We start from the raw sequence: 115,343 nt of genomic DNA on the forward strand, positions 1-115,343 counted from the left end.
ACTTTAGTAGATATTTCTTTAATTGTCCATACTTTTTCTTTTTCTGAATTTAATAAATCTAATATTGTTTTTAGGGTTGTTGTTTGTAGTCCTTTTGGTAAATTATAATCTTCTTTCATTTTACAACAAATAACATCTATTCCATTTTGTTCAACTTTTCGATTTTTACTTAAAACATCTGTCTTTTCTAGATATTTATCTAGCGCTTCTTTAAATCTTGAAAATTCAAAGGGTTTAATTAAATAATCTATTACTCCATATGCAAAAGCTGTTTTAACTTCTTCAACTGTATTAGCAGCTGTAACCATGATTACATCAACAAAACATTTATTATTACGTAAGTTTTTTAAAATTTCAAGACCACTTTTTTCTGGAAGGTAGACATCTAGAATAATTAAATTCACTTTTTCTTTATTTAAAATATCAAAAATTTCCTTTTCTTTTGTCACACATCCAACTACTTTAAAACCATCTATCATTTCAGTATATCGTTTGTTAATTGATGCTACCATAGGGTCATCTTCTACAATTAAAACTTTTTTCATATAATTTCTCCTTTGCCCAGTGTAATAATGAATTTTTTTTGATGTTTGTTTGTTTCAATATGAATTTTTCCATTATATAATTCAACCCTAGTCTTAATTAGATGTAATCCAGTTCCTCTATTTTCACCTTTAGATGAGACACCTCTTTCAAATATTTGATCTCTGATTTTGGGGGGGATAGGTGTGCCATTATCCTCTACTTCTATAATAATTAATTCTTCATTTTCTTTTAAAGATATTTCAACTTTTTTTTCTTGATTAATATTATGATTAAATGATTCATAAGCATTTTCAATTAAATTTCCAATAACAGTAATTAAATCATTTGAACTAATTAAATTGTGGTTTTGATAAAGAAAAGAATCCTCTGTTATATTAAAAAAAATGTGTTTTTCTCTAGATATTAGTTCATAACTAATAAGCATTGCTTTTACATAATAATCATCAATCATTTTAAACTTTTCTGATGTATCATCATCGTTTCCTTGCATCTCAATAATGTATTTCTTGGTTTCTTCATATTCATTTAACTGAATTAATCCTAAAATAACGTGTAGCTTATTTTTAAACTCATGCACTTTTGCTCTTAGGGTTTTTATTAATTGATCAACTCCAGTAATTTCTTTAGCGATTTGATTAATTTCGTTCTTATCAATTAAAGTGATAACTGTTCCTAAATATTTATTATTTTCAAAAATAGGATTTGAATTCACAAAAAGTCGTTTGTTTAATATAATCATTTCCTTCATTTTGATTTCTTTATGATCCTTTATATAAGGATTTAGTCTTAATAAAATTATATCTTTAGAAAATGGATCAAATAGCTCATTACATACATTATTTACTTCTACAATTTCATCTTCATGATTTAATGCAATAATGCCATTACTTATACTATTAAAAATAACTTCTTTCTCGATATATAACTTGGCAATTTCTTCAGGTTCCTTATTTAATATTTTCTTTTTAATTTTTTTTGAAAAAGTTAATGAAAAAAAGATAGTAAAGATTATTGATAGTGCTAACAAGGTACTATACAATATTTTTACCCTATTAGTTATTAAATGAATACTATCATAATATTTTCCGACCATTACAAACCCAACTTGCTCGCCATTATAAAAGATAGGTTCAAATCTTCGATAGGTTAATCCTTGAGACCCTCTCATTAAAGAGTAATAGCCGACACCTTCTTCTAATACTTGGGCATCATCTGGATTGACAAATGTTTGACCAATTTGACTGATATCTAGATGAGAATACTTTCTCGCTGTCATATCAGCGACAACAACTATATCAACATTATCTAAGTTATGAACATACGTCATAACATGATCTTGTATTGTAAAATCATACTCATGATTATGAAGTTTTTCTTGTATGAATGGGGTTTGACTAATATTAAATGCAGAATCCTTAAGCGATGCTTTAATTGTTGTATTAATAGATGTTAATTTATCGTATAAAAAAATACCATATGAAAACAAAAGAGGAATAAGTGCTATTAGTATAGCATAAAAGACAATCATACGTTGAAATTTACTTTTCATAGGATTTCACTTTCTTTCATAAGAAGTTAATTTGACCCTCAAAGACCGCTATCCCATATTTATAGAATTTTTCATAATTATTACATAGTCAAGGTCAATTATCTGTCTAGATGTCACAATGATACCTTGCAGAAACCATTATATCATATTTTGTGAAAGTATACACGAGCGATTGTTTATTAATTGTTGGTAATTTTTGAATTAAAAAAAGTTGCCGCATAGCGACAACTTTTAATTTATTAAGCAAGTTGATTTTTTGATTTACCTTCTGTTAAAAACTCATTCATATTTTGGTAAGATATTTCAATCATATTTGTTAAAGCTTGATCTGTGTAAGAACCTATATGTGGTGTAATTAAAACCTTAGGATACATTTGGACAAGTTCTTCTACAGTTTCATCGGTTACTTTCGTTCCCTTTAAATTTTTGAAGAAGAAACTAGATTCACCTTCAAATACATCTGTACCAAATCCAGCAAGTTTTCCTGATTTAAGTGCTTTAAGAATAGCTTCATTATCTTGTAATTGCCCTCTAGCGGTATTAACTAAGATTGCTCCATCTTTCATTTTAGATAAAAAATCATCGTTAATTATATGATAATTTTGATCTTTAAAGAATGGGAGATGAACTGAAATAATATCAGATTCTGCAAGCACATCATCCATACTCTTGAAGTCAACTATTTTTTTAGCTTCTTCATTTTGGTACACATCAAATCCTAAAACTTTTGCTCCTAGGCCATGAAATAATTTAGCAGTTGTGTAACCAATTCTACCTACGCCTAGTACACCAACTGTACAATTTCTTACTTCTTTACTGAACATTTTTGCATCAACAGTAAAATCTCTTTCACTGGTCTTTTTAACAGTATAAGCGGTATGACGAAGTAACATCATGGCTAGAGTAACAGCAAGTTCTGAAATAGCATTTGGAGAGTAAGAAGGTACTCTTGCAACTTTCATTCCTAATTCTTTTGCTGCCTCTAAATCAACATGGTTAAATCCTACTGTTCTTGTAAGAACAATTTTTACACCTTTTTTAGCTAAGTATTCTAAATTTTTTCTATTTGCTTGACAATTACCTCTAACCATAACCGCAGAGGCATTTTCAACTTTTAATACGCTTTGATCATTGAGACCACTAGATACAAGTTCTAACTCATATCCAAAGTTATTTAACTTATGAAAATATTCTATTTCAACATCTCTTACACCAAAGCAAACAATTTTTTCTGACATAATCACCACTCCTTAATTAATTAAAAAATATTTGCATTTTTAATAATTTCTAAGATGATGATCCATATTGGCATACAAATTACACTTACTACTGTAGACAATAAAGAACTATTTGATGTTAAAAGGGCTTCTTTATCAGCACTAATAGCAAACGCTGCTGCAACTGTTGCTGTTGGTGTTGCCATCATTATGATTACTGTAGCAACTGCTACGAATGATAGTGGAAGAATTCCTGTAACAGTTAAAAGAATTAACAAAAGAATATTTATTGTTGGAACAGCGATAACTTTCATTATACTGTAATGCCAAGATGCTTTTGATTCTACAGCTTGTTTTAAAGAGATTTCTGCTAATTTTGTACCAATAGCTAACCATGCAAGTGGAGAACATAAACGAGCAAGATAAACCATTGGTTGATATAACCATGTTGCTGTTTGGTCAATACGAGCAAATGCGTATGAAGCACCATTGACTTTAACTTGAGGTAAATATCCTTGGAACATCCATACAAAGATACCTAAGAATGTCGCAATAATAATTGGGTTTATAAACATTTTTTTAGCATTTTCTTTACTAATTTGAATACCTGTTAATTTAATATATCCAAATGAGTATAAGAAGACACGGTAAGCAATATTAAAGATTGAAGCGTACATTACGCCTTCTGCTCCATAGAATGCACCAACAATTGGAATTCCAAAGAATGTTGTAGAACCAAACACGGTTAACACTTCTAATACTTCTTTCTTGCTTCCTTCGTATTTTACATAAAATAATTTTGAAACAAAAATTAAAAGAATATAAATGATAAATCCCCAGATTAAAACATTTATTCCGTTTGATAAACTTTCTTTGTTGATATCAACCATAAATGCTTTATAAGCTAAAGCTGGAATAGCTACCATTAATACAACTTTACTTAAAATTTTTGATGTTTTTGGATCAAAAATCTCTTTCTTTCTTAAATAGAATCCTAGTAAAATAATTAAAATAGATGAAGACACTGCAGCAAGCATTTTTGGATCGCCGAGTGTTTTTACAATAATTTCAGTTATATTCATTTCCTTAATCCTTTCTCTCTTGTGTATTATTTCACACAGTGCGTGCACCAAATATGTTACACAATTCACAAGGAACTGTATAGTTTATTAAATTATTTTAAGAGTTTTTTAAGTTTTTTAAGTTAATTAAATTTGCTCAGTTAAAATACCAAAAGATCTATCATAACAGCTGTAATCATTTTTAGTTTATTAATTAATGTCTATTGTTACAGCTTCATGCAAGTTTGCTTTAAACAAACATAATTAGCTTACACATGTTTTAGGAATTATTAATTATGATTATACGTAGGATATAGATTAAATTATTATTAAAATTTAATTCTTAATTCAACTTATTATCGAAAAGTATAAAAAAATAAATATAAAATATAAATTAACAATTAAATATTTTATAGACTAAAAAAAGCTAAACAAATTAAATTATTTAGCTAGAAGATGAATACTATCTAGAAAGAACAGTTTTGCATATTTTGAGATGACCTCTTTCTTTATTTATATATAAAAAAAGCATTGTCAGTCATGGATTCATATACAATTATTGATATAATAATATTATAAATTACAGGAGGGGATGATTTAATGAAAGCTATAGACTCTATAAAAAGGGCAATCGATTATATTGAAGAACACTTGAAAGAAGATATTAAAATTGGTGAGGTTGCTTCAAATTCTTATCTTTCAGTTTTTTATTTTCAAAGGTTATTTCATGAGACGACTGGCTACAGCATAGAGAAATATATTAAATTCCGTAGATTAGCACATTCTACAGAATTGCTTCTGAAAGATATACCTATGAAAGAAGTCGCAATAAATAGCGGATTTAAAAGTCCAGAACATTTTTCAAGGGTATTTAAAGAAACTTATAAAATGACACCTAGTGAATATAAAAAAGAAAAGTTTCCATTATTTCATGTGTATAAGCCTGATGTTATCTTGCAAAATGCTAAATTAAGTTTGGGTGATAGATATATAGCGGATAATATGGTACTAGAAATAAAATTATGTGAGAAAGAAGAAATAAAAATGATAGGCCTAGACATATTTTGTCCTTTTGGAATAGAGACACCTGGTATAGATAATCCAGGAATTGCTTGGAATAGATTTCATAAAATGAAACATACAATCTTAGATAAAACTTGTCCAACCCAAGAATTTGGTATCTCCTATAATCATGGTGAAAAAGGGTTTCATTATCTTGCATCTACAGCTGTCAATCAAATTGAAGATATTCCTAAAGACATGATTTCATTTATACTACCTAAAGGACTTTATGCTTGTTGTATATATGAAAATGAGAGTTTTGAAGATGGTACTGGACAAAATTTGAAGAGTGCAATGGATTATTTCTTTAATTGGTTTAATGAAAACAATTATCGTCCTGCTAATAATTATGCGATAGAATACTATCATGAAGAAGCATTAAAGAAACCTCATAAAATAGAAATGTGGGTAAATATAAAACGATAAAATATTTATTATAACTAGGTTAACTAACCTTTGTACAAAGGTTAATTATGAACAAAAGACAATCCAATGGAAGAATTTTTTAACAACTAAGGTAATAGGACAACAATCAATTGGATGTAATTTTTAGAATTCGACAAAAAAAGTCATAATACTACATTTTAATACAAGAAGTGCAAAATTTTATTAAATCCATTAAATTATTTAAGTAATTAAGACAAATTAAGAGTTGAAATAATAAGAATTATTCATTTATGTAGTAAAGAATGATAAAATAAAATTGTAATGTTTATTAAAGAATTAGGGGAGGATATGAATATGAAAACAAACAAGATATTAACTATTATTTTTTTACTTCTTAGTTTAGTTTTATTTAATAGTTGCTCACCAAATAATAAAGAAAATGATGAATTAATTTATGAATTTACAGATAAAGAACAATTACCTGAAAGAATATTACTAACTGGAAATGAAGAGAATAAAAATTATACATTCTTATTATCAAATTATACAAATAAATATAATAAAATAGCATTTGGAAATTCTTTAGAAGAGATGAATATAATCTATACAGCTAGTGGGGATAGTGATATTGAAGAAATTGTTAATAATTTTAAATATATATCATGGTTTGAAACAATAAAAAAAAGTGATGAATCTATAATTAATCAAATTAAAGTTTATAATAAAGAAACTAAATCTATTAATACAATATTTGAGAAAATAGCCGATGAAAGTTCACCATATCAATTTAATTTTATTGGATTATCAGGCAATAATATCTTGTATATTGAACTTGATTATGAAAATTCTAAAGGAAAAATAGTTCAATATAATATTTTAGAAGATAAATCGAGTGTATTTCTTGAATTACCGTTTACGAATAATGAATTAACAAGAAACTGCCCATTATATTTTATAAATGTTAAGGATAATTTATTGATTACTAGTACAATAAATAATCAAACAGTTGATCTTCGAGTTTACAATATTGAAACAAAGGAACTAATTCATACGATAACACTTCCTGAATATATTGGACTAGTTTACTATGCAGATTTTGATATGGATACTAAAACTTTTGCGATTTATTATTATAAAATTGAAACCAATGATATTAAATCAGGTGAGGGCGTAGGAATTATAAATATTGTAGATAATGAATTAAAAGAAATTTTTACTCCAAGTTCAACTACATATTTATATCATGAAAAAATATCTATTTCTGGTAATTTAATTTACTTTGTTTTACAAAAAGTAGTGACAGGAGCTGTTTACGACCATTATATTGGAATACAATATAATATAAGTAATCATCACTATGAAGAAGTAAAAGGTGCAATTTATTTAGAATTACATGAGGAACTTTATGCGGTTTGTTTTGATAAAAAAGAGGCAATACAAAAAATAAATTATTATAAATATCCAAGTATAAAATAATAAATTTAAAAGCTTTGTATTTTTTAAATACAAAACTTTTTTTATTAGGATCATGATACGCTTGCTCATTCCAATGAATATAGGGTATATATACTAGGAGACTTTACTAAAAACGAAAAAATACACATAATGTGTTCACAGGAGTAAATAGTAGAATTTATATTAGAATATTTTTTATTAATATTATGTATATAGAAATATAATATGATAAAATAATACAGAAGGAGGATGTTTATCATGAAAAAATTAATTACAATATTATTAACACTATCTTTTATATTTGGAATAGCAGCATGTGCATCTACAAATAAGGATGTAGAGGATAAACCTATAGCTCCAACTGTAAATGAGTTTACGGCAGAAGGTAATAAGGATCTTGAAAATGTGTTTGATCCAATTTTTACTATTAAGTTTAATAATCCTGATGAAGTTAGAATTTCTCAAATTACTATAAATGGTGAAGTTGCGACTATTTTAGAATCTGAACAAACTACTGAAAATGGTGTTACTACAGTTACTGTCAGCGATGTAGTTGGTACTCTTCATACAGATTTAACGAAAGAAAAGATTTATATGTTAGATGCATTTAAATGGCGTGATGATTTTGAAGATTATTCTGTTAATGTAACTAGTGTAATATGGACTTATGAAGCTCCAGCTCAATAAATGAAACATATAAAGTATTAAAGGTTATGTTCAATAGGATATTATACCTATAGAGTAGATTTTAAGTTAAAAAGATGTATAACTAAGTTTTATAGTTATAAAAATATAAAACCGGAATTATCAAATGATATAATGATAATTCCGGTTTTTTTTTTTTTTTTTGTTCCAATATTTTTTACCATAGTTTCTTATTGTCTCTAGCGGACATATTCCATCATAAAAAATTGTATGATTTAATTTTGAATTATGTTATTTATGTCTGTTAGAATGTTAATATTTTGACCAATAGGTTGGGCGAATTAGCATTACTGGTAACTTTGTATGAGAATCACCTTTAGCTGTGTTAAGTTGGGCTTGGGTAAGGAAGATGCATTTTGTGAGATCAGCTCCACTAATATCGGCGTCTCTCAAATCAGCTCCTATGAGATCAGCTCCAGTTAAATCGACTCCTCTGAGGTTGGCTGCAATAAGACATGCACCTCTTAGATCGGCACCTCTAAGATTGGTTTTTCTCAAGTCAACTCCAAAATAATCTAATTGGTGAGGGTTGTCGCTTCGATTTTTTGAAGGAGTGTTCTTTCCATTGCGGACATTAGAACGAACTAGCTCACTAGTATTTTTAAGTAACCTATTAACCTTGGTTCTATGAGCTACTATATCCAGTGCTAATAGAGAATCAGTGTCAAGATGAGTAAGTTCTTCAGTATCGTTCAGTAATGAATAAATCTCATCTTTGATACCTTGGTCTGTTTGAAGGAGAGTTGCTTGAGTAAGATACCATATCATTTCATGAAGTTGCCTCATAATCAGGAATGCTTCAAACATTTGCTTAGAAGATTTGGGCGCTTGTCTCCAGTCATGTCCACCAAAAGTGACTTGAGATACCTTTTGACCAGCACCAAAGCAGTCATATGCGCTACATCCCCTAAGACCCTTATTTCTAAGATTTTTATGAACAGAACAGGTAAAGTCAGATTGTAAGTTAATACAAGGCTTACCTGCTTCTTTATTCGTTGGGAATCCTTCAGAAGCTGAAAAGTATAATGCTACACAGAATAGTCCGAAACATTTCTTACAGTCAACTCTCAATTCTTTAATACGTTTATCTTCATGTGTGTCTATCATTTTCGTTTACCTCATAATAGAAAAATACAATAATTTTTTCTTTTAAAGTATATCATATATAGGGTGTATTTCAATATCTATATAATACTTGTTGTATCTACTATAATGACCTTACTTCATTATAGTGGAAATTTTTATAAATCACTAATTTGTAATTATCCTTTGATTTTATTCACAATGAGATGTATGCAACTGAACGAAAAGGTCTATTATATAGCTTTAAAATATTTACTTAATAATATAAGATATTGTTAGGTAATGTTGTAAATGTATGTATTAATCAACAGCTACAAATTGATAGTCAACATCTTGATAATGCATAAAAAAATTATCAAGTACCTTGTCCTTAATAATATCAACTAATGACACATGAACCATATCAAAATTTACATTTTTTGCTTTATCTACACTAATACCACTGCTTAAATAATTTATTCCATCCATAAAGCAATCAAAAATGAGTACTACATTTTTATAATCATCAAAGTTAATTTGCTTCTCTTCATTAAATTTATAAATTTTTGAAAGTTTCTTCTTTGGGAAGCATTGAATATGAAAATGTGAAACAGATGGATTACTACTTTCATATACAACTATATTTTTAAAATCAATCTGAATACCATACTTCCATGCAAAAGTGTTATAAACCAATTCATTAAATAAGTTTTCCGAAATATTATCCCAACTATCATATGCATGAGCTATGACTTTAATAAGATTGGGATAAATTTTAGTTAAAACTTCTTTGAAATTTAATAAAATACTACTATCGTCTAAATTTTTAAGGTCTTTTTCTACTTCATAAGTTTTGTTTTTAATACTCCTTCTATCAATCATTATGGTCCTCCATAAAAATAAATTTATATGATTTAGCTCTATAAGTTTAGTATATTATTTAGTGAATTTTTCGCAGAATATGTGTCACACTGCAAAGAGTATATAATCTATTACCTCATAATTACAAATGTATTTATATACACCTATTACCTATTATACAATAACCTCTTTATTATATAATAACATTTGATGGCTTAAATGTATATTTATCTGGTATGATTTATTAATTTTAGCTTTTAGAGGGATTTAGATAGATTTTGTAGATTGGTTTTTATAGATATTTTAGATGTAGTTCAAAAAGCAATACAAAACTATATCAATAGATTAATTCATGTTTAGATAACATGAAATAAATGCTATTGATTTTATCTAGTATTTCTAATAAAATGATAGTGTAGTTAAAGTATGGAAAGAACAACTGGTTTAATAATATTTATTTAAGCACTGTTAATATCAAGAAAATAAACAAATTGTCATTGAACAAATGAAATAAAGCTTAGATTATCTTATACAATAGACATGAAAAAGGGAGCAATTGTCATGAAATCAGGAGTTTTTAATGCACAATACAAGTATATGATTTTAAAACATGCCTTGAAAGAAAACAATGTTTCTGAGACATGTAAGTTGTTTGGTATTTCAAGAACGACATTTTACAATTGGAGTAGGGCTTATCAAAAGAAGGGCATGATTGGACTAGAAATCAAAGAGCCTAAAAAGCCTCAAATGTCAAATAAAGTGAATAAAACGGTTGAGCGTAAAATTTTATCATATGTAGGGAGACGCCCTGAAGATGGACCTAAAAGAATTTACTATGAGTTAAAAACAGAAGGGGTTAATATTGGGGTTTCAGGCATTTACAATGTCTTAAAGAGGCACAATCTGTCAAAGAAAACTCAACGAATAGAATATTCGAAAAATAAAGTGTTTCATTTCAACAAGAAACAAAAAAATAAAAAGTTTATATCATGCTTTGAATACACAGAAGAAGCTTATCCAGGATATTTGGTTATTCAACGAGTTGATTATATAGGTAAATTTGAGGGAATTGGTAAAATATATCAATATAGTCTTTATGACACCTATTCAAAATGGGGTTCTGTTAAATTATATAATAAAAAACTAGATATAGATATTTGGTATTATTTTGAACTAAAACTTGTCTATTTGATGAAAACTTTAAATTTGAACATAAAGAATTTAATCACTGAAAAAACAAGAGAGTTTGTACCTTTTTATGTTAAAAGCAACAAGTATAAGGAGATTTTGGAAAATCTTCACATCAACCATCGGTTCATTGAACATGAAGAAGATATTATTTTGGATGATATGGGTGACTTTAATAAGTTCTTAGTTCAAGAATTTTTTAATAAAATTCCTATGAATAAGAATCTCGACTCTTTTACTAAGGTTGAACACGCGCTTCACAAATTTTTAAGGCATTACAATTTCTCTAGAAAAATCTCTAGTGGATGTAATGTAGGTAAAGTACCGGCTAAAGTCATCCTTGAAAGAGCTATTCATAATAATGTAGACTTAGATACATTACCACTTTGGATTTTGGCTTTAATTGATCTACTTAAACGAGGTGATCAAAATGATTAAACAAAACGATAGGGTGGCTATTATTGGTGGGGGACTTTCTGGACTTGTAATAGCAGAAGGTTTACAAAAAAAAGGGTATAAGAATGTTACTGTTTTTGAAAGAAGCAATCGGGTAGGCGGTAAATTGGATACGATTTGGTATAAAGGTAAATCTTATGAATTTGGTGCTAATTTTGGACTACCTCCTCAGAAACATTTAAAAACGCTTATGAAAGCATTCAATATCAAAATTGATGGACCTAGTTTATCCCGTGTTAATTATGATACAGATGGTAATAAAATTATGCAAATACCAAAAGAGGCATTGGGTGCTTTTGTCGAAGAACTCGATAGACTTCCAGATGTTTTGGCGAAGTATAAATCACTAGAAAAGGTTAATATTCAAAATGTAGAGGCTTCTTTGATGCTTCCTTTTTCAAAGTGGTGTGATATAAATCAGTTTAGTACTTTGAAAACAATTTATGCTCATTATTTCACCTGTTACGGCTTAGGGGATATAGATGATGTACCAGCACTTTATGTTCTTAGGATATTGAATTATGATAATTTAATGTCTTTTATGGAGTTACCAGAATTCTGTACGTGGAAAAGGGGTGTTTCCTCGTTAATTGAATGCTTAACGCAGGAAATAAAAGATATTAGGTTGACACAAAACGTAAAAAAGATTTCTTTCTCAAAGGATGAGAAACTATATGTTCAAACGGAATTTGAAGTGCTTGAATTTGATAGAGTAGTCATTACCGCACCTTTAAATCAATTTTCTGATATTTATGGAGAAAATCATGAAATAAAACAATTTTTGAGTTGTTTAAAATATCAAGATTTTAACGTATATGCATTCATAGTGGATAAGGTCCCAAAAAGATGTGGGTGTGTGCTTGATAACTTGTCTATAAAAAAGAGAGGACATATCATATTCTGGAATTCTAGGTGGGATTCATGTGATGGTGAAGCGTTGATTATGGTTTATGCTTATGACCATCCTGAAAAATCTAAATCAGAATCTTTAAAAATTATTGAAAGTGATTTATTGAAACTGGGTTTTCACAATCCAAGGCTCTATCAGTTTAAACGTTGGAAACAGTGTCCATATGTAGAAACCAGTGTTTTACAAAATGGCTTTTATGAAAAGCTGGAAGAGATGCAAGGGAGACACAATATATTTTTAGCGGGTGAAATCATGAGTACTGTGTTAATGGAAAACTGTATTCGATATTCAAACTATTTAATCAATAAGTATTTTTAATAAACTAAGCTAATGCTTGGATGATTGTGAATCATCCAAGCATTTTTTACTTTCAAGTTCACTTTACACTTTATATTCATATATCTTCTAAATAAACAAGAAATATATAGACTATTTCATTTTTTATATGTAAATTATACTTAAAACATATTTTAAAAAAACCTATATATAGCATAATTATTCCTTATTTGACAAAAGTACCTTTATTAAATATACTGAGATTGATAAAACTTTCACAATCTAATACTAGAATGCACTAAGGACTGTAATCTTTTTTAGATGTGAAAAACAAAGTTTAAGATTAAAAGGAGGTATAGATGATATGGATACATATAAAGTTCTTGAGATTAAGCAAAGTGTTTTTGAAGATAATGATCGACAAGCGGATTTACTTAGGAAAGAATTGAAAAAAGACAAGACCTTTTTATTGAATTTGATGTCATCACCAGGTTCTGGTAAAACAACAACTGTTTTAAGAACAATTGAGGTTTTAAAAGATGAAATGAGCATTGGAGTTTTAGAGGCAGATATTGATTCAGATGTAGACGCTCATACTGTTGCACAGACTGGTGCAAAAGTAATCCAATTGCACACAGGCGGGATGTGTCATCTTGATTCAGATATGACCAAACAAGGTCTGTTGGGGCTAGGAACAGAGGGAATTGACTTCGCTATTTTAGAAAATGTAGGGAATTTGGTATGTCCTGCTGAGTTTGATACTGGTGCATCAAAAAATGCGATGATTTTAAGTGTACCAGAGGGAGATGACAAGCCTTTAAAATATCCATTAATGTTTTCGATTGTTGATGTTTTATTAATTAATAAGATGGATGCAGTAGAATATTTCAATTTTGATCTAGAGGCAGTAAAAGAACGTGTAAAAAAATTGAATCCTAATATTAAAGTTATCCCAATTTCAGCGAAAACAGGTGAGGGAATTAATGAGTGGGCTGATTGGATTCGTACTGAAGTAAAAGAATGGAATAAAGAGTAGGACTTAAGTAAAGGTGGAGGAGATTAGATGGTAAAACAAAAGTTATTGGATCTTGCGAATAAGATTAGTGGAACTAAACCTGGTTCAAAATTAGAAATTAAACCAGAACATCCTGAATATAGGATTTTAGTACCTGTTGTAACAGAAGAGATGGCAGAAGTAGCACTTTGTCTGGGATTACGTGAACCCATGAGTGCTGAAGAGATTGCTCCTTTATGTGGTAAACCTGTAGAGGAAACAGAGAAGCTTTTATGGGAGTTGGCAGTTGCTGGGGTTGCTTTTGTCAATAAAATTGATGGTGTTGATAAATACTGGCATGAAGTTTGGGTTCCTGGTCATATGGAAATGATGGTTAACAACAAAGAAAATGTTGAAAAGTATCCAGAAATTGCGATATGCTTTGATGACTATGGAAGAAAAAAAGGACCGATGGCAGCTGGTAATATTCCAATGGGTGTAGGTCCGATGCGTGTTATCCCTATTGAACAATCCATTTCTGGTGAAACTAGAAGAGCCTCTTATGAGGAAGTTTCGAAATATCTCGATGAAAACACCATTTTTTCAGTTTCAGATTGTGCCTGCCGTACATCCAGAGAGGCTATGGGCGAAGGGTGCGGTCATTTGAAGGAAGATATGTGTATTCAGTTGGGACATGCGGCTGAGTACTATATCCGTACAGGTAGAGGTAGAGAGATTACCCGTGAAGAAGCCTATGATATTATTAAAAAAGCCGAAGAAAACGGACTGATGCATAATATACCGAATTTAGATGGTGCTGGAAAAACGCATGCTATTTGTAACTGTTGTGAATGTTCATGTTTTGCCTTAAGACTTGCTAATATGTGGACAAATCCTGATATGATACGTTCAAACTATGTTTCTCATGTTGATAAAGATAAATGTGTTGCTTGTGGAGAATGTGTTGAAAATTGTCCTACTAATGCATTGAAATTAGGTCAGAAACTTTGTACAAAAACACCGATTATAGAGAAGAAAAGAGATCTTCCTTATGATACAGAATGGGGTCCAGATAAGTGGAATCCTGATTATCGTATTAACAAAAAAGTTGTTGTTGATACAGGGACAAGTCCATGTAAATCAGAATGTCCTGCCCATATAGGTATTCAGGGATACATCAAACTGGCTTCTCAGGGAAGATATACTGAGGCACTTGAGCTTATAAAACATGAAAATCCGTTCCCAGCAGTATGTGGACGTGTCTGTCCAAGATATTGTGAATCAGCTTGTACAAGAAGTGATATTGATGATCCAATTGCGATCGATGATATAAAGAAATTCATTGCTGAACAAGATTTGAATAAGGATGTTCGCTATGTACCTAAACATAGACATGAATATGGAAAGAAAATTGCGGTTATTGGTGCAGGTCCTGCAGGACTTTCTTGTGCTTATTACTTAGCTATTGACGGTTATAAGGTTACAGTATTTGAAAAACAAAAGGTACTTGGTGGTATGTTGACACTTGGAATTCCATCATTTAGACTTGAAAAAGATGTAGTAAATGCAGAAATCGACATTTTAAGAGAATTAGGTGTTGAGTTTAAAACAGGTGTTGAAGTTGGAAAAGATGTTAGCTTAAAGGATTTAAGAAGTCAAGGATATGAAGCATTCTATCTTGCAATAGGTGCTGGGGCTGGTAGAAGTCTTGGTATTGAAGGAGAAGATGCTAAGGGCGTTATCACAGGTGTTGATTTCCTAAGAAATGTAAATCTTAACGAGACTTCAAAACTTGAAGGTTCAGTCGTTGTAATCGGTGGTGGTAATGTTGCTATCGACGTTGCAAGAACTGCTACAAGATTAAGTGTTTCAAAAGTTGAAATGTTCTGTCTTGAAAGTCGTGAGCAAATGCCTGCTCTTGAAGAAGAAATTGATGAAGCAATTGCAGAAGATATCACAATCAATAATTCTTGGGGACCAAAACGTATTATTACAGAAAACGGTCGTGTTGTTGGTGTAGAATTCAACAAATGTATTTCTGTATTTGATGAGAATAAAAAGTTTAATCCTAAATTCGATGAAAATGAAACAAAGATAGTCAAAGCTGATAATGTTCTGATTTCAGTAGGTCAAGCAATGGATTGGGGTAACTTGATTGAGAATAGTAAGATAGAATTGAATCCTAACAAGACAATCAAAGCTGATTCGGTTACTTATCAAACTGGAGAGCCTGATGTATTTGCAGGAGGGGATGCTTTAACTGGTCCTAAGTTTGCAATCGACGCAATTGCTTTAGGTAAAGAAGGTGCAATTTCAATCCATCGTTATGTTCAACCGGGTCAAAGTTTAATTCTTGGTCGCATTAAGAGAGATTATCGTTCCTTTGATAAAGAAAATCTTGTTCTAGAAGGATATGATTGTATTCCAAGACAAAAAATAAGCCATAATGACGGAAATAAATCAAAAGAAACGTTCAAGGATTTACGTGGTACATTTACAGAAGAGCAAGTTAAGAAAGAAACTGACCGTTGCTTAGGTTGCGGGGCTACAGTTGTAGATGAATTCATGTGTGTAGGATGTGGATCCTGTACAACAAAATGTAAGTTTGATGCAATTTCACTTGTCAGAAAATATGATAAAGTTGGTGTAGAATTAAAAGATTTGAAACCTACAGTAGTTAAATATGTATTAAAACGTAAAGGGAAAATTGCAATTAAAAAGGTTAAAAATCTTTTTACAAGAAAGTAATTCTTAAAGACTTTACGTATAAAAAGGTAGGTGAGTTATTTTGCATGAATTGGGAGTTGTAATTGAAGTAGTTAAGAATGTAGAGATTTTTGCGAAAAAAAATGATATAAAAAAAATCGACACATTAGTTTTGCAAATTGGTGAATTCTCATCAATGGTTCCAAGATATGTTGAAGCCTGTTATCCAGCTGCAGTAGAAGGTACCTTATTGCAAGAGACCAAATTAAAAATTGAAATATTACCAGGTAATGCTATTTGCAGAAAGTGTAATAAAGTTTTCAATCTAATTGAGTATAAAAATAAGTGTCCAAAATGCGAAAGTGATGAATGGGAGTTATTATGTGGAAAAGAGTTTATGATTAAGGAAATCATTGCTTGCTAAAATGAAGCTAGAATCTACATCTAGTTAAAATTAAAGTAAAATAAAAGAGGTGGTTAATAAAATTAATCACCTCTTCTTTATATTTTTATCATGCTATATCTTCTTATTGAATTTTATAAATTTCATAAAATAGTATTCATAACTTTTTACTAGGTAATAGAATATTTAAATTCCCATATTGATTAACCATGAAGAGAGTAGTGCTTCACGTTGTTTTATATCATCATTTTCTTTTACATATTTACCTAAGTGTTTATCTTCAACAATATTTCCATCTACCATTAATAATACACGTTCTGATTTTGCAGCTACTTTAACATCATGTGTAACAAGAAGAATAGTGGTACCTGTTTCATTGATGGTTTGTAGTAATTCCATAATCTCATTAGATGCTTTTGAGTTTAATGCTCCTGTTGGTTCATCACCAAAAATAATTTTAGGTTGGTTAATAAGTGATCTACAAATACCGACTCTTTGAAGTTGGCCACCAGAAGCTTGTGTAATATCTTTATTAGCAAGTTCAGATATCCCTGTTTTTTCCATTAATTCAACAGCTCTTTTATTGATATCTTTACGGCTATCACTTTTTTCTAAGTAAGCAGATAGAATGATATTATCAAAAATACTTAAATTTTTCAGAAGATGAGCTTGTTGAAAAATAAATCCCATTTTTCTTAGACGTAAATTAGAAAGTTCTTTTTCAGATAATGAAGATAGGTCCTCTCCATCAAATGTAACACTTCCTGAGGTCATTTTATCCATACCACTTATATTGTAGAGAAAAGTTGATTTTCCACTACCAGAAGCCCCCATAACAGTAACAAATTCGCCTTCTTTAATTTTTACATTGACACCTTTAAGCACAATTTGGGAGTTGCCTTTACCAATATAATAAACTTTTTTCAAATCATTTGTTTCTAATATAATATTATTCATCATTGAATCCCTCCTATTCTGAAATCATTTTAGTTACATCAATTTTCTTGATAGATAAAGTACAGATTAGTGTAGTAATCGTTACAATAAGTATCAATATAAAAGGACATAAAAGATAAGATACAATCGGATTGATCACAAACTCAATTTTTGAAGCACCCATAAATGACATTAGTATACTAACTAAGCCTTGGCCGATTGTATTAGAGAAAATAGTTCCAACTATTATTCCTATTCCTAACACAAGCAGTGTTCTTACAATATACTGAACTTGTATTTTTCCAAAAGTGAAGCCTAAACTTCTCATTATCGCTATTTGAGATGTGTCTTTAGCAATTAACATTTTAAGGAATAAGGATGTTATTAAAATAGCAATTAATCCAGCAATCACAATTGCTAATGTAGTTATTAGTTGTAATTGTTTTATGTTCGTACCAAATGTTTGTGATAAGTAATCCTCTATGTATGTAACCTTAGCATCTGGAAAATTCTTAGAATATTCAGTAATTTTATTACTAATACTAACATCCTCTTTTACATCTACATTAATGGTATACCTAATTACTGTTTCAGGATTGTGAGGTAGTAAAGCTTTTGCTGTCTTACCACCATTAGTAATATCTTGATAAATACCACTCACTAACATTTCTTTTTCCTCGCCATTAACAATTAATATAAGTGTATCACCAACCTCTTTTCCTAGTCCATCAGCATTTAAGAGCGAAAGAGCTATTTCATTATCAACTTTTGGTACCGTTCCTTTTAAATATTTCAAAGGAAAAATTGAAAAATCTCCTGTTTCTATATCCATATTTTCATAAACGCCCTCATCATTTAATACTTCGTATCGACAAGTGATATGTGGAGAAAGTTTTTCTATGTCTTCATCCTCTTTTATATAGTCAACCATATCTGTAAACTCTTGCATTGTGTTATTTGATTGTTGTATATCAATACGAATATCACTTCTACCTACTCCCATATAAGAGATGAAACTTGGTGATTGAATGGTGTTTAAGAAATTTATAGGTACTATAATGATAAAAGAACAGATTACGAAGATAGTTAGTAGCAATAAATACATTTTTGTTCTACCAAATACATCTTTTATACCTAAAAATATGTTCGTATTCAGTAATCTACTTTTTCTAAGTGTAAACAATTTTGTATTCACTCTTGTAGTTCCCATTGTTCCAGAGCGTAATGCTTCAACTGCAGTAATCTTTTTGAATCTTCTAAGAACAATAATACAAAATAAAATGACTACAAAAAATAGTATAACAGTTGTAAGAAAAGGAATGATAATTTGTATAATATTTTTACTAGCTGTCCCTAAGTATAATGAGATATTAGAAGTAAATAATTTACTTACAATTAATGATAATAAATAACCACTTATACAAGCTAATGAGGTCATGGCTATGTATTTGATAAGATATATTTTTCTAATATCTTTTTGTGTAATTCCTATTGCTTTCATTACCCCTATTTCTTTGAAATCTTCTTCCATTGTTGTTAATATAATAAATCGCAAACATAGTAGAGCAATAATTATAAGTAAAATACTTACTAAAAAGATAACTGCTGCAACAATACCAGTTGTTATCGCATTCAATGTTACAAATAATGAATGATCGATAGTAGGACCTCTTTGAGGTAAATCTGAAGATAGGTAATCATTTGTAAACTTACCTATATTGTTTAAATCATTAAGTTGAAACTCAATTAAATAATCTACTTTATCAATTTTTTGAATAAGAAAATCAAAATCTTCTTCGTTTATTACATACCTTTTTGAGGTAACAATGGATGGATTCATCTGCGCGTCACGAACAAAATCAGTAATGGTAAAGACTTTTTCAAATGAACCATCGGATATTTTGATAGAGTCACCTACTTTTAGGTTTTTTTGTTCCATAAAGTAGATAGGGACTGCTATCTCTCCCTTTGAAACTTCTATTACTTCATTCTTTAAATTAAGTAATAAATCAAATGAATTGTTTTGTTTGATAAAATAATTATCCATAACACTGTTGTCATCTGTTGTTAGGATATCTTTAAAGAATATATCTCTCCCATCAACAGCTATCATTTCAACAATTTGATGATCTTCTATAAGGTCATTTTCAGATACAAAAGTATTAATTTTAGATTCATCTATATCCCCAGAATGCATTTGAACAAAATGAGGGATTTTTGCTTTATCAAATAAATTATCTATAGAACCGAATAACTCTGTAATAACATTAGTTCCACTTGAAACAAGTAGTGAAGAGATCATTATAAAAATAAATAATGCGATTGCAATAACTTTATTTCTAAAAAAATCTTTTTTTAATATTTTCAATAACATAACTCATCTTTCCTCCTTCTATTTAAAATATTATTTTTCTAAAGTTTTTATAGATTTTATGTTCAATATAATAAGAGATAAAATCACTATAAATAGTCCTGAAATAATAAATAATAATCCTATCCCTCTACCTTGACCTGTCCCGATTACTTTTCCAATGTTTGAAGCAAGAAGTCCATTTTCTGATAATAGGGGGTTAAATATATGGTCCACTAATATACCAGCTAAACCATAAGCAAATACATAACCTAATTGCGAGATGACACCAATAATTCCCCATGCTCTCCCTTGAGCTTCATTTGCTATATTTTTTCTAATTAATACATCTGCACTCATATTGATAAATGGAAGTGTAGAGAAAAATAAAAATCCTGCGCCTGTAATTAAATAAATATTTGTTGTTAGTCCTATTAGAGAATAGAAAATTCCTGCCAATCCTAATCCCATAACTAAAACATGTGTATAACTTTTTTTGATAGTAAAAGCACTAATAAATAAGCTACCTAATAGCATCCCCACAGCACTAATAGACTCTATCATACCTAATGTCTTAGTATCTGCTAATGGTAATATCAATGGCGTGAACAAAGTTTGTAAAAAACCAATATAGAATGTAACAATTGTAAGTAATACTGTGAGATGTATAATACCTTTTGTAGAAATATTTTTCCATCCTTCATTCAAATCTTTAATAAAATTAGGACATTCTTTTATTATTTGTTGAGACTTCAAAGTTTTTCTTACCATTGCAACGGCGAAAATAGTTACAAAGAAGGTACATATATCAATTACTAGAATCGTCTTTACAGTTGTTATAACGAGTAAAAATCCTGCTATGATAGGTGATAGTAAATACTTAGAAGAACCCGCAAGTTGTACTAGTCCGCTGGCTTTTGAAAATTCTTCTTTTGTCAATAAATCTGTAATGGTTGCTTTATAAGCAGGTTCTGTAAGCGAGAAAAAAATAGCACTAAACAAAACACCAATACATATTTGCCAAACTTGAATATCTCCTATCATCATAATAACAAAAATATAAATTAGTCCAAAGGTAGAACTGCCATCACCAATAATCATCATAAGTCGTCTATCAAAACGGTCAGCTAATACACCACCAATGGGGCTTAGTAAAATAGTAGGTAGAAATGCACATAATGTTACTAGTGATACATAAGTAACTGAATGTGTTGTTTTATAAACAAAAACCCCTAAAGCAAAAGCAGTTAATCCACTTCCAACACTTGAAATAAATTGCCCTAACCATATAATTAAAAATTTTCTAAAAGATTTATTTTTCCCTTTCTCCATTACATATTCTCTATCTCCTCTCCTTCAATTGGTACTTCACCAAATGCTTTAATTAAATAAGCAAAACTCCCTATTTCAGCCCCTGAAATAACTTCCATAATATAAATGAATGCTTGTATTTTATGATTTATTTCATCTTCCTGCCAATCAAATAATTCATCATCAAATAAGAATGTTGAAGCTACAAGAAAAAATTCTATAGCCTCTTTGGGATAGGGGGTATGAAATAGTCCTTCTTTTTTTCCTTGTAGTAGTACTTCTACTAAGACAGGTGTCAGTTGTTTGATTGTTTCGACAAGACTTTTATGGTGCATTTCTGCATTTTTGATTTGATGTAATTGATTAATCATTTCTTTTTTTACATTAGTTGTTGGTTTTTGTGCCATAATAATCTTCAAAAATTTTTCGTGTACGGTAAGATTGTTATTATTAGCAATTTCTTTAGCAGCTGCTACACCACTAGATACAATGCGTAGTACAATTGCATTCATTACTTCTTCTTTAGATTTAAAGTAATAATAAAAAGTTCCTTTAGCTATACCAACTCCTTTTAAAATATCATTTACGGTTGTTTTTAAATAACCCTTAGTAATAAACAATGTTTCAGCTTCATCTAAGATCTCATTTCTTCGTTCTTCATGTGTTTTTGTAATTCTCATTATTGTATCTCCTTTTCAATCGACCGACCGTCGGTCTATAAAAGATTATAGAATATCTTTTTTGTGATGTCAACAGTTTTATGGAAATTATTTCCAACAAATATCTTTATATAAGAATAACTGTACTAGATGAACCTATTTAGAGCTCTTTTATAAATTTTAGGTGATTATGAACATTTATAATCACTTTGAATGGATTAAAAAAATGATTAACATATTGAATTATCTGATTGTTGATGTTATAATTATTTTCAATAACGATGATATAATTAAGATTTGATTAATCAAGATTAGAATATCAAGCATATGAGAGAGTGATTTATATGGAGTGGAATAAATTTGATAAAGATTTTTGGGAAGTCTTAGACAAATTAACTAAAGAGTCAGAGATAGAAATTGATCGACCAAAAGGAAGTCATCATCCTAAATATTCTCAAATCACTTATCCAGTAGATTATGGGTTTTTAAAAGAAACTTCTTCTATGGATGGTGGAGGAATAGATATTTGGAAGGGAAGTTTGTCAAACGGTAAGTTGGATGCTGTTATTTGTACGGTTGACTTACTAAAACGAGATTCAGAAATAAAGTTACTGATTGGTTGTACAGAGGCCGAAAAAGAACTTGTTTATTTGTTTCATAATGTTAGTGAATATATGAAAGGAATCATGATTAGAAGAGTTTAGGAAATTATTAATTAAACCAAAAAAGTTCTTTACTTAAATAAAGAACTTTTTTATATATTGCTATAACTAATTAATTATTTTTCTTTTAAATACTCAGAAAGAAATTCAATATTCCACTTGAAACAAGGTCCCTCGTAATGGTGAAACTTGTTTGGTAGATCATATACTTTTAATTTATGAGATTCAGACATATTATTTTTTACTAGTGATATGAAGGATTCAATATACTCAATTTGTTCAGCGACTTTTTCCTTTCCACATATAGGACCATGTCCTGGGATAAAGTACTGTATGTCACAGTTTAATAGTTTACTTAACTCATTTTTAAGAAGATAAGGGTCTCCTGCCCCAAGATAAGGATGTTCATCAACAAACAACAAATCTCCAACAAAAGCAACCTTACTGTTTTTACAATTTCCAATTATATCTCCATGAGAATGAGCTGTAGGGATAACATTTAGTTCAAAATTGTCTAATGTACCGTGAATAGAAAGTTTATCATTAAATGTTAGATTAGGGTTGATGAATTTGCATCCTTCCATATTTAAATTTTGATGAATGATTAGACTGTTTTTTGTATCTAATATTTCATCAGGATCTTTTAACGTAGTGAGTTTATTTTGTAAATGGTTTATTTGTTCAGTATACAAATTAGCCTCTAATTTTATTTTTTTACTAGTTTCTATAAATTTAGGATAAGCAATTTCAGAACAAATAATAGTCGTTTTTTCAGGAAACATACAATTACCTATATAGTGATCTAAATGAGAATGACTATTGACAATGATAAAATTATCATTATTTGTGATATCAATTATTACTCGCTTTAAATCTTTTGCAGCTTCAATTGAAAGAAATGTATCAAAAACAACGACCTTATCACCTAAATTAATAAAACCAGCATTACTCATACATAAATCATTGGTCTTAATGGCAGCGAATACATTCTCCGAAACCTCATATAACTCAAAGTAATCAGATGTTATACTATGCTTAATCAACCCAATCATCTCCCTTTTTAATTTTCCATTTTTAGTGATTATTCAAGATAAAATATAAATCCTAAAAATTAATAAAATAATGTAATAATAGAATGAATATATAAACATTATACTATTTTTATTGTCATAAGGTCAATATTTTAGTATTATAAGATAATAGGAAGACATGAAAAAATTATAAAGAATAGGTGGTAAGAAAATGAATAATATAATAAACAGTCCAATTAAAGTAAATAAGCATATAGTTAAAAACAGAATTATCATGCCAGCTCTAGTTTGTTTCAATTGGGGAAATTCTGATGGAGTTGAAACAATAGATCGTAGTGCCCATTATGGAAAACGAGCTAAAGGTGGAACGGGTCTAATTGTCGTTGAAGCAACTGCAATATCAAAAGATGGTCGCTTAACTGATTCCCAACTTGGACTTTGGGATGATAAGCATATCCCACAGTTTGAAAAAGTTGCGAAAAGTTGTCATGATGAGGGTTCTATGGTAATCATTCAATTAGTCCATGCAGGTATGAAAGCTATTAGTAATCCTGTGTACTCTTCTTCTATCGTTGAGATGAAAGATAAAAGCTGTTTAGAAATGTCAGTTGAAAAAATAGAAGAGATAAAAAAAGATTTTGTTTCGGCAGCTTTAAGGGCGAAAAAAGCGGGACTAGATGGGGTTGAAATTCATGGCGCCCATGGCTATTTATTAAGTCAGTTTGCTTCTAAAGAAGTGAATAAGAGAACAGATATTTATGGGGGTTCATTAGATAATAGATTAAGATTATCAATTGAAATAATTCAATCAGTTAGACAAGCGGTAGGAGAGGATTTTATCATCTCTTATCGTCTTGGTGTAAATGATTCAACAATGGAAGAAGATAAATATTTCGCTAAAGAATTAGAAAACTTGGGTGTTGATTTATTAGATGTATCATCTGGGATAGGTGCAAATAGTATTGTTGTACCAGCTGAATTTCCCTTTTCAAATATTACCTATATGGGAACTAGCATTTATAAAGAAGTAAATATTCCTGTTGCTTGTGTCTATGGAATTAGAGAACCAAAAGAAGCACAATATTTACTTGAAAATAATATGGTAGATATGGTAGCAGTTGGTAGAGGGTTACTAGCTGATTCAGAGTGGACAAATAAAGCCATAAGTGGTGAAAGTGTCAATAAATGTTATCATTGTAAACCATGTAAATATCGATTGGATGGAAGAACTTGTCCAAGAAATAATCTATAACTAATATAACCACCAATAGACTGTTAGTTCAGTAATTGGTGGTTTTATATTATTAAAAAATAGAAAAATGTATTAAATCGTTATTGACATATGTCATAAATAGAGTATAATGGAATTGAAAATGACATATGTCAAAAACTAAAGGTGGTGATTATATGCCAGGAAGAGACGGGACTGGACCTATGATCAGAAGAGGTTTTGGTAATACTGATGGTTGTTTAGGGTTAAGACTCGGACGTGGATATGGTTGTAGACGTGGTTTTAGAAGAATTTTATCTGTTTCAACAAAGCAAAAAGAATGGTTGAAAAGCCAAAAAAAATTACTTGAAGAAAGACTTAATGCTGTAAATAAGCAGCTAGAAAATTGTTAAAGGGGAAAAGAAGTTACAGCTGTACTCTTTTGCTGTTAAAAAATGAGGTGAATGAATATGCCAAGGCCTAAAAAATGGAGAAAAGTTTGTTGTTTGCCTGAAAGTGATCGATTTGGACCGCTAAATGCCCCAATTAATGAAGAATATTTTGTGACAATGACTGTTGATGAATATGAAACGATACGTTTGATTGATTTAGAAGGTTTTACACAAGAAACATGCGCTAAACAAATGAATATTGCACGTACAACGGTACAAGGAATTTATAATGATGCAAGGAAAAAACTTGCTGAGTCTTTAGTGAACGGAAAAGTGTTAAGAATTGAGGGTGGAGATTATAAACTTTGTGAGGGGATAGAAAAATCTTGTAATGGCTGCTACAGACATAGATGTAATAGAAAAATGATAGAAGAGTAATATAGGTTTTATTAGATGAAAAGCTTAAACACAGGGGTTAAATTGTAGGGTATTTTACTATATATTAAAAGGAATAAAAGGAGGATGTTAAATGAAAATCGCAATTCCAGTAGATGATAAATCAATTCTAACGAGTGTATGTATGTCATTTGGACGTACACCATATTTTTTAATCTATGATACAGAATCAAAAGAAAGTGTTTTTTTAGATAATAGTGCAGTAGCTAGTCAAGGTGGTGCAGGAATTAAGGCAGCACAAACCATTGTGGATAATAAAGTCAGTGTTTTACTCACACCTAGATGCGGTCAAAATGCTGCAGAAGTATTAAAAGCTGCTAATATTGAGATATACAAAACAATGAATGATTGTATTAAAGATAATATTAATGCTTTTATTGAAGGTAAGTTAACAATGTTGAAAGAAATACATGCCGGATTTCATAACCATGGTGCTAAGTAATAAAAAAATAGCAGTCCTAAGCGGTAAGGGGGGTACTGGTAAAACTTTAGTATCAGTAAATTTGGCAGCTTCAGCTAAAGATGCAGTCTATATAGATTGTGATGTTGAAGAACCAAATGGACACCTTTTTTTAAAACCAAAAGATATTGAGTCAGAACCAATATCAATCAAGATTCCATCTGTGGATAAAAGTCTTTGTGATGGTTGTCGTAAGTGTGTTGACTTTTGTAAATTTAATGCTTTAGCTTATATTTATAATAGACTCATTGTCTTTGAAGAGGTCTGTCACTCTTGTGGAGGATGTGCATTATTTTGTCCAAAGAATGCTTTATCAGAAAAAGAGAAAACAATTGGAGAAGTTCAAAAAGGTGTTTCTGAAAATGTTTCTGTCATTACAGGAATATTAAATACTGGTGAAGCATCAGGGACTCCAATTATAAAAAAACTTATGAATGAAGCATCTACACTTAAAGAACCTACTTTCATTGACTGTCCACCAGGTAGTGCTTGTATTGTTATGGATAGTATTAAGGATGCTGATTATTGTGTATTAGTAGCTGAACCAACTTTGTTTGGTGTTCATAATCTGAATATGGTTTATGAACTTGTTAAGTTATTTAATAAACCACATGGTGTCATATTGAATAAATGTCTAGAAAGTGAAAATCCTGCAGAAAAATTTTGCATTGAAAAAGGAATCAAGATTTTGGGGAAAATCCCTTTTGATAATCAATTAGGAATCCTAAATTCAAATGCAAAAGTTGCTGTTAGAGAAAATGAAGAGTATAAAGATATTTTTTCTACACTGCTTCAGAAGATAACTAAGGAGGTTTTAGTATGAAACAACTATTAATCCTTAGTGGTAAAGGTGGAACAGGAAAAACAACTATTGCAAGTGCGTTTATTAAATTATCAGAAGCAAAAGCATTCGCTGATTGTGATGTCGATGCACCTAATTTGCACCTAATCATGAGTCAATCACAAGACTATAAAAGAACAGATTATTTTGGGTTACCAAAAGCTAATATAAATACTGATTTATGTATACAATGTGATCAATGCAGGCAAAATTGCCGCTTTGATGCAATTAATGTGGATAACTTTTATACGGTTAGTGATCACGCTTGTGAAGGCTGTGGAGTATGTGAAGTCATTTGCCCTGAAGGTGCTATTTCTCTTAAACCAGCTGTTGCTGGAGATTTAATGTTGTATATAGATAATGCTGTTTTTTCCACAGCTAAATTAAGAATGGGAAGTGGCACATCAGGAATGCTTGTTACTGAAGTAAAGAAACAGATGAAATCATACGCTGTAGATACAGAACTAGCAATAATTGACGGTTCTCCTGGAATAGGATGTCCAGTTATTGCTTCATTAAGCGGCGTTGATATGGTTTTAATTGTAGCTGAGCCTTCTATTTCAGGTATTAATGATATGGAGCGTATTATAAATACTGCAGAAAAATTTAAAACAAAAACAGCTGTCTGTATTAATAAATATGATACCAATATTGAAAATACAGAAAAAATAATGGCTTATTGTCATCGGTTAAACCTACCTTTCATTGGGAAAATCCCCTTTGATAAAAAGGCAGTAGAAGCAATTAACAATGGTTTAAGTATTGTTGATATTGATTGTATCGCAGGTAATGAAACAAAAAAAGTTTTTGAAGCCACCCTTAATCTACTTTCGGAGGATTAGCGTATGATAATTAAAACACTAGTAGAAAATACTTCAAAATCAGAAGAATTTAATTGTGAACATGGATTAAGTTTATATATTGAAACGAAAAAGCATAAACTTCTATTTGATTTGGGGGTAAGTGATTTATTTATTGAAAATGCACAAAAATTAGGTGTTGACCTTTCTTTAGTTGATTCAGTTGTAATCTCTCATGGACATTATGATCATGGTGGTGGACTAAAAGAGTTTTTGAAGATAAATTCCAAAGCGATAATATATCTTCATCAAGAAGCATTTAAAGAACATTATTCAATTAGGTCTAAAGGTGAAAAGGTATATATTGGCTTAGATAAAGAGTTAATGGATAATAAGCGTATTATATTTGTTAATGATAATCTAAAAATTGATGATGAATTAGAAATAATCTCTAATATTAAGGGCAAGAAATTACTTCCATTAAGTAATCAAAATTTATTGATGAAAGTAGATTCATCATATGTTCAGGATGATTTCAAGCATGAACAAAACTTGATTATAAGGGAAGATGAATTGACCGTGTTATTAGCAGGATGTTGCCATAAAGGTATAGTAAATATTATAGAAAGCATTAGTAAAATATATAAAAAGCCATTAGATTATGTGATTGGTGGATTTCATTTACATAAACTGCTTTCGAATAAACCCGAAGAGTTAGAATTATTGAAAAAAATAGGACAATACTTGAAAAATACGGAATCAATGTATTATACATGTCATTGTACAGGTATCGAACCTTATGAAATATTAAAAGGAATCATGGAAGATAAAATCGAGTATTTATCAACAGGTAATATATTAACCATATAGATTAGAAGGAGAAAGTAAAATGAGTGAATTATGTGATCAAAATTGTAACACTTGTAGCGATGATTGTGCTGACAGAAAAGAACCTAAAACTGATTTTTCTGAAAAACCGCATGAATTGAGTAAAATCAAAAAAGTGATTGGTGTTGTTAGTGGTAAAGGGGGAGTTGGTAAATCCCTTGTTACCTCTATGCTAGCTGTCATGATGAACAGAAGAGATTATAAAACAGCCATCCTTGATGCTGATGTAACAGGTCCATCAATCCCTAAAGCATTTGGCATTAATGAGAAAGCAACACACAATGAATTAGGTTTATTCCCTGTGAAAAGTAAAACAGGTATTGATATTATGTCAATTAACCTACTTCTAGAAAATGAAACAGATCCTGTAGTTTGGAGAGGACCGATTATCGCAAATACTGTTAAGCAGTTTTGGAAAGAGGTCATCTGGAATGATGTAGATTATATGTTTATTGATATGCCACCAGGCACAGGAGATGTACCACTTACAGTATTTCAATCAATCCCAGTAGATGGAATTGTCATTGTAACCTCACCTCAAGAATTAGTTTCAATGATTGTATCTAAGGCAGTTAGAATGGCAAAAATGATGAATATACCAATCATCGGGATTGTTGAAAACATGTCATATTTCAAATGCCCAGACTGTGACAAGGAATACAATATATTTGGGCAAAGTCATATTGAAGAGATTGCTAAAAAGCATAACGTTGATGTTTTAGCTAAGTTACCAATTGATTCAAAAATAGCTTCAGCTTGTGATAAAGGTTTAATAGAACTTTTCATTGGAGATTGGTTAGAACATACAGCGGATATTTTAGAAAAAAATGGAGGAAAGAAAATGAAAATTGCTGTAGCGAGTGAAAATGGATTTGTAACTCAACATTTTGGACATTGTGAAAGTTTCAGTGTTTTTGAAACGGAAAATAATCAAATCGTAAAAAGTGAATCAATACCTAACCCAGGGCATAGACCTGGCTTCTTACCTAACTTTTTACATGACTTAGGAGTTAATGTTATTATTTCAGGTGGCATGGGTGGTGGTGCCATTGATATATTTAATTCACATGGAATAGAAGTTATAACTGGTGCAAGCGGAAATGCTAAGGTAGCTGCAGAAGAGTACTTAAAAGGTACTTTAAAATCTACAGGTTCTGTTTGTCATGAACATCAACATCAGGGTGAGTGTGGACATTAATTATTGAATAAAAAAATGAAACACGGTTAGATTTTACTCTTATGAGTTGTTCTAACCGTGTTTATTAATGATTATAATTTATTGTACATTATAGGCACCTTTACTTTTTAAGTACTTATATATTTCCTCTCCATGTTGTTGTTCTTCTTTTTGAATATGATTTAATGCAGTTCTTATGTTAGGATCATTGAATTCAAATATTGCAGTATCATATGTAGATGAAATATATTTTTCTGTTGCAAGTAAATCATAACATAAATCAATGTCTTGTTGATTACTTACACCAGTTTGAGAAGTGCTTTGTTGTTGAGATTGTTGTTGTCCCATTGTTGGAACCTGTCCACTTAAAATCTGATTAATTGTATTTAAGTGTTGTTGTTCATGTTGAGCGTGTTTTTTAAACATTTCTTTTAAAACAGGATCTTGTGCTTGATTTGCATAATTAGTATATTTTTTTACACAAAGCTCTTCATGAGATTTTTGATCATTAAGTAAAATTATTTCTTTTTGTGTTAAATTATTCATATTATCAACCTCCATTATTTATAGTTTGTCTTAAAACCTATAATATTCATTATTGAAAATAACTTTTTAAAAATATTATTTATAACATCAGGTAGTATTTCACATATACTAAAAATGAAAACTATCAGGAGAGATTTTTAAGTACTAACAAAGGATTTATTTAATTACTAAATGAGTAAGAGAATAAAAATAAAGCTTCTTATATCATGTTTGATATGATTGAATAAAAGAAATCTGATAGAAAAGAACAATCTAAACTATCAGGTATAATTTAATGATGGATATTATTGTAACCATTTGATAAAAAGTTTACCTAGACAAAATGTGATAGGACTTAATTTAAATTATAGCGCTCCGCTTTAGTTAATTGTATTTTGTGAATAATGATAGCTATATTTTGGATAGGTTATAATAAACTTTACAGATATTTTTATGTCATGTACAATAAAATATAAATAAAGGAGTGCTAATTTTGACTTTAATTGGAATTTCTTCTTTGAACAAAAAGATAAATCGGAAAACAAATATGAGATTGCCAATTAGTTATATTAATAGTGTTAAAAATTGTGGTGGAATACCCATTGGTATTCCTGTTGTAAATGATGAGACATATATAGGAGATATAGTAAATAAGATAGATGGATTAATCATACCTGGGGGAGATGATATTAATCCCAAGTTATTTCATGAAGAGACTAATTCTTACACCAAAGGAATAGATGATGAATTAGATGAATTTCAAATTAAATTGGTTCTTAAAGCTCTTGAAAAAGATATTCCTTTATTAGGAATATGTCGGGGACATCAAGTATTAAATGTTGCTTTATCTGGATCATTGTATCAAGATATTAGTGAATTAAAACGAGATATATTAATCGTTCATAATCAATTGAAATATGGATATGATGATAAACAAATCGTTCATCAAGTAAGATTTAAAAAAAATAGTATTTTAGAGAAGCTTTATGGTGAAAAAATAATGACCAATAGTTTTCATCATCAAATTATTAAACAATTAGGTGATGGATTAAAAGCCATTGGTCATACACGTGATGGTGTGGTAGAAGCAATGATTAGTAAAAATCATCGGTTTGTGGTAAGTGTTCAGTGGCATCCTGAAAGAAGTGAGGAACAATTTTCATTATTTAGGAAATTTATTGAAGCATGTAATAAATAAAGAAGGTGGGATTTAGATGAATTATCAAATGGTTAAAATGAATGAAAAATATGCTAGGGAAATCATAAATTGGCAATATGAAGGCAGCTTGTCAATTTATAATATGGAGGATAACCAGGAATCACTCGATGAATTGTTAAGTTTAGATTATTACTCAGTAATAGATGTAGAGGGGAATTTAATTGGTTTCTTTTGTACAAAAGAAGCAGCAATTGTTCCTTACGGGAATACATTTCATGTTTATGATAAAACAGATTATCTAGATATTGGTTTTGGAATGAATCCTAAACTAATAGGTAAAGGAAAAGGATATTCATTATTTCAGTTTGGATTAAACTATTTTAAGAAGAATTATAATGTAAATCAATTTCGATTAACGGTTTTAGATTTTAATCATAAAGCGATTCATATTTATAATAAATCTGGATTTGAATTTGAGAATCAATTTAAATCAAAAACGGGTCATACTTTTTTTGTTATGACATTAGTGGACTAGGAGTTTTATGATATTATACCTATATAGTAGACACGAAATAAAAAAGTGTTGGTTATGTAGGTATTTTATTTTATAATAGAGAAAGTTGAAGACGGGAGTAATAATAATGAGTAAAATAAGTATTAAAGAATATATTAAAGAACATCGTCAAGAATTGGAACAGAATCCTAATGTGCTTAAGGTAGGTAAGATACTTCAATATACCCCTAAATTTAAGATTAAGGCTGTAGAGATGAGAAAACAAGGATATCCAATGAGGGAAATATTCGAACTAAATAAACTACCATTTAATAAAGATAAAAATGATATGTATGTACTAAAGTGGATAAAGCAATATGATGAACAAGGAAAAGAATCCTTCTATAAGAAAAATAGAGGTCGTAATAAAAATGGCAAATCAGGACGACCAAAGAAAGAAATAGAATTATCTAGTGATGAAAAAGTACTGATCCAAGAGAAATTAATAGAAGTCCTAAGAAAAGAAAATGAAGAATTAAAAAAAGAATACAGGCTAGGAAAGGAAGTGAAACAAAGCGGAAATGAGTTTAAAATTAAGCCTACTCAAGATATTTTCCGTTATATACATAAAATAAAAGATCAAGTTAAAATATCCATTGAGTTATTATGTAAATATTATGAAGTATCTCGATCAGGTTATTATAAGTGGGTTAAAACAATACCTAATAGACAAAAAAGAGAAGAACAGGATTACGCTGATTTTGTAGTTATAAAAAAAACATGGTTAAAACATAATAAGAAGCATGGATACTTAAGAATAAATATGGATTTAAAAAACGATGAAGGCATTGTCATGAATCCTAAGAAGATTTATAGAAGATTTATAGACTAATGAAGAAATATGGAATACGAGCTGAAATACGTAAGGTTAGGGATTATGCAGGCAAATAAGGAACACAATTATTTTGAAAACAAATTAGATAGACAGTTTGATGTTAAAGAGCCAGATACTGTATTTGTGACCGACATAACTTATTTAATCTATGGTAACCAAAGATATTATTTATCTGTCGTTAAAGAGCTTTGTACGAGAGAAATAGTGGCTTGGAAGCTATCTAGAGGATTAAGTTTAAATTTATCACTTGAAATAATTGATCAACTTGTTAAAAAATACGGAAAGAAAAAGTTGAAAAACACCATGATTCATTCAGACCAAGGTGTTCATTATACAAATCCGTCATATGTAAATAAATTGAAAGAATTAAATATAATACAATCTATGTCTAGAAGAGGTAATTGCCTGGATAACGCTAAAATGGAAACATTCTTTGGTCATTTCAAAGATGAATGTGATTATCAACAGGCTAAAGACTTTTATGAGTTATATAAAATTGTTGATAACTATATGAGATATTATAACTGTAAGAGATATCAATGGACATTAAATAAGATGGCCCCTACTCAATATAGAAACCATCTTAAAGCAGCTTAATGAAATTTTTACTTTTTTTATTTCTGTCTACTTGACAGGTGTAAGTTCATTATACTCCTTTTTTTGTTTACGGAAGCCCATTATTAAACCGAAAAAGCTTTTAGTAATTAATATTTTGTTAATGTCAATATAAATTTCACCAATTTTGATTATGATAGATTCACCAATTATGGTAATTTACTCATAATCATTTTTTATTAGGTTCAATACTTTCTATTTTATCTTTAGTTCTGTATGATCTACCGACAATATTTATCACATGAGAATGGTGAAGTAATCGATCTAGAATGGCGTTAGCTAATACACTATCTCCAAATATTTCTCCCCATTTAGAGAGTGGTTTGTTTGTTGTTATAATTGTAGACTTTTTTTCATACCGTCTAGCGATTAATTGAAATAATAAATTAGATGATTCTGTATCAAGAGGTAAAAATCCAACTTCATCAATTACTAATACCCTGTATTTGGTGAAAAATTTTAATCTTGTTTCTAATCTGTTTTCTAAATGTGCTCGTTTAAGTTGTAAAATTATATCGTTACAACTTATAAAATAAGTACTTTTTCTTGATTTAGCTGCTTCAATTCCTATTGACGTAGCTAAATGAGTTTTACCAACCCCTGGAGATCCGATTAGAAGAATATTTTCATTATTCTCAATGAATTTTAAATATTTGAAATTTAATATTTCGTCTTTATTTATAGATGGTTGAAACCCAAAATCAAAATCATCTAATGTTTTAAGAAAGGGGAAATTAGCGACTTTAACACATGACGTTATTGCACGTTCTCGTTTAAAATTCATTTCATACTCTGTAAGTTCATATAACGAATCTACTATATTCTTTTCGCCTTTTGCGATAAGATTCAAATAAGAGTCGATATTGGCTCTAAAAAGGTTTAAATTTAGGGTTTCTAAGTTATTTAATAATTTATTATAATTATTTAACATCGCGTACTCCTCATCTTTCTACTATTATCGTGTTATTTGATCTAATAATGCTAGATTTTCTTTTGCGATTTGATCAATATCTAAATTATCATTTTTAATGGTGATACCAAGTGCAGCTTTATAATGGCTCTCATTATAATTAAATTTCTTGTTGGATATATTATGTATTATGATTAAATCAGTGTTATAATAGATATAGAGTTTATCATCAATGGGTATCAATTTAACTCTTTTGTTTATAAACTTACTGGGTACAGAATATCCATTTCCTTTATAATTTACAAGCAGTGTTTGCGGCACTGATTGTATATCTACGTTTTCTACGTAGGATTCTAACAGAATTTTGTTAGGTAAAGGATTTAGATATTCTTTTTCTTTTTCAAATAAGACACTCGGTGGTATATTGGTGGTTTGATTATTCTCTAGATTGACCTTGTTGTTTATCTTGTTCAATATATTGATCAGTTCCTCTTCATCTTCAAATTCACCATCATAAGGACGTAACCAAGCCAAGAATCGGTTAGCGGACTCATCTTTACCTTTTGTTTCTGGAGTCCTTGCCTTACATAATCTTATCGAAATTCCAAAATCCCGTTCAAATTGTTTTATTTTAGAATGTTTCTTTTTAGTTCCATTTGTGATGCTAACGACAGCTGACATATTATCCGTTAAAATATGTTTAGGGATACCCCTAGATGATTTAATGTATCGATTACACAACGGATGAAGTCTTCTGTCGTTTTTGTTTTTGAATAAACGAATTTATGATACCTTGAGAATCCTAGAGTAGAAGTTAATACATTAAACTCAAATACTTCTCCGTACTTACTTATTAGTTTCATACTTTCTTTCCAATCTACTTGTAGTTGGTCTCCTGGCCTGGTTTCATATCTAACATGTGGAGTGGTGCTTTTAGGTATGGTAATATGATTATTTTGAGTATAGTGTCTAAAGGTTGAATATGCCGGTATATTTTCATATTTATCTCTTAAATATTCATGAACTGCTTTCTTTGTTACGCCAGATTTATTCATCAAATGTGATATTTCTTCTTTATATTGATCAAATCCACTTTCGCGTTTTCTTGTAATCAATTTCTTTCCTCCATCTTCATAATATTTTTTAATAGTATGTCGGTCTAATCCATAGATTCTTGCTAATTCACTATAATTTGGTTTCATATCATACGTTCTCAATATATCTAACATTCCTAGTACATTTATTTCAGTCACTTTTTTTACCTCGCTTCAGTTCAACTGAAACTATTATACTAAAAAAGATAACCTAATTGATTATGTTATTACCAAAATTGGTAACTTTCTCATAATCAAGATTGGTTATCTTTATATTATCATTAATAATATTTAAGAGAGAAATATGTATGTTGTTTTATGAATTGAATATATCAGTTTACACAATTAAACACTGGTGATAAAATCAAAGTATGAATATTTTAATACATGGAGGGGAATATGGGTTGTAAATTATAACATTTTAAAAATATTGTTAAGATAGATAGTTTAGGGTTAACCTACCTTGATGAGCAACATAATAATTGTTTCATTAAATTTGATGAGTGCAGATTATTTTGGGTTAATTATGCCAAAGAAAAATATGATACAAATATTAGTTATGAAGAATCACGTTGTGTTGGTGAAAGAGATATAGCTGCAAATCCATCTTATATTGAATTATTTGGTGAAGAACATATTAGATTTATCTTTCCTAAGAAGAAAAAATGGTATGAAAAATTTGTTTCATTTGCCTTATCCTGACAAAGAATTTCATAAAATACAATTTAAATTAATGGAGGTTGGTTACTCTACAGTTGATTTATCATAACTTAAGAGATGGATTGAATCTATTTTTATAGATATTGTTGAAAGGGGAAGATAAATTGAAAAATTTCTTTCAAATAAGCTTTATAGTTGTATTTACTTTAAATATGTTAATAGATATGAATTTCTTAGATAGCATAATACTGTTATTAATTTCAATTATTATCTTATTAATGCTAAGTAATCTACATGTTTTTCTAGTATTAAAAACTATTTTTAATAGAGTATTAATTGTAAATAATACAATATTCTTAGTACTTATCTTATTATTAATTAGATATAGGAAAAATATCATCGATTTTGAAACTAATCAGAATATTCCATTTTGTGGAGCCTATCTGTATCTTACTTGGTTAATTATGATTATTTTCTTATCTATTTTTCTAAAAAAAAATATTTCTTCAAATAATTAACTGTGTATATATAAGTTGTTTATTATTATTTATCAGAGATGTATTTAAAGAAGCATTTTAGCATAAACCAAAAAGAGTGAGAAATAATGATCTCACTCTTTTTACGTTTTCATCCTCGGTAACGTATGGTGCAGGAAAAACAGAGATTGTTTATGAAGTAATATTAACACCATTAAAATAATACTGAAGAGCAAGAAAAAACTTGCTCTTTTTAGTCTCATTATTATACTTATTTTAGATGCCTGTTTAATGACTCTTGTTTTGTTGCTAATTGAGAATTATTTTCAATAATAGTTTGTAATTGATAGGTATTTTCAATTAGAGTGATTATTTACATAAAGTAGATTGGTTTTATTGATTTTAAAAATGGAAATAGTATAATTATTAATAATCATTGAAATAAATGAAGGGAGTTTTTATATGCAGCCAACTGTTGGAAGGGAAAAAGAAGCACAGAAAGTTACCCTGCTTGGAATGCTTGTGAATTTTATATTGGTTGTTTTTAAATTTTTAGCGGGTATCTTAGGAGGAAGTGCTGCGCTAGTTGCCGATGCTATCCATTCTTTATCCGATTTTATAAGTGATATTATTGTTATCATTGGGTTTAAGTTTACCTCTAAACCGGCTGATGAAGATCACAACTATGGTCATGGTAAAGTAGAAACAGTCTCAACTGTAATCATTGGATTATTACTCGTAATAATCAGTGTTGCATTATTTAGATCAAGTGGAACCACTATCTACAAGTTTTTCTTCGAAGGTGAAAAAATACTAGTTCCTAAATTCTATGTTTTATTTGCGGTGCTTGCTTCTATTATTTTAAAAGAAATTATCTTTCATATAACGAAGGCTGTGGGTAAAAAAATTAATAGTGAAGTCATTATCGCGAATGCTTGGCATCACAGAACGGATGCATTATCTTCTGTAGCTGCCTTTATTGGGATTGTATTAGCGATTAGTTTTGGTGAAGATTTTGCAGTATGTGACCCAATTGCTTCATTTGTCGTAAGTATTTTTATTTTTAAAGTTGGATTTGGCATCTTATTATCAAGTTATAAACAACTGATTGATACCTCTCTAACCGTTGATGAAGTGAAAAAAATTGAAGAAACAATTAAAAGTATTCCTCAAATAAAAGACTATCACAATATTAAAACAAGAAGAATTGGGTATTATGTGTCTATTGATGTGCATATCTTAGTTGATAAAGATTTAAATGTCGAACAAGCACATGATATTGCGACAACTTTAGAAGATAAAGTACATGATGAATTTGGTCAAGAAACATTTATCAGTGTTCATATTGAACCCTTTATTGAAAAATATATATTAAATAAATAAAAAATTAATATATTATTGAATAAAATTAATGTTTTGTCTATAATAGAGGTAATATAAAGGGGGATTTCACATGATTGTTTTAGATGAGTTAAAAGTGGTTGATGTTAGTTTCGCTTTAGATTTAATAGGAGGTAATGACCAAATATATCATAAAGTGGTTGCAGTTTTTTTAGAGAACCAAAGTCATTTAATTGAAGAGATTGAAAAAAAATTGGAAGAAGATATGGATGAGGTTCGAATTCTTGTTCATACATGTAAAGGTATTTCAAAAAATTTGGGTTCTGTTCAATTATATGAAGTTTCTCGTTTATTTGAAGATGCCATTATCAAAAGAAACCATGATTTAATTAGTCGCTATTTTAAACAATTTAGTAGTATTTTCTCTCAAGTTTTAAAAGAGTTAAAAATAATCCAAATGCAGAATAATTAGGAACTAATATAATATTATTTTACCTATTAATTATGAATTAGTAGTATTCTATTGTTTTTGTTTTTTAATGATGAAAATTCTATCAAAAATAGAGTTAAGTATTCATAATACAATATTATCATTGGATTAACGAAAAAGATATTGGAGTACTTCTTTTTCGTTTTTTTTTATGTTAAAATGTTTATACTATGATGTAAAGGTGATAATAATGGATTTTGAGAAATATGCCAATAGTAAAGCATATTCATTTTTTGATATACTTTATAAATTAATGGTAATCAATTGTTTATGGTTTTTTTCATTGATTATTGGGTTAGGATTTTTAACATTTTTACCAGCAACAATAAGTTTATTTATATTAGTTTATTCTTTGATGAAGGAATCAGAGTTTCCAGTTTTCAAATCATTTTGGACTATATTAAAAAAGAAATATTGGAAAGGTCAGATTGTATTTTTATTGATGCTTATAATGGGTTTGGGTCTTTATTTTAATTTTAGAATCTATTATATCAATCATCTTCAAAATTATGTTAGTAGTATAGGGTTTTGGTTAACATGCATTCTTATATTAGTTTATTTACTTACTTTTCTTCAGGTATTTATGATATTTATTTATTTCCCAAAATTTAATGCCTTTCAAATCATTAAATATGCTTTTCTTTTTGCATTAGCCTACCCATTTCGTTCGCTTTTTTTACTTTTAATCTATGGGTTAGTAACCCTAGTTCTTTTCATGTATCCTTTTATTATACCACTTATTTTCTTACTAGTTGTTTCATTACTTGCTTACCTCTCAATTAAAGTGATGAAACCTAGATATGATAAGGTTTTAAAAGATAAGACCCCTTTAGATATATATGACTACATTGATTAATTGTGATTTTTATTTACAAATCAAAATATTAATGATATAATACATAGTTGTGGGTTATCACCTAATAATATATTAGGCGTATAACGCATTCCTTGCTCATGTTATGTGGGCCATAGACCAAAAGGAGGTGTCAGAATGAGAAAATACGAAATTATGTTTATTATTCGTCCGAATTTAGATGATGAATCAAGAAAACAAGTAATTGAAAATTTCACTAATATTTTAACAGAGCGTAAAGCGGAAATCGTGAAAGTGGATAACTGGGGATTAAAAACTCTAGCTTATGAAATCAACGATTTACGTAAAGGACATTATGTTGTTATGCAAGTTAATGCGCCACTTGAAGCAGTTAATGAATTTGAGCGTTTAGCGCGTATTAGTGAAGATATCATCCGTTACATCATCATTAAAGATGAAGAATAAAAAGGATGTGGATTAAATGTTAAATAAAGTAGTATTAATCGGAAGATTAACAAAAGATCCTGAAATCAGGGTTACAACTACAGGCATATCTGTGGGAACTTTCTCACTAGCTGTAAACAGAAATTATACATCATCAAATGGAGAAAGAGAAACAGATTTCTTTAACTGTGTTTGTTATCGTAAATTAGCTGAAATCGTTGGACGTTATGTTAAAAAAGGTCAATTAATTAGTGTGGATGGTCGTATTCAAAATCGTTCTTATAATGCTCAAGATGGAACGAAACGTTATATTACAGAAATTATTTGTGAAAATGTTGTCTTTTTAGAATCATCTAGAAGTCAAAATACAAGTAATAATAGTTATCAACAACCACAACAACCACAACCAACTTTTAATATAAATAGAGAACAACCTAATTTTAACAATAACAATCATAATAATTATTCAAAACCAAAAGATAATTACTTTGAAGATAATCCTAATGTAGATATATCAGAGGATGATTTACCATTCTAAGAAGGAGGTAGTAAACAATGGCTGAAAGACCACGTCGTAATTTTAGAGGTAGAGGTCGCCGTCGTAAAGTTTGTAGTTTTTGTGTTCACAACAAAAATCATGACGCTAAAGACAGACATGTTTCTATAGATTATAAAAATTCTGATTTATTAAGAAAATATGTATCTGACCGTGGTAAAATTTTACCAAGACGTGTGACAGGAACTTGTGCAAAACATCAACGTGAATTAACAACTGCGATTAAACGCTCAAGACATGTTGCATTGTTACCATTTACAAGAGATTAATTATATGACCCCTTAAAAGGGGTTTTTTTTATTGCTTTTTTTAGATTTTTCTAAAATATTTCTTTTATTGTTTGATTTATTATTATAAAATAGAATTATCAGATACGATAGGAGAAATAAGATGGGGAGCTATATTTCTGTTGGTTTTGTATTTAGAAATAACAAGTTGAACTTAAAAGAAAAGATGTTTAAGTATCTTGTTGAAAGTTTACAATTAAATGATTATTCTGTACTAATTTATAAAATGTGTACGGAAATGGATGGTAAAGAATCTATTGAAAAGAAATTATTGTATCGGGATATCACAGATAAGGATTATCATATCATGACAAAATATGATTATGGAAATATCCTTTTAATGTGTCCTTTTTTAGGGATTTCGAATCAAATGATAAATATTATTTTTTATAAAGAAAATACCCATTTTGGTTTTTTAATAGAGTTATTTGAAGATGTCTTTAGAAAAAAGATAGCTTATGATAAACAAGAAGTGTTGTTAGTTGAATTCATAAAACGCTGTTATCATAATATGCCTTTTGATTATGCTATTTGTGAAAATGAAGGACAAATAGAGTTTTCACCTGATGATATTGATGCAGAAGATTTAAACTATAGTATTTTAATATTACCGGATAAAGAAGAAGGTTTCATTATTAAAAAAGGTGCGTATTTAATTGATGGTGTAACAAAAAGAGAACTATAGTAATATAGACAACATTTATTTTTATGTTGTCTTTTTTTTACCATAGATTAATTAGAAGATATTTCTAGGTTATCTAGATTTATGTTTTATAAATCCATGCTTAGGTAATTTCTTTTCACATATTTTAATTTTTTGGTTATACTATAGACGGATTGACATAAAATTGTTTTATCAAATAAAATATGCTATAATATGTTGAATGAAAAGGTGTAACCAACTTTTTGTGGTAAATAGACAAGAGGTGCTATTCTTATGGAAAATAAGTATAAAAAAAGGTTATCATTTGTGATAATGTTTTATATATTAGTATTTGCCTATATCATTTTAACTATTGTGATGAATCCTAGAACAGAAATTATATCACTTTGTATTCTTTTGGTCATTATGATGGTAACACAAGTTCTTTTTTTGTATCGATATTATACACATGATAGTAAAACAAAATCGATTGATGAATTAGGTTATCAAATTCGGAAAATCGGTTCAAGTACATTTAATAATTTTCCTGTAGCGATTATAGTATATAATGAAAAATTCATCGTTGAGTGGGTAAATTTCTTTACAAGAAAAGTACTTGGAACAAAGATTATAGGTAAACATTTAGGTGATTTAGATACAACACTTTATGAAAAATTAAGTTTAGAAAATTATGTCATTGAGATGAGTGGGAAAATATTTGAAGTCGTTCATGTCCCATCATACAGAACACTGTATTTAATTGACATTACTGAGCGAGAATCAAAAATAAGAAACTATGAAAGTAAACAATTAGCGGTTGGATACTTAGTTTTAGATAACATGGATGAAGCGATTAGAGATTTAACGGAACAGAAACGTTATTTGTTTATGGGTCGCGTTAATTCGATGTTAATTAAATATGCTAGTGAACAAAATATATTTATTAAAACATATTCTGAAGGTCGGTATTTATTATTAATTGAGTCAAATGTTTTGCATAAAATGATTGCGAATAAATTTGATATATTACAGAGAATCAAAAAGATTTCAGAACAATTTGATTCTAATTTAACGATAAGTATTGGGATTAGTTTCAATCAAAATAATTTAGTAACATTAAATGATAAAGCTTTAGAAGCGTTAGAATTAACACAAAGCCGTGGTGGTGACCAAGTCGCTGTCATTATTGGAGAAAAGGATATTCGTTTCTATGGTGGAAAATCTAATATTATAGAGAAAAGAAATCGTGTTAGATCACGGGTAGTTGCACAAGATTTATCAGAACTTGTTGATAAAGTGGATCAAGTCATTGTTATGGGTCATAAGATTCCTGATGTTGATAGCTTTGGTGCTTGTGTAGGAATCTATAATATTATTAAAAAAAGTGAAAAAGAATGTTTTGTGGTAATTGATACCAAAGAAATTGATAAAACTTTGGGAAAAGTTTTAACCTATCTGCATGAAAATGATAGTCCGATTTTAAATAAAATTATTACACCACAAATTGCGCTTGATTTAGTTACTTCAAGAACATTACTTATTGTGGTTGATACGCAAAATCCAAGTTTAGTTATTGAACCTAAATTATTAAATAAAGTGAAAAGTTTAGCGGTGATTGATCATCATCGTCGTGGTACTAAATTTATAGAATCACCGGATATTATTTATACAGAAATATATGCTTCATCAACCGTTGAGTTGATCTCTGAATTGATTGAATATTATCCTTCTAAAGTCCAAATTAGTGATTTAGATGCAACGGTGATGTTGGCAGGAATTATTGTTGATACGAATAACTTTACTTATCGTACAGGAAGTCGTACTTTTGAAGCGGCATCGTACTTACGTAAGCAAGGAGCAGATACATTATCAGTACAAACGATGCTTCGTGAAAGTTATGAAGAACATATGTTGCGTGCTGAATTATTTGAGAAAGTTGAAATCACCAAAGAAAATATGGCAATTGTCGTTGCGGATAATATTAACAATTTAACTAAGGTTAAATTAGCCCAAACAGCCGATTGGTTACTAATGATTGAGAATGTGAAAGCCTCTTTTGTCATTGGTAAAGTGGATGCAAATTTAATTGGAATTAGTTCTCGTTCGTTTGGTGAAGTAAACTGTCAAGTAATAATGGAGAAATTAGGTGGTGGAGGTCATTTTAATAATGCTGCCACGCAGTTAACTGATATGACCTTACAAGATGCGTATTACTTATTAACTGAGAAAATTGATGAATATTTAGAGGAGGAAGAAAATAATGAAAGTAATATTGTTGAATGACGTTAAAAATAAAGGAAAAAAAGGACAAGTTATTAATGTAGCTGATGGATATGCTAATTTCTTAATTAGTAAAAATCAAGCAGTTCCTGCTAGTGGTGGGAATATAAAGAAATTAGAAGAGGATAAAAAAGCTAAATTAGAAGCTGAAAGAAAAGCTTTAAAGGAAGCTAAAGAATTAAAAACAGTGGTAGATAATAAACAGTTAATCTTTAAAGTAACTGTTGGTGAAGATGGTCGATTATTTGGGTCTGTTAGTACCAAACAAATCGTTGAAGAATTTGAAAAGCAATTCGGTGTTAAATTAGATAAACGTAAAATAATGTTAGATGATAGTATTAAAACTTTAGGATATACAAAGGTTAAAGTTCAACTTCATCATGAAGTTGTCGCTGAATTTCAAGTATTATTAACGAATAAATAATAGTTTAGATAATTGTGGGTGGTAGTATGAATGCTGTTCCATTTAATAACGAAGCGGAACAATCCATCATCGGTTCGATTTTTCTAGATAATCGTGTGATGGTTCAAATTGGTGATAATATACAGCCAGAAGATTTTTATCAAATGCGTCATCAAATTTTATATAAAGCAATTGTTGAATTAACTGAAATTGGTAAACCAATTGATATTACGACAATTACAACCATATTAAAAAATAAAAATCAATATTTAGAAGTCGGTGGGATGGAGTACTTAATTGAGTTAACAGAAATTGTTCCAACAACAGCCAATATTGATTCCTATGTGGAGATTGTTCGAGAAAAAGCAATTGCTCGTAAATTAATTGATACCGCAAATCAAATTGCACAAAAAGCAACAAATGGTGATATTCATTTAGATGATTTGTTAGATGATGCTGAAAAGAAAATCATGTTGGTCGCTAGAAATCGAAGTGCTTCTGATTTTAAAGAAATTAGTAATGTCGTTCATGAAGTTTTTGAAAAGATTAAAGCACAATCAGAACATGGGATGGAAATTACAGGATTACAGACTGGATTTAGTCGTTTCGATGGATTAACATTAGGCTTACAAAATGAAGATTTATTTATTTTGGCAGCTCGTCCAGCGATGGGGAAAACTGCATTTGTATTAAATGTGGCTAAAAATGTCTCAAAGTATAATAATGATCCTGGAATCGCTATTTTTAGTTTAGAGATGAGTGCAGAACAGCTTGTCAATCGATTATTAACAAGTGAAGCCCAAATTGATGCTCAGAACTTAAGAAAAGGGCAATTAGATGGGAATGAAATCAATCGTTTATTAGTAGCTTGTGATACGTTAGCTCGTTATCATATTTATATAGATGATACACCAGGTATTAAGGTTAGTGAAGTAAGAGCGAAGTGCCGTAAATTAGTTCAGACAAAGGATAATCGTTTAGGACTCATTATTATCGATTATTTACAGTTATTAACAGGTAGTGCTAAAAATGGTGGGAATAGGGTTCAAGAAGTTTCTGAAATTTCAAGAACGCTAAAAGAAATCGCTCGTGAGTTCAAGGTACCAGTGGTAGCTTGTGCTCAATTATCTCGTCAAGTTGAAAATAGAGAAGATAAAAAACCAATTATGGCAGACTTGCGTGAATCAGGAAGTATTGAGCAAGATGCTGATATCGTATCCTTTTTATATCGTGATGACTACTATCATAAAGATTCACCTAGACCAGGTCAAGTGGATGTTATTTTCGCGAAGCATAGACATGGACCTACAGGTGAAGTATCTTTGTTTTTTAATAGACAATGTAGTTCATTTTCTGATATCGATAATTATCATAATGAATAAGAGCACAAATGTGCTCTTTTTTTATAATTAACAATAAATTTCACCTGCGAAATTAGTGGATTTAGTACAAAAAACACAAATTAATAAATGATATCATTAAAAGTATTGATAATAAACGTACTAGTGATAAAATATTATGTAGTAATTATGTTTACGTAATTATAGTATTTATACTATTATACAGGAGGATTTGTTATGAAAAAATTATTAGTAATTCTTTTTATTTGTTTTTTATCAACTATTATCGTTGGATGTGATAATTCAACAAGAATAACATTTAATAGTAACGGTGGAACAGAAGTATCATCTATAACTCAAGACTATAACACAAAAGTAACAAAGCCAACCGACCCAAGTAAAACAGGGTATGTTTTTGATGGATGGTACAGTGATAGGGATTTGTCAACAGTTTATGAGTTTAAAACAATGCCAAAAAGAAACATTACATTATATGCTAAATGGACCATAAAGCAATATACAATAACATTTAATAGTAATGGCGGATCAGGAGTATCATCAATAACACAAGATTATAACACAGAAGTAACAAAACCAAATGATCCAACTAAAATAGGATATACCTTTGATGGATGGTACAGTGATAGTGATTTGACAACAGTTTATGAGTTTACAACAATACCAAAAGAAGATATCACATTATATGCAAAGTGGATAGAATATTCAACTGAAGGTTTGAGGTATACCCTTTTAGAAGATAATACATATTCTGTAACTGGATATAGTGGGTCAGACCATAATGTTGTTATTCCTAGTGTTTACAATGGATGTTTAGTAACAGAAATAAATACTATGGCATTTTATGGGACAGGTTTGACAAGTATAACAATACCAAAAAGTGTAACAACAATAAGAAATTCAGCTTTTCATGGTATAACAAGTCTCACAACTGTTATATTTGAAGAAGGAAGTCAATTAACAACAATAGGAGATTACGCATTTTTTGGAACAAGTTTATCTAGTATAGCAATCCCAAAAAGTGTAGTAACAATAGGTGATAATGCTTTTTTAGATGTAACAAGTTTAACAACAGTAATATTTGAAGAAGGAAGTCAATTAACAACAATAGGTTATGCTGCATTTTCTGAAACAGGCTTAAAAAGTATAACATTACCTAATAATTTAACAACAATAGGATGGTTGGCATTTCATTGTACAAGAAATTTAACAAGTATAACAATACCAAAAAGTGTTACATCAATCGGAAGATCTGCATTTGCTGGTACGGTAAGTTTAACAACAGTAATATTTGAAGAAGAAAGTCAATTAACAACAATAGGACCAGGTTCATTTTCTTCTACAATAAGTTTAACAAGTATAACTATACCAAAAAGTGTAACTACAATAGGTGAATATGCTTTTCATGGAGCAAGAAGTCTATCAACAGTAATATTTGAAGAAGAAAGTCAATTAACAACAATAGGAGATTACGCATTTTCTGGAACATGTTTAACTAATATAACAATACCAAAAAGAATGACATCAATAAGAAATTATGCTTTCCATGGTATAACCAGTCTAACAAATGTTATATTTGAAGAAGGAAGTGAATTAACAACAATAGGAGATTACGCATTTTTTGGAACAAGTTTATCTAGTATAACAATACCAAAAAGTGTAGTAACAATAGGTGAAAATGCTTTTCGTGGTATAACAAGTCTAACAAATGTTATATTTGAAGAAGGAAGTCAATTAACAACAATAGGTTATGCTGCATTTTCTGAAACAGGTTTAAAAAGTATAACATTACCTAATAATTTAACAACAATAGGATGGTTCGCATTTAATTGTACAAGAAATTTAACAAGTATAACAATACCAAAAAGTGTTACATCAATCGGAGAAGCTGCATTTGCTGGCGCGGTAAGTTTAACAACAGTAATATTTGAAGAAGAAAGTCAATTAACAACAATAGGACCAGGTTCATTTTTTTCTACAATAAGTTTAACAAGTATAACTATACCAAAAAGTGTAACTACAATAGGTGAAAATGCTTTTAGTGGAGCAAGAAGTCTATCAACAGTAATATTTGAAGAAGAAAGTCAATTAACAACAATAGGAGATGATGCATTTTCAACAAGTTTAACAAGTATCATAATAACTGCTACAACACCACCAACAATAAATTATCCTGTAGTTAAACATAGTAACTTAAAAATCTATGTTCCAACTGATTCTGTTGATGATTATAAAGAAGCATGGTCATTTTATAGCAGTATTATTTACCCGATTTCAGAATCGTAATTATTCTAGTAATTAAATATAATTACGAATAATTTTATAGACGAGTATCGATTATTTTGTGGTTACTCCTACAAGTTAATTACTCAAGACATCTTTTACAAAAGGTTAGTGGAAGTATGGAAATTAATGGAGATAGAGTTACTTGATTATTAAGAAATCAAAAAAAATATATATTAGGAAGTTAATATAAATATAACAATAGATACGGAGGGTTTTATGAAAAAATTATTAGTAATTATTTTTGTTTGTTTTTTATCAACTATTATTGTAGGATGTGATAATTCAACAACAATAACATTTAATAGTAACGGTGGAACAGAAGTATCATCAATAACTCAAGATTATAACACAAAAGTAACTAAGCCGGATGATCCAACTAAAACAGGATACTTTTTTGATGGATGGTATAGTGATAGTGATATAACAACGATTTATGAGTTTACAAAAATACCAAAAAAAGATATCACCTTATATGCTAAATGGAATATCAAGCGATATACCATAACATTTAATAGTAATGGTGGAACAGAAGTATCATCAATAACTCAAGACTATAACACAAAAGTAACTAAACCAAATGATCCAACTAAAACAGGATATGCGTTTGGTGGATGGTATAGTGATAGTGATATAACAACAGTTTATGATTTTACATCAATACCAAAAGAAGATATCACATTATATGCAAAATGGATAGAACTTTCAACTGAAGGTTTGAAGTATACTCTTTTAGAAGATAATACTTATTCTGTAGAAGGATATAGCGGTTCATACCCTTATCTTTTGATTCCAAAAGTTTACAATGGGCGTGCAGTTACAGCAATAGATTCTTATGCATTTTCAGGAGTAACAAGTTTAAAAAGTGTAACTATTCCAAATAGTATAACAACCATAGGTGGTTTTGCATTTTATTTAGATTCAAATCTAACGACAGTCATATTTGAAGAAGGTAGTCAATTAACAACAATAGAATTTTCCTCATTTGCGGAAGCAAAAAATTTAACAAGTATAACAATTCCAAATAGTGTAACAACAATAGAACAGGGTGCATTTTCAGGAGTAAGAAGTTTAAAAAATATAACAATCCCAAGTAGTGTAACAACTATAGGATCGCGTGCATTTGACAATACAACAAGTTTAACTAATATAACTATTCCTAGTAGTGTAACATCAATAGGTAATAATGTATTTTCAGAAGCAACAAGTTTAAAAAGTATAAATGTTGATGTTGATAATCCTGTATATAGTTCTAAAGATGGAGTTTTATTAAATAAAAATCAAACTAAAATTATTTGTTATCCAGCAGGAAAAAATGAAACTACGTATACAATTCCAGATAGTGTAACATATATTAGTAATCAGGAATTTAAAGGAGCAACAAGTTTAGAAAGTATAAAAGTTGAAGTAGATAATCCTGTATATAGTTCTAAAGATGGAGTTTTATTAAATAAAAATCAAACTAAAATTATTTGTTATCCAGCAGGTAAAAATGAAGCTACCTATACAATTCCAGACAGTGTAACAAGAATAGGTAATTATGCATTTTATAAGGCAACAAATTTAGAGAGTATAACAATTCCAGACAGTGTAATAAGAATAGATGATTTTGCATTTTATAAAGCATCAAATTTAACAAGTTTCACAATTCCAAATAGTGTAACATCAATAGGTAATTATGCATTTAAAGGAGCAACAAGTATAACAAGTATAACAATTCCAAACAGTGTAGCAATAATTGGTATGGGTACATTTGAAGGAGCAACAAGTTTAAAAACCGTAATATTTGAAGAAGGAAGTCAATTAACAAGTATAGGTTACTATGTATTTAAAGGAGCAACAAGTTTAACAAATATAACAATTCCAGATGGTGTAACAACAATAGGTGAGGGTGCATTTGAAGGAGCAACAAGTTTAACGAGTATAACAATTCCAAATAGTGTAAAAGAAATAAAATCTAAAACGTTTAAAGGAGTAACAAGTTTAAGGACAATAATATTTGAAGAAGAAAGTCAATTGTCATACATTGGTTGGTCTGCATTTGAAGGAGCAACAAGTTTAACGAGTATAGCAATTCCAAATAGTGTAAAAGAAATAAAATCTAGAACGTTTAAAGGAGCAACAAGTTTAGCAAGTATTATAATTCCAGATAGTGTAGAAACAATAGAATCTTATGCATTTGAAGGAGCAAGAAGTTTAACGAGTATAACAATTCCAGATAGTGTAATATCGATAGAATCTTATGCATTTAAAGGAGCAACAACTTTAGTAAGTATAAATGTAGATGTTAATAATCCTGAATACAGTTCAAAAGATGGAGTTTTATTTAGTAAAAATCAAACAACAATAATTGCTTATCCAGCAGGAAAAAATGAAATAACTTATACAATTCCAGATAGTGTAACAATCATAAGTAATTATGCATTTGTTGGAGCAACAAGTTTAACAAGCATAAATGTAGGTGTTAATAATCCTGAATACAGTTCAAAAGATGGAGTTTTATTTAATAAAAATCAAACAACAATAATTGCTTATCCAGCAGGAAAAAATGAAATAATTTATACAATTCCGGACAGCGTAGAAACAATAGAATCTTATGCGTTTTATAAAGTAACAAGTTTAACTAGTATAACAATTTCATATAGTGTAACAACCATAGGATGGTCTGCATTTGAAGGTGCAGAAAGTTTAACAAGTATAAATGTAGATGTTGATAATCTTGAATACAGTTCTAAGGATGGAGTTTTATTTAATAAAAATCAAACAGCAATTATAACTTATCCAAAAGGAAAAAATGAAATAACCTTTACAATTCCAAACAGTGTAACAACCATTGGTAGTCATGCATTTGAAGGAGAAACAAGTTTAATGAATCTAACAATTTCAGACAGTGTAACAACAATAGGAAATCATGCATTTGAAGGAGCAACGAGTTTAACAAGTATTATAATAAATGCTACGACTCCACCATTAATAGAAAATATAGGAGTTTCGAATAGTAATTTAAAAATCTATGTTCCATCTGATTATATTAGTATTTATAAAGATGCATGGCCTAAATATGCTAGTATTATTTACACAATTGAGAATAATAATTAATTTACGCTAAATTCAATTTAAGTGTTGATATTTTTTTATTGTTACATCTATGATGTAATAAGTCACTTTATAATGAAATTATAAAGTGAGGTAATTAGAATGATAAATAAAATAGATTTAATTAATGAATTAAATAAACTATCTATAAAGAATTATGAAGATGTTTTTAGTTTCATTATGTCTTTCAATAACCCTATAGAATCTAAAAGCGATATTTGTTTGAATTGTCCACATTGTGGTTCAGTTGAGTTTGTTAAAAATGGAAAAACAAACAAAGGAATTCAAAGATACATTTGTCGCGAGTGTAATAAATCATTTTGTGATACATCTAACACTCTTCTTTATAGAAGTAGATGTACTGAAGATATATGGCTAAAATTTATTGATTGTGAAATATCAGGATTATCTTTAAAAGAAACTGCTTATTATAATAATTTAAGTATCACAACTTGTTTTTATATGCGACATAAGCTTTATAAAGCAATCAGAAACTTAAAGATGAAGGAAACTTTATCTAGTAAAGTTGAATTAGATTGTATTTATACAAAGATAAATCTTAAAGGAACCAAACCATCAAATATGCCTAGACATAGTAAAAAAAGAGGTAATACATCTGCTTATTCAGGAATATCTCATCATAAAGTTTGTATTGTTGCTGCAATCGATGAAAATGATAATATGTTGCTTGAGATAGCTGGAGTTGGATCGGAATCAATGGAAAAATACACTAAATATACCGATAAATTTATGGATACAACTTTAATTATTTCTGACAGTAAACCATGTATTCAACAATTTGCGAATAATTTAGGTGTTAAGAATGATAAAGTTCCTGTGATAGCTAATAAAAAACGTTATACTACTAATCTAGGTAATAGTTTAGGTGATATTAATCAATTGGCTACCGGGATTACTAAGATTATAAAAAATAGTCATGGTGTATCTATAAGACATTTACAAGATTACTTATCATTTTACCTATATAAAAAACAATTACATTATAGAACTAATCGAAAAGATCATGCAAATATAATGTATAACTTATTAAAATACAATCATCATTTATCTAATAAGGATACGTTAAATTTTGATTATCCAATATCTTTAAAAGATGCTTATTATGAATATCGATATGGGATCTTTGCATAATCATCAACACTTAAATTGAAAAGAACGTTAATTAATTAAATCTATATAATTTTTATTATAAAAGATAAACAGAAGTCATATTTTTGTGACTTCTTTCTTTTCGTATTTTTTCTAGATTATTAATGAATAGGATATCCATGAATAATTATTAAACCTTTTTTGTTTGATATTTATGTCTGGTTTGTAATCGATAATATTTGGTATAATAATTAAGAATAAAATGATGCAAATCCATTGTTGAATTAGCTGAAATTGGGTATAATAGATTAAGTTTTGTGAAGGAGAACTTATAGTATGACAAATAATAAATATAATCTCACCCGTGGAGATATATTACCTCAATTATTAAAAGTTTCATTACCAGTCATGTTAACATCATTGATGCAAATGGCTTATAACTTAACAGATTTGCTTTGGTTAGGTAGAGCTACAACAATTAAAGATATTAATACGGGTTATATTGCTAGTGCTGGTTTTGGAGGGTTTTTCACTTGGTTAGGTATCGCTATTGTTTTACTCGTTAAAATTGGAACAGAAGTTTATGTTTCTCAATCAGTTGGTCGTCAAGATGAAAATAGTGCCCGAATTTATGCGAGAACTGGTGTACAACTTGAAGTAATATTAGCGCTTATATATGCAATTATCATTTTTTCTTTTGCCCCTTTCTGGATGGGTTTATTTAATATTGAAGAAATAGATGTATTTAATAATGCAGTATTATATCTTAAGATAATTTCTTTTGGATTAGTGTTTTATTTAGTAAATCCTGTATTTAGTGCTACCCTTAATGGAACTGGAAATACAAAAATTCCATTCATTATAAGTGCAACAGGATTAGTTTTAAATATGATACTTGATCCAATTTTGATCAAAGTTTTTCATTTAGACATTACGGGAGCAGCTATTGCTACGGTCATTTCTCAATTTACTGTCTCATTAATTTTTGTCATTTATTTTTATAAGAAGAATACTTTATTAAGTAAAGCCCATTTTTTTAAAGGAATTGATAAAGAAAAAGCACTAGCTATTTTACGGTTAGGTTTTCCTGTTGCCATACAAAGTGCTTTATTTACTTTTATTTCTATGTATATTGCTGGTATGGTAAGCCCATATAATAAATCAGCCAATGCGGTTCAAAAGATTGGCTCTCAAATTGAATCATTATCGTGGCTTGTCGCTGGTGGTTTTCAAACAGCACTTGGTGCTTTTGTAGGACAAAATTATGGTGCTAATCAACCAAAACGGGTATTAAAAGGAATCAGATATTCACTTTTATCGATGACGATTTATGGTGTTATTATTTCTGTTATTATGTTTTTTCTAGCTGAAGGTATTTTTAGAATATTTACAGATGATAGTGAAGCGATTATTAGAGGAATTGATTATTTACATATTCTAGCATTTTCACAGTTATTTATGATAATTGAAGCTTTAATTGGTGGTGCCTTTAATGGTTTAGGAAAAACCATTCCACAGTCTATTGTTAGCTTGTTATTTAATGCTTTAAGAATTCCTTTAGCTTATTTCTTTATTAGGTTCTATGGATTAAATGGCATATGGATAGCAATATCAATTTCCTCTATTTTAAAAGGAGTAGTCATTTATATTTGGTTTAAACTATATATTAGAAATAGTACCTTATTTAAAAATATTGATTTGTCAAAAGCTTATTCAAGTGATAAAATAAAGGTATAAAAAAATAAGGGGTTGATTATATGTCACAAAAATATGAATATGATGAAAAAACCAAATCTTACATTCCAGTTGATGATGATAAACTAGATAATAATAGTAATAGTGATGATAAATTAATTGCTATTCTGATTTGGGCTGCCAATTTTGTAATTCCTCTAATCGCAGGTATTATTGCTTATCTTTATTATGAAAACAAAAATGATTTCTTAAGAGATACCGCAAAAGAATCATTAAATTATGGAATATCTCTACTGATATATGGTATGATTTCGACTGTCTTTACTTTTATACTTATTGGATTTTTACTTTATCCTGTAGTCTTCTGTTATTATGTGGCGATTCCAATTGTTGGTTTATTAAAAGCATCTGAAATGAATGTATATAAACCTCATTTTACCATTCGATTTATAAAATAATAAAGGAGAGGTGTTATGGCTACACGTGGAAGAAATAACACGTTGTCTATCATTGTCTGGTTTTTAGGTCTTTTAGGATGTGTTGGGTATATTGATTATTTTTATCCTTTAGGATTTTTTCCTTTAGTTGTGCCATTATTATTTTGGTTATTTGGTTCTAAATTTACAAAAATGCATTGTAAAGTTTATTTTAATGTATTGCTTACAGCGGTTATTATACATGTTGTTGGTACAGTCATTGACCAATTGCTTCTGTTATTTAAAGTAGATATATTTAGATTTATGTATTTAGGGTTGATCTATTTTTCCATTCTATGTTTATTTGGTTTAATTGCTGCTCTAAATAATAAAAAGTATCGACCTGAACTAGTTGTTCATGTATTTTAAAGATAAAAGATAGAACAGTCATGTTCTTTCTTTTAATTTAATTAAAAATGTAGTATAATATAGTGTCGGAATGAATCCCAAGGAGGAATTTGTATGTTTGAAAGATTAGACGCAATAGTTGAGCGTTATAATAAAGTAAATCATTTATTAGCGGACCCACAAATAGCAACTGATATTAAAAAATTAAAAGAATTATCAAAGGAATTAAGTTCATTAGATAAAGTTGTACAAAAATATAAAGAATATCAATCAATTGAAGATCAAGTAAAAGATTTGAAACAAATGTTAGATGATGATGAACCAGAAATTGTCGAGATGGCAGAAATGGAATTAGAAGAGTTAAAACCTAAATTACCAGAATTAGAAGAAGAACTAAAAATATTATTAATTCCAAAAGACCCGAATGATGAGAAAAACGTAATTGTTGAGATTCGTGGTGCAGCAGGTGGAGATGAAGCTAATATTTTCGCAGGTGATTTATATCGCATGTATTGTAAATATGCAGAAACCCATAATTGGAAAATTGAAATATTAAACGTTGAAGAAAGTGATGCTGGTGGGTTCTCACAAATTGAGTTCATGGTTTCAGGAGAATCTGTTTATTCCTATTTGAAATATGAATCAGGTGCTCATCGTGTCCAACGTGTTCCACAAACGGAAACACAAGGGCGTGTTCATACTTCAACAGCGGTTGTTTTAGTAATGCCAGAAGCAGAAGAAGTTGAAGTTGAATTAAATTTAGAGGATGTTAGAATTGATACGTTCTGTTCATCAGGTCCTGGTGGCCAATCTGTTAATACAACCAAGTCAGCCATTCGTGTGACGCATACGCCAACTGGTTTAGTTGTTTCATGTCAAGATGCAAAATCACAACATGAAAATAAAGCTAATGCCTTAAAGGTATTACGTGCACGTCTTTATGATTTAATTATGCGCGAAAAGAATGAAAAAGAAGGCGAAGAACGTCGCTCTAAGATTGGTTCAGGAGACCGTAGTGAAAAAATAAGAACGTATAATTATCCACAAAATCGTGTAACAGACCATCGTATTGGATTTACGATTCAACAATTAGATCGTGTAATGGAAGGAAAAGTTGGTCCTATTGTTGAGGCGTTGATAACTGAGGATCAAAAGCGTCAATTATCAGAAGATCCAAATCAACAATAAGTATTGTATCCTAAAAATCCACTCATAATATAATGAGGTGGATTTTTTTATGCATGGAATAGTAGTTTTAATTATAATAGGTGTTTTATATATTTTAATATTAAAAAATAAAATTAAAATAAATTTTATTACCTTATTTTTATTAGCGCTTATTGGTGTTTCTTCAGTTTACTTACTCACAAACATAAAAAAAACAAATGTGACCTATGTAAAAATGGAAACCCCAGAACAAATCAGTGAGATATGGAAAAATTATAGTAATCAGGTATTAGAAAATGATGTTCAATTAACACGGACATTAAATCCATACAAAGTATTAGATGAGAATTTAAGAGAACCTAATCAAGTCATTACAGATGATGAGAATATTTACAGTATTTCGGGTAGTAAAGTAGTGATAACGCAAGTTAAAGATTTAGATGTGATTCATGAAATTACTTATATAGGTCAACCTTTTAGACCGATGTTTTTATATGTTACTAATGAGAAGTTAATCGTTATTGGGGAGGCAGGAAAGAAAACACGAGGTTATATTTATAATAAGGGGGATTATAGTGAATTTAAAAATTTTCAGATGGATGCGACTTATATAACTAGTCGCTTAATAAATGATGAATTATTTATTGTATCGTCTAAAATACTTGATCATAAAATGAAAACAAAGGAACGACCTATCTATCGGTATAATGGAGTAACAAAATACGTACCTTATTCAAGTATTTATTATGTTAAAAATACCTATCCAAATAATTATGTGAATATAATGAAAACCAATATAAATAAAAAAGATGATCCAAAGATAATGAGTTATTTAGGATTAGGGCAAGTATTGTATTTTTCTCCAGCGCATATCTATATTGCTGAAGAACGGTATGCGAAAGACACAGGTAATTCCAATAAAACAATTTTAATAAAAATTAATAATCAAAATTTAAATATATCAGGGTTACAAGAAGTTTCTGGATATGTCTTAGATCAATATTCATTAAATGAATATAAAGGTAATTTACGGGTGGCAACCTCAACACATGATGAAAAGAATACAAAAGAGAGTAATCATGTGTATATTTTAAATGATGATATGAAGATTGTTGGTCGGTTAGAAAACTTTTCAGAAGGAAATGAAATTCAAGCAGCAGTTTTTATTAAAGATAAAGCCTATATAGAGACATTTAATATATTAGATCCGTTTTATGTGATTGATTTAAAAAATGAGAAAAAGCCAAAAATTATTAATGAATTAAAGTTTGAAGGGTATAATACAAATTTTGTACCATATGATGAGAATCATATTCTTGCTTTTGGTTTAGTGTTAAATAATAATAAACAATCGATTGGTTTAAAAGTTTCTTTATATGATGTAGAAGACCCACATAAGGTAACCATTATTTCCAAAGATACGATCATGTATAAAGATTACAACAGTGCCTATACCGATGTGTTATATGATTGTCAGTCATTATTATTAGATAGAGATAAAAATATTCTAGGATTTCCGATTGTCTATTGGATTAATGAAAAAGGAAAGGAAGTTGCCTATTATAAACAGTTTTACTCTATTTATCATGTGGATACGAAAGGGTTAAAAAAACTCGGTAAAATCAGTCATTATGAAAAAGCGATGTTTAATAATGTAGATGATGATATTAAACGTGGTTTAATTATTAATAATAAGATATATACAGTTTCTGATAAGTTGATTAAAGAAAATTCCTTAAATAAGTTGCGATTAATTAATGAAGTACATTTATAAAAGTTACTATTAAAGTAACTTTTTTAACTATGACTTTTCATTAATAATTTTTTTGTATATAATAAGGATATAGTGCAATAAATAGTAAATTAGATTCGTCTAATTGATGAGAGGAGTGGCATCTTGAGGGAACAGTCACAAATTGAAAAAGATATTGAACGATTAATTCAAGATTATGGAAATGATGTATTACGCCTGTCCTATATGTATTTAAAAGATAAACAGTTAGCAGAAGATGCCTTTCAAGAAGTATTTATCAAAATCTATCATAAGTGGGATAGTTTTCGACATGAAAGTAGTGAAAAGACTTGGATTATTAGAATTACAGTGAATGTCTGCAAAGACATGTTAAAAAACAATTGGATTAAAAAAGTATCTTTTTATGATACAGATGACATATTTACTAGAAATGAAGGAATAGATTATGTTGAAGAAGCGATAAATAAAAAAGAAATATATCAAGGGGTATTAACCTTACCTGATAAATATAAAGAAGTCATTTTATTATATTATTATAATGGATTTAGTGTTGCTGAGATTGCTTCTATTTTAGAGACGACAACAGGGACTGTTGGTAGTTTATTGTCTCGGGCAAGATCATTATTAAAACAAGTTTTGTGAGGTGAAAAGATGAATGAATTAGATGAATTAAAACAAATTATTGATGAAAATTTAGAACATATACAAGTAAGTAATCAATTAAAAAAGAGAACCTTAAAAGCAATTCAAAAGAGTGAAAATGGAATTTTAAACGAAAATAATATTTTCATTTTTATAAAAAGAAATTTTATGAAGACAGCAACCGTTTTTTCACTATTAGTGATTATATTTACGATAAGTATTAATTCCTATCTAAGTCAAAATAATCCTAAAAAGATTACACCCACAACAAATCCTAGATCACTTACACAATGTCCAGCAAAAAATGAATATGATTTCGATCAGTCATCAGAATCTGAATTGGAGTCGAATGATGATTGTCAAATAAATCCTTAAGGAGGTAGTATGAAAAAAATAGTATTGAGTTTTATGATTATGTTTTCTTTCTTGTTTTTATTTAGTTGTGAGGGACAATTAAATAAAAAGACAGAAACAGAAGTAAATATTTCTTCAAAAGAAGACTTGATTCGTTTATTAGAAAAATATCAAAAACATGATAGTAATATCGCGATATATGGAGATGCTGCAGAAGGTACTGAAAAAAGTAGTGATGAAAATAGTAGTAATCAAGACCGTGATTATTCTAAAACGAATACACAAGTCACAGGGGTTGATGAGGCCGATATTGTTAAAACAGATGGGACTTATATCTATTTACCAGTCCGTAATAAAGTTCTAATATCTAAAGCTTATCCAGTAAGTGAAATGAATCTTACTCATACAATAACTTATGAAGATGGTTTTTATCCAAATTCATTATATGTTGATAATGATTACCTTATTGTAATCGGAATAGATTATAATCGGGATGAAAACTACCGTTACTATTATGAGCCAACTTCTAGAATCATCATTTATGATAAAACAAATTATGAAACACCTAAAGATATTATTGATGTTGATGGTTATATAACAACAACACGTAAAGTAAATGGTGAATTATTAGTGATATCTAATCAGTATATCTATTATAATCCTAAAGATACTGATTCATTAAAATTACCTGAAGTAAGTATCAATGATACTAAGCACAACATGTCTTACGAAGATATCCATTATCAAGAAGGGACTTATCCAAATAGTTTTGTTTCTTTACTAAAATTTAATTTAGATAATCCTAATAATCATTTTGATCAATATACTTATTTAGGTTCAGCAAATAATGTTTATGTATCACAGGAAAATGTGTATGTTGCTCAATATATCTATCATTATGCATTCTTTATAGAGGATGACGCTGAGGAACCAGTTACAAGTGAAAGTAAATCAAGTGATGATGATGCAGTTTCTCCAGATGAAGAAGGTAATACAAATGGTAGTACAGGAGATGTAATCTCTTCGGATGAAGAAGTGGTGACTACTACAGAAGAAAAAGTAGTTGAAGAAAATCAAACGATTGTCACTAAAATTAATTATACTGATGAACAGTTCGGTGAAAGTAAGAGTGTAAAAGTGAAAGGTTATGTTAATAATCAGTTTTCAATGGATGAATATCAAAACACCTTTAGAATCGCAACGACAAGTGGTAATAGGTGGTGGGGTGATGGTTCATCAAATAACCTATACATTTATGATGAAAATTTAGAATTATTATCTAAGGTAGAAGGAATAGCGAAAAATGAGCGTATTCAATCAGCACGTTTTATGGGAGAACGAATTTATCTTGTGACCTTTAGACAAATTGACCCATTCTTTGTGATTGATGTAAAAGACCCTAGAAATCCAAAAATATTAGGAGAATTAAAAATACCTGGATATAGTACTTATCTACATCCATATGATGAAAATCACATCATAGGGTTTGGTTTTGATACAACAACCGTGATGTATGGTGATAATGAAGTGACCAGAATTACAGGAATTAAGATGTCCATGTTTGATGTGGAAGACCCTGAAAATCCAGTAGCTTTATTTAATGAAATCTTACCATTTGGTGAGGGTGGTTATGCTTATTCAGAATTAAGTTATAATCATAAAGCGATGTTATTTAGTAAAGCAAGAAATTTAATCGCCTTTCCACTGACTTTCTCATCCTATCATAATGAAGAGGGAAAATATCATTATTATCGTCATCAATCTTATAAAGTTTATCAAGTCGATTTAGAAAATGGATTTACTTTTAAAACAGATATAACGCATTTTGATACTGAAAAAGAAAATGGTTATCAATATGGATATCAAATTCTAAGAGGTATTTATATTGAGAATAATTTATATACTGTTTCATACTCAAAAATACAAGCACATAGTTTAACAACTTTTGAAGAACTAAATACATTAGATTTAGGATTTGATCCACATCATTATTATTATTGGTGGGGATATCCTGAAACAGATGAAGCAAAATAATAAGAAATAATATTTATACAAAAAAAGATACACAATATTAAACTGTACCCTATGTCAAGGACATATTGAAAAAAAGAATATATTATATTATGCTGCTTTAAGCTGATTCCTGAATTCAATAGGAGTCAGCTTATTTAGTTTCCACTGATATCTTTGGTGATTGTAATAGTACATATAATCATCTATTTTTAGTTCTACATCTTTTAATGTTTTACATTCTGAAAAGTCTATATAGTCTTTCATATGGCCAAAGAACGATTCTATAGGTGCATTATCCCAACAGTTACCTCTACGAGACATTGATTGAAGTAAGTTTCTTGACCTCACTTCTTTTGAGAATTTAGGACTTGTATAATGACTTCCTTGGTCCGAATGTATAATGGCATTTTCGGGTAAGTTTATATTGTCTAATTCTTTAACTGTATCCAATACAAAGTCAATTTTAAGATTATTTGATACCTTATAAGCAACTAATTCTTTCGTACTACCATCTAATATGGTAGATAAATATGCGAATCTATTATTATACCTTATATACGTAATATCAGTCAGTAACACCTTATATGGAGACTGCTGATCAAAGTTTCTATTTAAATGATTCTTGTGTACTCTATGGTTTTGATCTGCTTTTAACATCTGCTTATAAGGATCCTGTCTACGTATTTTACATACTAGACCATATTTACTCATAATTCTTCTAATGGACTTCAAATTCATGTTTTCCTTTAAATGCATCTTAATTTGTTTAGCACCATACTTTTTCTTTCCAACCTCAAATACTTCCTTGATGAGTTTAAATCTTTTCTTATCATTTTGTTCCTTTTTCATTCTATTCTTCTTTGATTTTTCTGAATGGTAGTTATAGTAACCACTTCTTGATACTTCTGCCACACTACATAAATAATCTTGTATTCCTGGTCTTCTAGATTTATGGATGACTTTTTTGATCATCTCAAATTTATCACTTTTTCTTATTTCTTTCCCATTCCTCCTTTCGCTTTCGTCGAGCTTTTTTAACATATCATTTTCCATTTCTATTAAAGCAATTTTAGCCTTTAATTTCTCAATCTCTTGTTCTTCGGTTTGAATTTCATGCTTATATCTTCCTCGATTATCTTTACGGGAATCATCAAGTGAAACAACGCCTCCGTCATTATAAAGTCTCTTCCATCTAGTTGCACATTGTTCTATTCGTTTCATCCCTATAATATCAACATCAAAACCATGTTCAATAAATATTTGACGTGGTAATTTTCCGCCTCTATATTCATGCATAAAGTCAATCTTGAATTCAAGGGTATAAGTAATAGATTTACTTGACACACGCTTAACATTTGGATTATTTTTTATTAGTTCAATTTCTGTTTCATTAAATACATTAATGCTCATATCCTCTTCTCCTTAATACACACTAAAACTATTATAACATACAAAAATACCCTATAGAGGGAACACTTTCTTTTTCAAAGTGTCCACACTATAGGGTATATTTTAATATTGTGTGTCTTTTTTCATCAATGAGGGTGTATACTCTTTTTTTATATTTCTTTAATTGCTTTTCATAAATATGTGCTTTATACTAAGACTATTAATAGTGTTTGAGGTGGATAAAAATGACAGTAAGAGAATTATTAAAGTATGGAGAGAAATTGGCAATTGATCATAATAAAGAAGGAAGTGCGATTAAGTTATTGTTAATGCATTTTTTAGAAAAAGAAAGTTATGAACTTATTATGAATATGGATAAAGCAGTGAATGAAACATTAGCCGCAAAGTATAAAGAAGGCGTTTCATTATATGTAATAGAGAATATCCCTGTTCAACATATTATCGGTTTTGAACATTTTTATGGTTATCAGTTTATTGTTGGACCTGAGGTACTTATTCCTCGCTTTGAAACTGAAGAATTAGTCGCAAAAGTTCTTTCATGTTATGATGAATATTTTCATAAAGAGCTAGTTGATGTGGTTGACGTTGGAACTGGTTCTGGAGCGATTGCGATCACATTAAGTTTAGAAGAAGAAATGATGAATGTTGATGCAACCGATATTAGCGAAGAAGCGTTAAAGGTTGCCAAAGAAAATGCGAAGAATTTAAACGCAAAGGTAAACTTTTTAAGTGGTGATATGTTAGAACCATTAATTGAATCAGGGAAAAAATATGATATTTTAGTTTCTAATCCTCCCTATATTCCTGAAGAAGAATATGTGGAATCATTAGTGAAAGATAATGAACCTCATCTTGCCTTATTTGGGGGAAATGATGGAATGGTTTTTTATGAGAAAATATTAAAGAACGCTCATCATATTTTAAAACCTAAAAGCATGATCGCTTTTGAACATGGGTGGAATCAAAAAGAAAAAATGGAAGTTTTGATTAAAAAATATTTTCCAAAATCAAAGTATGAGATTATTAAAGATATGAATGGTAAGGATAGAATAACGATTATATACAATTAGAGGTGATAAACATTAACGTTCTATTTGCTGTTTCAGAATAACCATTATATGCGAAAACTGGTGGTTTAGCTGATGTAGCGGGGTCTTTACCAAAAAGTTTAAGTTTAGCGGGATGTAATATAAGGGTTGTAATGCCAAAATATAAAAGTATATCTTTAAATTATCAAGAGGAATTTAAAAGAGAAAAAGAATTTACAATTGATTTGAATAATGATGAGATTAATTGTGTACTTGAAAGCTATCAGTATCAAGATATAAAGTATTATTTTATTGATCATGAATATTATAATCGAGATAAGATTTATGGATATTCTGATGACGGTGCTCGTTTTGCGCTTTTTTCTAAAGCTGTCTTAGAAATGATTAGTCATATTAAGTTTATACCTAAAATTATTCATATAAATGATTGGCATTTAGGATTATTACCTCTGTTTTTACAAGTTCAATACAAAAATAACAAGGATTATCAAAATATTAAAACCGTGTTAACGATTCATAATTTACAATATCAAGGTAGTTTTGATAGACCATTGTTAGATTATTGTATGCTAGGTGATGAGGTATTTGAGTTAACTAATCATCATAACTTAGTTAATTTCTTAAAAACAGGAATTACCTTAGTTGATTGCGTAACAACGGTCAGTAAAACATATTCTGAAGAAATCAAGACAAAGACTTATGGTGATGGATTAGAAAAAATCTTAAGTGAAAAAAAAGAGGTCATAGGGATTTTAAATGGTTTAGATATAAATGATTTTGATCCAAAGACAGATGAATTGATTAAAAAAAATTATGATTTAAGCAGAATGAGTCCAAAGAAAATAAACAAATCCTTTCTCCAAACCTTTTTTAGTTTACCTAAGAAAGATGTTCCCATAATAGTAATGATATCTCGACTAGTAACACAAAAGGGATTAGATATAATTTTGAAGGGATTTCATGATTTGATGAATTTAGATTGTCAATTCATTATTTTAGGTTGTGGAGAACCTCATTATGAACATACTTTAAAAGATTTAAGTAAAATATATCCTCATAAATTTAAAATCATGATTGATTTTAACCCAACATTGGCTAGATTTATGTATGCAGGTGGAGACTTCTTACTTATGCCATCTCTATTTGAACCCTGTGGATTAACTCAACTAATCGCAATGCGGTATGGTACGATTCCTATTGTAAGAGAAACAGGTGGCTTAAAGGATACTGTTGAGGTATATAATGAAATAACACAGAGTGGCTATGGATTTGGATTTCAATCCTTAAATGAAAGAGACATGATAAATGTGATAAAATATGCATTTGAAGTTTATCAAAATAAAAAGGTATTTAAAACATTAAGACAGAATGCGATGAAACAAGATTTTAGTTGGAGGGTATCAGCTAAAACTTATAAAACCCTATATGAAAAGTTATTAGATAAAAACACGTAGCAAGTGCTACGTGTTTATTGATATATAATAAAAGTAATATCAGTAAAAGTATAACGGTAATGAATATTTCTTTATCCGTATTTTACAACATTATGTTATTGTATTGATGGTTAAATATGGTAATATAATAGTTAAGTATCGTTATATAGTAACATTATTTAAGAATGAACAATTATACATTCATAGAACCTTTTTAGAAGGAACAGAGCGTGGATAGGTGATAGTTTATGATAATGTTAATAAAGGTTGGAGAGTAATAGGTTCTAAAACACCATCACGAATAGGTGGAGTTTTTCTAAGTCCAAGGCTAACACAGATAATTAAAAAATTATCTGGTATCTAAGAAATGGAGGTATATTCATGAGATTTATTGAGAAATTAATAAGTAAATATGCTATATATTGTCCTTATTGTAATGATGAGTTATATTGGAATGCTTCATTTAAAGATACAGATATATTAGAATGCAAAACATGTAAATTATATTTTAAGTATAAAGGAAACAAAAAGCAGTATAAATGATAAGATAGATATGTACAGAAGTGATCACTTTAAAATGTACAGTTAATATAGTATAATTTCATAGTTAATCAATGGGAGGACAACTAATGATACTAAACTATGAAATAGATACTAATATAGAAATACAGAAATTAACTGATTTGAAGGTATTAAAGAATTTAATGGAAACAACAAACTTAAAGGTAAATAAAAGTCGATTAGCAAGAGAGTTAAATGTTGATAGAAGAACGATAAGTAAGTACATTAATGGTTATGAGAAGTCTAAAAATAGAAAACGATCAAGTATAGTAGATGATTATTACTACTTAATTAAAGATTTACTCAATGATAAAATAAAAGTTTTTGAATATAAAAAAGTGCTTTGGCAGTATCTTAGTGATAATTATGGACTAAAATGTGCTGAATCATCATTTAGGCGATATATAAGTAAAACACCAGAATTTCAAGAGTACTTTGATCAAAAGAAAAAAAGTGCTATCAAAGCACCTTCAGTTATACGTTATGAAACAGATAAAGGTCACCAAGCACAGCTAGATTGGAAAGAATCAATGAATTTCGTGCTTGATACAGGAGAAGTCATCACAATCAATATATTCGTTTTATTATTGAGTTACTCAAGGTTTAGAGTTTATAGATTATCATTAACTAAATCTCAAGACATACTGTTTAACTTCATAGACGAAGCATTTCAAGCATTTGGTGGTGTACCTCATGAAATACTAACTGATAATATGAAAACAGTAATGGATGTACCAAGAACTGAATATTCAAAAGGAAAAGTAAATAATAAATTTCAACAATTCGCTAATGATTATGGATTTGAAGTTAAACCCTGTATCGCAGGCAGACCAAATACAAAAGCAAAGGTTGAATCCCCTATGAAAATTTTAGATGAATTAAAAGCATATAGTGGTGATTTAAATTATGAACAATTAGTAAAAAAGGTACAAGAAATAAACAACAGAGAAAACAGTAGGTTACATAGAGCTTATGATATGATTCCACTATTTGGCCTACAAAATGAAAAAGATTTCTTACAGTCCCCTCCACGAGACACGATAAGAAATCCATACTTGATTAAAACCATAACAGCGAAAGTAAACTCATCATCAATGATTAGTTATAAGGGTAATCAATATTCGGTACCACCTAAATATATGAACCGTACACTTCAACTGCAGGTATATGATAATCAAATTCACATATATTCTAACACAAATTTGGTGACAATACACTCGTTAAGTAGTAAAAAGTTGAATTATTTAGAGGAGCACTATATACAGATTGCCAGAATGACTCTATCTTTTGATGATGAAGACATTCAAAAATTCGCAAAAGAAAATCTTAACAAGATAGGAGAACGTTATAAATAATGACAACAGCACACGAGCAATTAATCTCAAATTTAGAATATTTAAAATTAAAAGAAATGAAAAATCATTTAGACGATACTATTAACTTTATTAATAAAAATAATCTATCGTTCGTTGATGGGCTTATTAAGTTAACAACATATGAAATTGATTATAAAGAGGCTAGTATGATCAAAGCTATGGTTAAAGTAGGGGCGTTCCCCCATTACAAAGAATTGAAGGATTTTGACTTCTCTTTCCAAGAAAATATAAACAAAGAACAAATATTAGATTTTGAGAGTCATAGATTCATCCATCAATGCGAGAACATCGTTTTTATGGGAACGAGTGGTGTTGGTAAAACCCACTTATCTACATCAATAGGTATATCCGCTGCGAAGAAGCGTATATCAACATACTTTATAAAATGTAATAATTTGATAGCCCAGTTAAAGAAAGCTAAGTTAGAAAATCGCTTAAACGATAGGCTCAAGCATTTTACCAAGTACAAATTATTGATTATTGACGAACTAGGTTATTTACCTATCGACAAAGAAGATTCTAAATTGTTCTTTCAGCTAATAGATAGACGATATGAAAAACGAAGTACGATAATTACAACCAACATTAACTTTTCTAATTGGGATGATATTTTTAAAGACCCTATAATAGCTAACGCCATTCTTGATCGAGTTCTTCATCATGCTCATGTAGTTAACATTACAGGTAAATCTTATCGACTTAAAAATTACTTTATCGAAGAAAATTAAAAATGTACATTATTAAATGATCAAAAATGTACATTCTTATCTTGACATTTATAAAGCAGTTAATAATAGATGAAAATCATATTAACATAATTAATAATTTAAAAGATAGTATGAAGGGGAATTATATAGAATCATATAATAAAACAAGTGAGTATTATTCTCCTGAATGGATAAAAAAATTAAGAAAGAAAAAATAATAATTTGAAATTAAACTTCAAAATGATTTGAAGTCTTTTTATTTAAACAAACCAAGAGATTGATTCTCTTTCATTTTATTTTTAACAAATATTATATATTAACTGAAATTAAGGTTTTAAGTATATCAAACCAATATAATGACAGTATATAAAGTTTTTTAAACTCTAAATCATATCAAGTAGATAATAATCATGATTATTTTCTATCAAAAGAACAATAAGAAGTACTATTAAAGCTTTAAGTATTTAAACAATAATGTATGATTCTTGAAAAATATTAGTCAAACCCTTTATAAATTTAATGCGAGGTATTAGGTTCATAAAAAACAAAATAAAATTATGAAAAAGGTTATATATGTAAGGTATAGCAGATTAAATCTTAGCGTGATATAATACATGATAGAAACAACTATTGCCCCTATAAAGAATCTTAAAATATAAACTAATGTATTTTATGATATATAACAAAATCTGTCAAGGAAATGAACTTTATACTTGATAAACAGTTCTTTGCCTCTGGTCCAATATCTACAGATAATGATGCTAATAAAGCTTAAAAAAGATAGGTCAAAATGGATTGGATGCTTTTAAAAAAGCTGTGATTAAGGGATTAAGTAATATTCCAAATGGATATATATATGAATTAAAATTGTTTAATAAACAATATGCTAATTATAGATTTTATAGAAATGTAAATGAATATGGTGACATTATATTTGATTACTTTGGTAAAGAATTACATTAAGGAGTAAATTACATGGAACTTGATGAATTGATAATAAAACATAATATTAAAAAAAGGTCATTTAAATGTTATGAAGAGTACATGAAAAATTATAAACTGGAAGATCCTAATGATTATGAAGACCTTTTTCTGTCAAAAAATATTAATGAAGTAGAGTTAAGGATTCACAGTATTGCTTATGTTATAAATTGTTATTTTGATAAAGATATTAGATATTTAGCTTCAACAATAAGATTGATATATGATGATATAGAATTCGCTGAATATAAAGTTTTTTTTAACTTACATGGGGAAATAGAAGATGATTATTTAATAGAGATATAAAATTATAACTATATAGAAATATTAAATATATCTTATATTATCGAAATAAAATTAAGGGAAAACTATGGATTATATGAGAAAATTAGTTATAATTTAAACTTTATTCTGAGGGGTGCAGTAATGCAATACCCGCAAGTGGTAAGTTTGCAAGGGTAATGCCAGCCGAATATGCAGATGACTTATTAAAAGGAACAGGCAAACTATCAGGAGGTCCTGAGGCATTCATTACAGCTGCAGATGATTTAGCGGGTATAAACACTATAGAAGGTGCTGCTAAAAGACTGACATTATTGGAGCCTTCTGGAGCATTAAGGTTAGATGGAAATGCAATAGTAGAGTTCCGATTAAAAAGCGTTAAAGGTATACGTTCACCATATAATAGAACATACCCAGGATTTATAAATGGTGGATTAACTGGTGGTGGAGCACGAGAGTGGATTGTAGATAGTGGCGTGCAAATATATGATGTTACGGTAAGATATTTAAGGTAGGTGTACTTATGGTTTGTAAATGTGATAATAATGATATAATTTCAAATGGAAAAGAAATTTTAGAATACAAAACTAATTTAAGTAAATTAGAAGTGAATTCATATAAATGGAGAATACTCTTTAGATGCCTAACATGTGGTACTTTTTGGGAACAACAACACTATGGCGGTACATATGATGAAGCACCGCATTTAGTTAAAGTATCACAAGAGTATGTAAATGAAAATTGGGGTAACAAGTATTTTAATAATTAGTTATGTAATTGCGCATTTGAAGAACTCAAGAGATTTCCCGTCTCTTGTGTTTTGTTTTTAACTGATATATTTTATTAAAACCAAGCAGACACAAAAGGTAAATGACATATTTGATGATATGTGTTTACCAGTTGAAAAAGAATATCCTGTTAATATTGAAATACAGAAAGTAATAGGCTTATAATTTTTCATACTTTAAGTTAAATAGTAATAGGAGAGAAACATGGAAGAATTAGGATTATTATATGAAATAAATGGTTATATTAATAATAAATATTCTTATGCGGATATAAAAAAAATAGTCGAAAGTCTAAATATTACTGAAGGTAAAATAAGATTATATAATCTAAATATTGAAAGTGATTATGAAGATATTATAAACTACAATGAGGAATTCTTAATGCTTGATTATGAAAATATTAGCATAATAAACATTGAAGTTTACTTAGTTCATGATATATATTTTAGATGTATTTGTTATAATAGAAGTTTAGATTGTAGAATCCTTGTTACATACTGTGAAGATAAATCATATTCCATTAGTTTATTATTTAATTATTCAAATTTTATTGAAATTGGTATAGACACCAATGAAATTAATAAAAGAAAAGAATATATAAATAAAGTTGAAAATTTTTTTTATTCGAGTAATTTATTTCTATATGGTTTTAGTGGTGTTGAAACGTATCCAGTTTATATTGAAAAAAACTGTGAATTTCATGTTTTCCCTTTAACAAATTGTTATTTTAGTAAACTTATTATTGATACTGAAATAATGGATATAATAAAAGATATCGATAAAAATTTAATAAATAATGTATATGCCAAAAACATTATTATCGGTCATCATTTTAATGTAAATAACTTATTACCGAATGAAGACAAAAAGAAAAGTTTTATTAAAGCATTGAAAATTATAGAGGATAAAACAAAAACATATTTATATAATTAAATGGTGGGTAGTCATAACATTTCGTTATGGCTGCTATTTTTATTCAAGTAAACAAACAGAGATCGAGTCTCTTGTGTTTTATTTTTAACTGATATAATTTGTTATCAATATGTTAAAAATCAAGCAGACACAAGAGATTTTATTTTAAATAAAATTATTAACATGATATACTAGCAAGTAGAAAATAAATTTGGTCCTAACGCTTTAGTAGATGAAGTTACATTAGCTAATACTCTAGCACATGAACTAATCCATGCGAGAAGTTTTCAAAGAGATGATTAGTTCCAGAATCAACAGCATATGCAGCTGAAGATGCTCTGGTATATTATATTAGAGGAATGAGGTAATAAAATGTTTATACCATATAATTCAATTCACGAGATTGAAGTACAAAATCTTATAGAAATAATTAATGAAAATAATATTATTTTTCCATATCAATGTCCTAATTGTAAAGAAATAGATACGCATATATATTTTCACAAAAATAATAATAGTGAAATTGGTGGAATATGGATTTGGTGTGGTTCATGTAAACATTATTTACACGGAAGTATAATTCCTCCTACTTGGTGGAAAAATTACTCATTAATTACTACCGAGGACTTGTATGCTGAACCATATAAACTAGATAGTGTTAAAAACGAATTGGATAAACATTTTAATGAATTATATAAAATGAATTTTTAAGCTTAAGGTAGTCATAACAATATGTTATGGCTTCTTTTTTATTTAAGCAAACAAACAGATATTGAGTCTATTGTGTTTTGTTTCTTAACTAATATATTTTATTAAAACCAAGCAGACACAAGAGAATTGAGTTTAAATATAAAAAATTTAACTTATTTTATTTTTCAAAAAAATCAATTTTATTATATACTAACTGAAATTAAAGTTTTAAGTTTATCAAATTAATATAAAGACAGTATATAAAGTATTTTAAATTGTAAATCATATCAAGTTAATTAAGATAATAATCATGATTATTTACTATCAAAACAACAATAAGAAGTACTATTAAAGTAAATGGATGGGTAGGTGATGCTATTGATGTAGTTAAAATGCTTGATGGAATGCTGACATCTCTTGATAATACAAGGTTGTTATCAGCAAAATATGCAGGAATAAATGTTAATGCAAGAGTTCATAATTTTAATGATGCTTTACCACTTGATTTGGTTGATAGATTTACAACAAAAGGAGGTATTCCAACCACATGGGGAGATGCAGTAAATTTAAAAATCGGTAATCAAAATTCTCTTTATAGAAATACATATCCAAGTGGATCTTGGATAACAGGATGGAATGGATGGTGATTTATTTGAATAATAAATTTTGTATTAAAAAAGAAGATTTACCTAATGGATTTGAATATCCACAATCTTATTATAGAATCATTAATCTTAATTTAGTTGATTTTGATGTGTGGTATTTATTGTGGGATGAAAGATTAATAAATAGATACAATGGCTTAAAGACAAGATATCCTAATCGGAGTCTAATACCTTTTGCAAAAAGAGATGATAATGATGACATTGCATGTTTTGAATTAGGAAAAGGTGAAGGTGTCTTTATTATTCATGATTTTGCTTCTCCAGGTTATGAAGAAAGACAAATTTTTGAGGATATCTTTGAGTGGTTAAAATATACGATTGTTGAGATGAAAAACTTTGATTAAGTAAATTAATTATAGAGCCATAAATAATTTAGCTAGGCTATGTGTTTTAATATTCATATATTTTTACCAAATATTTGAAATACTTGGGGCTTTCCTATATAATAAAAGAAGATAGAAGTTTAAAATACTATATAAAATTTCATGATTGAAAGGGGGGGGATTTAATGAAGAAACAATTAATTATTTTCACAGATATGGAAGGAGCATCAGGTATTTTTGATGAAAATTCTAAAACCATGATTCACGGAACTGAAGAATGGAGAAATGTAGGAAGAGAATATATGACAACTGATGTTTTAGCGGTGTGTGAGGCAGCTAATGAATTTGGTATTGATGAAATATTAATTTATGATGGACATTTTGCTGGAGATCCAGAACATAATATCATAATAGAGAAATTGCCCTCAAATGTGAAATTCTTTGATACACCAGATAGGTGCTTTGACTGGAGAAGAATTCGAGGACAAGCAGAATGGGAACCATATGGAATTATTACCGTTGGTCAACATGCAAGGTATGGTGAAGAAAATGCTTATTTTCCTCATACCATACAAAGTCCACCAATAAAAGAGTTAACTATAAATGGCATACATATTGCTGAAATTGGGACTGCAGTACTTAATTTTCAAGGTGTAAGATATATAGCTAATGTAGGTTGTCAAGCATCGATGAAAGAAGCAAGAGAATTAAGTGATACGGTTGCTACTATTCCAATAAAAGATAAAGCAAAAGGTTGGGAACCAGGAATTAAAGAAACATTTCCTATTATAAAAAATGGTGTTTTAGAAGCACTAAGAAATAGTGAAAATATAAAAGTTGTTAATATTAAAGAACCTTATGAGTTTTCAATGACATTAACTGAAGAGTTTAGATATAATATTCCTGATAGTATTAGTTGGAAAGGAAGTTTTGATAAAAGTAAATCCATCTGGGAAGCACCAAGCGTAGAGATAGGATTAGAGATATTTCATTATGTTAGAGAATATATTATAAAAGATAATTCATAGTATTTTACAGTAGATAAATTGATATCATATGAAGAACTTTTTGAAGTTAAAAATATATTAATAAAATTAAGAAATTAACGGGGGAGAATATGAGATTAATATTATTATTATCAAATTTAAGGTTAACAAAGTTTTTATTAGGTAATCAAAATAAACTGAAAACACATTTTGTGTATTTTCAGTTTCACTTTATCAGTTTTTTTCTATTGATTAGTCTATTTAATCTGGAATATAATCATTTATTTATCATTTTTATTATTTTTCTTGTTGGAGAAATCTTTTTAATTTTTAATTGCTTAAAAAATAAAAACAATCCAAATAAGTATTTATTAAATGCTAATTTCTTTTTATATGGAATTAGAATATCACTTATATATTTATCATTAGTATTTAATAATGGTAATTATATGATACTATTGTATATTTTATTAATTAGTATTAGTATCTATTTCTTTTTAAATGTAATTAGAAAATTACATAAATCTTTATCATTAGTATTTAATAATACAAGTAAATATATGATACTATTGTATATTTTATTAATTAGTATTGGTATCTATTTCTTTTTATATGTAAATAGAATACCACTTATATTTTTATCATTAGTATTTAATAATGAAAGTAATTATGTGATACTATTGTATATTTTATTAATTAGTATTAGTATCTATAAACCATTATTTAAAATTAATCTATTGACTAAAGAATTGAAATATAATAATTTTATAGGATTATATATCATCGTATTTATAACATTAATTTTTAATCAAATTTTATCTTTTCAAAACTACTTATTACTTTTAATAACCTTTTTAGTAACTATTTTTGCTAGTACTTACACCTTTGGTTTTAAAAGGTTGGTAAATAAGCCTAAATCTAAACTTTATAAGAAGGATTTAGAAGAAAGGAAATTATTTATTGATACAATAGAATATAATAACGATTTTATGGGAATTAAAGTTGATAAGGATTTCAAATTAATAACCTGTTATAATATGAGAAAAATTATAAAAAATATTTTATTTTATATGTTTTTATTTATTCTAACAGGATTAATTATTAATCGTACCTTTCTTTATTTTAATGGTGAGATATCTAATAAACTTGTTTTTCATATTATTAACATGATATTGCTTATGTTGTTTTTGGCATTAATAATCAGAATTTTTGTAGACAAAGATCAGTTTAAATATCAAATGTTAGAATCTCAAGATCATTTATATTTAATTATCAATAAGAATTTGAATCATGTTGATATTAAAAAGAAAAAAAACAATATATGTATTTCAGGATTAGATCTGTATAAAGTAAAGGTTAACGATAAAAAATATCATTTTCTTGTAAATTCTTAGGATGAATGATAAACTAGTTTATTTTACCACAACAATTTGTTGTGGTTTTTTTAATGTTAACTATCTTAAATGAGTGTGTCGATACATATATAATAATGTAGGATGTTTTATAAAGGGGAAGGTTGGATGAACAAAAAAGAAATGATTGCCATGCTTTTAGCGGGAGGTAAGGGAACAAGATTAGTTGATTTGACAAAAGAGATAGCGAAACCTGCCGTTTATTTTGGGGGAAAGTACCGTATTATAGATTTTTCATTAAGTAATTGTACAAATTCTGGGATAGATACAGTAGGGGTATTAACGCAGTATGAACCCCTTGTATTAAATTCATATATTGGAAATGGAAAAGCATGGGACTTAGATGTGATTAATGGGGGTGTGACGGTATTACCCCCCTATTCATCTGGTAGAGAGGTACAATGGTATAATGGGACAGCTAGTGCTGTAGCTTTAAACTGTAAATTTATTGATTATTATGAACCCTCTTATGTTTTAATATTATCAGGTGATCATATTTATAAAATGGATTATTCGAAGATGTTAGATTATCATATGAAGAATAAGGCAGATTTAACAATATCTGTGATTGAAGTTCCAATGAGTGAAGCGAGTCGATTTGGGATTATTAATACCTTTGAAAATAATTTAATCAATGAGTTCGAGGAGAAACCTAAGAAACCAAAGAGTAATTTGGCTTCAATGGGAATTTATATTTTTAATTGGTCAATTTTAAAACAGTTCTTAATGGATGATTTAAAAGAAATAAACTCAACACATGATTTTGGAAAGGACATTATTCCTAAGATATTGGCCTCTGGGTTAAGATGTTTTGCTTATCCATTTAAAGGCTATTGGAAAGATGTTGGAACAGTGAAGAGTTTTTGGGATGCGAATATGGACTTGTTAGATAGTAAGTGTGATTTAAATTTATATGATAATTCATGGCCAGTTTATTCAGTTAGTCAACATCTTCCTCCTCATTATATTAATGAAGTTAGTGATATTGATGAGGTACTAGTTAACAAAGGATGTATTGTGTATGGATCTGTTCAAAAGTCACTTTTATTTTATCAGGTATATATTGATGAGGATTCAGTCGTTAGGCATTCTGTTGTGATGCCGAATGCGAGAATTGAAAAAGGGGCTATATTAGAATATACGATTGTTCAAGAAGGAATTGTCGTACCAGCCAATACAGTGATTAAAGGGACAAAAGATAATATTATTTTGGTTTCTAAAGTGTATTTAGAAACTTTAAAGCAGGTGGGAAGATGAGTATAAAGTTTTTAGGGATTATCGATGATACCATTCAGTTTAAAGAATTAGGGGAATTGACTACTTATAGAACGGTTGGAGCGATTCCTTTTGGAGGACATTACCGGTTAATTGATTTTCCATTGTCCTGTTTTCAACAGGCAAATGTACGTAATGTTGCGATATTTTCAAGTGGTAAGTTTCGTTCTTTACAAGACCATATTGGTAATGGTGAAATATGGGACTTAAATCGTAAGCGGGATGGTTTGTTTTTTTTTCCTAAGATGAGTGATAAACCATCTGTGATGTTATCCTTTTATCATATTCATGACCATATAGAGTATTTATTAAAGAGTCATGAAGATTATGTAGTAATTACAAATTCTTATGTTGTGTCACTTCTTGATTATAAACAGTTGGTTAAAGAGCATGCGAGAATGAATGTGGATATTAGTGAACTATATTATCAAGATGAGCGATTAAATATTTTTATTTTAAGTCGTAAGTTATTAATTGAACTTGTATTAGAGGGAATAAATTTTGGATATAATAATATAATTCAGGTCATTGATTTATCGAATAGGTATCATATTGGAAAGATACATTTAGATAAGGAAATCTTACTCTTAAAGTCAGTGAATGATTATTTTAAAGCGCATATGCGTTTATTAGAACCAACCATATTTAATCGTTTGTTTGTTAAGAATAAACCAATCATCACCAAAATAAATGATGCTCCATCGACTTATTATAAAAGAGGTGCAAAAACCTTCAACTCAATCTTATCTAACGGTATAATTTCTGAAGGATTGGTAGAAAATAGTATTGTATTTGATTCAGTGATTATAGGTAAGAATACACACATTAATAATTCAATTATAAATGAGAAATGTATCATTGGTTCAGGAAGTCTATTAGAAAATGTTATATTAGATAAAGAATGTATTATTGCTCCAAATGTTTGTATTAAAGGAGAAATTAACCATCCTGTGATGTTTTCCAAGTATACAAAAATTGCCAAGTATAATTTATAGTTGAAGTAATCGCTTTCATATTTAAATGTCATTGAATTTTCCATAAAATAGGTTATAATTAAATTGTGAAAAAAAATGAAAACTAAAAGGAGTTGTCAAATATGCCATATATTACAGATGTATATGCACGCGAAGTAATTGATTCTCGTGGGAATCCTACAGTAGAGGTTGAAGTTTATACAGAAAGTGGTGCGTTTGGTCGTGGAATCGTGCCATCAGGAGCATCAACTGGTGAGAATGAAGCGGTAGAATTACGTGATAATGATAAAGGTAGATTTTTAGGAAAAGGTGTTTTACAAGCTGTACGTAATGTAAATGAAGTAATTGCGCCTGAAGTTATTGGTATGGATGTAACACAACAAGTTGCAATCGACCATTTAATGATTGATTTAGATGGAACTCCAAATAAAGGTAAATTAGGAGCAAATGCGATTTTAGCAGTATCTATTGCTTGTGCACATGCTGCAGCTGATTATGTTGGATTACCATTATACTTATATTTAGGTGGATTTAACGCAAAAGAATTACCAGTTCCAATGATGAATATCATCAATGGTGGAAAACATGCTGATTCTGGTGTTGATTTCCAAGAATTCATGGTTATGCCACTTGGTGCTAAATCATTTAGTGAAGCTGTAAGAATGGGAGCAGAAGTTTTCCACAATCTTAAAAAAGTATTAAAAGAAAAAGGTTATAATACTTCTGTTGGTGACGAAGGTGGATTTGCACCTCAAGTTGAAGGTGTTTATGAAGCATTAGATACAATTGTTGAAGCAATCAAAAAAGCTGGTTATAAACCAGGTGAAGATATCTATATCGCATTAGACTGTGCAGCAAGTGAATTCTATGATGCTAAAGCGAATGTTTACAACATGGAACGTCAAAATCAAATGAATTTCTCTTATGAAGATATGGTTAAATTCTTCGAAGAGTTAGTTGAAAAATATCCAATCATTTCAATTGAAGATGGTTTAGCTGAAACTGACTGGGAAGGTTGGGCTGAGTTAACTCGTCGTTTAGGTAAAAAAGTTCAATTAGTTGGTGATGATTTATTCGTTACAAATACTGAATTCTTAGCAAGAGGAATTGAAACAAATGTATCAAACTCTATCTTAATTAAAGTTAATCAAATTGGTACATTAACAGAAACTTTTGAAGCAATTGAAATGGCTAAAAAAGCTGGATTTACATCAGTTATTTCACATCGTTCTGGTGAAACTGAAGATACAACAATCGCTGATATCGCTGTTGCAACAAATGCTGGTCAAATTAAAACAGGTTCTATGTCTCGTACGGATAGAATTGCCAAATATAATCAATTATTACGTATTGAAGATGAGTTAGAAGATACAGCAAAATTCTTAGGGTTAAAAGCATTATATAATTTAAATAAGTAAGACAATTAATTAATGATAAAAAAGGCACCGATTTTGGTGCTTTTTCTATCACTGTCTAAAAAATGTTTACAATATGAGAAATATGGTTTATAATAGTAAGGGATTATATAAACTAAGGAGGCTACCTATGAATTTTCTAGATTGGTTTTTATTAATAGATGCTATGATTGTAATCACGTTTGTAGCTTTACAAGAATCTAAGGGTGGATTAGGCGAAGCATTAACAGGCGCTAATACCGAATTATTTAAGAATCAAAAAGAACGCGGTGTTGAATTATTTTTAAGTCGTGGGACATTGGTTTCGGTTATAATATTTATTGTATTGGCAGTTCTTACTAAGCAATTTTAATTGAAAATCCCGTAGATCTTCGGGATTTTTTTGTTTTAAATTATAATTTTATGTGATAAACTAAATGTAGAATGGAATAAGGGTGTGATAGTATGCCAAAAGGATTTGGAAAGATTATTGCGCAAAATAAAAAGGCTTATCATGATTATTTTATTGAAGATACTTATGAAGCTGGTATTGTGTTAGAAGGTACTGAAATAAAATCGATTAGACAAGGGAAAGCAAGTATTAAGGATGCTTATGCTCATATTGATAGTAATCAAGCATATATTAATAATATGCATATAACACAATATGATTTTGGGACAAAAGGTAATCATGAACCAACAAGAACAAGAAGATTGCTTTTACATAAAAAAGAAATTAGTCGTTTATTTGGATTACAACAACAGCAAGGGTATTCATTAATTCCTTTAAAGTTGTATTTAAAGGATGGATTTGCTAAGTTAGAGATTGCTTTAGCTAAGGGGAAAAAGCAGTATGATAAAAGAGAAGCGCTTAAGATAAAAGATTCAAATAGACAGATAGAAAGAGCGATGAAAGATAAATATAGGGGGTAATGGTTAATGGGAGAAGATATGTTTCCTAAAGAGTATACAGATGAGGAATTAGAAAAGATAGCGATAAGACGGATTAAGTTAAGAAGAAATATGTGTTCAAAAATCTTTTCTTATATCGTTGTAAATCTATTTCTTATTATAATCTACTTTTTGACAAAAGATCCTGATGATAAGGGAATGCCTTGGTTTGTTTGGCCATTATCAATTTGGGGTGTTGCGTTAATATTAAATATATCAAAGTCGATACAGGAATTAAGATTTACATATAATACAAAAGTATTAAATAAAGAAGTAGAAAAAATAAAAAGAAGTTTAAAAAATTAGGGAGGATATAAAATGGATAAATTTGATTTCTCAAAAAAAGAGTTTTCTGAAGAAGAGTTAATTAATCTAGCGAAAAAAAGAATTAAAATAAAAAGAGAATTGTATTCTCATATCGCAGCTTATGTTTTCGTCAATGCATTTTTACTTTTTATTTATTATTTTAGTTCTGATTTTGATTTTAATTTTGATGTTACTTTTTGGCCAGGTTGGGTTTTAGCTGGTTGGGGTCTAGGTTTATTGTTTCATATTTTTGAAACAATACAAGAACTTAATTTTAAATATAACGCTAATGTGATAAATAAAGAGATGGAAAAAATTAAAAAGCATATTAAGCCAGAATAACATTGACAATATATGTGAAAATGTTATAATTATTATCCGGGAGTAATCCCGGGTAATATATAAATATGGGGATGTTACGGATTCGACGGGGGCATTTGAACTTGATAAGCAGGTCGTGCTTAACATCACGTTAAACTGTAGAGGTTTAAATAACCGGAAAAAATAATTTACAATTCGCAGCTTAATTAAATAAGCTCGGCTCCATTCGACTATTGCCCATGTAGTTGTCTAGGGGCTCATTGATAGTGGGCTACGCTAACATCCGCCTCCTTAGGATGTTAGAAGAAGATGAATAAGGATCGCTAGCAAATAGCCTGTCTATCGGCAGTTTGTTCGTTAAATTTTAAAGATAGTCTAAACCTGTAGAAAGTCAAGTGTTCGGTGTTTTCGGACGCGGGTTCGACTCCCGCCATCTCCACCATGATATTTACGTACAAAATAATCAAATAATATAGATATAACTATTGAAATTAACATGTCTTTGATTTATGATATAATCAAGGACTTTTTTATTTGACAAAAATAGTCAATTTAGAAATACGTCAAAATCAAAATAAAATGAGGAAAATGGACGCGGATATGGTGGAGAGGGGTCCACCAAGTTAAATTAAATATAAAGGAGTGAAATAATGTCTGAAAGTAATGAAAAAGTTTCTAGTATATCAAATCTTATGCAAGAGCAAGGATTTAATTATCAATTCTTTTATTTCCTATATAAATTAATGAATAGTAAACGGGGAGAGACTATAAGATACGAAGAAGTAGATGATATATCAATTGTTAGAATAAATAAAATGGAGGTATATCAATTAAAATATCTAACTTCGAGTAATATATCTGATTTGTCTGAAGCTTTTTGGAAAACACTTTATAATTGGGGTAGTTTACAAGGAATTAATTTTAGTAATACAACATTTTTTATAGTTACAAACGCATTAATAACAAATAAACTAGTAAAATATATTGAAAAATATCAAGAAAACGTGTGTACTTTTTCCGATATAAAACGTAGAATAGAGGATTATAAAAATAATACTTCGAATGAGGATATTGAGAAATACATTAGTGATGTAATAGAAAATAAGAATATGAGTTCTATTCTCAAAAATATAAAATTTATTCAAGATATTAATATAATCGAAAAAATTTATGATAATCTTTATAGATTTCTAATTCCTGAAGAAAAACAAATATTATTTTTAAAAAAACTAATTGGGGAATTAAAATTAAGACAATTTAAAGATACAAATGAAAAGAAAAAATTTGAGGTTACATTTGAAGAGTATTTTAAATTTGGTTGTAAATTAGCTGATCGAATAAGATCTAATAAATTTGTTGAATCATTTTATGAATGTAATAATATTAAAGATTTTATAAAAAAGTTCTTTATTGTTCAAGCTCAAGATATTGGTGTAGTAAATGATGAAGACGACATTATAACACTATCAACAAATTATTTGAATTATATAAATAATATGATAGAAATAATGAAATATAAATTTGCAACAGATAAAGAAATAGATGATAGTTTAAAGTTTGTTATACAAAATTGGAAGAGTGTTTTTATGGAATGTAAAAGACTAATAGCTGATGATATATCTAAAGGTAAGAAGTGCTTTACAGATACATTAAATAAAAATATAAAAATTGGTAATATAAGTTTAGAGGATATTACTAGTAAGGGATGTTTTTTAAAATTATCTGATGAATTAAGAATAGGTTGGTTGCCAAAATGGGAGGAGAAATATAAAAATGAGGAGTAAGTATAAAAATTTTAACACAACAATAATTATTTTACTTACTTATTTAATTAAATTTGAAAAAATCGAAGTATTAAATGTTTATTTTATAGTAGCTTTTTACAGTAATAATACACTTTTAGATGAATTTGAGAAGAAGAAAAAAATTTACAGTAGTCTAGTAGATTATAGTATTGAATTTCCTGATTATATTGAAATAACCAAAAATAGAATAGATTATTATTATGAATCTATTGCGGAATCATTGTTGTTCTTATCTGAATGTTCTTTAATTGATTTAAAAGGTAATCAGATAATATTAAATAAGGATATTTATACAAAATATAATTTAAATAATATTTCTACTAAAAGAATGGAAATTTGTATTAAACTAACTGGTAACATATTTAAAATAAAGACACAAGAATTATTCTTGCGTACTGGGGTGATATTATGAAATTTCATATAAAAAAAATAGTGTTATGGAAAAAAGATGGAACAATTAAAACCCATAATTTTAAAAATAATAAAATAAATATAATAAAAGGTAGTAGTAATACTGGAAAAAGTAGTTTCTTTAGTGTATTAGACTATTGTTTTTTGTCATCTGGAAAGGATATACCAAGTGAAATAGATAGACAAGTTAATTGGTATGGTATTGAATTTAAATTAAATGATCAAAATTATTTTATTGGTAGGGAAAGCGGTGAAACTAATAAAGCTAGTAACAATGTATATTTTAGTAACTTTCTTCCAAAAAATGTAGATAAGAAAAATTCTAGTATAAAGAATATTAAAGAAATAATAAATAAAAAATTTAATTTAGATTCAGAAAAACATCGTGCTTATGGTGGCCCAGCAACTGTAAAAAATAGCAAATTATCATATAGGCCATTTTTACTTTTTAACACTATATCACAAGAAATAATAAGTAGTAAAGATCAATTTTTTGATAAACTGAATAATAGACAATATTTAGGAACTTTCCCTGCAGCAATGGATATAGCCTTGGGAATATATACTTTAGATAAATTAGAATTACTTGTACAGAAAAAAAAATTAGAAGATAAATTAAATAAAATAAATAATGATGATGATAATGAAAGTAACAAATATCATAAGTATATTGACAGCCTTTTTAAAGAAGCTTCAGAGTTAGGGGTCAATACATTATCATGTACATCTTTAGGTGATCTAAGAGAACAGTTTAATAATAATTTATATACTTCAAAGATATATAATAATGATATGTATAGGCTTAAAGAAAAAGAATTTAAATTAATTCAAAAGTTACGGAGTCTTGAAAGTTATAATAATGAACTAAATAAAAGTGAGAGATTATTTGATAAAGAGGAAGAGGAAAATAACGTTATAAAATATTTTGATAAATATAAACAAACAAGCCTTTTAGCCGAATATTTTATAGAAGCAATTACAGAAGAATTAATGAGATTAAAAAAAGATAAGAAATTAATAACAGAAATAAGAATAGATGTTAATGAGAGAATAAAAGTGATAAAAGAAAGTTTGGATAGTGTACAAAAAGATATAAAGAGAATTAGTAATCAAATATCTTTAGAAAATAATTATAAGGATTATATAGAGTTATTAGGGAAAATTAAAATAATAGATTTTATTAGTAAAAATGAAAAACAAGATATAGACGAAAATAATATCAAAAAAATTGAAAAAGAATTAAAAAAGTTAGAAAAAAAATTAGAAAAATATCCAAACAAAGATAGTGTTCTGTTTGATATAAATGAAATTTTAAATGAAAATTTAGAAAAATTAAAGGTATATATAAAGGGATATGAAAATAAAAACTTAAAAGCTTTCTTTAATATGTCTAAGAAAAAATTAGAATTTAAATTATATGATTATAAGGAAATCCTTGGTAGTGAATCTAATTTTATGATTGAACACTTACTATTATTTACATCATTACATCAATATGCAAAAGACTATTATGATAAATTTATCTTATCATTTTTAGTTATAGATTATTTAAGTAAACCATACAATGTGGAATTACCTGAAGATTTAAAAACATTTAAAGGAGTTTTATCTTATTTATGTATTTTTTTAAAGAACATAAAAGATTTTCAGTTAATAATAATTGATAAATTAGATTATCAACATTATGTAGATAAAGATAATAAACAGTTAATATATAATTTAAATTTTGATACATTAGTATAAGATTTTAAAAGAATTAATAGAAAACCTTTATTGAGTAAATAAGAATGAAATATATTATGTTTATAAGTTAAATAAAATTTATCATTATTAAGAATAAATGTTAAAAATATTTAATTAATCAATTATTTTTAGCAATATTTTGCAAAAAAATATAGAAAAATAGAATTGAATATTTTATGATTTAATAAAGGAAAAGGCTTTCTAAAATATAAATAATAATAATCGAATAATATATTTTTGGGGGAATATATGAAAAAAACGTTAATTATTTTAGTGTTTGGTATATCTGGGTCGGGTAAAAGTACGTTAAGAGATTATATTATAAAAAATACAGATGAAATATATAAATTAATAGCTGTAACTGATAGAAGTCCTAGAACTGGTGAGCAAGATAAAATCGATAAATATTTTTTAAGTGAAATGGATTTTTTTAAAAAAAAGAATCAAGGAGAATTATGTATAATTAATAGACTTTATAATACTAATTATGCATTTTTTAAAAATGATTTTACCTCAGGAAAAATTTTATTAGGGGAATTACATTATTCGGCTATAGATAGCTTCAAAGCATATCATCAAAATACGATCCTCTTATATATTAAAATTAAATCCAAAGAAAAAATTATAGATGCAATAGAACAGCGAGATAAAAATATTGTAAATAATAGTATTCGGATAAAATACATAGAAGAAGAAAAAAAAGCTTTATATAAATTAGAAAAACAAGGGATTTTTGATTATAGTTTTGAAAATAATTATGATGAAGAAAGCAAAATAAAATTTGTTGGGATAATTAAAAAAATTATTAAAGATTATGGGGAGAAATTTTAAATGATTGAAGAGATAATAAAGTTAATAAGTCAAAAAAATATAGATAATAATTTAATTAAAAAATTAGAAAATTTTGAACAAAAGAAGTTAGTTTATACATCATTCGACGGAGATTTTATGCAATTTCTTATGGACATGATGGAAATTACAATGAAAAGAGGTTATATTCCTATTAATCCTGAAGCAACTTTAGGATATTATGTCTCAACTACCACTCATGAAGGAAATAAAATACCTGTAATGATTGATTGCATAAAAACTGAATTAATGTGTGATGAAATGTGGATTTTTAACCCGCTTAATAATCATATTCCAGAAGGTGTTTTAGCAGAAATGATGGTTTGGAAAAATGAAAAAAAAAGTGATATTAATTTAATTACTATTTTTGATTCTGTTGAATTAATTAAAGAAATTAAATTTAACATTTTACATGAAAATGATATTAATCAGATCATCAATAAGCATAATAAAGTAGACATAGAATCTATTAAAAATAAATTAATTCTATCAAATCCTGAAAATGGATTATCTCATTCGTATATTGTAGCGAATTTTTATAATTTTAAACATATTGATTGGACAAGATTTTATTGTTATAAAAATGGAATTTGTCCAATTTCGCCTCATAATATTTTATCATATTACTTATATAGAAATATCTATGGTGAAAAGGCAAAAGAGAATTATATTATTGACAGAATTACTTTATTAAATAAAGCAGATAATTTATTATTTTTTACAAATATGAATAATTTATATATTGAGATAGAAAATTTAGATATTTATTCTTGTATGGAATTGCTATACTGGTATAAATATAAGGATAAATCAAAAATTAAAATAATAAACTGGTCTGATGCTAATGTTCCAAAATATAAAAATAGTGATAAATGGGCAATAACTAATACTGAAAAAAAAGAGGTAATCAATTATGTATAATGAAATTTTTAAATCCCTTCAAATATATGAAAAAGAAATTGTAAATAATTATAATATTTTTAAAGGTAATTTATTAGAAGATGAGGTAAAAAAATTTTTGATAACTAATCCTAATGCATTTCTATTTGGACTCATTTCGGATCAATCAATTAAAGCAGAATTAGCATGGTCATTGCCATTAAGATTAAAAGAAAGAATAGGATATTTCAATATAAAAAGAATAGCAAATGAGATTAATGAAGAAGAGATGGAAACTATTATTAAAAAAAAGCCATCATTACATAGATACCCCAAGAATATAGCAAAATATTTAATTTATGCTAGCAAAATTTTAGTTTATAAATATGATGGTAATGCAAGTAATATATGGAAAAATACATCAGCCAAAGAACTTATAATGAGGTTACAAGAATTTAAAGGTATTAGTCACAAAAAAGCATCATTAGGTTGTTTATTATTAGTAAGAGATTTTAACTTAGACTTGATAGATAAAGAAAATATAAATATAGTTTATGATATCCATATACGACGTATCTTTCTTAGAGCAGGATTATGTGAAAATGATAAAATCGAAGATATATATAATGCAGCTAAAAAAATTTATCCTCAGTTTCCGGGATATTTAACATCTATGTTTTGGGCTATTGGTAGAGATATATGTAGACCGAAAAATCCAGAATGTAATCTTTGTCCTATAGAAAAGCATTGTATGAAATATACTAATATAAACATAAAGTAAGGTGGGAGTTAGAAAATGCAAAATCTAATATATTACAATAATTTTAAAAGAATAATAAAAAGATCATATGAAATAAATAATTATTGGAAAAAATATAGAGAAAATAGGCAGTTAACTAAATTCGAAAAAGAGTCAATTGATAGTTTTATTATTAGTTTAAAATCACCAGTAAAAAAAGTATTAGATCTTGGTTGTGGAACAGGACTACCATATGATGATTATCTTGTTAAAAATGGCTGTTATCTTACAGGAATTGATTTTAGTAAAAAACATATCAGTATGGCAAAAAAAAATATCCCCAATGCAAAATTTATATATGATGATTTTTTAAGTTATAAATTTTCTAATAAATTTACTGGAATTCTCTTATTTTATTCTTTTTTTCATATTCATAGATCTAATCATAATTATTTGTTGAAAAAAATTTATAATTTATTATTAGATAATGGTATTGTTTTGATGAACGTACGTAGTGAGGATTCTGGGGATATTAAATATAAAGATAATTTTTGTGGAAAACCTATGTGTTGGAGTCATTTTAATTTCGAAAAATTTCATAGTATGGCTATCTCATGTGGGTTTTCTATTAAAGTATTAGGAGACGAAAAAGATTATGGAAGTGATGAAAGTCATATTTGGATAATAATGAAAAAATGTTTAAAATAATTTAATATTAAAGAGTTAAATTGTTAATTATTTCTTTATTTTTAAACTAATAGATGGATGTGGATACTATCCTATACGTGCTGGACTTTTGTATATGAAAAAAATAGTCAATTTTATGATTAAAATACACATTAAAAGAAATTATCTGTAAAATCACTAAATCTTATTAAATTTAGTAAGAATATTACCATAATAGTTAAAGAGAGAGGACAGGTATCACATATATTTTTGTACTTTATCAAAGTGTAAGGAAGTGTTCGTATGAAACATTGGTGTTATAAACAAATTTATTATCATGACTATACATTATGTAATATTAAAGGTGAAGTAAGACATCAAGATGAATGTAATACTGGTCAAAAAATTAATCATGAAGATTTTAAGTTAATTGATATATATCATATTTTCAAATTAAAAAATGGAAACTTAAGAATAGAACTTTCTGACAAATCTATTATAGTTGTGAAAAATAGTAAAGATAAATCTGCTACTATTGATTGGATAAATAAAACACTTTGTCAAGAGGAAAACATTTAAAGAGAATATTTTATATCATCTAAATGGAATTCTTCACTAACAGTAAACAATAAAGTCAAGTTTACGTTAACAAATCAAGAAAGCAAAGAAGATTATTCATTTTCAATTCTTATACTAAAATAAAACTTTCATATAAATGATGAAAGGATATAATTCATAGAACTTGCCTTGTTTCACATGTCGAATGTTGTGTAGCAATGGAGTATAACCCTAGATAATAAAAATATTGTATTAATATGTAGAAAAATCACTGAATTTTCAGTGTTTTTTTGATATAATGTAACTATATATATTATGAATTGAGGTTTAAGTATGAACGTCTATTTTTCAGATTTTTTTAATATCAATAGTAAAGATTTAGAAGAGTATGGTGCTTTTAATATTTCATTAATAGGAGATTTACCACTGTTTATTGATCCTTTTCTACTTTTCAATAGTAAAAAACAGGAATATCAGAAATTACATCAATGTATAATAAAATACTTAGGTTTTTTAAGAGATAAATCACTTGAGGGTAAAGTTAATAGAGGTTTATTAAAATCTTGGTTTGCTTTTAAAGAAGTTAAACAAAATTGGCTTGGATTTTCAAAGGTTGGTAATAGTGGTAGTGGTTTAGGTATGTCATTTGCTAATGCATTGAATAGAAACTTACATTCTGTTTTTTCTTCATTTGGGAATGAGAATATAACAAAAGAAAGTCATATGGAAAAACTTTGTCTAATTGATTCAGGAGTTGGTAAAGATAATTTAAGTGATTTTACTACAAATTTAATAAAAGATTATTTATTGGAATATACACAGGAGTTTACAAGAAAATATATTGACTCTAAGTTGGTAAATGAATTTACAGTTGAAAAGGTAAGATTTAATTATGTTACTGAATCATGGGAAAGTGATACTTATATACTACCTAATTTTTATGGGGATTATGTTATTTTAACACCCAGAGATATGTTAACAAAGGATGATAACTTTATTAATAGTATGGATATGATAAATAGCTTTACATATATAGTAAACACGATAGACAATGAATCATTAAGAGCACAAATTAATAACTATTTAAGTAAATCTTTGAAGGACGATATGAAGCAGGATGAGCGTAAAAAAGTTTATGCAGAATTAATTAAAGAGTTACCAATTATAATAGATTATTATATTAAAAGAAAGGAAAATAATAAGGATTCTGCAACATCTAATAGTGATGAAAAAGTAAAGTATTCTACAAAAGTTTATGTAGAACAATTTAGTGAAATAATTAATTTACTAGCAAATAAAACATCATTTTATGATATAAATCCAACAAGTTTTGATGAGGCATTAGAAAGAGTAAAATATCTAAAAACCGTTATCGAAGATATGGATGGATATAGAATATTCTATTTTAATGGCCAACCAATAAAAAAAGAAGAAGACTTACAAATCATGTATAAATTAACTTGGTATAGTTCTAAATCAGATATAAATGCAGAGGTAAATAATGGAAGAGGTCCAGTTGATTTTAAAACATCAATTGGATCAAATGATAAAACATTAATAGAGTTTAAGTTAGCAAGTAATACGCAACTAAAACATAATCTAGCAAAACAAGTTGAAGTTTATAAAAAGGCAAATAGAGAAGCAAAAACAATAAAGGTAATACTATGCTTTACTGAACAAGAACAAAATCACGTTCTTAATATTTTAAGGGAACTTAATTTAAATGATGAAGCGATAATTTTAATTGATGCAAGAAAAGATAACAAAAAATCAGCATCAAAAGTTCGAATTGATGAAGTAATTTAAATATTTATTTAATTTTCCAGTACAAATTAAAAATTCATAAACCCAAAAGTAAAACTATTGTACTGGAAATTTGATAATTATTTATTTTGATAAGGGGATAGGATTATGAAATACGTTAGACACCATTTTATACCACAATTTATTTTAAGAAACTTTAGTAAAGAAAATGACAGTGTTGGTGAAGCATTTATAAATGTATATCATAATTTTACAAATGAAGTAGAAACAATGAAAATATCTAATGCTTATATGGTACACAATTTATACGATTCTACTCAATTTGATGATATTAAACAATTAGAAAAAGATTTGGGTCAATATCTAGAAAGTAAAGTAGCACCAATTATAAAGAGAATATTTAATTCTAATAAAAATTTTGTGATGAATAGAGATGAGTTAAAATTAATAAAAAAATATTTACTTATAACTATTTATAGAACAGAAACCAACATGTCATATTATATAAAAGAAAATATTAAAGATAAAATAGAACTTTCAGATTTATCAATTAATGAAGGTGAATCAAAATTAGATTTTTGGAAAAGGGAAATGTTTACCATTATACATAATGAATGGGACTTCCTTTGTAGTCCTAAATGTCCAATTGAATCTGTTCGTCATTTTACAAGTGAAATTAATCAATCACACTTATGTATTTTTGAAAATGATGATGAAGAATTTATAATTAATGATATAGGTAGAGTATCTGAAATGATCCCTGTTCAAATCCCCGAAAATGAAGTAGAAAATTTTAAAGAAGCAGCAGAAATGGTATCAAAAAATTACTTATGTAAAGCTAAAGAAATTTTAGAATATGAACTAAAGAATAAGACAAGTAAAATAGAGACCTTTATGTTTTTCCCTATATCACCTAAAAAAGCAATAGTAGTTGCAAAGAAATCAAATGCAGTTGGTATTGAAATTAGGCATTATGAAATGAGTATTACTCTAAATCAAAGACGTTTTAGTCCTCCTTTTAATGATTATATTAATAAAGAAGTATATTCAATAAAGAAAGAAATTCAAGAATATTACAGAAAAAATATTCGGAAAATTCACTATATCTATATATCTAATAAATTAGAACAATTAAATACCTTATATAATAATGAGGACAAATTTATATATCCAATACAAAAACTTAATAATAGTGAAGTTATTTTAATTAATTGTTTAATGCTCAATGAGTCAAAAAAACATTTTTCTTTTTTGAATTCATCAAGAATTTGTAAATCAATACGGGCATATAACGATATGTACAGGGCTAATACGCCTAATATTAAAAATAATTTTTTAGGTAGTGAAGTTGTAATAAGGAAAAGTTAAAATAAAGTAATTGTCATTTTAATTTTAATTATACAAAATAAAAGTTAACTGCAATTGCAATTTATGTTAAGTAATGAATTTAAACCAATTATATACCATTATTTATTTGGATAAACCAAATATGTATAAGTATCAAATCTGTATTAGGGTGGCAGTTAGATGAACATAAACAATACAATCTCTTAGTAGATTGACCAGGTAGATTTATATGGTCACAAATTAAGTAGTACAATGGTTATTTGGTTAAAAGAATCTGTACCATTTTTAGAAGGTAAATTAATTAGAGATTATTTTTATTGGATTTATCTTTTCAGATCAACCTATAAAAGCAAAAATGGCTATATATTTATCTTTGAAAAGATAAGAAGAACTCAAAAATAATTTTTGGAGCTTATCAATCAATCCTTTCGATGATTGGAATAAATATGCAGATTTATATTTTTATTAAAAGAAAAAGAAAGCTTATTTACGGAAAAAGAACACGAACAGATGATTGAATGGATTACTTCCACATACTTTGGAGGAAAAAGAATAAATAATAAATAATGTATATAAATTCTAATAAATATGAAGCACTTAAACTTCTTGGTGTATTTAGTATAAAGGCTAAGAAAAAGGCATTATCTTTATATAAACCTGAATTTGATTCTTTAGATGTGTTTTCTGAGAAAAATTAGATTATAATAATATCTTCAAGTTTTGAAAGAATGAAAGAAGATATTTTAGACGAACTTAATGGATTAGAACCTTTAGAAGTTTTTAATATATTAAAAGAGAAAAAATTAAATTATAGACATGAAATTTATGATTATCAAAATGCTGTAACAACTTACTTACAAGATGACCATAATATATTAAATCTACTAAATAATATAGAATATTTAGATAGTGTACCAACATTATATTTATCATGCGAGATATTTTGTGGGAATATGCAACTAAGTTAGGTTCACAGTTTAAATCTTATTTTTCTGATGAAATAGCTGAAGCAATAAAAGATACTTATATTACAGATTGTCAACATGTTATTATATTCTTCAAAAGTATAGTAAAAAATGGTGATTTTTGGGTTTTTACTACAGAGGATGAACATATACAAAGTATAATTGATCTATAGAAGGATAAGGATTATGATTCTCAAGATATAGATTAAAATGTAAATGTATTAAGTAAATTTACAAGTAGTTTACTAAATAACATTACAAACATAATATTATGTAAAATAATGTCAGTATATGTTATAATTATTATAAACTAAAGGATGGATAAAAAATGTCAACTATGATAAAAAGAATAGAAAAATACTCAGAAAATATTGTGGAGGACAAAACTCTCTTTCCTTATGATGTTGAATTTTATAAAGAATACTTTTTAACTTTTTTAGATAATGAATCACATAATTTTAATAAGGTATTGTTAGTAAATGTAATAGAAAATATTACATGGTATAGACAATCACAAATAAACTCATTTTTTACTAGAACTATGACTGAAGAAATATTTGATTATGATTTCATACTTGCTTATAAGAACAAAATAAGTAGTAGTTCAAATAATATAATATCTAATTTAAGACAACAAGGTATAATTTATGATGAAATATTAGATTTATCTAAAATAAAACACACAGTTAAGAATAAAACTTTAATTATATTAGATGACTATGTAGGTAGTGGTAATACTATCATAAATAATGTCTTAATAAATAAATCTTTTCAAAATTGTAAATTTATAATTATTGCTTTTGTGTGGCAGGAATTAGCAATATCTAACTTAAAGAAATTTCTAAAATCTTATAAACAAAATAATGTTGAAATACATAAAAAAAATGTAATAGTAGAAAAAAATTTTGAACATAAAGTTAACGATATTAAAACTATTAATTATATTAAGAAAATATGTAATGGACTAATATATTCAAAGGAATATTATGGTTACAACAATACGGGGGCCATGATATCTCTAATGGGAATATCACCAAATAACAATATTTCTATGATTTGGAGAGATGATATTATAAAAGATGGTCAAAAATGGATACCTCTTCTTGACAGGGAAATTGGACTAAAAATGATAACAAGATATAGAATAGAGGTTTTTAAAAATAATAAAAAGCTATTATATGATTTTTATAAAAAAATTAGTAAAAAACTAGAAATAACTTTTGAGGAATATAAAGTAATTTATCTATTTTTTGTTAAAAAAAACATTCAATTCAATGAAATTAAAAAAATTTTAGGCTATGATAATCATAATCAAATCAATGAAATTATAGCTAATTTGAAATATAAAAAGATAATTACATTTATTGATGGTTATATAAATATTTTAAACCAATACCTAATAAAAAATATGAAAGATTTAACAAATCGAATTTTAGTAGTATTAAAAAAAGAGGGAATAGAGCGGAAGAAAAAAACAGATGTGTTTTTAGCTAATCAATCTAGTTAATAAGTTTCCCTTCTAGGAGGGCAAATGAGTCATTTGCATGGTAATTAGGTTTCTAGTAATCATCCGACTTCACAGACTGCGAAGTATACTCGTCTTGAAGTCTAATGTATTTGAGTGTGTATAAATACCTTTCGCACAGCTGTGCCAAAGAATATTTATATTTACACACAAACTCTTATAGCAAGGAGTTGGCTAGGAGGGAAATTTATTATGGAAAATAAAAATTTATATAGGAAAAAAATTGAAAATAGCGACATAAGTTTTAATGAAAAACAAAAATTATTATCTAATTTAGGTAATATTAAAGATGATTATCCAATCATTTTAAATGGATACCATATTTCCAATAAAGTTGGTATAAAATGGAATGATTATCTTAAATTATTGAAAAATACTAATAAATATTATCATGTATATTATATGGCTAAAAAAAGTGGTGGAAGAAGAAAAATAACTATACCTGATCAAATACTTATGGATATACAATATTTTATTAAAAATAATATTTTAGAAAATATTAAAATTGATGAAAGTGCATTTGGTTTTAGGAAACAAAAATCTATTTTAGCTAATGCAACCTACCATCGAGAAGGTGAAAAAGTATTAATTATGGATATAGAAAATTTCTTTCCCAGTATCCATAAAGGACGAGTCTATTATGTGTTTAATAAAATATGTGGTTATTCAAGAGAAGTGTCTTACGATTTAACAAGACTGGTTACTTATAATAATGGATTACCACAGGGTGCTCCGACTAGTCCAATTATTTCAAATATAGTAGCTTATAAATTAGATTTAAGATTGAAAGGTTTGTCTTATGTCATAGGTATAAAATACTCTAGATATGCTGATGATTTAACATTTTCTGGTGCTGAAAATAAAATTAATGATAAATTATTGTATACTGTATCTAACATTATTGAAGATGAAGGCTTTAAACTTAACCTGAAGAAAATTAGATTCTATGGAAAGAATAGCACAAAGATTATTAATGGGTTAGTAATAAATAATGGATATGTCACTATTCAAAAAAGATACATAGATAAAATAAAGCAAGAATTATACTATATTAGAAAATTTGGACTTGAATCACACCTTAATTATGTTGGGTTTAAAAATAAACATTATGCTGAACATCTTAAAGGGAAAATACTGTATGTTTATAGTATAGATAAAGAAAAAGGAAAACAATTATTTAGTCTTTATAATGAACTAAATATTGAAAATAAACCTAATCTTGTTAGAGGGGGATTTGATGAGATGCCCGTATTGTAATAGATGGGGATTTAAATTTATATTAAAATTGAATGAACATAACATGTGTCGTTTTTGTAAACGGTTAAAAATACGTCACTCGAACTATACAATTAATTCTATCAAAAATAATTGTACTAAAATTAATATGACTCTTGATGTTAATGAAGTTCAAGGCTTAATCATTACTCTAAACAAATTAATTGAAAATTTTAAAATAAATTTTCTAAATAAAGGATTTAAAATTAACTTTGATTTAAAAAAATTGTCTAATAGTATTATTTTTTTAAATGATATGATAACTAATCAAGAGGATTATCTTCTAAAAAGATTAAATTTGATAAAAGAAAGAAAAAAAGTAATTAATTTCTTTGAAAATAAAAAAAGAATAATTCCATTATTAGAAGAAATACACAGAACATATTTATTTTTAATTAATTATTATTATAAAATGAGAAAAATTTCTGAATTTAATGTTGAAAAAACTATTGAATATTGTATAAAAGATATTCAACTAATAGAGAGCAATTTAAATAAAATGAGAAAAATAATTCAAGATAGTTATAATGTTAGATCATTTACACAGTTGATAATAATATACACAAATAGACAACAATATGATAAAGCCCTTGAAATTTGTGATAAAGCATTAAAGTATAAAATACCACAAACTAAAGTGAAATATGGATATTATGGACGAAAAATTAAAATTTTAAAGTTAAAAGAAAAAAATTTACAAGTGCTATTATAATATTTAAAATATAACACTTTGGAAAATATGAAGTGGATATGTAATGGCACTGGCCATCTCCAGAACGTCATGAAAACAAAGAGACCAAGAGTTTCTTGTTTCATTTCTAGGGAATATTTCTCTAGATTTGTAAGCTGTTATCATATAATGAGTGCGAATCTCATCTAGTAAAGTCTAACCAACAACTAGTACTTAGTCTTGGAGATGAAGCAGTAATGTGAGGTTTAAGTGTAGTCAAAGGAACTTTCGAGCCGGAAGTGAATACTGAAGTTGTAGCCTCGAAAGACCGAGACTGGAAAGATTGATGTTTTTGTATAATTAGAAGAAGTATCGTAAAAGATGAGATATAATTAATTTTTTAGGGTTTATAAGCCCTAGAGATAGTACTTCCGATTTTATCAATGTTAGCACAACGTACAGGCAAAGGTATATATGCCTGTCTTTTCATTCTAGATAATAAATTATCAAGAATACTACTTGAAGAATATTGATACTCAACTTTACCTATTTTATCAATCCTCTTTGCTTTTGTTGAATCCATATCCCCATGACATTCAAGAAATTTACAGGTAGCACAAGAGAAAACCTAAATTATTGAGTTTGGTCGATTCGCTGAAATTAGTAAAAGAGTAAAGGAAAGAAAAGACCAGAAAGATTCAATTTTAAGGTTATTTATATTTAATAGAATATAATCAGAACAGGATATGAGAATGATTCAATTTGATTTAATATTTGTTCCCACTGACGGAAAAAGAGAAGTAGAACATTCAATTACCACAGAAAATTTAGAAGATTTACAAAAGTTTAAAGATGCTAGAACAATTAAAATTTGTTTTTAGACCAAACTGGATTTGAAGAATTTATAAAGTTTGTTCCTAAGACATTAGTAAGTTTATCATTATTTCAGTGTAAAGATATTAAAGATTTATCTCCACTTGAAAAATTAAATAATATAGAATATTTAAATTTTTATTGGAACAGAAAAGCAACAAAATTATGGAATATGACATTTACCCCTAAGTTGCAAACTTTACAAATGGTTGATTGTAATAAAATAATTGATTTTTCATATTTGAAAAATGCAAACATTAAGAAATTGAGGTTAATGGGATGCAATGGATTATCATCATTCACATCTAAACTTATGATTGACGATCTTTCCAATATATTTAATATGAAAATTTAGAGTCACTTGCTCTTGATATAGTAAAGAATTATGATGTGTTAGAGTTTCTTAAAAGTCTTGTCAAACTTATATATTTAAAGGAATTATATATTCCGGATAATTCCTTAACATTTGAACAATTTGCATGGTTAAAATCCAAACTACCAGACACTGAGGGTTTAGAGGGAGTAAGATTTTTTAGTATATCGGGAGTTGTTGATTCTAATGAAACAGTCTTAGAGTGTTATTCTATCATTGGAAAAAGAAAACCTAGGTGTTTGTCAGTAGATAAAATAGATCTTGTTAATAAATATAAAAATGATTATAACAAACTTGTAGAAAAATACGGGAATGAAATTGAACCACTGGAATAAATTAGTTTTTATCCACTAAATCGAATTTATAAAATATTCAATAATCTAGGAATGAGGGAAGTAACGTGATATTAACAATTACCTATGAAAAACAAAACGCAAGTGATTTGGGTTATCTTTTACATAAGAACCCGTATCGACCACAATCGGTTGATATTAGTAAAGGAAGAGCCTATATATTTTATCCTGAAATAAGTGATACATCGTGTACTATGTCAATGTTGTTAGACATTAACTCAGTGAATTTAGTTCGTAAATCAAAAAACAGTATTTTTGATTATGTAAATGACAGACCTTATACATCTTCGTCATTTTTAAGTGTCGCAATTGCTAAAGTTTTTAGTACTGCATTATCAGGAATATGTCAAAAGCGACCTGAACTAGTGGATGAAGAAGTACCGATACAAGCATCATTAACCATGGTACCTTGTAAAGGTGGAAAGAAAATAATTTATGATTTTTTCGCATCAGAACCTTTAAAGTACCAAGTGGAGGTTGAAGAATTTTTATTAGATGAAAATCATCCACATTGGGGTAAAGGGAATTACTACAACATCACAATTAAAAAGAAAACCACTATTAAAGAAGTTCTAAGACATATTTATATATTAGTTCCATCACTTGATATAGACAAGCATTATTTTGTGAGTGAGAATGAAATTGATAAGTTAGAACGATATGGAGAACCATGGATTCAGAGTCATCCTTTTAAAGAAGAAATTATATCAAGATATATGATTAAAATGAAGAGTTTATATAATCAGGCAGTAAAAAGATTGTTTGAAGACAGTGATGAAAAAGAAGAGGAACAAGATATTGAGAAATTAAATAAAAAATTAAAACTAAATAAACTAAGAATGAATGCAGTAGTAGAAGCAATTTTAAACACTAATGCAAGTAAAATTATCGATTTAGGTTGTGGTGAAGGTAAATTAATTGGAAAAATAATTAATAATAATCGTATAAACAAAATTACGGGTGTAGATATATCCTATTCTCAATTAGAACGAGCTAAACAAAGATTAAAATTAGATGAATTAGCACCTAACAGAAGAGATAAGGTGAAACTTATTCAAGGATCATTAACTTATATTGATGAACGATTTCTAGGTTATGACCTAGCAACTTTAATCGAAGTGATTGAACATATAGATTATGATCGTTTATGGATGTTAGAAAAGAATATATTTGAAAATGCAAGACCAAAATTCGTTATCGTTACAACACCAAATAAAGAGTATAACGAATATTATGGCATGAAAGAATCTAATTTAAGGCATCCTGATCACAGATTTGAATGGAGTAGAAATGAATTTGAAACTTGGTGTCTAAGGATGGCCAAAGAATATAGATATGATGTCACGTTTAAAGAAATTGGTGAAACCATTGATCAAATTGGTGCTCCAACACAAATGGGGGTGTTCGCACTATGCAAATAAAAGTACCTGATTTATCGTTAGTTGTGTTAATAGGTGCTTCGTCTTCAGGAAAGACTACGTTCTCAAAAGCACATTTTAATAGTAGTGAAGTTGTCTCATCTGATTATTGTAGAATGATTTTATCAGATGATGAAAATAATCAATCAGTTAATCAAGAAGCATTTGATTTATTACATACGATTGTAGATAAGCGTTTGAAATTAGGACGATTAACAGTTGTTGATGCTACTAATATTCAAAAATCAGCTAGAAAAAAACTCATTTCGATTGCTAAGAATAATGACTGTTTTCCGGTAGCGATTGTTTTAAATTTACCCGTAGCTCTTTTAAAAGAAAGAAATAGAGAACGAGAAGATCGCCAGATTGGTCAGTATGTTATAAAGCACCATGCTGATGAGGTTAGAAGAAGTATTCGTCATTTAAAACAAGAGGGGTTCCGGTTTATCTATGTTATTAAATCGTTAGAAGAATTAGAATTAGTGACAATTGAGCGGAAGAAGTCATGGAATAATAAAAAAGATGAAAAAGGTCCTTTTGATATTATAGGAGATGTACATGGTTGCTATGACGAACTGATTGAATTATTGACTCGACTAAACTATAAAGTTGAAACTGATTATACCAAAAAATATGGTGTAAAAATCACGGCACCGGAAAATAGAAGGTTAATTTTCCTTGGTGATTTAAATGACCGAGGACCGAAATCTGTAGAAACATTTAAATTAGTCATGACATGTGTTGAAGAAAAAATCGCCTTTTTCATTCCAGGTAATCATGAAATAAAACTCTTAAGGAAATTAAGTGGTAAAAATGTTTCTATTAATCATGGCCTTGATAGTACATTAAAACAATTAAAAAAAGAAACAGATGAATTTAAAGAGAAGCTACAAATATTTATTGATCAATCGGTAAGTCACTATGTACTAGATGATGGTAAATTAGTCGTAGCACATGCTGGTTTACCAGAACATTATCATGGACGAACATCGGGTAGAGTTCGAAGTTTTTCTATATTCGGTGATGTTACTGGAGAAAAGGATGAAGAGGGACTGCCAATTAGAAATGATTGGACCAGCGATTATCGTGGAGATGCTGTCGTAGTCTATGGACATGTCCCTCAAAAAAAGGTTTATCAATCCAATAATACCTTTTGTATTGATACCGGCTGTGTTTTTGGTGGAGAATTAACAGCCTTACGATATCCTGAATTAGAATGTGTAAGTGTTTTAGCTAATGACATTTACTGTGATGATAATGTTAATTTTAAGAATGATCAAGCTATTCGAATAGATAAGAATTTAATTTATGCTAAAGATGTTCTGGGTAATAAGGTGATTTATACTCGTTTATTAAATCAGATAAAGTTAAAAGAAGAAAACAACATAGCAGCCTTTGAAACAATGAGTCGTTTTGCTATTAATCCTAATTGGCTTGTTTATTTACCTCCAACAATGTCACCATCTGAAACCTCAAAAGATGATGCATACCTTGAGTATCCAACTGAAGCCTTTAATTATTACTTTAGTAATGGGATAGAAGAAATCGTATGTGAAGAAAAACATATGGGATCAAGAGCTATTATTGTTCTTTGTAAAAATCAAGCAACTGCGAAAGAAAAGTTTAATGCGATGAATGGAGAAATTGGTATTTGTTATACGCGAACAGGACGAAATTTCTTCAATGACCGCAGTCTTGAACAAGATTTCTTAAACAAAGTTAAAGGTATATTAGACAAGACAAATTTTTGGGATGATTTCAATACAGACTGGGTAGTATTGGATAATGAATTAATGCCATGGTCCATAAAGGCACAACATCTTATACATGATCAATATGCTCCTATAGGATTAGCAGGGAAAGTATCTTTGAAAAAGGCGAATGAATTATTAGAACAAGTCAAGGATGTACAAAATCAATATATTATGAATAACAAAAATGGAGGAGCTAGTTCTTTTGATATTAATCAATTGATAGAAAAAACAAAAGAGCGATATACAAAAATAAATAACTACATTAAAGCCTATCAAAATTATTGTTGGGATGTTGTAAGTATTGATGACTTGAAATTAGCTCCATTTCACATATTAGCAACTGAAGGTTTTGTTCATGCTGATAAAAATCATATCTGGCATATGAAAACAATTGAACAGTATTTTGATACTAAAGATTCCATTATTAAAAGAACTAATTATATTATAGTAAAAAATAACGAAGCAAGTATTCAAAAAGGAATCGATTGGTGGTTAGACCTTACTAAACAAGGTGGAGAAGGAATGGTCGTTAAACCAAAAGAGTTTATTAATTATGGCAAGAAAGGACCTCTCCAACCAGCCATTAAATGTAGAGGTAAAGAATATTTAAGAATAATTTATGGACCAGAATATGATTTCAAAGAAAACCTAGATACACTTAAAAAGCGTGGACTGAGTAAAAAGAGATCAATGGCAATTAAAGAATTCTCATTAGGATTAGAAGCATTAAAACGTTTTGTTCAAGGAGAACCATTATATCGAATACATGAGTGTGTATTTGGTGTTTTATCGATGGAAAGTGATGCTGTTGATCCAAGATTATAAAGTATATAAGAATTTAAATTCATTTTATAGATTATGGGAGAATGGTAGTAAATATATGATTTCTGAAATTAGAATTATTCCGATGAGCTCAAAAGATGATGATATGAAGAACAAGAGTACCATTGAGGTACAACACGACTTCTTTATGACAACTTTAATGAATAGAGCTAGAGGTAAGTATTATTATAAAACCAGAATAAAAGCTATACCTAATTCACTTTTTCTATTTCAATATAAAGGACAAATTATAGCTTCAGCTAACTTAATTAGTATTGATGAAGATAATATAAAATCTCCATATAAAGGTGCATTTTTGTTAAAGAAAGACAGTATCAAAATATTTAATCCTATTACATCTGATAAATTTAAAAAATAGTTAAAGAATTTAAAGGATTTAATCAATCCAAGCAAAAAATAGATACAAAGTATCTTATAGCTTTACTTACTCTAATAAGAAGTAAAATCTATAAATTTGTTCCTGAAGATCTTAATGAGGTTGGCAGTTTAAAAGAAGGCGCAAAAAAGCAAATAATTGTTAATAAAAATGAAAGAAACTTAAGTGCAAGAGAGGAATGTATTAAATTTTACGGCGCAAAATGTCAAATATGTGGATTTGATTTTGGATCTTTTTATGGAAAAGATTTTGAAGGAAAAATTCACGTACATCATAAAAAGCCAATTTCACAAATAAATGAAGAATATGAAGTAAATCCGATAAATGATTTAATACCCGTTTGTCCTAATTGTCACTTAATTATTCATAGCAAAACTGGCGAATCATTTTCTATTAATGAAGTTAAAGAATTTATTAATATTACCAAAGGTACTAGTAATTAATGTACGTATATCAGATTTACGAGACAGGTCTTTTAAAAATCTATTTAATAGATATAAAACTAGATGAATCCTTAAAAATAACTAATATTTCTAAATTCATATAAATTTAAATTATAAAGAACTTATTAATTTAGGAGAAGTATAAAAAGATGAATGTAAATAAAAACATGACGAAGATAAAAATTGTTAGAAAAATAGAATATGTAGATAAACTAAGAAAATACAAAGTAATATTGGATGATAGTTATATAGGGGATATTAATTCTGGTGAAATAAAGAATTTTGAAGTCATCCCAGGTAGGCATACAATTTATTTGAAGATTGATTGGTGTAGAAGTAATAAAATAGATTTTTATGTTTCGGAGAATGAAGTTATTAAATTTGATTGTGGTAGTTCTATCAGAGGATGGAGAATACTGATAAATCTTATTTATATAACTTTTCTAAAAAATAAGTATTTATGGATAAAAATAAAAGATAAAATCAGTTAATAACATTATTGTTTAATGCTTAAATAAAGAAATTACTTATACTTAATAAAAGAATATTATCAAAGTTATTCAGAGTAGAAGCAAAGAAGATTACTAAAATAAAGGAATCAAATTTTTAGGCTTTGGTTTTTACTAATAAGAGACTTTGTGGCAAATTTTATATTTTAATGGATAGAAAAAAGTATCATGAATAAAAAATTCATAATACTTTTTCCTTTTATAAATTAATATTTTAAATTTTCTAATGCTTCTTTAGCAACATTTTGTTCAGCTTCTTTTTTTCTTTTACCCGAACCACTCCCCATTAATTCACCGTCAATATATACATTAATTTCAAATGTCTTATTATGATCTGGACCATATTCTTTTAGGACTCTATATTCTATATATTTTTGTGGGAACTTTTCTTGCAACCAATTTTTATAGTAATAATTTACTTCTTCATTTGTATTAAATAGGCTATCAAACATATCTCTAGATATATTTTGTACTTTTTGTTTATTAGTAATATTATTAATTGCATCTCTAGCAGCTTTTCTTTCTGCTAGAATTCTTCTTTTACCAGAACCACTACCCATCTTTTTATTGTCAACATATACATCAACATAAAAAGTTTTATTATGGTCTAAACCTTCTTCATTTATAAGCTTATATTCTATTTCTTTATCGTAAATCATAAAATTTAATTCCTGTTTAGAATTATCAATTAAGTTTGCTTTATCAAAAATACTTGTCCTTGAAGTTTTATCATTATCTTTTTCATAAAGTGTTTTTTGATTCTGAATAACATGTGTGTTTTTTTGCAATGCATCTTTCGCAGCATTTTGTTCAGCATCTTTTTTTCTTTTACCCGAACCACTCCCAATTTTTACATCATTAATATAAATATCAACATAGAATGTTTTATCATGATCGAATCCACTTTCTTTTACAAGTATATATTCTATAGGACTTTGAGGGTATTTTTCTTGAAGTTCATTCTTATAACTATATTCATTATTACTAGCATAGGGTAATAACTTATTAACTAAAAAATTAAATACGTAATCGAAGCCTGAATCTAAGTATATAGCGCCAATTAAGGCTTCAAATGCATCCCCTAATATTGAATGATTATTAGGGTTTACACCATTTCCAACAAGTATATATTTATTTATTTCTAGTAATATAGCATAATTATAATTAGCGTTTTTATCAACATAATTTTCTTTTAATTTTGTCATATCTCCTTCAGTTGAAGTTTCATCATTGTTATATAAATAAGTTCTAACAACATTTTCTAATACAGAATCGCCTAAAAATTCTAATCGTTCATTACTTTCATTAATATAATTTTCATACGAATAAGATGAATGAGTAAATGCTGTTTTTAATAAAGATTTGTTTTTAAATGATAGATTATGTTTTTTACAAAACTCATTAAGTAATTCTTCATAATTAAATATGTCTTTCATATTAAGCTCTCCTCATAAATAAGTTTTTCATTAATTTAATAAATAAAAATCAATTATTTCAATGCATATAAAAGCATATGAATAATTGATTTAAATGGAAAATGATAATAATAAATTACTATAATTAAAGTACACTGAAAAAAGTACTTAAGATTAATTTCTTATAACGTACTAATTAATTATAGAATTTAGAATTAATCAATATATAGTACGTAATAGTCATCAATAATTCTGATGAATCACTTATATTTTCAACTTAAAATAAGTAACACTTGGCAAATGATTGCGTTATTTCGCGCGTTATAACGCAATCATTTGCCAAATAACATTTATAATATTTTGAAAATATATCTAATTGATCAAAATGAGTGATCATTAAGACGTATTATATGAACCTTAAATCAAAAAAAGTGTTAGATCCAATTATCAACCTCCTTGAACTTGTTTAGTAATATGAATTTCTAAATGTTATAGAAACAAAAGAAATAATAATTACACTTCAATGATAACGCTATCATTCAATAATAGCAAGGTTATTTATCTATATTTAGTTTTTTTACATGCTTATAAATTCTACTTTGTTAAGCAGGTCACATGTCAGTTATAGTTGCATTACATGGGAAAAAGAAACATGAGATAGAAGGAACTCCGTTGCGAGAAACTCATTATTTTGATGTAGAAAAATGTAAAACGTGTCCATTTAAAGAAGAATGTTGATATAAAGAAGGACAAGATAGTAAATCTTTATTAGAGTTGACAATTTAAGCGATTAATGTTGAAAGTGTCATAAATTCAATAATGGTAAATAATGTAAATATTGAGTAGATGGTAGAACTTGTCCAAGGTATCATAAATAATATATTTAGGTAAATAAAACCACCAATTAACTGTAATGAGCGGTAAAGTTGGTGGTTTTTGTATTTATACGGTTAGCTCACAAAAAGGTATCAAATAGAACAACCATTTATTTGTCTAACTGAATAAATTTTCTTTTTGATAATGAATAATTTTAACTGTATCCACTTGTCTATGTAATGAATTAATTGTGGAAATTGAGTTTTTTATTTTTAACAATTTAAATGCTTTTTAGACTACTGGTATTTCATTTATCTTCTTATCTAGTATATCTGAAAATGAACATATTTCATGGGTAAAGTCAAAAATATGTAATCTCTGCGAAAAAAAGTGAAAAACGTTTACAGTCATTTACCCCCTTTACAACAGTTTTAAATTAAAGTATAATGATAAAAATATTTTTTCGACAATATTCGACATTAATATTTCTTAATTAAGATGAACTAAATAGAGTTAAAACAAGCAGAACTAGATTAACTAAAATAGCTATTAAACTTGTAAAAACAGGAAGAGAAATTTATTAAAAGTTTAGTGTCCCTTTCCATACAGGGACTCATTTAAACAGGTTGTGGAAAACCTAAAAGAAATATCATCTTCCTTTTTCTATACCCAAAATATCATTTTGATAAATACTTTATAGGAAAAAATGTTGGAAAAGCTCATTTGTGGTTTAAATAGAAGAATTAATTAGTGAAAGGTATAAAAATCGAATCATTTTCAGAAAAATGATTCTAAATTATAACTTACATGATTAAGTGTCATCCTATAAAGTTTAATCGTGTTGTCTTCAGATTTAATACTTATTAATTTGATTAAATCTTCACAGAGTAATTCATATTAAGTATTGATTCTTAAAAGTTAAATAAATAGTAAAGTTAACAAAATTTAGTTGTGAGGAGAAGTGAGTATGAGTAAATACTATTTGAAAAAGGTCTTATCATCTATACTTACAGTGTTTATTATAGTAACAGTCGTTTTCTTTATGTTACGAATGATTCCAGGTGGACCATTTACAAGAGAAAAACCTTTACCACCTGCTACTCAAGAAAGACTGGAAAAAGCTTATGGATTGGATAAACCGATTATTGAACAATATTTTCATTATATGGGAAATTTAATGAAAGGTGACTTAGGGGTATCTTTTAATGATCCAGCTTACTCAGTTAATCAATTGCTTAAAGAAGGAATACCTCAAACTGCAAAGGTAGGAGTACTAGCAGTTATAGTAATTATAGCTGTCGGTATACCTATAGGAATAATCTCAGCTCTTAAATCAAATTCAGCAATTGATTACGGTACAATGATTTTAGCTACATTAGGTATAACCGTACCGAGTTTTGTTATTGGATCCTTATTTATATTGTTAGCTCAGCATGTTGAGTGGATACCTGTTGGAGGAATTGATAAACCAGTTGCTTATATAGGTCCTGTTATTGCTTTATCTGGTTACTCGTTAGCATTTGTGACAAGACTTACAAGATCAAGCATGCTTGAAGTTGTCAGACAAGATTATATTAGAACGGCAAGAGCAAATGGATTATCTAATTTTAAAGTCATTGGCAAACATGCCCTTAAAAATGGATTAATTCCTGTTGTAACGTATATTGGTCCAATGATTGCTGCATTATTAACAGGTTCATTTGTTGTTGAGAAAATATTCGTAATTAATGGTATTGGTAGATATTTTACAGAATCTGTTAGTGGTCGTGACTATACTCTAGTAATTGGAGTAACTGTTTTCTATGCAATATTTTATATAATAATGGTATTTTTGGTTGATATAATTTATTCAATTATTGACCCTCGAATTAAAGTTTCTTAGTAAGGAGGAGACAACAATATGACAGAACATGATTATTCTTTTGTTGAAAACAATGAAAAAATGGATAAAGAACAAATTAGACGAAGTCTAACTTATTGGCAAGATGTATGGCGACGATTGAAAAAAAATAAATTAGCATTGGTTGGATTAATTGGTGTAATATTTATATTATTATTTTCTACTGTTGGTCCTTTGATGGTAAATCATACATATAGTGAACAAAATAATAAATTTTATAATATTCCACCTAGAATTAAAATATACCATGTTCACGATGATTTATATGTTTATCTATCAAAAATGTACCATTTAATAATTGTAAGTGAAGATGGTGAACTATTGGGTACAATGCAAAACAGAGATGCTATTAAAGATAATATAAATAAAGTTTACATTTATCGATTGTTTAATGAAGAAAATGAGGTAATAGAATCAGTAACAATTGATTATTCGTATAAAGTCGATCCTTCAAAAGCAGATGAGGGAATTGAATACAGTGTAATTTATGATGGAGTAGAAAATAAAACACCTTATAAAACCGTATGGAATAAAACATTCTTACTTGGTACTGATGAACTAGGTAGAGATATATTATCACGATTAATGTACGGTATGGGGATTTCACTTATAATCGCAGTTATAGCTGCAATTATAAATGTGTTAATTGGTGTGTTATATGGTAGTATTTCAGGTTACTTAGGTGGACGAGCAGACAATATTATGATGAGAATTGTAGATATTATCAACTCAATTCCATTACTACTTTATGTAATATTATTGATGGTAGTGCTAAAAGACAGTTGGTTCGAAAGGAAAATTCTAATTGAAATTTTGCATTTAAATGGAGGTCTAGGTACTATTATAATTGCACTAATTAGTGTTTATTGGGTAGGAATGGCACGTTTGGTTCGAGGTCAAAATTTAAGTCTAAAAGAACAAGAATATGTACTAGCTGCTAAAACAATGGGAGTTTCTAATTTCAGAATAATTACTAAACATTTAATACCAAACACTTTAGGACCAATCATTGTAACATTAACAATGATGATTCCAACTGCTGTATTTACTGAAGCCTTTTTAAGTTTTATTGGTTTAGGTATCTCTGCTCCAAAGGCATCTTTAGGTACACTTGCAAACACTGGTGCTGATTTGATGCAAAAATATCCTTATCAACTAATAATTCCATCAATAGCAATTGCAACTATGATGTTATCATTTAACTTCTTAGGTGATGGTCTACGTGATGCATTAGATCCAAGATTGAGAAAAGGCTAGGTGAGTAGAATGTCTAAAAAAATAATTGAAATAAAAGATTTAGAAACATCATTTTTCACTCACTTGGGTGAAGTAAAAGCTGTTAGAGGAGTTAGTTATGATTTAGAAGAAGGCCAAGTATTAGGTATAGTTGGTGAATCTGGTTCTGGTAAATCAGTAACTTCTTTATCAATCATGAGACTTATTGATAAACCAGGAAAGATTAAGTCTGGAAAAATTATTTTTAATGGAAAAGTAATTTCAAGTCAGGAAGAAGTTTTAAATAAACAACTTAAACAAATAAAACAAAAATACAAAGAAGAATTGAAGAACCTAAAAATGTCTTTTAAAGTGGATAAAAATAAAGAGAAATATATAAATGATAAACAAATAGTAATAGAGAAATATAGTAATTTAGTAGAAGAAATCAAAGAAAAAATCAGATTAGATGTTTCAGAAAAAGATATGACTAATTATCGTGGTGAAGAAATCGCAATGATTTTCCAAGATCCAATGACTTCATTAAACCCTGTTTTTACAATACAAAATCAAATGATTGAAGTTATTAGAAAGCATGTTAGGATTACAAAAGAACGAGCATTAGAAGAAGCTAAATTAATTAATAATCCTATAATAAGAAAAAGACAAATTAAGATGATTGAATCAGGAAAACTAAGAAAATTAAATAAACGTGAAGCTTATGAGAGAGCTATTGAATATTTAAATTTAGTTGGAATTCCAGAACCTGAAACTAGAATTAACCAATACCCACATCAATTTTCCGGTGGGATGAGACAACGTGCACTTATAGCTCTTGCATTATCATGTGAACCAAAGTTATTAATTGCTGATGAACCGACAACAGCATTAGATGTAACCATCCAAGCTCAAATACTGGAATTATTAAAAAAATTACAAAAGGAAACCGGTACATCAATAATATTTATAACACATGATTTAGGAGTAATTGCAGAGTTATGTACAAATGTCGTAGTTATGTATGGTGGGATGTTAATGGAAAGAGGTACTGTAGATGAGATATTCTACTCTCCACAACATCCTTATACGAGAGGATTACATCAATCTATTCCAAAAGACATAGTAGGACAAAGGGAAAGATTAAGACCAATCGAAGGTTCACCACCTGATCTATTAAACCCACCAAAAGGATGTCCGTTTAGTTCAAGATGTCCACATGCTATGAAAGTATGTTTAGAGAAATCTGCTCCACTTTATAAAGTTTCTGATACACAAGCATCATCATGTTGGTTATTAGACAAAGATGCTCCTCAAGTAGAAGACTTTAAGAAGGCAAGGGGGACAGTGGAATGAATATAGAACAAAAACCATTATTAGAAATCAAAAATCTGAAGAAACATTTTTCGATAAAGAAAACTTTTTTTGGTAAAACAATTAAAGCAGTACATGCAGTAGATGATATTAGCTTTACTATTAATAAAGGTGAAACTTTCGGTCTAGTTGGTGAGTCTGGTTGTGGGAAATCTACTACTGGTAGAACAATTATAAAATTGTATGAAAATACTGAAGGTGAAGTTTTTCTTGATGGTGAAAAAATTTCTGTAGGAATTGAAGGATTAAGAAAAAAACTAAAACTTGAAAGAAAAAAACTAAGAACTGAATTAGGGTCCTTAATAGAAAGAAAACAATCAATCAATGAAAATGAATACCAAGCAGAACATACTAAAATAAAAGATAATTTTAAAAAGAATGTAAAAGCTATTAAAAAGCAAATAAAAGAAGGTAAGATCATTAATAAAAGAACTAAAAATTCTTGTAAAAAAATTCAAATGATTTTCCAAGACCCATACGCTTCTCTAAATCCAAGGATGACCGTTACGGAAATTATTGGAGAAGGTATTGATACACATAAACTTTTATTTGGAAAAGAGAAACAAGAAAGAATTTATAGTTTGCTTGAAAAAGTTGGTTTAAAACGTGAACATGCCTCACGTTATCCACATGAGTTTTCTGGCGGTCAACGTCAACGAATAGGTATTGCAAGGGCTTTAGCAATAAATCCAGAAATAATAATATGCGATGAGCCTATATCTGCTTTAGATGTTTCTATACAAGCACAAGTTGTTAATATGTTAGAAGACTTACAAAAAGATTATGGAATAACTTATTTATTCATTGCTCACGATTTATCAATGGTTAAATATATAAGTGATAGAATCGGAGTTATGTATTTAGGTAAGATGATGGAAATAGCAGAGAGTGATCCATTATATGAAAATCCTCTACACCCTTATACTAAGGCATTACTATCATCAATACCACTTCCAGATCCTAAAGCAAATAGAGTAAATAAACGAATTACCTTAAAGGGCGATGTTCCAAGTCCTATTAACCCTAAACCTGGATGTAGATTTGCTGCTAGATGTAAATATGCAAAAGCAAAATGTAAAGAAGTTGATCCTGTGTTAACTGAAGTATTACCAAAAAGATTAGTGGCTTGTCATTATGTTAAAGAAATTAATGGTTTAGAGTAACTTATTTGGATATAAATTCTATTTAATTAGATTTATATAAGTAACAATTCGAAAATTAAAAGGGAGGAATTTAAAGTGAAGAAATTATTATTATTATTAGTTGCATGTGCATTATTTGTTGGAATTTCAGGTTGTGAAAAAGAACAAAGTAATGATGATGCAGTATTTAACTGGAATATTGGTGCTGATCCTAAAACATTAGATCCAGGTCTAAATGGGGCTAGTGATGGTGGAGACGTAATTAATAATACGTTTGAAGGGCTTGTTAGAGAAAAAGAGGGTGAAGTTTTACCAGGTATAGCAGAAAGTTGGGTTACATCATCAGATGGTTTAACAGTAACATTCACAATTAGAGAAGATGCTAAGTGGAGTGATGGTACATCAATTACTGCAGATGATTTTGTTCGTTCTTGGTTAAGAGGAATGGACCCAAGAAACGCTAGTGAGTATTCTTGGTTATGGGATTATACTAATGTAGTAGGTGTAATGGATTTCGTTAATTCAAAATCTGAAGTTGATTCTGAATTAGATGCCTTAGCGGCCGCTGTAGGTATTAAATCTTTAGAAAATGGTAAAAAGTTTGAAGTTAAATTAACTACTCCAACTAACTGGTTTGTTAGTTTAATGTCATTCTATCATTTTATGCCAGTACCTGAAACTGCTACTATTGAGGGTAATGGTGCTTGGGCAAAAAATCCAGAAAAGGCAATTTCAAATGGTCCTTTCAAATTAGTTGAGTATACTAAAGGAAAAGGATTAAAACTTGTGAAAAATGAAAATTACTGGAATGCTGACGCAGTTAAAATTGATGTGATTAATGGATCTTTTATTGATAAAGAAACTACAGCATTTGCAAAATACTATGCTGGTGAATTAGATTTTATCCCATCAGTACCAACTTCAGAAGTTCCAGCATTAATCGCTGAATCAGATGAGTTCCATATTTTCCCATTATTAGGTACATATTACATTAACTTTAATTTATCAGGATGTACGATAGGTGGAAATAGAGATGTTGGAGATAGAGACAACACATTATGGTGTAATGCTAAATTAAGAGAATCATTAGCATTAGCAATTGATCGTGAAGCTTTAACTGAAGCATTAGGAGCAGGGCAAGTTCCAGCTGCAGGATTTATCTCTCCAGGATTCTCAGATAATGAAGGTAACGATTTCTTTGAGACTAGCAAAGATGATTCAAGTATTGTTACTGATGATAGTAAATACTCAGAAGCTGTAACATTATTTTCAGAGGCAGCTACTGAATTAGGAATGACAGTAGAAGAATTAAAAACTGTATTATCTACTAAAGAATACAGATACAACACATCTGAAAGTCATAAAAAAGTTGCAGAATTAGTTCAAGAAAACTGGAAAACTAATTTAGGTTTTGAAATTCAATTGGCTAATGAAGAATGGGCGTTATTCCAAACTGATAGAACAAATGGTAATTTTGACTTAGCTCGTGGTGGATGGTTAACAGACTTTATGGATCCATCTGGTATGTTAGGTATCTTCGTACAAGGTGTAGCATATAACGATGCTGATTACGATAATCCGCAATACGAAGCTAAAATAGAAGCTGCAAAAACTGCAACAACTGCAGCAGCTCATTTCCAAGCATTATATGAAGCACATGAAATCTTTATGGAAGATATGCCTGTAATTCCACTATATCACTATAATGATTCAATCTATGTAAAATCATATGTAACTGGTTGGTCAAGAAGTGTATTAGGTTCAATTGACTTCTCAACTGCAGAAGTTAGCAAGTAATTTAGGTACTTTGTAAAGTAGTGTGGGTAGAAAATATCCAATAAAATTAAGGATTAAGCAATTCATTTTGCTTGGTCCTTTTTTCATTTTACATATACTTTGTGTAATAAGTATTCTAGCCTTGAAATGGTATCATTTAATAAAAGAAATAATATTAATATATATAAATATATTTAGCTACTGCTTTAATCTATACAGCTTTACACAGATAATATGAACGGTAATTTGAGCCCTAATGAATTGATTTGTACATAAATGGAGAATTTGAATTAAAAGAAGTTCTAAGAAAATTATATTATACCATTTATGGTATAGGTAAGACATTGCCATTAATAAATGATTTGAAAAACCTTATCCTAAAAGAACAGCCCTAATTGATGAATTGAGTAATCTTATCCACAAAATAGATTTAGATAAAAATGATTAAGATAGAATAGAACCCGATTTCAATTAATGGAGGACGGGTTATTTTTATGTTTGAAATATAAAATGATTGTTTTAGATAATAAAGTAACTCTAATGAAATCATTAGTATTTACTATAACACTCAATATTAATAAATTTCATATTATATATTGGGAGGTAAAAGAAGTGACTTATTTAAATAGAAATAATGATCACATTTATTCAATTCCCTATCCTATTCAACCTAGATTTTATATGCCATATGAAATTGATTGGAGATATTTTGATCCTTATTACTCAAATCCAGAAGTAATAAAACAGATGATAGAGTCTATGGAAAAGGATATAAAGGTAGATACTGATGATATATTGGATGAAAAAGAAAAAGAAATAAGAACATTAACAACTGCAATTTATGACCTGAATAATAAAGTAAAAACTTATGTTTTAGATGGGAAAACAAAAGAGGAAATTAAAGAAGAAGTTGGGCTAACTAATGAATTTGTTCAAGAGGCATTAAAACTTGAACTTCAAGCAAAAGATTTAAATATATATGTAAATCTACTTGCTGATGTTTTTGGAATAATTGTTACAGTATTTAGTAAATTCTTACCAAAACTTTTTGACTATTTTAATTTTATAACATCTAAAGCGGCAACCTTATCTACTGATAATATATTAGATAGTGCAACTGTATTAAGAGAATTAGCAGAAGATAAAGCAAGAAGAGCTTATATAAAAATGAAACTACTAGGAAAAGATGAAGAGTGTAAAAAGAAATTAGAAGAAAAGGATAAAAAAATAGATGAGTTAAAAGAAAAAATAAAAGAATTAGAAGAGAAACTAAAAAAAAAACTCAAATAGAGTATGAAAAAAAAGAAATTTCAGATGATGAATACACTATTGCAGAATTAATAGAATACAAAGGAAAAGAGTATAAATTTGATGATGCTGACGTTTTTGTTATAAAAATATACTTCAAATTATATAATAATGGTGATATTGAGTTTACACCAGAATTTGAATACCTTGAAAATGAAGAAAAATGGGATTATTTTAAAGTTAATTTAACAGTAAATATAGATAATTGTTATATGGAAGATAATCGATATAAATTGAGGGTAATTTTTAACTATAGTTGGGATGGTTATAAACCTGATTGGGAATCTTCTTATAGTGGAAATAAAACAAAAGTAGAGGAAATATCTTTACTAGATGAATATGATTATGAACTAAGTCATCCTATATATGATTATCTTAATAAATTAGTAATAGATAAAAGTAAGGGTAAAAATCAAAGTTATGAGTTTTTAAAATAACAAGGAGTTAAAAAAACAAATGAAAAATCAAAAGACACATTAATGATTGATCTTTAGAACAATATGAAAGTAATGAATTAAACCCCAATTGAGTTAGGTACTCAAATGGGGTTTAAATATATACATCTATTTCAGAATAAGTGTTATATTGAATTAACTAATTGTATCAATTAATATATTATTTCTCATATTAAAAATTACTCCTGATATAAAGTAAGATTTTTGCTTACGCCTTTACATTTCGCGAATAATAATGCATTAAAGGCGCTATACACTGGGTAATTAAGATCAAAAACATCATGACCTGTATATATTAATACATATGACTCTCCCGAATCTTTGCCCTTTATAGAAGTTTCCCAAAAATCGCTATAACCCTCAAAAGTGTAACTATAATGAAAATTTATTCTATAGCTTGCTTTAGATTTATCATTAATGTTACAATCATTTATACTTATTTTTAAGTGAACATACTGATTGTCAAAATCGGTAGCATTTAATTCAGGATCTTCTTGAACTTCAATTTCTCCAGTATTATATAAAACAAAAATTACACTAAAGGATAAAGTCCGTGTATAATCCTTATATTTAGCGTGCGCTGGTGCTTTTATTTCTTTAGTAAAATCCCAACTAGTTGTATTAATTACTCTTTTTTCTATTCCCTCATTCCTAACATTATATATAATCTCATTGTCTTCTTGTAACTTCTTGCTAATATATGTTTTATAGTAAGTAGGATTTATAAATGGTTGTGTATAAGTAACCTGTTTTGGTATCATTTGATAATCATAATGTATAATGTATGGAGTTGAATGATAATTTTTCATAAAGTTTCTTAAAAAATAGTACAATGAATATCACCTCCTGTTGTATAATATGTTGTTTTATAACCTAGAGTACAGTTCTAAAAGAGTAACTTACTTAATCTTATAAAAGTCCAAATATTGAGACCTTTCACCCTTTAGCACATAGTTTTCTTTGTTGATTCTAATTTCTTTACTTTTTGAGTTGATTATATAGAAGGCATCAAATAAGAAGGTTCAAGGATTATTTACATATATAAATAATTATGCTAGTATTGATAGAAGTATTTTCTATATTTCACTGTATGGAACTAGAATTAAAATTGGAAGGGGATAATATGAAAAAAAATCAAGAAAAATTATTGAAGTAGCATTTATTATTGTTTTTTTACTCGGGGTATATTTATCAATTTCTTCACCACATTATATTGATGGTACTTCTTCATTAGAGAAAACAATAATTGTTCCATTGATGGGATTGCCAAAAACGATTCAAGGTATATCTCTAGCACTTATAGGAGGAATTGGAATAATAAAATTAAAAAGCATTTTTACTTCAAAAATATATATTGGATTTTTCTTATTACTGGTGATTTTAGGGTTGTGTTTATATTTAAATGCACCAACATATAAAGGTAATCTTCTTGATTCTAATTTGAATGACATAGAGATTATTGAGTCAATATTTAGTTCTACAATAATTTCGCTAAGAGGATTTATTTTTGTTTTGGTTGGAGGGTTAGGCATAATAAGTTATTTAAAAGACTAAAATTAGATGTAAAGAAATGTCAACATAAATGTTCCAATTTAAGTTGACAATAGTTGTAACATGGATACTTTTTTTAAAAATATTTATCAACATGAGCGTGACGATACATAATATTCTTGTACATAATGACCAATATTAAGTAAATATAATTATAGAATTAAGAGCTTCTGTAGTTTATAATAGAACTATAGGAGTTTTTGTTTATATATAAATAACTGTAACACTAAAAGAAGTGAAAATGTCTAAAATGGACCTAGGCCCGAGAGAGGATTCCCACCTTACTAGACTTATATAATATTGGAGTGGATAAATCATGTATTGTCCATATTGTAGTAATGAATTAAATAAGGTAAATGATCAATATTATTGTCAGACTGGAGACTGTTACTTTTCTATTAATATTAGTCAAGAGTTTGAAAAGAATACTAATAGTAAACAGAATTTAGATATTTTTCTCGTTTAAAAATGTAAGTTAATCATCAGTATTTAACTTGAACACAACAAAAATTATTAGAGAAGGAGCATATATGTGATAGAGATTAATAACTTAAAAAAAATTTATGGTTCTCAAAATAATACAAAAGTTATTGCAATAAATGATTTAAATTTGAACTTTGACAGTCGTGGATTAGTTTTTATAGTTGGAAGATCAGGAAGTGGTAAATCTACATTACTTAATCTATTAGGTGGACTAGATAATTATGATAATGGTGAAATAAGAATAAAAGGTATCTCAACAAAAGATTTTACACAAAGCGAACTAGACTTATATCGTAATAGAAACATAGGCTTTATTTTTCAAGAGTATAACCTATTAAATGAACTTAATGTTTATCAAAATATTGCTTTAGCCTTTGATATAAAAGGTATTAAGGTAGATTATTCTTTAATTGATTCAATACTAGAACAAGTCGGATTAGTAAACTTTGGAAAGAGAATGCCAAATGAATTATCTACAGGACAAAAGCAACGTGTTGCAATTGCACGAGCCCTTATTAAGTCACCAGATATTATTTTAGCAGATGAACCAACTGGTGCTTTGGATTCAGTGACAGGAACAAACTTG

The 115,343-nt window shown here is 28.1% G+C and carries 113 protein-coding genes, 1 other RNA gene and 1 pseudogene (2 of these 115 cut by a window edge); 97 read left to right on the top strand and 18 right to left on the bottom strand.

Translation table 11 applies throughout. From position 1 onward, the window contains the following. The 4 genes from KHQ81_00260 to KHQ81_00275 all read right to left on the bottom strand — a co-directional run. Positions 1 to 545: the 5' portion of a response regulator gene (locus tag KHQ81_00260; protein QVK18186.1), read on the bottom strand. It extends 127 nt beyond the left edge of the window; 545 of the gene's 672 nt are visible here — the first part of the coding sequence; its start codon is at positions 543 to 545; its stop codon lies off the left edge, out of view. Beyond that, the gene (locus KHQ81_00265; GenBank protein ID QVK18187.1) at positions 542 to 2,095 is read right to left on the bottom strand and encodes a Spo0B domain-containing protein; all 1,554 of its coding nucleotides are present in this window, start codon (positions 2,093 to 2,095) and stop codon (positions 542 to 544) included. Before KHQ81_00265 ends, KHQ81_00260 begins: the two co-directional genes overlap by 4 nt. Positions 2,096 to 2,334: 239 nt before the next feature. After that, on the bottom strand, positions 2,335 to 3,333 hold the full coding sequence (locus tag KHQ81_00270; GenBank protein QVK18188.1) for a lactate dehydrogenase: 999 nt from the start codon (positions 3,331 to 3,333) through the stop codon (positions 2,335 to 2,337). Between the two features lie 20 nt (positions 3,334 to 3,353). Continuing rightward, positions 3,354 to 4,394 carry an AEC family transporter gene (locus tag KHQ81_00275; protein ID QVK18189.1) on the bottom strand — a complete coding sequence of 347 codons (1,041 nt, stop codon included), beginning with the start codon at positions 4,392 to 4,394 and terminating at the stop codon, positions 3,354 to 3,356. Between the two features lie 579 nt (positions 4,395 to 4,973). Here KHQ81_00275 and KHQ81_00280 point away from each other — a divergent pair. From KHQ81_00280 to KHQ81_00290, 3 genes are all read left to right on the top strand, one after another. Further along, positions 4,974 to 5,861 (top strand): AraC family transcriptional regulator, encoded by an 888-nt coding sequence (locus KHQ81_00280; protein ID QVK18190.1) that lies wholly within the window; start codon positions 4,974 to 4,976, stop codon positions 5,859 to 5,861. A gap of 315 nt (positions 5,862 to 6,176) precedes the next feature. Next, the gene (locus KHQ81_00285; protein ID QVK18191.1) at positions 6,177 to 7,298 is read left to right on the top strand and encodes a hypothetical protein; all 1,122 of its coding nucleotides are present in this window, start codon (positions 6,177 to 6,179) and stop codon (positions 7,296 to 7,298) included. Positions 7,299 to 7,535: 237 nt separating this feature from the next. Further along, a complete protein-coding gene (locus KHQ81_00290; protein QVK18192.1) occupies positions 7,536 to 7,964 on the top strand; it encodes a hypothetical protein in 429 nt (142 codons plus the stop codon). A 270-nt stretch (positions 7,965 to 8,234) separates the two neighbouring features. Here KHQ81_00290 and KHQ81_00295 read toward each other — a convergent pair whose 3' ends face one another. Together KHQ81_00295 and KHQ81_00300 are read right to left on the bottom strand one after the other, a co-directional pair. Beyond that, the gene (locus tag KHQ81_00295) at positions 8,235 to 9,089 is read right to left on the bottom strand and encodes a pentapeptide repeat-containing protein (protein ID QVK18193.1); all 855 of its coding nucleotides are present in this window, start codon (positions 9,087 to 9,089) and stop codon (positions 8,235 to 8,237) included. Positions 9,090 to 9,365: 276 nt separating this feature from the next. Further along, positions 9,366 to 9,926 (bottom strand): hypothetical protein, encoded by a 561-nt coding sequence (locus KHQ81_00300; GenBank protein ID QVK18194.1) that lies wholly within the window; start codon positions 9,924 to 9,926, stop codon positions 9,366 to 9,368. Positions 9,927 to 10,466: 540 nt separating this feature from the next. On the opposite strand from KHQ81_00300, the gene KHQ81_00305 reads away from it, so the two are divergent. From KHQ81_00305 to KHQ81_00325, 5 genes are all read left to right on the top strand, one after another. Beyond that, positions 10,467 to 11,531: a helix-turn-helix domain-containing protein gene (locus KHQ81_00305; protein QVK18195.1), complete on the top strand. Its 1,065-nt coding sequence runs from the start codon at positions 10,467 to 10,469 to the stop codon at positions 11,529 to 11,531. Then, a complete protein-coding gene (locus KHQ81_00310; protein QVK18196.1) occupies positions 11,524 to 12,777 on the top strand; it encodes an FAD-dependent oxidoreductase in 1,254 nt (417 codons plus the stop codon). The genes KHQ81_00305 and KHQ81_00310 overlap by 8 nt, the downstream gene beginning before the upstream one ends. A 322-nt stretch (positions 12,778 to 13,099) precedes the next feature. Continuing rightward, positions 13,100 to 13,771 (top strand): hydrogenase nickel incorporation protein HypB, encoded by a 672-nt coding sequence (gene hypB / locus KHQ81_00315; GenBank protein QVK18197.1) that lies wholly within the window; start codon positions 13,100 to 13,102, stop codon positions 13,769 to 13,771. A 27-nt stretch (positions 13,772 to 13,798) separates the two neighbouring features. Continuing rightward, positions 13,799 to 16,477 (top strand): FAD-dependent oxidoreductase, encoded by a 2,679-nt coding sequence (locus KHQ81_00320; GenBank protein ID QVK18198.1) that lies wholly within the window; start codon positions 13,799 to 13,801, stop codon positions 16,475 to 16,477. Positions 16,478 to 16,517: 40 nt separating this feature from the next. Next, complete coding sequence (locus tag KHQ81_00325) at positions 16,518 to 16,859, top strand: hydrogenase maturation nickel metallochaperone HypA (GenBank protein ID QVK18199.1); 342 nt, start codon at positions 16,518 to 16,520, stop codon at positions 16,857 to 16,859. A 165-nt stretch (positions 16,860 to 17,024) separates the two neighbouring features. On the opposite strand, the gene KHQ81_00330 is transcribed toward KHQ81_00325, so the two are convergent. Genes KHQ81_00330 through KHQ81_00345 form a run of 4 tightly spaced genes read right to left on the bottom strand, consistent with a single transcriptional unit; the run spans position 17,025 to position 22,115 of the window. Further along, positions 17,025 to 17,795, bottom strand: a complete 771-nt coding sequence (locus tag KHQ81_00330; protein QVK19509.1) for an ABC transporter ATP-binding protein — start codon at positions 17,793 to 17,795, stop codon at positions 17,025 to 17,027. 13 nt (positions 17,796 to 17,808) lie between these two features. Continuing rightward, positions 17,809 to 20,148, bottom strand: coding sequence for an FtsX-like permease family protein (locus KHQ81_00335; protein ID QVK18200.1), 2,340 nt, complete (start codon positions 20,146 to 20,148; stop codon positions 17,809 to 17,811). Between the two features lie 30 nt (positions 20,149 to 20,178). Then, positions 20,179 to 21,456 carry an MFS transporter gene (locus tag KHQ81_00340; protein QVK18201.1) on the bottom strand — a complete coding sequence of 426 codons (1,278 nt, stop codon included), beginning with the start codon at positions 21,454 to 21,456 and terminating at the stop codon, positions 20,179 to 20,181. Further along, on the bottom strand, positions 21,456 to 22,115 hold the full coding sequence (locus KHQ81_00345) for a TetR/AcrR family transcriptional regulator (GenBank protein QVK18202.1): 660 nt from the start codon (positions 22,113 to 22,115) through the stop codon (positions 21,456 to 21,458). Before KHQ81_00345 ends, KHQ81_00340 begins: the two co-directional genes overlap by 1 nt. 323 nt (positions 22,116 to 22,438) lie before the next feature. On the opposite strand from KHQ81_00345, the gene KHQ81_00350 reads away from it, so the two are divergent. Beyond that, positions 22,439 to 22,798, top strand: coding sequence for an inorganic pyrophosphatase (locus KHQ81_00350; protein QVK18203.1), 360 nt, complete (start codon positions 22,439 to 22,441; stop codon positions 22,796 to 22,798). A gap of 74 nt (positions 22,799 to 22,872) precedes the next feature. Here the strand turns inward: KHQ81_00350 and KHQ81_00355 are convergent, their stop codons facing one another. Then, positions 22,873 to 23,799, bottom strand: coding sequence for an MBL fold metallo-hydrolase (locus KHQ81_00355; protein QVK18204.1), 927 nt, complete (start codon positions 23,797 to 23,799; stop codon positions 22,873 to 22,875). Between the two features lie 199 nt (positions 23,800 to 23,998). Here KHQ81_00355 and KHQ81_00360 point away from each other — a divergent pair, with 199 nt between their 5' ends. The 8 genes from KHQ81_00360 (at position 23,999) to KHQ81_00395 (ending at position 30,032) form a co-directional block, all read left to right on the top strand. Further along, positions 23,999 to 25,039, top strand: a complete 1,041-nt coding sequence (locus KHQ81_00360) for an NADH:flavin oxidoreductase (GenBank protein QVK18205.1) — start codon at positions 23,999 to 24,001, stop codon at positions 25,037 to 25,039. 155 nt (positions 25,040 to 25,194) lie between these two features. Beyond that, positions 25,195 to 25,410 carry a DUF5320 domain-containing protein gene (locus tag KHQ81_00365; GenBank protein QVK18206.1) on the top strand — a complete coding sequence of 72 codons (216 nt, stop codon included), beginning with the start codon at positions 25,195 to 25,197 and terminating at the stop codon, positions 25,408 to 25,410. Positions 25,411 to 25,467: 57 nt separating this feature from the next. Next, entirely contained in the window at positions 25,468 to 25,827 is a 360-nt protein-coding gene (locus KHQ81_00370; GenBank protein ID QVK18207.1) for a DUF134 domain-containing protein, read from the top strand. Between the two features lie 91 nt (positions 25,828 to 25,918). Next, positions 25,919 to 26,287, top strand: a complete 369-nt coding sequence (locus KHQ81_00375; protein QVK18208.1) for a NifB/NifX family molybdenum-iron cluster-binding protein — start codon at positions 25,919 to 25,921, stop codon at positions 26,285 to 26,287. Next, the gene (locus KHQ81_00380; GenBank protein QVK18209.1) at positions 26,274 to 27,128 is read left to right on the top strand and encodes an ATP-binding protein; all 855 of its coding nucleotides are present in this window, start codon (positions 26,274 to 26,276) and stop codon (positions 27,126 to 27,128) included. Before KHQ81_00375 ends, KHQ81_00380 begins: the two co-directional genes overlap by 14 nt. After that, entirely contained in the window at positions 27,125 to 27,988 is an 864-nt protein-coding gene (locus KHQ81_00385; protein QVK18210.1) for an ATP-binding protein, read from the top strand. Before KHQ81_00380 ends, KHQ81_00385 begins: the two co-directional genes overlap by 4 nt. A gap of 3 nt (positions 27,989 to 27,991) precedes the next feature. Continuing rightward, positions 27,992 to 28,816 (top strand): MBL fold metallo-hydrolase, encoded by an 825-nt coding sequence (locus KHQ81_00390; GenBank protein QVK18211.1) that lies wholly within the window; start codon positions 27,992 to 27,994, stop codon positions 28,814 to 28,816. Between the two features lie 19 nt (positions 28,817 to 28,835). Next, on the top strand, positions 28,836 to 30,032 hold the full coding sequence (locus KHQ81_00395) for a P-loop NTPase (GenBank protein ID QVK18212.1): 1,197 nt from the start codon (positions 28,836 to 28,838) through the stop codon (positions 30,030 to 30,032). Between the two features lie 78 nt (positions 30,033 to 30,110). Here the strand turns inward: KHQ81_00395 and KHQ81_00400 are convergent, their stop codons facing one another. Beyond that, positions 30,111 to 30,557, bottom strand: a complete 447-nt coding sequence (locus tag KHQ81_00400; GenBank protein ID QVK18213.1) for a spore coat protein — start codon at positions 30,555 to 30,557, stop codon at positions 30,111 to 30,113. Between the two features lie 472 nt (positions 30,558 to 31,029). On the opposite strand from KHQ81_00400, the gene KHQ81_00405 reads away from it, so the two are divergent. The 4 genes from KHQ81_00405 to KHQ81_00420 all read left to right on the top strand — a co-directional run bounded on the left by KHQ81_00405 (position 31,030) and on the right by KHQ81_00420 (position 33,680). Continuing rightward, positions 31,030 to 31,734, top strand: a complete 705-nt coding sequence (locus tag KHQ81_00405; GenBank protein QVK18214.1) for a gamma-glutamyl-gamma-aminobutyrate hydrolase family protein — start codon at positions 31,030 to 31,032, stop codon at positions 31,732 to 31,734. Between the two features lie 16 nt (positions 31,735 to 31,750). Continuing rightward, a complete protein-coding gene (locus KHQ81_00410; GenBank protein ID QVK18215.1) occupies positions 31,751 to 32,230 on the top strand; it encodes a GNAT family N-acetyltransferase in 480 nt (159 codons plus the stop codon). A gap of 106 nt (positions 32,231 to 32,336) precedes the next feature. Then, positions 32,337 to 33,080 (top strand): transposase, encoded by a 744-nt coding sequence (locus tag KHQ81_00415; GenBank protein ID QVK18216.1) that lies wholly within the window; start codon positions 32,337 to 32,339, stop codon positions 33,078 to 33,080. A 45-nt stretch (positions 33,081 to 33,125) separates the two neighbouring features. Then, positions 33,126 to 33,680 carry an IS3 family transposase gene (locus KHQ81_00420; protein QVK18217.1) on the top strand — a complete coding sequence of 185 codons (555 nt, stop codon included), beginning with the start codon at positions 33,126 to 33,128 and terminating at the stop codon, positions 33,678 to 33,680. A 187-nt stretch (positions 33,681 to 33,867) separates the two neighbouring features. On the opposite strand, the gene istB (KHQ81_00425) is transcribed toward KHQ81_00420, so the two are convergent. Genes istB (KHQ81_00425) through KHQ81_00435 form a run of 3 tightly spaced genes read right to left on the bottom strand, consistent with a single transcriptional unit; the run spans position 33,868 to position 35,861 of the window. Further along, positions 33,868 to 34,629, bottom strand: a complete 762-nt coding sequence (gene istB, locus KHQ81_00425; GenBank protein QVK18218.1) for an IS21-like element helper ATPase IstB — start codon at positions 34,627 to 34,629, stop codon at positions 33,868 to 33,870. 24 nt (positions 34,630 to 34,653) lie between these two features. Beyond that, positions 34,654 to 35,289 carry a hypothetical protein gene (locus tag KHQ81_00430; GenBank protein QVK18219.1) on the bottom strand — a complete coding sequence of 212 codons (636 nt, stop codon included), beginning with the start codon at positions 35,287 to 35,289 and terminating at the stop codon, positions 34,654 to 34,656. 8 nt (positions 35,290 to 35,297) lie between these two features. Next, entirely contained in the window at positions 35,298 to 35,861 is a 564-nt protein-coding gene (locus tag KHQ81_00435) for a transposase (GenBank protein ID QVK18220.1), read from the bottom strand. Positions 35,862 to 36,526: 665 nt separating this feature from the next. Between KHQ81_00435 and KHQ81_00440 the strand changes: the two genes are divergently transcribed. The 22 genes from KHQ81_00440 to KHQ81_00545 all read left to right on the top strand — a co-directional run bounded on the left by KHQ81_00440 (position 36,527) and on the right by KHQ81_00545 (position 60,412). Then, the gene (locus KHQ81_00440; protein ID QVK18221.1) at positions 36,527 to 36,880 is read left to right on the top strand and encodes a hypothetical protein; all 354 of its coding nucleotides are present in this window, start codon (positions 36,527 to 36,529) and stop codon (positions 36,878 to 36,880) included. A 420-nt stretch (positions 36,881 to 37,300) separates the two neighbouring features. Then, positions 37,301 to 38,221 carry a cation transporter gene (locus tag KHQ81_00445; GenBank protein ID QVK18222.1) on the top strand — a complete coding sequence of 307 codons (921 nt, stop codon included), beginning with the start codon at positions 37,301 to 37,303 and terminating at the stop codon, positions 38,219 to 38,221. 70 nt (positions 38,222 to 38,291) lie between these two features. Continuing rightward, positions 38,292 to 38,651 (top strand): Hpt domain-containing protein, encoded by a 360-nt coding sequence (locus KHQ81_00450; GenBank protein ID QVK18223.1) that lies wholly within the window; start codon positions 38,292 to 38,294, stop codon positions 38,649 to 38,651. A gap of 208 nt (positions 38,652 to 38,859) precedes the next feature. After that, a complete protein-coding gene (locus KHQ81_00455; protein ID QVK18224.1) occupies positions 38,860 to 39,525 on the top strand; it encodes a DUF624 domain-containing protein in 666 nt (221 codons plus the stop codon). A gap of 135 nt (positions 39,526 to 39,660) precedes the next feature. Further along, the gene (locus KHQ81_00460) at positions 39,661 to 39,948 is read left to right on the top strand and encodes a 30S ribosomal protein S6 (GenBank protein QVK18225.1); all 288 of its coding nucleotides are present in this window, start codon (positions 39,661 to 39,663) and stop codon (positions 39,946 to 39,948) included. A gap of 16 nt (positions 39,949 to 39,964) precedes the next feature. Continuing rightward, the gene (gene ssb / locus KHQ81_00465) at positions 39,965 to 40,465 is read left to right on the top strand and encodes a single-stranded DNA-binding protein (GenBank protein ID QVK18226.1); all 501 of its coding nucleotides are present in this window, start codon (positions 39,965 to 39,967) and stop codon (positions 40,463 to 40,465) included. A 17-nt stretch (positions 40,466 to 40,482) separates the two neighbouring features. Beyond that, entirely contained in the window at positions 40,483 to 40,752 is a 270-nt protein-coding gene (gene rpsR / locus KHQ81_00470) for a 30S ribosomal protein S18 (GenBank protein QVK18227.1), read from the top strand. A gap of 121 nt (positions 40,753 to 40,873) precedes the next feature. Further along, the gene (locus tag KHQ81_00475; GenBank protein QVK18228.1) at positions 40,874 to 41,455 is read left to right on the top strand and encodes a hypothetical protein; all 582 of its coding nucleotides are present in this window, start codon (positions 40,874 to 40,876) and stop codon (positions 41,453 to 41,455) included. Between the two features lie 252 nt (positions 41,456 to 41,707). Then, complete coding sequence (locus KHQ81_00480) at positions 41,708 to 43,696, top strand: DHH family phosphoesterase (protein QVK18229.1); 1,989 nt, start codon at positions 41,708 to 41,710, stop codon at positions 43,694 to 43,696. Continuing rightward, positions 43,674 to 44,117 carry a 50S ribosomal protein L9 gene (gene rplI, locus KHQ81_00485; GenBank protein QVK18230.1) on the top strand — a complete coding sequence of 148 codons (444 nt, stop codon included), beginning with the start codon at positions 43,674 to 43,676 and terminating at the stop codon, positions 44,115 to 44,117. Before KHQ81_00480 ends, rplI begins: the two co-directional genes overlap by 23 nt. Before the next feature lie 26 nt (positions 44,118 to 44,143). Further along, positions 44,144 to 45,478 (top strand): replicative DNA helicase, encoded by a 1,335-nt coding sequence (gene dnaB / locus KHQ81_00490; GenBank protein ID QVK18231.1) that lies wholly within the window; start codon positions 44,144 to 44,146, stop codon positions 45,476 to 45,478. 195 nt (positions 45,479 to 45,673) lie between these two features. Then, entirely contained in the window at positions 45,674 to 47,740 is a 2,067-nt protein-coding gene (locus KHQ81_00495; GenBank protein ID QVK18232.1) for a leucine-rich repeat protein, read from the top strand. Between the two features lie 216 nt (positions 47,741 to 47,956). Next, complete coding sequence (locus KHQ81_00500; protein QVK18233.1) at positions 47,957 to 50,836, top strand: leucine-rich repeat protein; 2,880 nt, start codon at positions 47,957 to 47,959, stop codon at positions 50,834 to 50,836. Positions 50,837 to 50,935: 99 nt separating this feature from the next. Then, positions 50,936 to 51,985, top strand: a complete 1,050-nt coding sequence (locus KHQ81_00505) for an IS1595 family transposase (protein ID QVK18234.1) — start codon at positions 50,936 to 50,938, stop codon at positions 51,983 to 51,985. 294 nt (positions 51,986 to 52,279) lie between these two features. After that, positions 52,280 to 53,680, top strand: coding sequence for an MATE family efflux transporter (locus KHQ81_00510; protein QVK18235.1), 1,401 nt, complete (start codon positions 52,280 to 52,282; stop codon positions 53,678 to 53,680). A 20-nt stretch (positions 53,681 to 53,700) separates the two neighbouring features. Beyond that, positions 53,701 to 54,096, top strand: a complete 396-nt coding sequence (locus KHQ81_00515) for a DUF4870 domain-containing protein (GenBank protein QVK18236.1) — start codon at positions 53,701 to 53,703, stop codon at positions 54,094 to 54,096. A 15-nt stretch (positions 54,097 to 54,111) separates the two neighbouring features. Then, positions 54,112 to 54,483 (top strand): hypothetical protein, encoded by a 372-nt coding sequence (locus KHQ81_00520; protein QVK18237.1) that lies wholly within the window; start codon positions 54,112 to 54,114, stop codon positions 54,481 to 54,483. 93 nt (positions 54,484 to 54,576) lie between these two features. Beyond that, entirely contained in the window at positions 54,577 to 55,650 is a 1,074-nt protein-coding gene (prfA, locus tag KHQ81_00525) for a peptide chain release factor 1 (protein QVK18238.1), read from the top strand. Between the two features lie 49 nt (positions 55,651 to 55,699). Continuing rightward, positions 55,700 to 57,403: a beta-propeller domain-containing protein gene (locus tag KHQ81_00530; protein QVK18239.1), complete on the top strand. Its 1,704-nt coding sequence runs from the start codon at positions 55,700 to 55,702 to the stop codon at positions 57,401 to 57,403. A 141-nt stretch (positions 57,404 to 57,544) separates the two neighbouring features. After that, complete coding sequence (locus KHQ81_00535) at positions 57,545 to 58,024, top strand: sigma-70 family RNA polymerase sigma factor (GenBank protein ID QVK19510.1); 480 nt, start codon at positions 57,545 to 57,547, stop codon at positions 58,022 to 58,024. 9 nt (positions 58,025 to 58,033) lie between these two features. After that, positions 58,034 to 58,399 (top strand): hypothetical protein, encoded by a 366-nt coding sequence (locus KHQ81_00540; protein ID QVK18240.1) that lies wholly within the window; start codon positions 58,034 to 58,036, stop codon positions 58,397 to 58,399. A 9-nt stretch (positions 58,400 to 58,408) separates the two neighbouring features. Continuing rightward, complete coding sequence (locus tag KHQ81_00545) at positions 58,409 to 60,412, top strand: beta-propeller domain-containing protein (protein QVK18241.1); 2,004 nt, start codon at positions 58,409 to 58,411, stop codon at positions 60,410 to 60,412. A gap of 87 nt (positions 60,413 to 60,499) precedes the next feature. On the opposite strand, the gene KHQ81_00550 is transcribed toward KHQ81_00545, so the two are convergent. After that, positions 60,500 to 61,801, bottom strand: coding sequence for an IS3 family transposase (locus tag KHQ81_00550; protein QVK18242.1), 1,302 nt, complete (start codon positions 61,799 to 61,801; stop codon positions 60,500 to 60,502). A gap of 224 nt (positions 61,802 to 62,025) precedes the next feature. On the opposite strand from KHQ81_00550, the gene prmC reads away from it, so the two are divergent. The 45 genes and pseudogenes from prmC to KHQ81_00775 all read left to right on the top strand — a co-directional run bounded on the left by prmC (position 62,026) and on the right by KHQ81_00775 (position 101,307). Next, positions 62,026 to 62,871: a peptide chain release factor N(5)-glutamine methyltransferase gene (gene prmC, locus KHQ81_00555; protein QVK18243.1), complete on the top strand. Its 846-nt coding sequence runs from the start codon at positions 62,026 to 62,028 to the stop codon at positions 62,869 to 62,871. A 47-nt stretch (positions 62,872 to 62,918) separates the two neighbouring features. Next, positions 62,919 to 64,304 (top strand): annotated as a pseudogene (locus KHQ81_00560) (glycogen synthase). 360 nt (positions 64,305 to 64,664) lie between these two features. Next, entirely contained in the window at positions 64,665 to 64,826 is a 162-nt protein-coding gene (locus tag KHQ81_00565) for a hypothetical protein (GenBank protein QVK18244.1), read from the top strand. An 86-nt stretch (positions 64,827 to 64,912) separates the two neighbouring features. Beyond that, positions 64,913 to 66,199 carry an IS21 family transposase gene (istA, locus tag KHQ81_00570; GenBank protein ID QVK18245.1) on the top strand — a complete coding sequence of 429 codons (1,287 nt, stop codon included), beginning with the start codon at positions 64,913 to 64,915 and terminating at the stop codon, positions 66,197 to 66,199. Continuing rightward, positions 66,199 to 66,948 carry an IS21-like element helper ATPase IstB gene (gene istB, locus KHQ81_00575; protein ID QVK18246.1) on the top strand — a complete coding sequence of 250 codons (750 nt, stop codon included), beginning with the start codon at positions 66,199 to 66,201 and terminating at the stop codon, positions 66,946 to 66,948. Before istA ends, istB (KHQ81_00575) begins: the two co-directional genes overlap by 1 nt. A gap of 774 nt (positions 66,949 to 67,722) precedes the next feature. Then, positions 67,723 to 67,890 (top strand): hypothetical protein, encoded by a 168-nt coding sequence (locus KHQ81_00580; GenBank protein QVK18247.1) that lies wholly within the window; start codon positions 67,723 to 67,725, stop codon positions 67,888 to 67,890. Positions 67,891 to 67,902: 12 nt separating this feature from the next. Then, on the top strand, positions 67,903 to 68,214 hold the full coding sequence (locus KHQ81_00585) for a hypothetical protein (GenBank protein ID QVK18248.1): 312 nt from the start codon (positions 67,903 to 67,905) through the stop codon (positions 68,212 to 68,214). A gap of 155 nt (positions 68,215 to 68,369) precedes the next feature. After that, the gene (locus KHQ81_00590) at positions 68,370 to 68,705 is read left to right on the top strand and encodes a hypothetical protein (protein ID QVK18249.1); all 336 of its coding nucleotides are present in this window, start codon (positions 68,370 to 68,372) and stop codon (positions 68,703 to 68,705) included. An 8-nt stretch (positions 68,706 to 68,713) separates the two neighbouring features. Continuing rightward, entirely contained in the window at positions 68,714 to 68,959 is a 246-nt protein-coding gene (locus KHQ81_00595) for a hypothetical protein (GenBank protein QVK18250.1), read from the top strand. Between the two features lie 223 nt (positions 68,960 to 69,182). Next, positions 69,183 to 69,911, top strand: coding sequence for a hypothetical protein (locus KHQ81_00600; GenBank protein QVK18251.1), 729 nt, complete (start codon positions 69,183 to 69,185; stop codon positions 69,909 to 69,911). 351 nt (positions 69,912 to 70,262) lie between these two features. Then, positions 70,263 to 70,601, top strand: coding sequence for a hypothetical protein (locus KHQ81_00605; protein ID QVK18252.1), 339 nt, complete (start codon positions 70,263 to 70,265; stop codon positions 70,599 to 70,601). Positions 70,602 to 70,927: 326 nt separating this feature from the next. After that, the gene (locus tag KHQ81_00610; protein QVK19511.1) at positions 70,928 to 71,227 is read left to right on the top strand and encodes a hypothetical protein; all 300 of its coding nucleotides are present in this window, start codon (positions 70,928 to 70,930) and stop codon (positions 71,225 to 71,227) included. Continuing rightward, on the top strand, positions 71,221 to 71,589 hold the full coding sequence (locus KHQ81_00615; GenBank protein ID QVK19512.1) for a hypothetical protein: 369 nt from the start codon (positions 71,221 to 71,223) through the stop codon (positions 71,587 to 71,589). The genes KHQ81_00610 and KHQ81_00615 overlap by 7 nt, the downstream gene beginning before the upstream one ends. 164 nt (positions 71,590 to 71,753) lie before the next feature. Continuing rightward, on the top strand, positions 71,754 to 72,596 hold the full coding sequence (locus tag KHQ81_00620) for a M55 family metallopeptidase (GenBank protein QVK18253.1): 843 nt from the start codon (positions 71,754 to 71,756) through the stop codon (positions 72,594 to 72,596). 89 nt (positions 72,597 to 72,685) lie between these two features. Next, the gene (locus KHQ81_00625; protein QVK18254.1) at positions 72,686 to 73,948 is read left to right on the top strand and encodes a hypothetical protein; all 1,263 of its coding nucleotides are present in this window, start codon (positions 72,686 to 72,688) and stop codon (positions 73,946 to 73,948) included. Positions 73,949 to 74,074: 126 nt separating this feature from the next. After that, entirely contained in the window at positions 74,075 to 75,223 is a 1,149-nt protein-coding gene (locus tag KHQ81_00630) for a glucose-1-phosphate adenylyltransferase (GenBank protein ID QVK18255.1), read from the top strand. Next, positions 75,220 to 76,236 (top strand): glucose-1-phosphate adenylyltransferase, encoded by a 1,017-nt coding sequence (locus KHQ81_00635; GenBank protein ID QVK18256.1) that lies wholly within the window; start codon positions 75,220 to 75,222, stop codon positions 76,234 to 76,236. Before KHQ81_00630 ends, KHQ81_00635 begins: the two co-directional genes overlap by 4 nt. A gap of 101 nt (positions 76,237 to 76,337) precedes the next feature. After that, on the top strand, positions 76,338 to 77,633 hold the full coding sequence (gene eno, locus KHQ81_00640) for a phosphopyruvate hydratase (protein QVK18257.1): 1,296 nt from the start codon (positions 76,338 to 76,340) through the stop codon (positions 77,631 to 77,633). A gap of 127 nt (positions 77,634 to 77,760) precedes the next feature. Next, positions 77,761 to 77,982, top strand: coding sequence for a preprotein translocase subunit SecG (gene secG / locus KHQ81_00645; protein ID QVK18258.1), 222 nt, complete (start codon positions 77,761 to 77,763; stop codon positions 77,980 to 77,982). Positions 77,983 to 78,074: 92 nt separating this feature from the next. Beyond that, positions 78,075 to 78,542: an SsrA-binding protein SmpB gene (gene smpB, locus KHQ81_00650; GenBank protein ID QVK18259.1), complete on the top strand. Its 468-nt coding sequence runs from the start codon at positions 78,075 to 78,077 to the stop codon at positions 78,540 to 78,542. Positions 78,543 to 78,548: 6 nt separating this feature from the next. After that, entirely contained in the window at positions 78,549 to 78,866 is a 318-nt protein-coding gene (locus KHQ81_00655) for a 2TM domain-containing protein (GenBank protein ID QVK18260.1), read from the top strand. 12 nt (positions 78,867 to 78,878) lie between these two features. After that, positions 78,879 to 79,208, top strand: coding sequence for a 2TM domain-containing protein (locus tag KHQ81_00660; GenBank protein ID QVK18261.1), 330 nt, complete (start codon positions 78,879 to 78,881; stop codon positions 79,206 to 79,208). A 67-nt stretch (positions 79,209 to 79,275) separates the two neighbouring features. Continuing rightward, positions 79,276 to 79,629: a transfer-messenger RNA gene (gene ssrA / locus KHQ81_00665) on the top strand. A gap of 208 nt (positions 79,630 to 79,837) precedes the next feature. After that, on the top strand, positions 79,838 to 80,971 hold the full coding sequence (locus tag KHQ81_00670; GenBank protein ID QVK18262.1) for a hypothetical protein: 1,134 nt from the start codon (positions 79,838 to 79,840) through the stop codon (positions 80,969 to 80,971). Further along, complete coding sequence (locus KHQ81_00675; protein QVK18263.1) at positions 80,961 to 81,404, top strand: hypothetical protein; 444 nt, start codon at positions 80,961 to 80,963, stop codon at positions 81,402 to 81,404. Before KHQ81_00670 ends, KHQ81_00675 begins: the two co-directional genes overlap by 11 nt. Beyond that, positions 81,401 to 83,146, top strand: coding sequence for a DUF3732 domain-containing protein (locus tag KHQ81_00680; GenBank protein QVK18264.1), 1,746 nt, complete (start codon positions 81,401 to 81,403; stop codon positions 83,144 to 83,146). Before KHQ81_00675 ends, KHQ81_00680 begins: the two co-directional genes overlap by 4 nt. Positions 83,147 to 83,395: 249 nt before the next feature. Next, positions 83,396 to 83,977 (top strand): hypothetical protein, encoded by a 582-nt coding sequence (locus tag KHQ81_00685; GenBank protein ID QVK18265.1) that lies wholly within the window; start codon positions 83,396 to 83,398, stop codon positions 83,975 to 83,977. Further along, positions 83,978 to 84,916, top strand: a complete 939-nt coding sequence (locus KHQ81_00690) for a hypothetical protein (protein ID QVK18266.1) — start codon at positions 83,978 to 83,980, stop codon at positions 84,914 to 84,916. Then, positions 84,909 to 85,655 (top strand): endonuclease III, encoded by a 747-nt coding sequence (locus KHQ81_00695; protein QVK18267.1) that lies wholly within the window; start codon positions 84,909 to 84,911, stop codon positions 85,653 to 85,655. The genes KHQ81_00690 and KHQ81_00695 overlap by 8 nt, the downstream gene beginning before the upstream one ends. A 15-nt stretch (positions 85,656 to 85,670) precedes the next feature. Then, the gene (locus KHQ81_00700) at positions 85,671 to 86,321 is read left to right on the top strand and encodes a class I SAM-dependent methyltransferase (protein ID QVK18268.1); all 651 of its coding nucleotides are present in this window, start codon (positions 85,671 to 85,673) and stop codon (positions 86,319 to 86,321) included. Positions 86,322 to 86,582: 261 nt separating this feature from the next. Further along, positions 86,583 to 86,858, top strand: coding sequence for a hypothetical protein (locus KHQ81_00705; GenBank protein ID QVK18269.1), 276 nt, complete (start codon positions 86,583 to 86,585; stop codon positions 86,856 to 86,858). A gap of 312 nt (positions 86,859 to 87,170) precedes the next feature. Beyond that, complete coding sequence (locus KHQ81_00710; GenBank protein ID QVK18270.1) at positions 87,171 to 88,643, top strand: hypothetical protein; 1,473 nt, start codon at positions 87,171 to 87,173, stop codon at positions 88,641 to 88,643. A gap of 105 nt (positions 88,644 to 88,748) precedes the next feature. Continuing rightward, a complete protein-coding gene (locus KHQ81_00715; protein ID QVK18271.1) occupies positions 88,749 to 89,969 on the top strand; it encodes a DUF4238 domain-containing protein in 1,221 nt (406 codons plus the stop codon). A gap of 707 nt (positions 89,970 to 90,676) precedes the next feature. After that, entirely contained in the window at positions 90,677 to 90,916 is a 240-nt protein-coding gene (locus KHQ81_00720) for a hypothetical protein (protein QVK18272.1), read from the top strand. Further along, positions 90,892 to 91,086 (top strand): hypothetical protein, encoded by a 195-nt coding sequence (locus KHQ81_00725; protein QVK18273.1) that lies wholly within the window; start codon positions 90,892 to 90,894, stop codon positions 91,084 to 91,086. Before KHQ81_00720 ends, KHQ81_00725 begins: the two co-directional genes overlap by 25 nt. Before the next feature lie 155 nt (positions 91,087 to 91,241). Beyond that, a complete protein-coding gene (locus KHQ81_00730; protein ID QVK18274.1) occupies positions 91,242 to 92,420 on the top strand; it encodes a hypothetical protein in 1,179 nt (392 codons plus the stop codon). Between the two features lie 210 nt (positions 92,421 to 92,630). Continuing rightward, positions 92,631 to 93,695: an RNA-directed DNA polymerase gene (locus KHQ81_00735; GenBank protein QVK18275.1), complete on the top strand. Its 1,065-nt coding sequence runs from the start codon at positions 92,631 to 92,633 to the stop codon at positions 93,693 to 93,695. Beyond that, positions 93,676 to 94,425, top strand: a complete 750-nt coding sequence (locus KHQ81_00740; protein QVK18276.1) for a hypothetical protein — start codon at positions 93,676 to 93,678, stop codon at positions 94,423 to 94,425. The genes KHQ81_00735 and KHQ81_00740 overlap by 20 nt, the downstream gene beginning before the upstream one ends. A gap of 829 nt (positions 94,426 to 95,254) precedes the next feature. After that, positions 95,255 to 95,611: a hypothetical protein gene (locus KHQ81_00745; protein ID QVK18277.1), complete on the top strand. Its 357-nt coding sequence runs from the start codon at positions 95,255 to 95,257 to the stop codon at positions 95,609 to 95,611. A 35-nt stretch (positions 95,612 to 95,646) separates the two neighbouring features. Continuing rightward, positions 95,647 to 95,964 (top strand): hypothetical protein, encoded by a 318-nt coding sequence (locus KHQ81_00750; GenBank protein ID QVK18278.1) that lies wholly within the window; start codon positions 95,647 to 95,649, stop codon positions 95,962 to 95,964. A 65-nt stretch (positions 95,965 to 96,029) separates the two neighbouring features. Then, entirely contained in the window at positions 96,030 to 97,403 is a 1,374-nt protein-coding gene (locus KHQ81_00755) for a 3' terminal RNA ribose 2'-O-methyltransferase Hen1 (GenBank protein ID QVK18279.1), read from the top strand. After that, complete coding sequence (locus KHQ81_00760) at positions 97,394 to 99,979, top strand: polynucleotide kinase-phosphatase (GenBank protein ID QVK18280.1); 2,586 nt, start codon at positions 97,394 to 97,396, stop codon at positions 99,977 to 99,979. The genes KHQ81_00755 and KHQ81_00760 overlap by 10 nt, the downstream gene beginning before the upstream one ends. 55 nt (positions 99,980 to 100,034) lie before the next feature. Continuing rightward, complete coding sequence (locus tag KHQ81_00765; protein ID QVK18281.1) at positions 100,035 to 100,355, top strand: hypothetical protein; 321 nt, start codon at positions 100,035 to 100,037, stop codon at positions 100,353 to 100,355. Next, positions 100,352 to 100,816: an HNH endonuclease gene (locus tag KHQ81_00770; GenBank protein ID QVK19513.1), complete on the top strand. Its 465-nt coding sequence runs from the start codon at positions 100,352 to 100,354 to the stop codon at positions 100,814 to 100,816. Before KHQ81_00765 ends, KHQ81_00770 begins: the two co-directional genes overlap by 4 nt. A gap of 167 nt (positions 100,817 to 100,983) precedes the next feature. Continuing rightward, a complete protein-coding gene (locus KHQ81_00775; protein QVK19514.1) occupies positions 100,984 to 101,307 on the top strand; it encodes a hypothetical protein in 324 nt (107 codons plus the stop codon). A 224-nt stretch (positions 101,308 to 101,531) separates the two neighbouring features. Here the strand turns inward: KHQ81_00775 and rnc are convergent, their stop codons facing one another. After that, positions 101,532 to 102,761: a ribonuclease III gene (gene rnc / locus KHQ81_00780; GenBank protein ID QVK18282.1), complete on the bottom strand. Its 1,230-nt coding sequence runs from the start codon at positions 102,759 to 102,761 to the stop codon at positions 101,532 to 101,534. Positions 102,762 to 104,523: 1,762 nt separating this feature from the next. On the opposite strand from rnc, the gene KHQ81_00785 reads away from it, so the two are divergent. The 7 genes from KHQ81_00785 (at position 104,524) to KHQ81_00815 (ending at position 112,705) form a co-directional block, all read left to right on the top strand. Then, positions 104,524 to 105,438, top strand: a complete 915-nt coding sequence (locus tag KHQ81_00785) for an ABC transporter permease (GenBank protein ID QVK18283.1) — start codon at positions 104,524 to 104,526, stop codon at positions 105,436 to 105,438. Positions 105,439 to 105,456: 18 nt separating this feature from the next. Next, a complete protein-coding gene (locus KHQ81_00790) occupies positions 105,457 to 106,713 on the top strand; it encodes an ABC transporter permease (protein QVK18284.1) in 1,257 nt (418 codons plus the stop codon). A 9-nt stretch (positions 106,714 to 106,722) separates the two neighbouring features. Further along, entirely contained in the window at positions 106,723 to 108,024 is a 1,302-nt protein-coding gene (locus KHQ81_00795; protein QVK18285.1) for an ATP-binding cassette domain-containing protein, read from the top strand. Next, entirely contained in the window at positions 108,021 to 109,205 is a 1,185-nt protein-coding gene (locus KHQ81_00800) for an ATP-binding cassette domain-containing protein (GenBank protein QVK18286.1), read from the top strand. The genes KHQ81_00795 and KHQ81_00800 overlap by 4 nt, the downstream gene beginning before the upstream one ends. A 75-nt stretch (positions 109,206 to 109,280) precedes the next feature. Next, complete coding sequence (locus tag KHQ81_00805; protein ID QVK18287.1) at positions 109,281 to 110,981, top strand: peptide ABC transporter substrate-binding protein; 1,701 nt, start codon at positions 109,281 to 109,283, stop codon at positions 110,979 to 110,981. Between the two features lie 591 nt (positions 110,982 to 111,572). Then, positions 111,573 to 112,250 carry a hypothetical protein gene (locus tag KHQ81_00810; GenBank protein QVK18288.1) on the top strand — a complete coding sequence of 226 codons (678 nt, stop codon included), beginning with the start codon at positions 111,573 to 111,575 and terminating at the stop codon, positions 112,248 to 112,250. 230 nt (positions 112,251 to 112,480) lie between these two features. Continuing rightward, positions 112,481 to 112,705 carry a hypothetical protein gene (locus KHQ81_00815; protein ID QVK18289.1) on the top strand — a complete coding sequence of 75 codons (225 nt, stop codon included), beginning with the start codon at positions 112,481 to 112,483 and terminating at the stop codon, positions 112,703 to 112,705. A gap of 197 nt (positions 112,706 to 112,902) precedes the next feature. On the opposite strand, the gene KHQ81_00820 is transcribed toward KHQ81_00815, so the two are convergent. After that, the gene (locus KHQ81_00820) at positions 112,903 to 113,556 is read right to left on the bottom strand and encodes a hypothetical protein (GenBank protein ID QVK18290.1); all 654 of its coding nucleotides are present in this window, start codon (positions 113,554 to 113,556) and stop codon (positions 112,903 to 112,905) included. Between the two features lie 424 nt (positions 113,557 to 113,980). Here KHQ81_00820 and KHQ81_00825 point away from each other — a divergent pair, with 424 nt between their 5' ends. Both KHQ81_00825 and KHQ81_00830 read left to right on the top strand, forming a co-directional pair. Then, positions 113,981 to 114,277 carry a hypothetical protein gene (locus tag KHQ81_00825; GenBank protein ID QVK18291.1) on the top strand — a complete coding sequence of 99 codons (297 nt, stop codon included), beginning with the start codon at positions 113,981 to 113,983 and terminating at the stop codon, positions 114,275 to 114,277. Positions 114,278 to 114,806: 529 nt separating this feature from the next. Beyond that, a protein-coding gene (locus KHQ81_00830; GenBank protein ID QVK18292.1) for an ATP-binding cassette domain-containing protein crosses the window boundary here: on the top strand, positions 114,807 to 115,343 show its 5' end (the start). Its footprint extends 2,181 nt past the window's final position; 537 of the gene's 2,718 nt are visible here — the first part of the coding sequence; it begins with the start codon at positions 114,807 to 114,809; its stop codon lies beyond the right edge, outside the window.

The sequence above is a fragment of the Mycoplasmatota bacterium genome (assembly GCA_018394295.1).
Taxonomy (GTDB): Bacteria; Bacillota_I; Bacilli_A; order Haloplasmatales; family Haloplasmataceae; genus JAENYC01.

Bases quoted from the DNA above. Each gene is read 5' to 3' on its own strand.
- KHQ81_00735 (QVK18275.1), top strand. From the start codon at position 92,631: ATGGAAAATAAAAATTTATATAGGAAAAAAATTGAAAATAGCGACATA.
- KHQ81_00430 (QVK18219.1), bottom strand. From the start codon at position 35,289: ATGTCAGCTGTCGTTAGCATCACAAATGGAACTAAAAAGAAACATTCT.
- KHQ81_00625 (QVK18254.1), top strand. From the start codon at position 72,686: ATGAGATTAATATTATTATTATCAAATTTAAGGTTAACAAAGTTTTTA.
- KHQ81_00335 (QVK18200.1), bottom strand. From the start codon at position 20,148: ATGTTATTGAAAATATTAAAAAAAGATTTTTTTAGAAATAAAGTTATT.
- KHQ81_00445 (QVK18222.1), top strand. From the start codon at position 37,301: ATGCAGCCAACTGTTGGAAGGGAAAAAGAAGCACAGAAAGTTACCCTG.
- KHQ81_00605 (QVK18252.1), top strand. From the start codon at position 70,263: ATGTTTATACCATATAATTCAATTCACGAGATTGAAGTACAAAATCTT.
- dnaB (QVK18231.1), top strand. From the start codon at position 44,144: ATGAATGCTGTTCCATTTAATAACGAAGCGGAACAATCCATCATCGGT.
- KHQ81_00730 (QVK18274.1), top strand. From the start codon at position 91,242: ATGTCAACTATGATAAAAAGAATAGAAAAATACTCAGAAAATATTGTG.
- KHQ81_00375 (QVK18208.1), top strand. From the start codon at position 25,919: ATGAAAATCGCAATTCCAGTAGATGATAAATCAATTCTAACGAGTGTA.
- KHQ81_00540 (QVK18240.1), top strand. From the start codon at position 58,034: ATGAATGAATTAGATGAATTAAAACAAATTATTGATGAAAATTTAGAA.
- KHQ81_00455 (QVK18224.1), top strand. From the start codon at position 38,860: ATGGATTTTGAGAAATATGCCAATAGTAAAGCATATTCATTTTTTGAT.
- KHQ81_00305 (QVK18195.1), top strand. From the start codon at position 10,467: ATGAAATCAGGAGTTTTTAATGCACAATACAAGTATATGATTTTAAAA.
- KHQ81_00345 (QVK18202.1), bottom strand. From the start codon at position 22,115: ATGAGAATTACAAAAACACATGAAGAACGAAGAAATGAGATCTTAGAT.
- KHQ81_00695 (QVK18267.1), top strand. From the start codon at position 84,909: ATGTATAATGAAATTTTTAAATCCCTTCAAATATATGAAAAAGAAATT.
- KHQ81_00520 (QVK18237.1), top strand. From the start codon at position 54,112: ATGGCTACACGTGGAAGAAATAACACGTTGTCTATCATTGTCTGGTTT.
- KHQ81_00380 (QVK18209.1), top strand. From the start codon at position 26,274: ATGGTGCTAAGTAATAAAAAAATAGCAGTCCTAAGCGGTAAGGGGGGT.
- istA (QVK18245.1), top strand. From the start codon at position 64,913: ATGATACTAAACTATGAAATAGATACTAATATAGAAATACAGAAATTA.
- KHQ81_00495 (QVK18232.1), top strand. From the start codon at position 45,674: ATGAAAAAATTATTAGTAATTCTTTTTATTTGTTTTTTATCAACTATT.
- prfA (QVK18238.1), top strand. From the start codon at position 54,577: ATGTTTGAAAGATTAGACGCAATAGTTGAGCGTTATAATAAAGTAAAT.
- KHQ81_00550 (QVK18242.1), bottom strand. From the start codon at position 61,801: ATGAGCATTAATGTATTTAATGAAACAGAAATTGAACTAATAAAAAAT.
- KHQ81_00720 (QVK18272.1), top strand. From the start codon at position 90,677: ATGAAAGAAGATATTTTAGACGAACTTAATGGATTAGAACCTTTAGAA.
- KHQ81_00385 (QVK18210.1), top strand. From the start codon at position 27,125: ATGAAACAACTATTAATCCTTAGTGGTAAAGGTGGAACAGGAAAAACA.
- KHQ81_00400 (QVK18213.1), bottom strand. From the start codon at position 30,557: ATGAATAATTTAACACAAAAAGAAATAATTTTACTTAATGATCAAAAA.
- KHQ81_00320 (QVK18198.1), top strand. From the start codon at position 13,799: ATGGTAAAACAAAAGTTATTGGATCTTGCGAATAAGATTAGTGGAACT.
- KHQ81_00700 (QVK18268.1), top strand. From the start codon at position 85,671: ATGCAAAATCTAATATATTACAATAATTTTAAAAGAATAATAAAAAGA.
- KHQ81_00655 (QVK18260.1), top strand. From the start codon at position 78,549: ATGGGAGAAGATATGTTTCCTAAAGAGTATACAGATGAGGAATTAGAA.
- KHQ81_00600 (QVK18251.1), top strand. From the start codon at position 69,183: ATGGAAGAATTAGGATTATTATATGAAATAAATGGTTATATTAATAAT.
- KHQ81_00415 (QVK18216.1), top strand. From the start codon at position 32,337: ATGAGTAAAATAAGTATTAAAGAATATATTAAAGAACATCGTCAAGAA.
- KHQ81_00310 (QVK18196.1), top strand. From the start codon at position 11,524: ATGATTAAACAAAACGATAGGGTGGCTATTATTGGTGGGGGACTTTCT.
- KHQ81_00390 (QVK18211.1), top strand. From the start codon at position 27,992: ATGATAATTAAAACACTAGTAGAAAATACTTCAAAATCAGAAGAATTT.
- istB (QVK18218.1), bottom strand. From the start codon at position 34,629: ATGTTAAATAATTATAATAAATTATTAAATAACTTAGAAACCCTAAAT.
- KHQ81_00500 (QVK18233.1), top strand. From the start codon at position 47,957: ATGAAAAAATTATTAGTAATTATTTTTGTTTGTTTTTTATCAACTATT.
- KHQ81_00270 (QVK18188.1), bottom strand. From the start codon at position 3,333: ATGTCAGAAAAAATTGTTTGCTTTGGTGTAAGAGATGTTGAAATAGAA.
- KHQ81_00290 (QVK18192.1), top strand. From the start codon at position 7,536: ATGAAAAAATTAATTACAATATTATTAACACTATCTTTTATATTTGGA.
- KHQ81_00685 (QVK18265.1), top strand. From the start codon at position 83,396: ATGAAAAAAACGTTAATTATTTTAGTGTTTGGTATATCTGGGTCGGGT.
- KHQ81_00760 (QVK18280.1), top strand. From the start codon at position 97,394: ATGCAAATAAAAGTACCTGATTTATCGTTAGTTGTGTTAATAGGTGCT.
- ssb (QVK18226.1), top strand. From the start codon at position 39,965: ATGTTAAATAAAGTAGTATTAATCGGAAGATTAACAAAAGATCCTGAA.
- KHQ81_00765 (QVK18281.1), top strand. From the start codon at position 100,035: ATGATTTCTGAAATTAGAATTATTCCGATGAGCTCAAAAGATGATGAT.
- KHQ81_00585 (QVK18248.1), top strand. From the start codon at position 67,903: ATGGAACTTGATGAATTGATAATAAAACATAATATTAAAAAAAGGTCA.
- KHQ81_00510 (QVK18235.1), top strand. From the start codon at position 52,280: ATGACAAATAATAAATATAATCTCACCCGTGGAGATATATTACCTCAA.
- KHQ81_00340 (QVK18201.1), bottom strand. From the start codon at position 21,456: ATGGAGAAAGGGAAAAATAAATCTTTTAGAAAATTTTTAATTATATGG.
- KHQ81_00350 (QVK18203.1), top strand. From the start codon at position 22,439: ATGGAGTGGAATAAATTTGATAAAGATTTTTGGGAAGTCTTAGACAAA.
- KHQ81_00800 (QVK18286.1), top strand. From the start codon at position 108,021: ATGAATATAGAACAAAAACCATTATTAGAAATCAAAAATCTGAAGAAA.
- KHQ81_00295 (QVK18193.1), bottom strand. From the start codon at position 9,089: ATGATAGACACACATGAAGATAAACGTATTAAAGAATTGAGAGTTGAC.
- KHQ81_00620 (QVK18253.1), top strand. From the start codon at position 71,754: ATGAAGAAACAATTAATTATTTTCACAGATATGGAAGGAGCATCAGGT.
- KHQ81_00680 (QVK18264.1), top strand. From the start codon at position 81,401: ATGAAATTTCATATAAAAAAAATAGTGTTATGGAAAAAAGATGGAACA.
- KHQ81_00715 (QVK18271.1), top strand. From the start codon at position 88,749: ATGAAATACGTTAGACACCATTTTATACCACAATTTATTTTAAGAAAC.
- rnc (QVK18282.1), bottom strand. From the start codon at position 102,761: ATGAAAGACATATTTAATTATGAAGAATTACTTAATGAGTTTTGTAAA.
- KHQ81_00825 (QVK18291.1), top strand. From the start codon at position 113,981: ATGGGATTGCCAAAAACGATTCAAGGTATATCTCTAGCACTTATAGGA.
- KHQ81_00420 (QVK18217.1), top strand. From the start codon at position 33,126: ATGCAGGCAAATAAGGAACACAATTATTTTGAAAACAAATTAGATAGA.
- KHQ81_00280 (QVK18190.1), top strand. From the start codon at position 4,974: ATGAAAGCTATAGACTCTATAAAAAGGGCAATCGATTATATTGAAGAA.
- KHQ81_00370 (QVK18207.1), top strand. From the start codon at position 25,468: ATGCCAAGGCCTAAAAAATGGAGAAAAGTTTGTTGTTTGCCTGAAAGT.
- eno (QVK18257.1), top strand. From the start codon at position 76,338: ATGCCATATATTACAGATGTATATGCACGCGAAGTAATTGATTCTCGT.
- KHQ81_00615 (QVK19512.1), top strand. From the start codon at position 71,221: ATGGTGATTTATTTGAATAATAAATTTTGTATTAAAAAAGAAGATTTA.
- KHQ81_00775 (QVK19514.1), top strand. From the start codon at position 100,984: ATGACGAAGATAAAAATTGTTAGAAAAATAGAATATGTAGATAAACTA.
- KHQ81_00670 (QVK18262.1), top strand. From the start codon at position 79,838: ATGTCTGAAAGTAATGAAAAAGTTTCTAGTATATCAAATCTTATGCAA.
- secG (QVK18258.1), top strand. From the start codon at position 77,761: ATGAATTTTCTAGATTGGTTTTTATTAATAGATGCTATGATTGTAATC.
- KHQ81_00395 (QVK18212.1), top strand. From the start codon at position 28,836: ATGAGTGAATTATGTGATCAAAATTGTAACACTTGTAGCGATGATTGT.
- KHQ81_00265 (QVK18187.1), bottom strand. From the start codon at position 2,095: ATGAAAAGTAAATTTCAACGTATGATTGTCTTTTATGCTATACTAATA.
- KHQ81_00330 (QVK19509.1), bottom strand. From the start codon at position 17,795: ATGAATAATATTATATTAGAAACAAATGATTTGAAAAAAGTTTATTAT.
- KHQ81_00595 (QVK18250.1), top strand. From the start codon at position 68,714: ATGGTTTGTAAATGTGATAATAATGATATAATTTCAAATGGAAAAGAA.
- KHQ81_00635 (QVK18256.1), top strand. From the start codon at position 75,220: ATGAGTATAAAGTTTTTAGGGATTATCGATGATACCATTCAGTTTAAA.
- KHQ81_00300 (QVK18194.1), bottom strand. From the start codon at position 9,926: ATGATTGATAGAAGGAGTATTAAAAACAAAACTTATGAAGTAGAAAAA.
- KHQ81_00740 (QVK18276.1), top strand. From the start codon at position 93,676: ATGAGATGCCCGTATTGTAATAGATGGGGATTTAAATTTATATTAAAA.
- KHQ81_00475 (QVK18228.1), top strand. From the start codon at position 40,874: ATGGGGAGCTATATTTCTGTTGGTTTTGTATTTAGAAATAACAAGTTG.
- KHQ81_00660 (QVK18261.1), top strand. From the start codon at position 78,879: ATGGATAAATTTGATTTCTCAAAAAAAGAGTTTTCTGAAGAAGAGTTA.
- smpB (QVK18259.1), top strand. From the start codon at position 78,075: ATGCCAAAAGGATTTGGAAAGATTATTGCGCAAAATAAAAAGGCTTAT.
- KHQ81_00410 (QVK18215.1), top strand. From the start codon at position 31,751: ATGAATTATCAAATGGTTAAAATGAATGAAAAATATGCTAGGGAAATC.
- KHQ81_00675 (QVK18263.1), top strand. From the start codon at position 80,961: ATGAGGAGTAAGTATAAAAATTTTAACACAACAATAATTATTTTACTT.
- KHQ81_00590 (QVK18249.1), top strand. From the start codon at position 68,370: ATGCCAGCCGAATATGCAGATGACTTATTAAAAGGAACAGGCAAACTA.
- hypB (QVK18197.1), top strand. From the start codon at position 13,100: ATGGATACATATAAAGTTCTTGAGATTAAGCAAAGTGTTTTTGAAGAT.
- KHQ81_00515 (QVK18236.1), top strand. From the start codon at position 53,701: ATGTCACAAAAATATGAATATGATGAAAAAACCAAATCTTACATTCCA.
- KHQ81_00450 (QVK18223.1), top strand. From the start codon at position 38,292: ATGATTGTTTTAGATGAGTTAAAAGTGGTTGATGTTAGTTTCGCTTTA.
- KHQ81_00815 (QVK18289.1), top strand. From the start codon at position 112,481: ATGGAAGATAATCGATATAAATTGAGGGTAATTTTTAACTATAGTTGG.
- KHQ81_00705 (QVK18269.1), top strand. From the start codon at position 86,583: ATGAAACATTGGTGTTATAAACAAATTTATTATCATGACTATACATTA.
- KHQ81_00790 (QVK18284.1), top strand. From the start codon at position 105,457: ATGACAGAACATGATTATTCTTTTGTTGAAAACAATGAAAAAATGGAT.
- KHQ81_00545 (QVK18241.1), top strand. From the start codon at position 58,409: ATGAAAAAAATAGTATTGAGTTTTATGATTATGTTTTCTTTCTTGTTT.
- rplI (QVK18230.1), top strand. From the start codon at position 43,674: ATGAAAGTAATATTGTTGAATGACGTTAAAAATAAAGGAAAAAAAGGA.
- prmC (QVK18243.1), top strand. From the start codon at position 62,026: ATGACAGTAAGAGAATTATTAAAGTATGGAGAGAAATTGGCAATTGAT.
- KHQ81_00530 (QVK18239.1), top strand. From the start codon at position 55,700: ATGCATGGAATAGTAGTTTTAATTATAATAGGTGTTTTATATATTTTA.
- istB (QVK18246.1), top strand. From the start codon at position 66,199: ATGACAACAGCACACGAGCAATTAATCTCAAATTTAGAATATTTAAAA.
- KHQ81_00505 (QVK18234.1), top strand. From the start codon at position 50,936: ATGATAAATAAAATAGATTTAATTAATGAATTAAATAAACTATCTATA.
- KHQ81_00795 (QVK18285.1), top strand. From the start codon at position 106,723: ATGTCTAAAAAAATAATTGAAATAAAAGATTTAGAAACATCATTTTTC.
- KHQ81_00480 (QVK18229.1), top strand. From the start codon at position 41,708: ATGGAAAATAAGTATAAAAAAAGGTTATCATTTGTGATAATGTTTTAT.
- KHQ81_00690 (QVK18266.1), top strand. From the start codon at position 83,978: ATGATTGAAGAGATAATAAAGTTAATAAGTCAAAAAAATATAGATAAT.
- KHQ81_00785 (QVK18283.1), top strand. From the start codon at position 104,524: ATGAGTAAATACTATTTGAAAAAGGTCTTATCATCTATACTTACAGTG.
- rpsR (QVK18227.1), top strand. From the start codon at position 40,483: ATGGCTGAAAGACCACGTCGTAATTTTAGAGGTAGAGGTCGCCGTCGT.
- KHQ81_00275 (QVK18189.1), bottom strand. From the start codon at position 4,394: ATGAATATAACTGAAATTATTGTAAAAACACTCGGCGATCCAAAAATG.
- KHQ81_00365 (QVK18206.1), top strand. From the start codon at position 25,195: ATGCCAGGAAGAGACGGGACTGGACCTATGATCAGAAGAGGTTTTGGT.
- KHQ81_00630 (QVK18255.1), top strand. From the start codon at position 74,075: ATGAACAAAAAAGAAATGATTGCCATGCTTTTAGCGGGAGGTAAGGGA.
- KHQ81_00565 (QVK18244.1), top strand. From the start codon at position 64,665: ATGAGATTTATTGAGAAATTAATAAGTAAATATGCTATATATTGTCCT.
- KHQ81_00710 (QVK18270.1), top strand. From the start codon at position 87,171: ATGAACGTCTATTTTTCAGATTTTTTTAATATCAATAGTAAAGATTTA.
- KHQ81_00360 (QVK18205.1), top strand. From the start codon at position 23,999: ATGAATAATATAATAAACAGTCCAATTAAAGTAAATAAGCATATAGTT.
- KHQ81_00460 (QVK18225.1), top strand. From the start codon at position 39,661: ATGAGAAAATACGAAATTATGTTTATTATTCGTCCGAATTTAGATGAT.
- KHQ81_00285 (QVK18191.1), top strand. From the start codon at position 6,177: ATGAAAACAAACAAGATATTAACTATTATTTTTTTACTTCTTAGTTTA.